The sequence below is a fragment of the Streptomyces sp. CB01881 genome (genome assembly GCF_002953255.1).
In the GTDB taxonomy this organism is placed as follows: Bacteria; Actinomycetota; Actinomycetes; order Streptomycetales; family Streptomycetaceae; genus Kitasatospora.
Genome location: NZ_CP026498.1, coordinates 9038345 through 9147515 on the forward strand (window position 1 = coordinate 9038345; position 109171 = coordinate 9147515).

Genomic DNA, 109171 nt, shown 5'->3' on the forward strand with positions numbered 1-109171 from the left:
CGTCGCCCCTTCCGGGACCCGGCCCACCAGCTCGCGGACCGCCTCGTTGAGATCGCCGCGCACCAGCTCCGGCGGCTCCGCCCGGGCGACCTGCACGGCGCCGCGCAGCCGTTCCAGCCGGTGGGTCTGCTCCGGCCAGACCAGGGCCTCCAGCCAGTGCATGTCGTCCTCGTCGTGGACGTCGAGCGGGTTGAGGTCGATCCCGGCCCGCCAGACCACCTCGGGCAGCCGCGCCGGGAAGGGCACCGGGCCGGACGTCGCGCAGTCCAGCGTCACCGGGCTCTGCGCGTCGCCGAACTCCGGCCGCCCGTCGTACCGGTAGCGGTACCGGTCCGGGTACAGGCAGAGCCCGGCCGAGGCGCCCACCTCGATCAGGGCGAGCGGCTGCGGCAGGGTGGCCAGCACCGGCAGCAGGGTGGCGCAGCGGCCCGGCTCGTTGGTCTGCGTCCGGCGGCGCAGCATCGCCGCGCGGACGTCCTCCCAGTGCGCGGACGTCCAGGCCCGGAACACCGGGTAGCCCTGGCCGGTCGGCCCGCCGAGGTGGCGGACGGCGCCGAGCAGCAGGTTGGGCTGCCGTTTGCCGGCGGGCAGTTCGCCGACCAGCTCCATCAACGCCACGTCCTCGGCCGCCTGTTCGGCGAGTTCCCGGTAGCTCGGCGAGTGCCCTCGGGCCTCACGTGCCGCAAACGCCCGGTACAGCTCGCGCACGTCCGGTACTTCCGCGCTCCGCGTCATGGTTTTCCCCTCCGTACGGTCCTCGGGGGCGCCGCCTCGCCTGCTCCCCGGCGCGGTTGTCCGGTTACGGCCGCTGCGCCCCTCACGCCCCTCGCGTCTCCAGTGGTCCCCATTCCAGTGGTCCCCATGATTTTGGCAGAGCCTTGTCTGCGCCTTTGCCGTCCGCTGTACGGGTGCTAACCCGCCCGCCGCGAGAGTGAATCCACGTCCGACACAGCCAACTCCCCGGAGCAGGAGCCCCGATGAACCCCAAGATCCGCACCCGCGCCGTGATCGCCACGGCTGCGGCCGCCGCCGCCGTCGGCACCTTCACCGCCGGCGTCGGCGTGGCCCAGGCCGGCGACGAGCAGAGCCGGCGCGGCAAGGTCACCGAGCGCGAGATAGCCGGTCTCTTCGACCAGTGGAACGCGGCCCTGCAGACCGGCGACCCGGAGAAGGTCGCCGACCGCTACGCCCAGGACGCGGTGCTCCTGCCGACCGCCTCGCCGAAGATCCGCACCAACCACGCGGAGATCGCGGACTACTTCGAGCACTTCCTGCAGAAGAAGCCGCGCGGCGAGAAGATCCGTTCGGTGATCAACATCCTGGACGCCAACTCGGCCATCGACGCCGGTCTCTACCGCTTCCACCTCACCGACCCGGCGACCGGCGCCACCAAGGCCGTCGAGGCCCGCTACACCTACGAGTACGAGAAGCGCGGCGGCAAGTGGCTGATCGTCAACCACCACTCCTCGGTCCTCCCGGCCGAGGGCTGAGCCCGGCCGTACGCCGACGCCCAGGCCGGGCCGTACGCCGACGCCCGGGCCGGGCTGTACGCCGACGCCCGGGACGAACGCCGAGGCCCAGGCCGAACGCCGACGCCCGGGACGACGGCCGCGTCCGAGCCGAAAGCCACGTCCGAGCCGGATGCCGCCCCGGGCTGACTGCTAAGAGATGGCGCGGACAGGCGTGGTGGGACTACCCCGCAAGGAGGACGGGCACAGGTCTTGGTGATCACGGAGTTGAGACGCTCCGTGATCACCGGGGAGGCCCGCGCCTGTGCTGCCGGAGGGGCCGGCCTGCGCGGCGACCCCTCCGGTGGCCTGTCCCGGCGCCCACGCATCAACGACCTGATCGGCGGTCAGGCCGCGTCGGCTCCTGCCCTCCACATGGAGCGGAGCTGCGCGTTGACGTCGCCCGCCTGGCGAAGACCCGCTTGGTAGGCCGGTTCCCAGGCTGCGAGGTCGCCCATGTCCGAGCCGAAAGCGCGCACCGAGGCCGGATCGGGGCCGATGGTCGCCACGGTGCCTGCCCCTACGGCCGTCAGCTGCTGGTCGAGTGGCTCCCGAGGGAACAGGTGGGCCATCGGCTCGACCACGACCAGGGTGCGGGCCCCGACGGCGAGATCGGCGTTGGGGCCCGCACGCAGCGCACCGTCCATGTACCGCCGGCCGTCGATGGCAACGGGCGGCGCGGCCCCGGGGAAGGCACTGCTCGCTGCGACCGCGTGCACCAGCGGCACGCCGCTGTCGCGGTCCCACACCACGGGCTCGCCGGTGGTGGCGTCCACGGCGGCGATCAGCAGCCGCCGCTCCGGCCACGTGTCCGCACCGATCAAGGCGGCGCGCCCGGCGATCAGCGCCTCCTCGGCCTGGAGGTCGGTGTCGTCGAGCGCGAGCCGGCCGACGCGACGCCTGGCCTCGCCGGGTTCCAGGCTGCGGTCGCCGAGTACGGCGAACACCTCGCCCCTCCGGCCGGGGTCGGCCTTGACCTGGTGAGCCGCCTGGCGGGCCGATGTCGCGAGCCGCCCCGGGTCCTGGCCGGTGGCGAGTAGCGCTCCGACGATCGCGCCGGCCGACGTCCCGACGATCAGGTCGGCTTCGCCCAGTTCCACGCCATCGCGGCGCAATCCGTGGGCCAGCCCTGCCATCCAGGCGGTGCCGACGTGAGCCCCGGGGCCCAGGACGAGTGCTCGGTTGAAGGTGTGCACGGTGATCTCCCCTCGTTCTTGAAACAGTCGTACCATATACTCGCTGAAGCAGTGTCAACTCCGAGTTGCCGAAAGGAGAGCCACCGTGGGGCGACCCGCCGATCCCAACCGTCGCGAGCGCACGCTGGCGCAGGCGACCGACTACGTGCTGGCGCACGGCTTGGCCGGGCTGAGCCTGCGGCCGCTGGCCGCAGCCCTCGACACCAGCCCACGGATGCTGCTCTACGACTTCGGCAGCAAACAGGAGCTGGTCGCGGCGGTCCTCGCCGAGGCCCGTCGCCGAGGTGCTGCGCGCCTGGCCGAGCGCCTTCCACCGAAGACGGGCTCCGTGCAGGAGCGACTGCGTGGCATCTGGGCGTGGATGAGCGCGGACGAACGTGCGCCGTTCGTCCGGCTGTTCTTCGAGGTGCACGCCGACGGACTGGTGCACCCCGAGAGCTACCCCGACCAGGGCGAGGCGATCACGGACTGGTTCGACACGCTCGGCACCACCTTCCGCGACGTCTCCACCGGTCCTGACGACACCGTCACGCCCACGTTGGTCATGGCCGTCATCCGGGGTCTGCTGTTCGATCTCACAGCTACCGGCGACCGCCACCGCACCGATCGTGCACTGGACCGCTTCGCCGAACTCCTGGACCGGTGAGCGGTCCTGGCAAGGTTCTGAGGTCGAACAAGGGCATCGATGACGGAGGCCCGGCGCTCGTACGCTCGTAGCAGCGGGCAGGGCAGGTGGGAGTCGGGTGGGGCGGGTGGGAGGCGTTCCGCCAGGCGTGGGTGCGTTGGCGTTCGACGTGCCAACCTGACTGGCCCGGATCCGCGCCGCCCTGCCCTTGCGCGCGATGCGGCCGAGCAGGCGCCGCGTTCGTTCTGCTGTCGGGGTACCAGCACCGCGCCTGTCTGCGCGGCCTCTAAGCCCGGGGCCGCGGGCCGGTGCGGGCGTCGGTCCGCAGGCCGGTCGCCCGCAGGCCGATCCGGACCGCCAGCCCGCCACCGGACGCGTCCCGCAGGGCCACCGTGCCGCCGTCGTCGGTCACCAACTGCTTGACGATGGCGAGCCCGAGACCCGAGCCCGAGCGCCCGGTGAGGCCCTGGCCCCGCCAGAACCGGTCGAACGCCCGGGACTGCTCGGCGGCGGACATGCCCGGGCCCTGGTCGAGCACCTCCAGCACCACCTCGTCCCCGGCCGCCGCCTCCAGTCGGACGGTGATGGTGGCACCGTCGGGGGAGACCTCCAGGGCGTTGGAGAGCACGTTGTCCAGTACCTGGTCCAGGTTGCCGGGGCCGGCCAGCACGTGCAGGCGCTCGTCGCGGTCCCCGGTGAGCGCGATGGTGACCCCGCGCTCGTCGGCGGCGGGCCGCCAGACGCTGAGCCGCTCCTCGACCAGCTCGCGCAGCGCCAGCGGCTCCGGGGCCGAGACCTTGGCCTCGGCCCGGGCCAGCACCAGCAGGCCGCTGACCAGCCGGCTCATCCGGACGACCTCGGCGGTGGCCTGGTCCACGTCCTCGCGCACGAACTCGTCGTCGACGCCGTCGGCGATGTTGTCGAGGGAGAGTCGCAGCGCGGTGAGCGGGGTGCGCAGCTGGTGCGAGGCGTCCGCGACGAAGATCCGCTGGGAGGCGACCAGGGTGTCGAGCCGCTCGGCGCCCTGGTTCAGGGTCCGGGCCAGCGTCCGGGTCTCCTGCGGGCCGGTGACGGGGGAGCGGGCGGTGAGATCCCCGTCGCTGAACCGGCTGGCCATGTCGTTGAGCTGCCGCAGCGGCTTGGTGAGCAGCCGGGCCACGATCGCGCCGAGCCCGGCGGCCACCGCGATCACGCCGACGGCGAGGATCGCGCGGAAGCCCCAGATCCGCCAGAGCCGGTCGCTGAGGTCGGCGGTCGCATACCGGATGCGCACCGCGCCGACGATCCGCCCCCCGCCGGTGGCACCGGCAGTGCTCCCAGGACCACCAGCACCACCAGTACTGGCAGGGCCGGCAGGACCGGGCGTACCGGCGGCACCGACTGCACCGCCGGTGCTGGCGCCCGGGCCCGCCGCGCCCGCCCCCGCGCCCGCCCCCGCCGCACCCGACCGGGCATGTGCGGGGACGGTGACCACCAACTCCGGTCCCCAGACGAGGCTCGAACCCCAGTCCGCTGTGCTCCGCCCGCTCCGCAGCGCGTCGGTGAACGCGCGGTCCGCGGGGTGGGCGGGCAGGGGCAGTGGCGGAACGGCCGTCCCGTCGGCGGCCACCGCCTCCACCGTCCCCGGTGTCTCGTCCGCGTACGCCCCCGCGACCCGGGCCAGCGCCTGCCGGGCGGGCTCGTCACCGTCGCCGAGCAGCAGCGCCATGGTGGTCGCCTCGCGGCGCACCGACTCCTCGGTGTCGCCGCGCAGCTGGGCGGTGAGCGTGAACGCCACCGGCACGGTGAAGGCCGCCAGGGCCACGCCGACCAGCAGGACGTAGCTGACGATCAGCCGACGGATCACGAAACGCGCCCACCGTCGGCCGCCGGGCCGCCAAGTGCCGGGCCGCCGTTCCCCGGGCCGCCGTTCCCCGGGCCCCCGTCCCGCGGGCCGACGGCCTCCGGGCCGGCGATCACCAGCCGGAAGCCCACGCCGCGCACCGCCTCGATCGCCACGGCCCCGGCGAGCTTGCGCCGCAGTGCGGCCACGTGCACGTCCAGCGTCTTGGTCGGTCCGAACCAGTTGGCGTCCCAGACCGCCTCCATGATCTGCTCGCGCGACATCAGCGCGCCCGGCTCCTCCGTCAGGAAGGCCAGCAGGTCGTACTCCTTCGGCGTGAGCGCCACCTCCGACCCGTCCAGCCACACCCGTGCCGCCTTCCGGTCGACGGTGAGCCGTGCGCCGTACCGGTCCGGACCGGTCGTCGGCTGGGCCTTCGGCTGCACCCGCCGCATCACCGCCCTGATCCGGGCGATCACCTCGCGCACCCCGAACGGTTTGGAGACGTAGTCGTCCGCGCCGATCTCCAGCCCGACGACCCGGTCCGTCTCGTCACTGCGCGCGCTGATCACGATGATCGGCACGTCCCCGCGCCGGCGCAGTGCCCGGCAGACGTCCAGCCCGTCGGTGTCCGGCAGTCCGAGGTCCAGCAGCACCAGGTCGTAGGGTGCGGCGGCGGCCAGCGCGGCCGTCCCGGTGGTCACCCACTCGACCTCGAACCCGTACCGCACCAGCCCGCGCCGCAGTGACTCCGCGACCGGCTCATCGTCCTCCACCAGCAATACACGCACGACCCGAACCCTATTGACCCGTCCCGGAGCCCCCCACACCGCCACCCCACACCGCCACCCCACGCCGCGAAGCCGCCCGGCAGGCCCACCGCCTGGCAACGGTGAAGCCGCCCGCCCCACGCCCGGCCACCTCTCCGCCGAGCGCCAGGACCCGAGGACGGCCTGTGCCCGCCGGTGGCAGAGCGGGCGGGGCCATCGGAGCGGGCGGGGCCATCGGAGCGGGCAGGGCCGGCCGGACCGCTCTGGGACTCGGCGCTGCCCTCACCGTGTCGGTACCGCGGGTACCCGTGCTGGACCGGTGGTGGTTCGTGCGTCCCACCGGGACGGGCAGCCGCCACAGATCTGCACGACGCGCGCGAGCATCCGGTCATCCGCTGTCCGGTCGTTCGCCGCCTGGCCGCCCGCCGTCCCGGTTGACCTCCGTCCCCTTCGTCCGCCGAGCGTGCCACGGCGGGCCGTTCGAGGGCGGCCGCCCCCCGACGGCCTCAGGCCCGGGCCGTCGCCTGGAGTGCGGCCACGAGGCGGGTGAGTGCCGGCCGGCCCCAGGCGGTCCTCCGGACGGCGGCGTGGATGGAGCGGACCGGCTCCGGGGCGCGCAGCCTCCGTACGGTCACACCGGGGTGGCGCCGGGCGGCGAGCCCCAGCAGGGGGACCAGGGCGACGCCGAGGCCGGCCGCGACGAATCCCTGGGCGGTCGGGTAGTCCTCGCTGTCCACCGCGAAGTCGGGACGGAAGCCGGCGGTGGCGCAGGCGTCCAGAACGGTGTCCTGGCAGACACCGGGGCGTTCGCTGCCGACCCAGGGTTCGCCGGCGAGGTCGGCCAGGTCGAGGACGCGCTTCGCGGTGAGCGGGTGCCCCTTCCCCAGGACCGCGCGGTACGGGTCGTCGAGCAGGTGGACGAGGTGCAGACCGGGATGGTCCTGGTCCCTGGGCTGGACCACCACGGCGAGGTCGGCCCGGCCCTGGAGGACCTCGTCCAACGGGTCCTCGGGGTCGGTCATGCCGAGGTCGAGGCGGACACCCGGGTGGTCGGCGCGGAAGGCGGCGACCGCGGGGGCGACCAGGGAGGCTCCCGCGGTGGCGAAGTAGCGGACCGTCAGCGAGCCGCTTCGCCCGGCCAGCAGGTCGGCGAGCGCGGCCCCCGCCTCGGCCACCCGTCGTTCGATGACGGCGGCGTGCTCGGCCAGCAGCCGCCCGGCGGCGGTCGGCCGGACGCCGCGGCCGACGCGTTCGAGCAGTGCCGTCCCGGTCTCCTTCTCCAGCACCGCGACCTGCTGGCTGATGGCGGACGGGGTGTAGCCGAGGGCGGTGGCGGCCGCGCTCACCGAACCGCCGTTGACCACGGCACGGAGCACCTGGAGACGTCGCACGTCGAGCATGTAGTCCAGCTTAAAGGTGCTGCAGAACATTTCACTTGTCCTGTCGCATCCGGGCGGGCAGCGTTCGTAGCACCGCCCCGGAACCGGCCGGGGACCGGATGAGAGACAGGTGTCCCGTGGTACGGATGGCCGTTCTTGCCCTGCTCTGGGGCTCGGGCTTCCTGTGGACCAAGCTCGCGCTGCGCCACGGGCTGTCCCCCTTGCAGATCACCGTGCTGCGCTCCGCCCTCGGAGCCGCGGTACTGCTGGTCCTCGCCCGTTCCGCCCGCCAGCGCCTGCCGCGCGGCGCCGCGATCTGGCGCCACCTCGTCGTCGCGGCCTTCCTCTGCAACACGCTTCCGTTCTTCCTGGCCGCGCAGGGCGTGCAGACGGTCGGCTCGGGGCTGGCCGGGGTGCTCAACGCGACGACCCCGCTGTGGTCCCTGCTGATCGGCCTCGCCACCGGCACGGAGCGCCGTCGGAACCCGCTGCGCCTGGGGGGCCTGCTGCTCGGCTTCGCGGGCGTGCTGCTGATCTTCTCGCCCTGGCAGGAGAACCCGGCGGGGGACGGCGGCGGGTTCGGCTGGGGCGTCCTGGCCCTGCTCGGCGCTGCGGCCGGCTACGCCGTCGCCTTCACGTACATGGGGCGCGTGCTCACCGGCACCGGTACCGGACCGCTCGCCCTCTCCGCCGCGCAGCTCAGTGCCGCGGCCGGTCTCAGCACGCTGGCGCTGCCCGCCGCCGAGGGCACGACGGCCGGGCTCAACGTCCGGGCGCTGGTGGCCGTGGCCGTTCTCGGGGTGTTCTGCACCGGGCTCACCTTCCACCTCAACTACCGGCTGATCGCCGTCGAGGGCGCCACCGGCGCTGCCACCGTCGGCTACCTGCTGCCGGTCGTCTCGACGGCGCTCGGCGCGCTGTTCCTCGACGAGGCGTTGAGCGTGCGGACCGTGGCGGGAATGATCGTGGTGCCGGCCGGGGTCTTCCTGGCCCGGCAGCACCGTGAACGACCTGCCGGCCCCGCCAACCCGGCACCCGCGCCGGTCCCCCCCACGGTCACCGTCCCCACCGCCGTGACGACTCCCACCCCCACCCCCACCCGCACCCCCACCCTCACCTCCATCCTCACCCCCACGGCCCGCGACCGGACGAACGGACCATGAGCCCCGAAACACCGTGGCGGATACGCGACTTCCGCACCCTCTTCACCGCCACCGCACTCGCCCAGCTCGGCACCAACATCGGCTACGTCGCCCTCCCGCTCATCGCCGTCACGGCGCTCGACGCGAGCGCCGGGCAGGTCGGGGCGCTGGCCACGCTGAGCACCCTCGCCTTCCTGCTGATCGGCCTGCCCGCCGGGGCCTGGGTGGACCGGATGCGCCACCGTCGCGTGCTCGTCGTCGCGGACCTGGTGAAGGCCGCCCTGTACGCGTCCGTGCCGCTCGCCTGGTGGCTGGGCGGGCTCACCCTCTGGCAGCTGTACGCCGTCGCCCTGCTGAGCGGGTGCGCGACCGTCTTCTTCGACGTCGCCTCGCAGAGCGTGCTGCCGCAACTGGTCGGCCGGGGACACCTGGTGCAGGCGAACGCGGCCGTGGTGAGCCTGATGGCCGTCGGGAGCATCGCCGGCCGCAGCGCGGGCGGTGCGCTCGTCCAACTGCTCACCGCCCCGGTCGCCATCGCCGCGACGGCCGCCAGCCATCTCGGTTCGGCGCTGCGCCTGATCGCGCTGCGCCGTACGCCGGCGCCCGCACCGCCCCCGGTCCGCGGCGACGGGCCGGACGCCGGTCGGCCCGGCGGCAGTACCCCCGGCGGCAGTACCCCCGGCCTGGGCGCGCAGATCGCGGAGGGCCTGCGCCACGTCCTCGGCAACGCCGAACTGCGGGCGCTGGCGCTCACCGCCTCCGTCACCAACCTCGGCTTCCAGACCGTCAACACCCTGCTGCCGGTGCTGTTCGTCCGGGAGCTCCACCTCCCGGCCGGTGCGCTGGGCCTGTACTGGGCGGTCGGCGGCCTCGGCATCCTGCTCGGCTCCCGCTGCGCCCGTCCGGTCGCGGCCCGGGTCGGCTACGGCCGTGCGCTGGGCCTGGCGGGCCTCTGCGCGGCGCCGGCCGGGCTGCTGGTCCCGTTGAACGGTCCCGGCGTCTGGTTGTTCGTGGCCGGGTTCGGTTCGCTGGTGCTGTCCTTCAAGGCGGGGATGGACAACGTCCTCGGCGTGACCCTTCGCCAGCGGATGACCCCGGACGCCCTGCTCGGCCGGATGAACGCCACCTTCCGCTTCCTGCTGACCGGTTCGCTGGCGGTCGGCGCGGCCCTGGCCGGCGTGCTCGGCGAGCTGGTCGGCCTCCACCCCGCCCTCTGGCTCGGCGGCGCCCTCCTCGCCTCGGCCTTCCTCCCCGTCTTCCTCTCGCCGATCCGCACCCGCCGCAGCCTCCCCGACCAGCCGGCCGGCCAGGCGGAGGCGGGCACGGGTGTCCACGATCCGGCCGGCCCGCCGAAGGCTCTTGACCTCAAGCGCACTTGAAGATCAATCATGAACAGCATGAACACGAACCAGGGAAACACCGCCGAGATCGAGGCCATCAAGCAGGTCGTCGCCACCGTCGGGCACGCCCAGGTGAACGAGCTCACCGAGCAGTTCATCGGGCTCTTCCGCGAGGACGCGATCTGGACCACCGGCCACGGCAAGCGCCTCACCGGCCGCGAGGAGATCGCCGAGTTCACCCGGACGGTGCTCCCCGGCACCTTCGCGGGCAGCGGCAACACCGCCTCCTACGAGGTGGTGCACATCCTCTTCGTCCGCCCCGACGTCGCCGCGGTGAAGGTCCGCCAGCGCTACCTGGGCGCGGACGGCGCGCAGATCGGTGCCGAGGGCAGCCCGCTCTACGTCATGGCCAAGGAGGACGGCCGCTGGCTGCTGACGGCCAATCAGAACACTCTGGTGGCCGAGGAGTAGGGAGGCATCGGGGGCAGGGGGGGGGAGTCAGCCCGCCGCGAGGAGGGCCCGGTAGCGGTCGGCGTGCCCGGCGAGTCCCGGTCGGTGAGCCTGCGCGTGTCGTGGACGACGAACGGGGGGCGGTAGGGCATGCGGGTGAGGTGGGCGGTGGCGTCGAAGGGGGCGAGGAGCTCGGCGACGGTGAAGCGGTTGGTGCCCTCGGGGCGGTAGACGTCGGCCGCGCCGCCCACGGTGGTGGCGACCCGCAGGGAGGTGCCGTGCAGGACCGCGCCCGAACCGTACGCGAAGCCGTGCGCCAGGACTTCGTCGAGCCACTGCTTCAGCAGCGGCGGCGCCGAGTACCAGTGGAACGGGAACTGGAGCACCACGTGCTCGTGGGCCGACAGCGGCTTCTGCTCGTGCTCGACGTCGATGCGGGGCGGGCGTCGGGGTAGGCGCCGTACAGGTCGTGGACGGTCACGCCGGGGACGGTCCGGGCGGCCCGTGCCAGTGCGGCGTTGACGCGCGAGGCGGCCAGGGCGGGATGGGCGAGCACGACGAGGGTGCGTTCTTCGGCGGTGACGGAGTTCATGCCGGCCAGCCTCCGTCGGCCGGGACCGGGCCAACCAGGCACCTGCCGTGACTACACCCGGCAGGTGCAGGCGGCGCCGCACCGGGACGGCGACACTGGGACCCATGGCACCCCGGGAATCCATGACCCCCCCCGCCAGGAACTCGGCGACTTCCTCCGGTCCAGGCGCGCCCGCCTGCGGCCGGAGGACGTCGGCCTGCCCACGTGCGGCGGGCAGCGGCGCGTCCCCGGGCTGCGCCGGGAGGAGCTGGCGCAGCCGGCCGGAGTGAGCGCCAGGTACTACACGCGGCTCGAACAGGGGCAGAGCCCCAACGCCTCGGCCGCGGTCCACCGCCGGGCGGGAGCAGGCCTGAGGGCGTTCGGCCCGGGACCCCTTCCGGTCCTGCGGGGCGTTCAGTTCCCCGCGGCCGCCGGGCCCCCGGTGTGCGGGAACGGGCAGCCGCCGGAGGGCCCGGACCCCTCCTCGAAGGTGCCCAGCTCACCGACCCGGTAGCCGGCGGGGTAGCCGCGGACCTGGCGGCCGTCGCGGGCCAGGTGCGGCTTGCGGCGGGGCGGGAGGAGACGGACGAGGCGGCCGCGCAGCCACATGCCGGTCCGGACGGCGTGCCGCAGGGCGGCCGGCGGCGCCGGGTAGCCGAAGGCCTCGCGCAGCGGGTCGTCGAGGAGGCAGAGGGAGGAGGTGCGCATGGACGGGCGCGCCGGGGTCGGGTACCAGGAGGCCATCAGCCCGAGGGTGGCGTCCGAGACGTCGCGGCCGCCCTGGTCGTAGCCGAAGTGGGCGCGCTCGTAGTCGTCCAGCAGCCGCTCGAACTCCTCGTACGTCTCCGGGATGCCGCTCAGGCCCATGTGGCGGCCCAGCTCCCGGTAGTAGTTGGTGGTGGCCCGGACCTCGTGCGGCGAGTACGGCCGCCAGCCGTAGTCGTCCAGCCAGCGCTTGGGGACCACGACGAACGTGGCGAGCACGTACACGAAGTCCTCGTTGGAGATGTCGTACCGGCGGTGCATCTGGTTCATCCGCCGGATCGCCTCCCGCCCCTGCTCGGAGGCGAAACCGTGCTCGACGACGGCCTCCAGGATCAGCACGGTGTCGTCGTAGCGCTTCTGCGCGCGCCGGGTGAACTCGCCGGTCTGCGCGAGCAGCCGGCCGATGCTGGGCACGGCGTAGGTGCGGTAGAGCGCGAAGCTGAGCGACTGGGTGGTGTCCCAGGGGAACTCGTACCAGCTGCTGATCCGGTAGATCTCGGTGAACTCGGTCTCCGGGTCCATGCGCTGAATTTTCTTCAGCCAGTCGTATCGCTGCACAGGCAGACCTTAGGGGCCGGTCAGGGGCGGGTCAACGTGCTCCGGCCGACGGGGCGGCCGGTGGATCCGGCACCTGAACACCCGGCTCAGCTGGGTCGAGGGCACGCTCGTGGTCGTTCTCAAGGCGCAGCGGTCAGCTCCCGGGCGCGATCGGCCGAGCAACCGCCGGATCGAGTTCGCCTCGGTCCACGAAGGCGACGCCCCTCCAGGGCGACGGACCGCCGAGTGTCCGGCCGTCGGGCGGCGCGCAGGCTGAGGCACCGCACCCGCCCGCGCTTCCGCCGGCAGCGATCAGGGCTCAGGGCCGGCCGGCTGCGGAGGAGCCTGCCGAACATGACGACACCCACGACTCCCACCACTCCCGCAGCGCCCGCGACTCCCACCGCCGCCACGACACCCGCAGCACCCCGGCCGGACCGGTCCACCCAGGACTTCTCCGGCGAAGTGGCCGCCTACTACGCCGAGTTCCGCCGCGGGTACCCGACGGAGGTCCTCGACGCCCTGCAGTCCGTCTTCCCGTTGGAGGACGCCGTCGCCCTCGACCTCGGCTGCGGTACCGGCCAACTCGCCCTCCCGCTCGCCGCCCGCGTCCGCACCCTGCCCGACACGGCCGCTCATCGGCGGCCCTTCCCGGGGGGCGAGCCTGGTGGCGGGGCCGGTGGCTCAGGCCAGCAGCCCACCCGTGTACGGGTCCTCGGCGAGCATCCGCCAGGAGTGCGCGGGCGTCGCGAACGCCTCGGGGTCGACCGCCTTCACCCGAGCGTCGACCACGCTGAGCAGCAGCGCGTGCGGGTCGAACACCTCCCACTCGGCCTGCCCGTCCCAGCCCTCCCAGCGCTGCCACTCGGCGCGCAGCCTCTCGTACGTCCAGAGCGCGTACAGCAGCGCCGAGAGGTCCCGGTTGAGGTAGGTCGCGGGCTCGCCGTCCTCGTACCAGTCCGGCAGTTCCAGCCGGCCGGTGACGCCGTCGAGCGCGATCAGCAGGTCGTGCGGCCACCAGCCGATCGCGAGGAAGCCCCGCTGGTAGTCGCGGTCGACCCCGGCCTCCGCGTCCTCGTAGGCCGCGGGGTGCGCCTGCTCGATGGTGACCAGCGGCTCGTCCTCCGACACCCCGAACATCTCCCCGCCGAGCGGCAGCCCCACCTCGGTGAGCAGCCGCCTGGTCGGCTCGTGGACCAGACCCGCCGGCAGTTCCTCGGGCCGGTAACGACGCACCTTCCCGTCGTCGTCGGTCAGCGCCGCGAGATCCTCGACCAGGTCCGGCCCGAACTCGAAGGCGAGGCCGTCCGTGCCGGCGCCCGGCCGGGCGCCCCAGGCCAGCGAGGCGACCAGCACCGCGGTGCCCCAGTGCGCCGGAGGCCGCTCCCCGCCTCCGGCGAACAGTCGCGGGTCGATCGCCCGCATCCGCTTCCCGCTCAACGCGGCGACGGTGGACGCGATCCGCGCACCCCGCTGCCCGTCGCCCGCCTCCCGGTCCGCGGCGGCCAGGGCCACGGCCTCGGTCTCCCGTATCAGCCCGGCGAGCGCGGGCAGGTCGGTCGCGAGCAGGTCGTGGCGGAGCGTCTCGCCCTCCTGCTCGACGAGCCGGACCTCTCCGCCCACCCCGTCGAGCACCACCAGGCTGCCGCAGTAATCCGTCTCCCCGAGGACGAACAACCGCCCGTCGCCCAGGACTTCACCACCCTGCCCGGCGGTGAGCACCTTCGGCGGGCCCGCGGCCAGCCGCCGGAAGTCCAGCAGCGCCGCCCGCTCCGGCAGCCCCTCCGTCACCAGGAACTCCCGGCTCCCCGCATGCGTCAGCCCCGCCGGCAGCTCGGCTTCCAGCACCACGTCACTCCTCACCCCGACTCACACCGACCACGTCCAGAACCCGACCCTAAACGCTGCCGTGTGGCCAACGGCGAGCGCCCGCAACAGGTCGGGCAGGTCCTCGGCGCTGCCGTAGGCGTGCGAGGTGTCGGCTCAGGGGTGCGCGTCGACGCCGTCGAGCGGGTGTGCGGGGTTCATGGCAGGTGATCCTGGCAGGGCGGTCGGACAGCCGGGCCGGCCGAAAGGCCGGGCCCGTGAGCCGTGCCGCTCACGCCCGCCCGTGAGCCGTGCCGCTCGCGGCCTCTCCGGAGCCGTGTCGCTCAGGCCGACGGGTGGAGGACGGCCTCGACGATCTCGCGGACCCGCTCCGGGGTGATGCCGGTGCGCTGTTCGACGGCGAGCGGGTGGTCGGTGGGCTCCAGCTCGACGGCGGGGCGCTCGCCGACCGGGCGGGTGTGGACGTGGGTCTTGAGGTTGAGCGTGCCGGGGGAGTAGACGAGGAGGTCGGTGGTCAGCCAGCCGAAGTAGGGCGGCTCGCTCTCCCGGCCGGGGGTGGTCCACAGCTCGGTCGCGCGGGCGAAGTTCGGCTCGCTGAGGGAGACCCAGACACCCCATGAGAAGACGTCGGTGGTGCCGAGCACCGGTATCTCGATCAGGCCCTTGACGAAGAAGTGCCGTCCCTTGACCACGCACTGGTCCTCGGAAAGCATGCTGTCGCGCCGCTTCCCGTACTTCTCCTTCCAGACGTGGGGTGCCGCGGCGGAGAAGCCCATGGGCGGCTCCGCGTGGTACTCGCCACAGCAGGAACAGGTGAAACCGGGGACGTCAGCCATGGGCGGGAGCTTAACGGCTGATGCTGCACCGCTCTGACCTGGGGTGATGCTCGGCCGTGGCCGTGGCCGCGGCCGGTCACCGCGTCGTGGTGGCCAGCCCCGCTTCGTAGGCGATGATCACCAGCTGGACGCGGTCGCGCGCGTCCAATTTGCTGAGCAGTCGTGCCACATGGGACTTGGCGGTGGCGACGGAGATGAACAGCTCGTCGGCGATCTCGGTGTTCGAGCGGCCCCGGCCGACCAGGGTGAGGACCTCCCGCTCGCGTTCGGTGATGCCCTCGATCGTCCGGGACGGCGCGGGGGCGCTGCCGGGCGCGGGGCGGTCGAGGAAGTCGGCGATCAGGCGCCGGGTGACGCCCGGTGCGATCAGGGCGTCCCCGGCGGCGACCACGCGGACCGCCGCCAGGATGTCGTCCACCGCCATGTCCTTGACCGCGAAGCCGCTGGCGCCCGCCCGCAGCGCGCCGTGGACGTACTCGTCCTCGTCGAAGGTGGTCAGGACCAGGACGCGGGTGGAGCCGGAGGCGGCGGTGATCAGGCGGGTGGCCTCGATGCCGTCCATGCCGGGCATCCGGATGTCCATCACCACCACGTCCGGGTCGACCTCCTGGGCCAGCCGGACCGCCTCGGCGCCCGACCCGGCCTCGCCGACGACCTCCAGGTCGGGGTGGTCGGCCATGATCACGCGCAGGCCGGAGCGGACCAGTGGCTGGTCGTCGACCAGGACGACGCGGATGCTCATCGGACGCCCGCCCGCCCGGTCCCGGGCGCCTGCGGAGCCGGCCGCGAACCCGCTCGGGGTGCCGGCTGCGACACCGCCGGGGGGACCGGTTGCGCACCCGCCTGCGGTGCCGGCTGCGACACCGCCCGCGACACCGTCTGGGGGAGTGGCAGCCGCGCCGCCACCCGGAACCCGCCCTCCGGACGCGGGCCGGCGCTGAACCGGCCGTGCAGCAGGCTGACGCGCTCGCGCATGCCGGTGATGCCGAAACCGGACCCCGCCGGACTCGGCGTCCCACGCCCGTCGTCGAGGACCTCCACCGACAACTCCTCCACCCCGTAGTCGATGGCCACCCGGCAGTTCCCGGTGCCCGCATGGCGGACCACGTTGGTCACCGCCTCCTGCACGATACGGTAGGCGGACAGGTCGATGTCGGCCGGCAGCCGACGCCGCTCGCCGGCCCACTGCACCTCGACCCGGACCCCTGCGTCCGCGGTCGCCGCCACCAGCCGCTCGACGTCCGCGAGCCCCGGCGTCGGAGCGAGCGGAGCCGAGCCCGTGCCGGTGTCCGGATCGGCCTGACGGAGCGCCACCAGTGTGCGCCGGAGGCCCGCCAGGGTCTCCCGGCTGGTGGACTCGATCGCCCGCAGCGCCTCGCGCGCCTCGGCCGGCTGCGTCTCGATGACCCGGCTGCCCACCCCGGCCTGGATGGCGATGATCCCGATGCTGTGCGCGACCATGTCGTGCAACTCGCGGGCGATCCGCAGCCGTTCCGCGGTCACCGCCTCGGCGATCTCCTGCGAGCGCAGGGCGACCGCGTGCTCGCGGCGCTCGCGGAGCAGCAGGCCGACCACGCAGCAGGTGACCAGCGCCAGGAGGACGATCAGGGCGACGCCCACCATGTTGTCGGGGCGGGTGAACAGGCCGACGGCGAGGAACTGCAGCACGAACGCCACCGCGACGGCGGCGGTCGAGGTGCGTTGCGACCGGGTGGCGACCACCAGGCCCAGTACGAGGTCCACCGTCAGGAACGGCAGGAACGTCATCGCGCTCTGGCCCCGGCTCAGCACCACCACGCTCAGCGCGCCGAACAGGGTCAGTGCCAGGGCCGTCAGCGGACGGCGGCGCAGCAGGCCGAGGAGCAGGCCGCCGGCGAGCAGCCCCCCGAGGGCGTGCAGGTCGCTGTTGGCCCGCGGCGCGCCGGTCATCAGCAGCAGCACCACGACGGGGTAGCACGCCCCGCCGACCCAGGCCGCGAGCCGGTGGCCCCGTGCCACCTCGGTGGACGTGCCGGCTCCGGTGGCCGCACCCGCTTCGGTCCCCCCGCCCGCTTCGGTCCCCCCGCTCGCCTCGCCCGCCCGGCTCGTTCCGCCTGTTCCGCCTGCTCTGCCCGCCCCGCTCGTCATGCCGCGAGACTAGCCGTCGGCCGCCCGCCGGACATTGGCCCCCGGGCGTACGCCCCAGGGCGAAGCGGCCCGTGCAACTGTCGCCCTCGGCCTGATGCCCGGTGCGGGGTCCGACCGGAAGAGTCGGTGCCGTGATCGAAGTCAACGAACTCACCAAGACGTACGGCGGCAGGACCGCCGTGGACCACCTGTCGTTCACCGTCCGGGCCGGGCAGGTCACCGGGTTCCTCGGGCCCAACGGCGCCGGCAAGACCACCACCCTGCGACTGATCCTCGGCCTGGACGCGCCCACCGCCGGCACGGCCACCGTCGGGGGCGTCCCGTTCCGCAGCCACCGGCGCGGACTGCGGCACGTCGGGGCCCTGCTGGACGCGGGGCACGTCCACGGCGGGCGGACCGCCGAGGCCCATCTGGCGGCGCTGGCCCGCAGCAACGGCATCGCGCGGAGCCGGGTGGCCGAGGTGCTGGCGGAGGTGGGCCTGGCCGAGGCGGCGCGCCGCCGGATCGGCGGATTCTCGCTCGGCATGAAGCAGCGGCTCGGCATCGCCACCGCCCTGCTCGGGGACCCGCCGGTGCTGGTGTTCGACGAGCCCGTCAACGGCATGGACCCGGAGGGCGTGCTCTGGGTCCGCCGGCTGTTCCGCCGGCTGGCCGCGGAGGGCCGCACGGTGTTCCTCTCCAGCCACCTGATGGCGGAGATGGAGCAGACCGCCGACCAGCTCGTCGTCATCGGGCAGGGCCGGCTGGTCGCCGCCGAGCCGGTCCGGGCCTTCGCCGCCCGCAGCACCCGGCTCACCGTGGTGGTCGGCACCCCGCAGGCCGCCGAACTGACCGTGCTGCTGACCGCGGCCGGCGCCTCGGTCGAACCGGAGGGCTCGGCCGGGGCCGAACGGCTCGTCGTGACCGGGGCGGCGGCCGGCCGGATCGGCGCACTCGCCGCCGAGCACCGCATCGTGCTGACCGAACTCGCCACCCGAAGCGCCTCGTTGGAGGAGGCGTTCATGGAACTGACCGCAGACCGCGTCGACTACCAGGCAGGACGGACCCGATGACCGCACTCGCCCCCGAGCCCGCCGGCGCCTCCCCGGCCCCCACCCCTTCCTCCTCTTCCTCTTCCCCTTCCTCCCCCTCCGCCGGCCGGACTGCCGAGCCGCCCGCGCGCTTCGGCGACGTGTTCGCCGCCGAGTGGATCAAGCTGCGCTCGCTGCGCTCCACCCCGTGGATTTTTGCCTTCGCCGTCCTGTTCGTCGTCGGCTCCTCCGCGGCGGCGGCGCTGGCGGAGTCCGCCAACCTCGCGGGGGTCGAGATGGCGGCCCGCCCCAACGAGGGCTTCCTGGTGTTCGACGCCTATCCGGTGCCCGGCTACCTGACGCTGATGCTCGTCGCCGGCAGCCTCGGCGCGTTCAGCGTCGTCAACGAGTACAGCAGCGGGCTGATCCGCACCACCATGGTGGCGGTGCCCGCGCGCCGCGAGGTGGTACTGGCGAAGGCGGCGGTCGTCACCGCGGTCTGGACCGTGGCCGGCACGGTGACCTCGATCGGCTCGTTCACCGTCTCCCAGGCGATCCTGAACGTGCATCAGGCCGGCGTCCCGTTCAGCCACCCCGGTGTCCTGCGCGCCGTGGTGGTGTCCGCGCTGGTGGCCCCGGTCTGCGCGCTGGTCGGACTGTGCTTCGGCGTCCTGGTCCGGCACGCCGCGGCGGCCACGGTCACCACCGGCTTCGTGCTGCTGATGCTGCCGGTGTTCTTCTCGACCTCCGTGCGCTGGTCCGCCGACGTCAACCACCTGATGGTGTCCTCCGCCTGGAAGCGCCTGGTCGAGCACTGGTCACCGCCGCCCGGCAGCGGCTTCGACTACCCCACCGTCTCCGGCTCCTGGACAGTGCTGGCGGTCTGGCCGCTGGCCGCCGTCGTCCTCTCGCTGGCCGTCGTACGGCGCCGTGACGTCTGAGGCAGCGTGACGTCTGCGGAGGTGTGACGTCCGAGGCGGCGTGAGACGTGCTGACGTGTGATCAAAGCCGCGGGTTGCCCTAGGATCGACAGCCCATGGACGCCAATGCGGAAAACCTGATGATCACTGTTCCGTCGGGCCGGGTGACACTGTCCGACCGGCGGACCCAGCGCAGCTGGCCGGTGGATCTCGCGCCCTACCGGCTCGCGGCGTTCCCGGTCACCCAGGCGTTGTACGCGGAGGTGACCGGCGACCGGCCGGGCACCGCCGAGGGGGACCGCCTGCCCGTCGAGAGCGTCTCCTGGTGGGACGCGGTCCGCTTCTGCAACACCCTCTCCCACCGCGACGGCCTCACCCCCGCCTACCACCCCGACCCCGAGGCCGAGACCGTCACGTGGGACCAGGACGCCGACGGGTACCGGCTGCCCACCGAGGCCGAGTGGGAGCACGCCTGCCGCGCCGGCACCACCGGACCGCACTACGGCCCGCTGGACGAGATCGCCTGGTACCGCGGCAACTCGGACGAGCGGATCCACGAGGTGGGCGGCAAGCAGCCCAACCCCTGGGGCTTCCACGACATGCTCGGCAACGTCTGGAACTGGTGCTGGGACGTCTACGACGCCGAGGTCTACGGCAGCTACCGGGTCCTGCGCGGCGGCGGCTGGTTCGACGAGCACTGGAGCTGCCGCGCCTCCGCCCGCCGCCGCAGCCACCCCACCTACCGCGTCGACGACGTCGGCTTCCGCATCGCCCGCTCCCTCACCTCCTGAGGCCTCAGGGCGGCTCAGGGCAGGTCAGGCGGTTCAGCGCAGGTCGGTGCGGGTTCAGGATGGGTCGGTGCAGGTCGGTGCAGGTCGGTGCAGGTCGGTGCGGTTCAGTGCGGTGAGGGTGGTGACCCGGGCGCTGCCGTCGGAGCCGAGCCGTCCCTCGGCCGGGCCCGCGTAGGGGCCCGCCGCCGCCGGCTGGGAGGATCTCCGGCATGACGTCCCCGTTCCGCGTCCTCCACGTCCTCGGCGACCGCCCGTTCGCCGAGGTCGGTCAGCCTGTCCTCGCCGTGTCCGACGAGGGGCGCGGCCTGCTCGCCGTCGCGGACGAGCCCGGGTTCGCCGGGGTGGCGACGACGGGGGTGTACGGCACGGGGGACCTCGGCTGCCGGGCCGTGCTCCGGACGCGCTTCCCGGTCCACGCGCTGGCCTTCCACCCCACGGCGCCCCTGCTCGCCGTCGGCACCGGGGAGTACGACGGCGGCTACTTCTTCGAGGGGGAGCTGTTCCTGCTCGACTGGGAAACGGGCGCCACCACCTCCCTCATCGAGCACGACTTCGGCCGCCAGGTGCTCGGACTGACCTGGCTCGACGAGCAGGCCCTGCGCGTGCTGATGGCACCGCCCGACGACTGGAAGGACCGGAAGGCGCACGTCGAGGGCCACGCAGCCGTCGTGCGGCGCCCTGACTGGGGCGCCGTCGCACCCCGTTCGCTCACCGGCGCCGACCTGGCCGGCCCCCGGGTGCCGGCCCCGCGCACCGACGGCGAGGACGCGGCCCACCGGGTGCTCTCCGCGCTGGGCCCGGACTGGGAGCCCCGGCGGCACGTCCTCGCCGTCGAGGAGCTGCTGGACGGCGCGGTCCTGGCCACCCTCGACCGGGAGGAGGGCGACCCGGAGCCGCCCGTGTGCACCGCCCTCGCCGACGGCCTGCTGATCCAGCACCGGACCACGGCCTACGTCGACCGGCGCGAGCGCCTGCGGATCCGTTACGGCAGCCGGGACTACGTCAACCAGGCCCCCGGGGCCGGCCGGAAGTCGAAGCGGCACTGGCTCTCGGTGCGGTCTCCCGAGGGGAAGGGCGTCCAGCCCCTGTTCCCGTTCTCCTGGGAGCCCGGGGAGACGCACTTCCCCGGCCCGGGCGTGGAGACCGACGACGGCGATCTGGTGCACGCCGGCACCGTCTACGACGGCCGCGGGCTGCAGCCCGGCGGCTCGTTCGTCGTCCGCCGCGCGGCCACCGACGGCGCGCCGCGCTGGGTCTTCCGGACCGACCACGTCGCCACCGACCTCGACATCGAACCGGACACCGCCTACCTCGCCTACCGCAACGGCGAGCTCGTGGCCCTCGACCTCCACGACGGCACGCTGCGCTGGCGCCACCGGCTGGCCGTCGCCGGTGTCCCCGCCGTCCCGACGGCGCTCACCGTCACCGGCCCCGGCCGCCTGCTCGTCGGCACGGCCGACGGCCGGGTCCTGGACTGCGCGACCGCGTGACCGGCCGCGTCCTGGCCCGTGGTGAAGCCGCCTGCCCGGGCCCGACGGGTTGGACGGGTCCGCTGCTCCGTGGCCGTGGTCCGCTTCGAGCGGGCGATCTCGTAGCGTACGACTTCTCGCCCATGCAGCCAAAGCCCCGACGACGGAACGCCGTTCGGTGTCGGGGACGCGAGAGCCGGTACGCGAGAGCCGGGGACGCCCGGTGAACCCACGGAGCCCGAGCGTCCGTCACCTCAACTGAAGGGGCTGCCCGGTGGACGGGCGGTTTCGGTCCGGACCGACCGTGGATCACGGTGGCGTCGTCCGTCGCCGGCAGGACCTCGGCCGGCGCGGGATTCCGGTCGTACCTGTCGCGCAGCGGGCTCGTCATGACGGCGGTGCGGGCGTGCTCCCCGCCGTCGCGGTGCAGTGCCCCGGCCGCGAGCCTGCGTGCCGGGGACGAGGACCGTGCCGCACCGGCGATGCTCGGGTCCCGGTTCGGTCTCGCCTTGCCCCCGACGTGGAAGAGCGGCAGCTTCCAGCCGGGTTGCGGAGCATGGACCTGCTCGCGGGGTCGGAGGGGCGCGAATCGCCACCCGCGCTCCCTCTGACCCCCTCTTCCCCTTGCTTAGACGGCGGGAACGCCGACCATCGACCACGCCTTGAGGACGGCCTGGGCTTCGTCGCCGTCGCCGTACAGGCTGCGGGCGGTTGCGGCCGTCAGCCGTGCGAAGTCCGCGAACTGGGCGTCGGCGGCGAGCTCGCCCCCGGTCAGGGTGGCGTACCAGATCCTTCCGGCCCGTTCCCAGGCGTTGCCACCGAGGCTGGTCGCCAGCAGGTAGAAGGCGTGGTTGGGGATGCCGGAGTTGATGTGCACGCCGCCGTTGTCCCGGCTGGTCCTGACGTAGTCGTCCATGGTGGCCGGCTGGGGGTCCTTGCCGATCTGATCATCGTCGTAGGCCGTGCCCGGGGCCTTGAGGGAGCGCAGCGCCTGGCCCTGGACGGTCGGGCCGAGCAGGCCGGTGCCGATGAGCCAGTCCGCCTCGTCGGCGGACTGGCCGAGCGCGTACTGCTTGGTCAGCGAGCCGAGGACGTCCGAGATCGACTCGTTGAGCGCGCCGGACTGTCCGAAGTACTCCAGGTTGGCGGTGAACTGGATGACGCCGTGGGTGAGTTCGTGGGCGATGACGTCCAGTGGAACGGTGAGGTCGAGCAGGAGGTCCCCGAGGCCGTCACCGAAGACCATCTGCCGACCGTTCCAGAACGCGTTGCCGTACTGGTCGTCGTAGTGGACGGTGGCGTCGAGCGGCAGCCCGGAGTCGTCGATCGACCGGCGGCCGTACGCCTTGAGGTAGAAGTCGAAGGTCGCACCGAGCCCGGCGTGCGCGCGGTTGACCGCCGGGTCCTCGGAAGGCCGGTCATTCTCCGAGTGCACCTTCGTACCGGGAATCGCGTCCTGATTCCGGGCGTCGTAGACAGTGCGCCGTGGCGTGTCGGAAGGGGTGCCGACAGGGGCATCCGACCCCCGAACCGACGTGATCCGGCGCTGGGTACGCAGGAGGGCGTCGTGTTCGAGTGTGCGCCGGGCGGGCTCGTACACGGCCGGGTCCTCGGACTGGGCGAGCCTGTCGAGGATGTGCGGCGGGACGATCGTGCAGAACGGGGCGGTGGTCTCCATGCGCAGCAATCTGACACAGGGTGACGGCCTTGTCGCTCGACGCGGCCAAGGTGACCGGCCTCGAACTCCGCAGCGCCCGGCTGGTGGACGCGCGGAGCTACTCGGCCCACCGGCTCGGCGTGCACTGGCACCTGGTGGGGCTGCTCTACCACGTCGAGCTCAAGCCCGGCCGGCCGGTCGTCACCGAGGTCGGCGGGTCGACCTCGGGTGCCCGGTGGATGCCGCTCTCCGGCCTGACGGAGTCGATGCTCTCCCCGGCGGCGGTCGACGCCCTCGGCCTGCTCGGGCAGCCGTAGAGCCCGGGCCGCCGCGTCCGTTCGTGCAATGATCGCCCCCGTGGACTCGACGACGCCGACCGGAATCCGCCGGACGCCGCTGCTCGCCAGGATGGGCCTGCGGGCGGGCCTGCGCGTTGGCCTGCTCTGTGCGGGGGCCGCCCTGGTGGCCGGGTGCGGCAGTACGAGCGTGACCGGGGCGGGCGGAGGGGCGCCGGGGCCGGTGACGCCCGAGCCGCTGGTCACCGCGACGGTCACTCCCACTCCCACTCCCACCATGGTCTGTTCGCCCGAGGGCGTGTCGCTGGCCGCGGAGGAGGCGAACGCCGCGATGGGCCTGCGGGTGATGGGGATCCGCCTGACCAACTGCGGGACCAGGCCGTACACCCTGAACGGCCACCCGGGCGTGCGCGTGCTCGACGCGGAGCGGGCGCCGCTGGACATCGAGGTCCGGCGCGGTTCGGCGGGCATCGCCACCCTGGACACCTTCGACGCGGCGCCGAAGCCGGTGACGCTCCAGCCGGGGGAGTCCGCGAGCTTCTCCCTGGCCTGGCGCAACACCGTCACCTCCGGCACCCGGCCGGCCGACAACGGCCGCTTCCTCGACGTCGCCCCGCTCCCCGGCCGCCCCCGACTCACCGTCCCCGCCGAGCTCGACCTGGGCACCACCGGCAGGCTGGGCCTCTCCGCCTGGACGAAGTCGGACCCCGACCGCCCGGCCACCGCCCCTCCGCGGCCCGCGGCCCCTCAGACCGGGTGACCGGCGCGACGCAGTCGTGGGGGGTGCCTGCGCCGCGCCGGGGCTTCTGATGGGACGGGGTGCCGGGCCCGGAAGGCGGGGTGTCGTCCGGCTCGGCGATCCGCAGGTCGCCGAGGCGGATCATGGGGGAATTCCATCATTCGCCAACGAACTCCGCCTATCGCCGGAAAGAGTGGTTTGGCTTTCTGGCGGTGGTCTTTGACGATCAATCCGCCGTGTGCGTCGAACCGGCCGGGCGGGGTGCGTCGGCTGCTCCGGGGTCGGGGAAGAGCCGGCCGAGGTGGTAGTGCAGGACCGCGGTCGCGTCGTCCGCCGTCCGCTGGCCGAGCAGGACGCTCAGGCCGAGGCCGGCGGAGACCGCAAGGAGGACGACGGCCTCCTGGCGGGCGTCCATGCGCGGATCGGCGTCCCCGGCCTGCTGGGCGGCGGCCAGCAGGCCGACCAGGAAGTCCTCCATCTCGTTGGGTGCCGCGAGGAACGACTGGCCGGCGAGTGCGGGGTCGGTGACGGAGAGCACCGCGTACTCGGTGTAGACGAGGTGGAAGGTCCGGCTCTCCTCGTCGGTCGGGACGGCTTCGAGCAGGATCGCCTCGATGACGTCCCGCGGGGCTGCCGAGGGGCCGGTCGGCCTCGTGCGGTCGCGGACCCGCTCGCCCATGCGGACTGCCAGGCGGGCGAGTGCCGCGAGCAGCAGCTGCTCCTTGGTGTCGAAGTAGTACTGCACGAGCCGCACCGAGACGCCCGCCTCGATCGCGACGGACCGCATGGTGACGGCGTGCAGGCCGCCGCTCGCCGCCGCGCGGAGCAGTGCGTCGATGATGTGGGCCCGCCGCTCCTCGTGATCCACCAGCTTCGGCATCGGGTTCCCTTCAAAACTTTTTATGGTACAAACATACCATCAAGTGCTGCTGTTTCGTGCACCGGGAGGGGACATGACCAGGACGAGCATCGGACACTTCGTCAGCGAGGAGGCCCGGGCGAAGTTCCTCAAGGCATACGACCATGCGATGGGGCTGTGGCCGGGCCCCCGCCGGGAACTCGACGTCGAAACCACCTACGGCACCGTCCACGTCCACCACTACGGACCCCGGACCGGCGAACCGGTCGTGCTGCTGCACGGTCATGCCGGACACGCGTCCAACTGGTACCCGCAGATCGCCGCCCTGGGCGAGAACCACCCGGTCTACGCGATCGACACGCTGGACGACCCCGGCCGCAGCGTCCAGCGCGTCGTCGCGGCCGACTCCCGGGAGAACGCGGCCTGGCTCGGCGAGGTCTTCTCCGGTCTCGGGCTGGAACGGATCCACCTGGTCGGCCTCTCCTACGGCGGCTGGCTGGCCCTGAACCAGGCCGTCCACGCACCCGAGCGCCTCGCGTCGGTCGCGTCGCTGGACCCCGGCGGGATCGAGAAGGTCCCCGCGCGGTTCTACGCGCACATGATCGGCGGCCTGTTCGGCATGCTCGCCCCGCGGCGCCTGCGCCCCGCGCTGGGACGGCTGCTCGCCAACCCCGCGCTCAGCTCGCCGCCCCGGATGATCGCGCCGCTGATGCTGGCCATGCGGACCTACAAGCCGAACACCCGCCCCGCGGCCCGGCCGTTCACCGACGAGGAGCTGGGCTCCATCCGGCTGCCCGTCCTCGCCCTGCTGGGCAGCCGCAGTGCCCTGCTCCGGCCGCACCAGGCGCTGAGGAGGGTCACCGCGCTGGTTCCGGGAGTCCGGGCCGAGATCGTGCAACGAGCCGGCCACGGCCTCAACCTGGAACGCCCCGACCTGGTCAACGAACGCCTGCTGCAGTTCATCGCCTCCTGCGGGCGGGCGGCGCGGAGCTGACCGGGGGCGGCCACGACGCGCCCGCGTCCGAGCGCGTCGTGGCCGCCCCCCGGGTGTCCCCGGGTGCCCCGGCGGGCCGGGGGCCGTGGCCGGACTCCCGCGTGCCTGGCGGCGGCAGGCCCTATCCCGCGGACCCCGCCTGCCGCCCCTTCCCGGGTGCGCCCGCGAAGACCTGGGCGATCGGCAGCCAGGCCGCCGCCGTCGCGCCGGTGGCGGCCAGGGCCAGGTCGTCCCGGTGCCGGCGCTGGGTGACCAGCAGGCAGAAGTCCAGCGCGCGCCCGGTCACCCGGTCCGCCGCGTCCGCCGGGCCCCACGACCACAACTCGCCGTTCGGGGCGGTCAGTTCCACCCGGACCGGGGTCTGCGGGGCCGGGAGGCCGTGCAGGGAGAAGGCGAACCCCATGGTCCGCACCCCCAGGTGCGCGATGTGCCGCAACCGCGCGGTCGGCTCGCGGACCGCGCCGAGCGCGTCCGCGACGTCCTGCCCGTGCGCCCAGGTCTCCATCAGCCGCGCGGTGGCCATCGAGGGAGCCTTCATCGGGGGCCCGAACCACGGCAGCCGGACGTCGCCGGGCACTGCGGCCAGTGCGGTCAGCAGCTTCTCCCGTCCCGCCCGCCAGCGGGCCAGCAGCGCCGCCGGATCCTCGGCCGCACCCCGCGCCGCGCCCTCGTCCACCGGGTCCAGGCCCTCCGACCGCAGTTCGCCGAAGACCCGGCCGGCCTCCGCGGCGAAGCCCTCCGGGTCGCGCGCGGAGAGCTCGCTCCACTCGTCCGTCCAGGCGAGGTGGGCGATCTGGTGCGCGATCGTCCACCCCTGGGCCGGGGTGTCGCAGGCCCAGGCCTCCGGCTCCAAGGCGGCCACCAGGCCGTCCAGTTCCGCGCTCTCGGCCCGCAGGTCGTCGAGGAGGCCGGTCAGCACGTCCGCGGGGCGCGGCTCCTTCGGTTCCGTCGTCATGGGCAAACCTCTCGCATCCGTAGTGATCGCATCCGTAGTGACTCGCCGGTAACCCAGGTCCGCACCCTACGCCGCACCCGCCGCCGTCACCGGCCACTCCACCGAACACGCATGTCGCAACCCTCGCCACCGGCCGCACCGCGTGTGAGAATCGCGCGGTGACAAGGGCAGCGGACACCCCCACCAGGGAGGCCGACGACCTCGCAGCGCGGGCCGCCGCGCTGGTCCGGGACGCCGTGCTCGGCGATCTCGCCCGCCGGGTGGTCGCCGACTGCGGCGTCGACGTGGGGCTGGTCGGCGTGCCCGAGCCGTCCGGCTCCGCCCGGGACCGGCGGACCGGCGGCCCCGACGGCATGGTGCTGCGCCACTGGGACGGCACCCGGGCCGACCTGCTGCACGACCTCGCCGTCCCCGCCGGGACCGGCCTCGGCGGTCTGGCGCTGGCCGAACGCGCCCCCAGCTGGGTGCCCGACTACCGGGCCTCGACGACCATCTCGCACCACTACGACGCCGCCGTCACCGCCGAGGACCTGTACGCGATGCTCACCGTCCCGCTGCTGCACGGCGGCACGGTGCACGGCGTGGTGTACGCGTCGCTGCGCGCGGTCGTCCCGTTCGGGGACGTCCGGATCGCCGCCGTGAGCAGGCTCGCCGCGACGGCCACCCGGGCGCTGGCGGGAGCCGCCGCCTGGGCCGGGTCCCCGACCCGCAGGGCGCTCCCCGCCACCCGGCTCACCCCGCGCGAGCACGAGGTGCTCCGCTGGGCGGCGACCGGCCGGACCAATCCGGAGATCGCCGCCCAGCTGGGCCTCACCTGCAACACCGTGACCGGCTACCTGAAGGCGGCCATGCACAAGCTCGGCGTCCGCAACCGGACCGAACTCGCGCTGGCGGCGCGCGAGTCCGGCCTCCTGGAAGCCGCTAGTCCCGGACTTCGCACATAACGAGTTCGGATGATGTGGTGATGCGACCGGTATCCAGGTGGGGTGCCGGTCGTTGAGCCTGGCGTGTCGATATCTCGTTCACGTCGCTCGCGGGTCCATCGTCCTCGGATGGCGGTGGAGTTGACGCCCGTGGTGGAGAGGCGTCTGGGCGCTCTGCCTGCCTCTGCCGAGTTTCTGCGCCGGCTTGAACCTCGAAGACACGCAGGCGGTGGACTACGTCCCGGAGCGGGACGACGGCAAGCCCGCCGACAGGCGCGAGGTCTACCGAGTCCTTGAAGACACCCACACCCTGCCCGGGCGACGCAAGAGCGACCCGGTGCACACCCTGCGCAGGATCCTGGTCCACTCCACCGGCAACGCCCGCGGCCGGCAAGCCGCCCGAGCCAAACGCCTGGCCCGCGCGGCCGAGGACCTGGACAAGCTCCAGCGCGGAGCCGGCGGACGCTGCTACAGCACCGCCGAGAAGATCGCCGCCCTGATCACTGTGATCTGCCTGGCCCTGCTGGTGTTCTGCCTGATCGAACGCCAGGTCCGCCAGGCCCTGGGCCCTGAGCAGACCATGCGCGGCCTCTACCCCGACAACCGGGCCGTCCGCCCCACCGGCCGCATGATCTTCTACCATCTCGCCAGCCTCATGATCCGGCCCGGTACCACCACCAGCCCACCCATCGTCCTCATCAACCGAGGAGCCCGAGCACACCTGCTCGAACTCCTCGGCACCGACGAAACCAGACCTCGCCAGCTGGAAACCCAACTCCCCATGTGCGAAGTCCGGGCTAGTCCTCAGTGCCACGTCGCAAAGTGGCACACGGGTGTTTTACCTGACCGCCTACCTCACGGAGCCGCTGTTCGTCACGGGTGCCGCCGTGTTCCTCATGTGATTCCGGCGTTGCCGCCTCAATGCCGAGGATTTCGCACCGGGCCAGCACACCTCCAATTGAGGGTGCTGCAATCGCAGTCGCACTCGCGATGGCCTGGCCGTCGGCGCGGCTGGGCCATCGTGCGCGGCGGCTACTTCAGGAGCCCGAGCTCCTCAAGCGCCCGCCACACTTCGAACACCCGCCAGGTCCACCGCAGAGCGGTGGCGGCGGCGCGCGAAGTCACTGCGGCGCTTTCCCATGTCCTGGTCCTCCGGCATCGGTTCCGGCTCCGCCTCCAGCTCACTCGCTGGCGCCGAAGTCGGCTCCTTCTCCTGCCCCGGCTCGTCGGCCGGCTGCTCGGACTTGAACTCGGTCATGCGCCCCTCCCCTCCTTGCCCGGCTCCGAGGCGCCGCGTAGTGTCCTTGGTTCTTGTCGCCGAGGGCGAGCACCGTTGGCGCTTGACGGTCAGTCAGGGGATGGGTGAGTGCTCATGGCAGAGCTTGTCCGCACACTGCCTGGCTGCCGGTCCGCTTGTATGCTCCTCTCCGCTCCGAGCCCGTCTGCGAGCTGGTGTTCTGGTGCGAAAGTTGACCTGTTCAGCGGTCGCACGCACCGCCATTCGGCCGACGGAAGCAGGGCATGTGGCGGTTTCGAAGATCCCCTGCCGGCTCATCTCGTGGTGCGAGTCCGCCCCGTCATTGGCAACGTGGCGGTCCACCGGCCGGCCGGATCCGGACGAGGGCCCACGGCCCGGAACCCGGCGGCGACGGTCCGGGCCGCCCGCCGGCCTGCCCTGCCGGAGGTTCGAGGTGTGCGCCTCGTGACGAATTGCCGCATTTGCAAGGCGCCGGCCGGGTCACCTCGCAGGTAATCACGAAGAATGATCAGTAGTGACAGGCGAGTTGACGGCTGATAGGCTCGCGGCCACAGCAGTTAGTTGACAGTCAGTCGACTAGGAATGGAGACTAAATGTCTTCTCTACCCGATGTGGTCAGGCTGCTCCCGAGCTTCGACGCCGAGAGGCTCCAAGCGGACCTGGAATCGGTTAAAGCGCATTTCATCGGCCACGCGAATCCCACGAAGGCCTACTCCGACGAAGGCGATGCCGGCGGATGGGGCATGCTGCCGCTGCGCATTCCCGGCGGGGATCCGGATCGGGTCGGCCAGACCAATGGTGGCCGGGAGGAATTCGCAGACACTCCCTACATGAAATCGACGCCGTACATCCGGGAGATCCTCGACAGTCTTCGGGTCCCGCTGCGCGGTGTTCGTCTCAGCGCGCACGAGGCCGGTGCCGTGGTGCAGGAGCACATCGACCGGCCGTACGGCCTGGAAATCGGATGGGTGCGGCTGCACATCCCGATCCAGACGAACGACCGTGCGGTCTTCTTCGTGAACGGAAAGCCGAACCGTTGGAAGCCGGGCGAGTTCTGGTATGCGAACATCGTCAGGCCGCACCGCCTGATCAACGAGGGCGATGAGCGGCGCATCCACCTCCTCATCGACTGCTACATCTCCAAGGAGCTCTTCGAGCTGTTCCCGGAGGCGGATCGGGTCGGCATCAAGGACGAGGACGTCATCTTCTACCAGCAGGAGCAGCCACTGCCCGAGGAGCTTTCGGGCCTGAGCGGCACGCTCCGGATGCCGGCGTCCTTCATCAACCAATTCCCCGACGACCCCTCCGAAGCGCAGTGGCACGCCGAGGACCAGCCCGAGGTCGAGGGCAAGCTGGAGGTGCAGGACGGCCGGATCGTGCTGTGGGCCGCAGGCCGCGGCATGGCGTTCGCCCACCTCGGCAACAGCGAGTTCCGCCCGCTCTGCTGGTCGAAGGAGCGGACCATGACGCTCGACTCCCGTGACGGCCGGGCCTGGGCCACCTTCCGGTGCCGGCGCGGCAGCAAGGTGGTCGAGACCGCCCGGCAGCAGCCCTTGCTGCAGGGCGTGACGCTTCCTACCCGGTAGCACGCGTCGGAGCGGAGCGCGCCAGGCGAACACCATGAGGTCCGGCCACGCAACGGTGGCCGGACCTCATGGTGTTCGCTACACGGCGTCCTTGCGTCGCAGCAGGCTGAAGCATCGCGAAGCTGGTCCTTGCCGGGATCCGGGAGTTGTTTCCGCAGGTCGGACTGGTCGATGTCGGCCGTCGCCTCCTCGGCGGCGGCCTTCGCGGCGATGTTCTTGGCCTGGTCCGCGCGAAGTTCCTTGATCGCCTTCTCCAGTGCGGGTAGATCGCGGAAGGAATGCTCGTCGTCGATGTCGCCGCTCCGACAGTGCTTTTCGAGCGCACTCCGGCGTTGTAGTGCGGCCTCCAGTTCCTCCTCTCGTCCCCAGTCCGGGACCTCGGGTGCGGCTGCTGCCGCGTCGGCCTTGAGCTTCGCTGGGACAAGGCTCGTCAGGTGTTTGTCGGCCTCGTCGCCGCGCTTCCACGTGCCGTTGTCCTTGAAGACACCCACACCCTGCCCGGGCGACGCAAGAGCGACCCGGTGCACACCCTGCGCAGGATCCTGGTCCACTCCACCGGCAACGCCCGCGGCCGGCAAACCGCCCGAGCCAAACGCCTGGCCCGCGCGGCCGAGGACCTGGACAAGCTCCAGCGCGGAGCCGGCGGACGCTGCTACAGCACCGCCGAGAAGATCGCCGCCCTGAGTGATCTGCCTGGCCCTGCTGGTGTTCTGCCTGATCGAACGCCAGGTCCGCCAGGCCCTGGGCCCCGAGCAGACCATGTGCGGCCTCTACCCCGACAGCCGGGCCGTCCGCCCCACCGGCCGCATGATCTTCTACCACCTCGCCAGCCTCATGATCCGGCCCGGTACCACCACCAGCCCACCCATCGTCCTCATCAACCGAGGAGTCCGAGCACATCTGCTCGAACTCCTCGGCACCGACGAAACCAGACCCCGCCGGCTGGAAACCCAACTCCCCATGTGCGAAGTCCGGGGCTAGTTGACCTTCCGGTCCCGGTTCGCCCAGTACGGCTCGCGGAGCCGGAACTTCTGCAGCTTGCCGGTGGTGGTCCGCGGCAGCGCGTCCCGGAACTCCACCGAGGTGGGCGACTTGTAGCCGGCCAGCCGCTGCTTGCAGTGCGCGATGAGCTCCGCCTCGCCGGCGTCGGCGCCGGGCTTGAGCACCACCAGCGCCTTGACCGTCTCGCCCCACTTCTCGTCCGGCACGCCGATCACCGCGACCTCGCCCACCGCGGGGTGGTCGTACAGGCAGTCCTCCACCTCGATCGAGGAGACGTTCTCCCCGCCGCTGATGATGACGTCCTTCTTCCGGTCCGAGATGGTCAGGTAGCCGTCGGTGAGGGTGCCGCCGTCGCCGGTGTGGAACCAGCCGTCCCGGATCGCGTCCGAAGTCTCCTGCGGCTGCTGCCAGTAGCCGTCCAGCACCACGTTGGAGCGGACCAGCACCTCGCCCTGGTCGTCCACCCGGACCTGGTTGCCGATCGCCGGCGCGCCCGCCTGCACCAGCTTCTCCGCCCGTTCGGCGGCGGGCAGTCCGTCCCACTCGTGGCGGGTGCGGTTGACCGTCACCACCGGCGAGGTCTCGGTCAGGCCGTAGATCTGCATGAACTCCCAGCCGAGTTCGGCCTCGATCCGCTGCACCACCGAGGTCGGCGGCGGGGCGCCGGCCACGATGATCCGCACCTTGTCCCGGCCGGGGACGGGCCCGTCCCAGTCGGCGGCGGCGTCCAGCACCATCTGGATCACCGCCGGGGCGCCGCACAGGAAGGTCACCCCGTGCCGCTCGACCCGGCGCAGGATCTCGGCGCCGTCCACCTTCCGCAGCACGATGTGCTGCGCGCCCAGCCCGGTGAGCGCGAACGGCAGGCCCCAGCCGTTGGCGTGGAACATCGGCAGGGTGTGCAGGTAGACGTCCCGGTCACCGGCCCCGAAGTGCAGGCCCATCAGTACGGCGTTCAGCCAGATGTTCCGGTGGGTGAGCTGAACGCCCTTGGGGCGCGCGGTGGTTCCGCTGGTGTAGTTGATCGTCGCGGTGTCGTTCTCGCCGATCTCGTACCGACGCGGCGCGTGGTCGAAGTCGTACAGCAGGGCGTCGCTTTCCGGGCCGATCACGAACTTGTGCTTGGCGACCACCCCGGCCAGTGGTTCGGCGACCTCGGGGTCGACCAGCAGCACGGATGCGCCGCTCTGCTCGACGATGTACGAGACCTCCTCGGCCTTCAGCCGGAAGTTCACCGGCACCAGCACCCGGCCGTGCCCGCTCACGCCGTACAGCGAGGTCATCAGCCGGGCCGAGTTGTGTGACACGATCGCGACCCGTTCGCCCGGCCCGACGCCGAGCCGGTCCAGCCCGGCCGCCTGGGCCCGCGCCAGCCCGGCGACCCGCCGGTAGCTGAGCTCGCCCCAGGATTCGGCCGGCTGCACCGGCTCGTCGACGATGCCGACCCGGTCGCCGTAGACCAGCTCGGCCCGGTCGAGGAAGTCCATCACGGAGAGTGGAATCTGCATGCGCCCACTGTCCTCCGCCCGCCGCTCCCTGCACACCCCCGATCGGGGGTGTCGGGGGTGTCACCCGTACGCGCCGCCGGCGCCGGCCGCCGCCCCCGCCGTCTCCCGCTCCGGAGCCCTCGCCGTGCCCCGCTCCGCGGCTCCCGCCTCCTCCGCCGCGGACAGGGCGGCGACCAGCCGGTCCCGGGCCGCGGTCTGCGCGGCGATCCTGCGCTCCAGCACGGCCAGGCGTTCCCGGGCGAGCCGCACCGCCGCCGCCGACGGCGGCCCGGCGAGCACGTCCCCGTCCAGGCAGGGCAGAAAGAGCCGGACGTCCTCCAGGGTGAATCCGGCGGCCAGCAGGCCGCGGATGTTGCGCACCCGGACGGCCGCCGCCTCGTCGTACTGCCGGTAGCCGTTGGCGGCGCGGGAGGAGTCGATCAGCCCGGCCTGCTCGTAGTGGCGCAACGCCCGGGCCGTGCTGTCCGTCGCCCGGGCCAGCTCTCCGATCAGCACCGCTCCCCGCCCCCCTCGCCGGTCCCGCCGGCCTCAACAGCCCCACCGGCCGGACCGGTCCCACCGACCGGGCCGGTCCCACCGGTCTCATCCGACGACGGCACCGCCGTCCACCGGCAACACTACTCCGGTGACGAACGAGGCCTGTGGGGAGGCGAGTTGCGTGATCGCCCAGGCCACCTCGGCGGGCCGGCCGATCCGCCCGAGCGGGGTGTGGGCGATCTGCCACCGCCGGACGGCCTCCCGCTGCTCGGCGCTGAGCCCGGAGTGCTCGCCGATCGGCGTCTCGACCGCCCCCGGCGCGACCGCCACCACCCGGACGCCGCGCGGCGCCAGCTCCACCGCCCAGCTGCGGGTGACCGACTCCAGCGCTGCCTTGCTCGCCGCGTACACCGAGTTGCCCGGCCAGCCGCGCTGTCCGACGGACGTCGTGACGTTGACGATCACGCCGCGGCCCGCCCCCAGCGGCGGCAGGGCCGCCTGGCCGAGCAGGACGGCGGCGGTCAGGTTGGTGGCGAGCTGTGCCTCGACCCCGTCCCGGGTGAGGTCGCCGACGGCGCCGCTGCGGACGATCCCCGCGTTGTTGACCAGCACGTCCAGGCGGCCGTACCGGTCCAGCACCTCGGCCACGATCCGCTCCGGCGCGCCCGGATCCGTGATGTCCGCGACCAGCGGGCGGATCCGCCCGGGGTGGCCGCCGGCCGTCTCCGCCAGCGGCTCGGCCCGCCGCCCGACCGCCACCACCGCGACCTCCGGCCCCTGCGCGGCGAAGGCCTGCGCGGTGGCCCGCCCGATCCCCGTCCCCGCGCCGGTGACCAGCACGACCCGGGTCACCGCCTTCTGCTGTGCGTTCTTCTGCTGCGCGTTCTCGTTCATGTCCGCAAGGCTCCGACCCTGCCGCCAGTGTGAAGGTCAAGCGCCCACGGGGAACCGGCCCCTCCGTTTGCTGTGCCGGGCGCGAACAGGGGCCACCGGGGGGAGGCGGCGGGCGCCGGAGGCTGTTAGGTAGGTGCCAACGCACCCACGCACGGGGAGAACACGCATGAGTGACGAACGGTCCGAGAACCTGTATGACGCCATCGGGGGCATCGACACGCTCCGGCGGCTGAGCAACACCTTCTACGAGGGCGTCCTCGCCGACCCGGTCCTGGCGCCCGTCTTCGCGAACTTCACCACCACCCACATCGAGCACGTCGCCGTCTGGCTGGGCGAGATCTTCGGCGGCCCGGCCCGCTTCACCGGCGAGCTGGGCGGCCACCAGTCGCTGCTCCGCTCGCACCTGGGCCTCGCCATCACCGAGGAGCAGCGCGGCCGTTGGATGGAGCTGATGGGCGCCGCCGTACAGAAGGAGCTGCCCGACGACGAGCTGCTGCGCCGCCGGGTGCTGGAGTACTTCGACTGGGGTACGAGGATCGCCAAGGACGTCTCGGCGTCGCCGGCCGGCACGGACCTCGGGGACCCGGGGCCGACGCCGCGCTGGGGCTGGGACGGACTGGAGAAGTGACGGCCACCGCCGAGCTCCCGGCCGCCGGGGGCCTGCTGCTGAGGCCGTTCCGGGACGAGGACGCGTCCGCGCTGATCGAGGTTCACCGCGACGAGACGCTGCGCCGCTTCACCCGGTTCCCGGTGACCGACGCGGAGGAGGCGGCCCGCTGGCTCGACGTGCAGTACCGCGGCTGGGCGGACGGCGACCGGTACAGCTTCGCCGTCCTCGAACCGCGGGGCGCGCAGGACGGCCCCGCCGAGCTGGTCGCCAACGTGGTGCTCAAGCGCGCCGATCCCGGCGGGCCGTCCGCCGAGGTCGGGTACTGGACGGCGGCCGCCGCACGGGGCCGGGGCGTGGCGCCCCGCGCGCTGGAGGCGGTCACCGGCTGGGCGTTCGCGGCCTTCGCGGGGGAGGGGCTGCTCCGCCTCGACCTGCTGCACCAGACGGACAACCTGGCCTCCTGCCGGGTGGCCGAGAAGACCGGGTACCGCTTCGATGCGGTCCTGCCGGCCATGCCGCCGGAGTTCCCGCTGGACGGCCACCTCCACACCCGCCACCGGGGCGACGCCGCCGACCGGCCGGGTTAACCGCTGGACGGAGGTGAGGGGGCAGGTCAGAGTGGCCCTCATGGCTTCTCTTGTGCGACATGTGACGATCGACTGCGCCGATGCCTTCCGCCTCGCCGGGTTCTGGGCGCAGGCGCTGGACAGCAAGGTCGGTGAGGACGACAACCCGGGGGACCCGGAGGCGCTGGTGGAGTCGCCGGGCGCCTCGCTGCTGTTCGTCCAGGTGCCCGAGGGCAAGACGGTGAAGAACCGCGTCCACCTCGACCTCCAGCCGCAGGATCGCACCCGCGACGAGGAGGTGGAGCGCCTGCTGGCGCTGGGCGCCACCGTCCACGACGACCGGCGCACCCCGGACGGCAAGGGCTGGGTGACCATGCTCGACATCGAGGGCAACGAGTTCTGCGTCGAGCGCAGCGCCGCCGAGCGGGCCGCCACCTCCTGACCCGTCGTCACCGGTCGCCGACGGCCGCCCGCCAGGTCCACGAGGCCCTGCGCGGGCGGCCGTTCAGCTCTCCGCGCCCGGTGCACCAGAGCAGTACTCCGGCCGGGTCCCCGTCGTCCGGCGCCTCGGGGAAGAGCCGTCCGAGCACCCCCGCGCAGAGTTCGGCGGGCGGCTCCCAGGGCAGGCCGAGGCCCAGGGTGATGTCGTGGGTGTGCAGCAGCGTCTCGGCCACGCCCATCGCGGCGAAGCCGGGCGGGTCGCACGGCCCGTGGTGCCAGGCCCGGAGCCCGGGCGGTGCGGCGTCCAGCGCGGTGGCCAGCAGCTGCCCGGCGGCCGTCACCACCGTCAGCACCCCGGCGGGCCCGGCCTCCGGGTGCACGGTGAGGTCGAACGGCAGGTACCGGCCGGTGGGGCGGGCGGCGAGCTGGCCGGCGTAGCCGAGCAGGTCGTGCGCGATGTGGGCGGCGGTCTCCCGGCAGCTCCAGTCCAGCGGTCCGGCGGGCGCCGCCCAGTCGTGGGGGGCGTCGGTGAGCGGGCCGAGGGCGTGCAGCAGTTCGCCGAGCGCGGCCCGGACGTCGTCTCCGTTCATGGCGTCGAGCCTTCCATCCGCGAACGCCCGGGGGGCGGCTTCGCGTCGTGCGCACGACGCGAAGCCGCCCCCCGGTGTCACCTGGTCGGTGATCAGCCCGGGAGCTGCCAGTTGCAGTTGTTCATCCAGGCGCCGAGGGCGTTCTGGGTGGCCCAGTCGCCGACGTGGTGCGCGTTGTCGTAGGCCTGGCGGACGCTGGTCTTGATCGAGCCGCCGGTGGCCGGGCCGACGACGCCGTCCGGGTCGAGGCTGTGGCCGGACTGGTAGTCGACGACGGCGCCCTTGGTGAGCTGGCCGAACTGGCCGTCGGTGTCCAGACCGGCCGCGTCGACGTAGTTGAGCCCCTGCTGGAGGCAGGTGACCGCCGAACCACTGCTGCCCACCCGGAGGGTGGACGCGGCATTGGCGGAACCGACGCTCAGGCCGAGGACGGCGCCCGCACCGAGGGTGAGGGTGACGGCCCTGAGGGCCCACTTCTGCTTCATGGTTGAGCACTCCTCAGTCACACGGATCGCAGGAGGAGCCCCGTGCCTCTCCTGCCGCACGGAATCCTGCGCCGATCGGCGTGGTCCGGGAAGGGGTCGGGAACGGTTGGCTTGAATCGAACTGGTGTGCGGAGCATGGCTTTTGCGTCCGCGTCCGCCGGCTGTTCGAAGCTCCCCGTCCGGCCGTTCGGTCGGCTTTCGGCGCGCCCCCGGTGCCCACGGCCTGCGGCCATCCCTCGTCTTTACCGAACGCCCGCCCGTGTCGCCGGCCGGGCGGAACGTGCGGCTCCGCCGCAACCGCCGGAGGGGCCGGGCGACGAGTCTTGGCTTGAAAGGGATGCGCCACCCCCGCCCGTTTGTTACAGCGGCTCGCCGCACGCCGTTCGCGCGGCCGCCGTCCGCGTGTCCGTGCCGCGTGTCCGCACGGCGGGCCCGGGCGGCGGGTGCTACTGGTGGACGCACGCCCCCCGGCCCGAGAGGCAGGTCCCCCATGGCCAGAATCGCCGTGATCGGTGCCAACGGCACCGTCGGCGCCGCCGTCGTCGCGGAGGCCGTCGCGCGCGGCCACCACGTCACGGCCGTCGTCCGCGACCCGGCGCGCTACCGGGCCGGGGAGGTCGCGGTCGCGCCGGGTGACGTGCTCGTCCCCGCGGACGTGGCCCGTGTCGCGGCCGGGCAGGACGTGCTGGTGAGCGCCGTCGGCGGCGGCGACGGCCCGGGCCGCCGGGGGCTGATCGAGCCGGCCGCCCGGTCACTGGTCGAGGGCCTGCGGACGCTCGGCGGCGGGGCGCCCCGGCTGCTCGTGGTCAGCGGCGCGGGCAGCCTGGAGACGGCGCCGGGCGTCCGGGTCTGGGACGCGCCCGGCGTGCCCGAGCGGCTGCTCCGGGTGATGCACGCCCACGGCGCGGCCCTGGACTACCTGCGCACCGTCGAGGACGTCCACTGGACCGCGCTCAGCCCGGCCGCCGAGCTCGTACCGGGCGAGCGCACCGGCCGCTACCGCACCGGGCTGGACCAGGCGCTCACCGACGCGTCCGGCCGGAGCTGGATCTCGGTGCCGGACTACGCCGTGGCCCTGGTCGACGAGATCGAGCAGCCGGAGCACATCGGCGAGCGGTTCACCTGCGGCGCCGTGTGACGGCACGCCCGTCCGGGCTCGTCGGAGCCGGACGGGCGTGCCGGGGGAGGGTCCGCCCGTCCGGGGTCGTCCGTGCGGGCGCCGGACGGGGCGCGCCGGGGGAGGGTCCGCCCGTCCGGGGGGCGTCCGTGCGGGCGCCGGCGGCCGGCCTGGGCGTCAGCCGAGCTGGATCGAGCGCTTCGCGAGCCCCATCCAGAACCCGTCGATCACGCTGCGCTGACTGCCGAGGTCGGCCTCGCCGGCGCCGAGCGTGACGAACAGCGGGGCGAAGTGCTCGGTGCGCGGGTGGGCGAGCCGCCCGGCGGGGGCCTTCCGCTCGAAGTCGAGCAGCGCGTCGAGGTCCTCGGCCTCCAGGGCGCGCCGGCCCCAGTCGTCGAACTCGGCCATCACCGAGCTGATCCGGCCGTCGGAGCTGAGCGCCCGCAGGTTGTGGGTGAAGAACCCGCTGCCGACGATCAGCACTCCCTCGTCGCGCAGCGGGGCGAGCCGGCGGCCGATCTCCAGCAGCCGCTGCGGGTCGAGGGTGGGCATGGAGACCTGGAGGACGGGGACGTCCGCCTCCGGGAACATCTCCACCAGGGGGACGTATGCGCCGTGGTCGAGGCCGCGGTCGGGGATGTCCTGGACGGGCGTGCCGGGGGCGCGCAGCAGCTTGCGCACGCGTTCGGCGAGCTCCGGTGCGCCGGGTGCGGCGTACTGGACCCGGTAGTAGTGCTCGGGGAAGCCCCAGAAGTCGTAGACCAGCGGCACGGTGGTGACGGCACCGAGGGCGAGCGGTGCCTCCTCCCAGTGCGCGGAGACCATCAGGACCGCCTTCGGGCGCGGCAGGCCGGCCGACCAGGCGGCCAGTTGGCCGGGCCAGACCGGGTCGTCGGCGAGCGGCGGCGCGCCGTGTGAGAGGTAGAGGGCGGGCATGCGCTCGGGGGCGGCGGTGCTCATGGCGGCTCCTCGGCTACTAGTTCAAATTTAAACCTCGACACCTCGAAGGTACACCTTGGTTCGAATTTGAACAACAGGAGTACGCTTCCCCCATGCCCTCCATGCCTTCCACGCCCTCCGCGAACGGCCCCCGTTCCGCGGACGGCACGCCTCCCGCGAGCGGTCCCCGTTCCGTGGGCGAACCCCGTTCGGCGAACGACCCGCGCTGGCTCGACCAGGAGGAGATGGCCGCCTGGCGGGGCTTCGTGGCCGCGAGCAACCTGCTCAACCGCCGGCTGGAGCGCCAGCTCAAGGAGGACTCCGGCCTCTCCCACACCCAGTACGAGATCCTGGTGCACCTCTCCGCCGCCCCGGCCGGCTCGCTGCGGATGACCGAACTGGCGGAGAAGCTGATCACTTCCAAGAGCGGCCTCACCTACCAGGTGACCCAGTTGGAGCGGATGGGCCTGGTCGGCCGCCGCTCCTGCCCGAGCGACGTGCGCGGCGTGTTCGCCGAACTCACCGGCGAGGGACGGGAGATGCTGCGCCAGGCCGCCCCCGGGCACGTCGCCCTGGTGCGCGAGCTGCTGATCGACGTGCTCACCCGCGAGCAGCTCGCCGTCCTCGCCGAGGGCCTCGGCGAGGTCAGTGCCCGTCTGCGGCTGGAGGACAGGGCGTAGCGGGCTTCCCACGGGCGCCGGCGTTCGTGTCCGCGCGCGTGTCGGCGCCCGCGCCCGTGCGCGTGTCGGCGTCGGTGCCCGCGGCCGCGGTCGGCCCGTCCGCGGTCGCGTCCGTGTCTGCCGCCCGGTCCAGCAGCAGCTCGCGCTCCCGTGCGTTGCGGGTCAGTGCCGCCGCCCGCTCGAACTCCGCCCGCGCCTCCGCCGCCCGCCCGAGCCGTGCCAGCAGGTCGCCGCGGACGCTCGGCAGCAGGTGGTACTCGCGCAGGGCCGGTTCCGCCGCCAGCGCGTCCACCAGCTCCAGCGCGGCCGCCGGGCCGTCGGCCATCGAGACGGCCACCGCACGGTTCAGCTCCACCACCGGTGACGGCGTCAGGGCCATCAGCCGCCCGTACAGCGCGGCGATCGTCGCCCAGTCGGTGTCCTCGTAACGCACCGCCCGCGCGTGGCAGGCGGCGATCGCGGCCTGCACCGAGTACGGGCCGGTGCCGGCCTTCTGCAGCGCCGCGAACCCGCGCCGGATCAGCAGCCGGTCCCAGCGGGTCCGGTTCTGGCCGGCCAGCAGTACCGGCTGCCCGTCGGGGCCGGTGCGGGCCGCCGTCCGGGACGCCTGGAACTCCAGGAGCGCGGCCAGGCCGTGCACCTCGGGCTCGTCCGGGGCGAGTCCGGCCAGTACCCGGGCCAGCCGCAGCGCGTCCTCGCAGAGGGCGGGCCGGAGCAGGTCGTCGCCGGTGGTGGCCGAGTACCCCTCGTTGAAGATCAGATAGACGACCTCCAGCACCGAGGAGAGCCGGGCCGCCCGGTCCTCCCCGTACGGCACCTCGAACGGTACCCGGGCCGTGGCCAGCGTCCGCTTGGCCCGGACGATCCGCTGCGCCACCGTCGGCTCGGGCACGAGGAACGCGCGGGCGATCTCCTGGGTGGTCAGCCCGCCCAGCAGCCGCAGCGTCAGCGCGATCCGTGCCTCCGCCGACAGCACCGGGTGGCAGGCGGTGAAGATCAGCCGCAGCAGGTCGTCGTCGATGTCGTCCGGCTCGGCCGGCTCCGGAGGCGGCACGTCCTCCAGCGACCGCCCGACCTCGGCGAGCTTGCGCGCGTACGTCTCCCTGCGGCGGACCAGGTCGATCGCGCGGTGCTTGGCGGTGGTCATCAGCCAGGCGCCCGGCCGCTCCGGGACGCCCTGCTCCGGCCACTGCTCCAGCGCGGCGACCAGCGCGTCCTGCGCCAGCTCCTCGGCGATGCCCACGTCCCGCACGATGCGGGTGACACCGGCGATGATCCGCGCGGACTCGATCCTGAACACCGTCTCGACCGCCACGGCCGCGTTGCTCCCGCTCACGGCCACCCATCAGAGCAGCAGCCGGGGACCAGGGCAAACACGGCCGCGGAGAGTCGGGGCGTACGCGGCGGGGCTCAGGCCTCCGGCGGGGTGGCGTCCCCGTCGATCTGGCGCAGCTCGGCGCCGACCGTCCAGCTCACCGGGTGGATCTCCAGGAAGCGCTTGGTCCACTCCAGGGCCTCGGCCTTGTCCTTGCATTGCATGATGGCGTAGCCGCCGATGACCTCCTTGGTCTCGGTGAACGGCCCGTCGGTGAAGCTGAGCTTCCCGCTCTGCCAGGTGATCCGGGTGCCGTCGGCGGTCGGCAGCAGCCCGGCGGTGTCGAGCATCACCCCGGCCTTGGTGATCTCCTCGAACAGCGCCCCCATCCGCTTCTCGAAGTCCGCGTCGAGCTGCATGTTCGGGGCGTCCTGCTCGTTGATGCGGATGAGGCTCATGAAGCGCGGCATGGTGACTCCTCGGTCAGGAGACGGGGCCGTTCCCCGCCTCTCACCCCTGCGTCGAACGGGGAACGGCCGGATCGACAGCCGCCCGGAAATTCTTCCGGGGGATTTCCGCCGCGGCCACCGGAGCCGTCCCTCCCCGCCCGGGCTGCCGGGCCGGGCTGCCCGGCTCAGGCCGCCGGGGCGCAGAGGAGGGCCGCGCGGAGGTCGAGGCGGTCCTGGAGACGGGCCAGGTTGCGGCCGGTGAGGTCCTCGATGCGGCGGATCCGGTAGTGCACGGTGTTGACGTGGATGTGCAGGGTCTCGGCGGTGCGGGCCCACGAGCCGTCGTGGTCGAGGAAAGCCGCGAGGGTGCCGAGCAGCGAGACGCCGTTGTCGCGGTCGTGGGCGGTGAGCGGGGCCAGCAGGCGGGTGTGGAAGGCGGCGGTGACCTCGGGCGGGATGCCGCGCAGCAGCCCGGCCAGCGAGTCCAGCTCGGCGGCGGTGCCGATCGCCCCCGACGGTCCGTCCAGCAGGTACCGGGCCTGGACCATGGCCGCCCGCAGCGGGCCCGCCGCGGCCGGGGCGGCCGGGCCGACGCCGAGGCGCAGGGTCCGCCGCCCGCTGAGGCGCGCCTGGAGGGCGGGCCGGGCGCGGCGCAGCCGGTCGGCGACCTGTGCGGCGGGCGCGGCGACCAGGGCGGCGGTCCGTCCGGCGCCGTCCGTCCCGGCGGCGTACGGGGCGTCCAGCGGGTGCAGCGCCTCGGCGAGTGCGTCCGCGGCCCACGCGGGCGGGGCGTCGTCGATCCGGGCGGCCACCGCGACCAGTGGTGCGCTCCCCGGCGTGCCCGCCGGCAGCCCGCAGGCGGCCAGCGGTTCGGCGAGGCCGGTGCCCCCGTCCCCGGCTGCCCCGGCCGTACCGGCCAGTGCGTCCAGCAGGTGCCCGGCCGTCCGGCGCCGGCCGCCCGCCTCGGCGTGGGCGCGGACGGCGAGCGGGGCGAGCAGTTCGGCCAGCCCCTGGAGCACCGGCTCGGCCGCGGCGTCGCGGGCGTGCGGCCGCAGCCGCCACCCGGTGAACGGCGAGCCGTCCTGCGGGCCGACCGGCAGTCCGAGGTCGCCCCGCCCGCCCGGCGCCGCCGGCCCGGCGACGAGCCGCCCGCCGGCCGTGGCGAGCGAGCAGTCCGGTATCCCGAGCCGCCCCACCGCGTGCGCGAGCACCTCGGCGGGGGCGGCGCCCGCGTGCATCAGCTCGGCGAGCTCGCGCCGGACGGTGTCGGGTATCGCGGCGGTGTCCTGGGCGCCGGCCCGGAGGTCGCCCCAGAGACGCAGGTAGACGCGGTCGGTGACGGACCGGAAGCTGACGCCGGCGGGCACGGCGAGCAGCGGGATGCCGTGGGTGCGGCAGGCGTCGACCAGGCTGTCGGGGATGCTGCCGTGGGTGCCCTCCCCGGCGAGCAGGGCGGCGACGCCGGCGCTGCGCAGGGCGGTGGCGAAGCGGAGCGCGCCCGAGCCGTCGGCCGGCTGCCACCAGACCAGGCCGGTGAGGACGAGTTCGCCGGGCCGGAGGTAGCGGGCCGGGTCCTGGAGGTCGGTGGAGCTGATGCCGGTGGCCGGGCGGGCGAGCAGTTCCGGCGTGCCCCAGGCCAGCCGGATGTGCAGGTCGTCCAGGTCGAGCAGGTCTCCGACGATCATCTCTCTCGCTCCTTGTGCTCCGCGCCGGACCATGGCCATCGCACTTGCTAGGCCGACCGGCGCATGAGCATCGTAAATGCAAGCCGATGACCTGTAATCCCCCTTGGTGGATCATCCAGTTCGAGCCCCCGCGGATGGTGTCCGGAACCAGTCGTCCGCACCGTTGCCGCCTTGCTTGAATCGGTGTGGGGCGCACCGCAGGGTCTCCTCCGGTGCGCCCCGCATCCCGTTCCACGCACCCTTCGGGGTGTGTCCCGGCCCTCGCATCCCGGGCCTGCGTCGCCCCTGCACCCCGCCCCTGCACCCCGCCCCTGCGCCCCGGGCCTGCGTCCCGGGCCTGCGTCCCGACTTCAGCGGCCGCAAGCAGCGGCTGCGGTTCCTGCTCTCCGTCAGCGGCGCCGACGGCCACCGCGCCGTCGTCTCCTGGGCCGAGATCGACCCCGAGTTCGCGGACCGGCGCATCCTGCTCGCCACCAGCATGGACGGCGCGCCGCTGGACGCCGCGGGCCCGCAGCTGGTCGTCCCCGGCGCCCGCTGCGGCGCCCGCTACGTCAGTGTGGTCACGGCCGTCTGGCTCGGTCCGCTGGAGGAGCCTGCTCCCTGAGGGCTGCCGGCGGCGGGCTGCCGGCAGCCCTGTGCTGTCGGTGGCGTGCCGGCGGCGGTGCCGCCGCGGATCACGCGGCCGAGAGCGAGACCTCCGTCGACTTGATCAGCGCGACCACCGGCGAGCCGGCCGCCAGGCCCAGCTCGGCCGCCGCGTCGGCGGTGATCGCGGCGGTCAGCGCGCCGTCCGCCACGTCGACCTTCACCCCGGCCATCGCGGCGCCGGTGGCCACCTCGGCGACCGTGCCCGGGATCTGGTTGCGGATGCTCAGTCCGGCGACCGGGCCGGTGGCCAGCGAGACCTCGGTGGACTTCACCAGTGCCTGCACCGTACTGCCGGCGCCGAGGCCGAGGTCCTTCACGGCGTCCATGGTGACCGCCGCGGTGAGCTCCTGCCCGGAGGTGAGCCGGACCTTCACGGTGGCCATGACCTCGCCGGTCGTGACGGCGGTGACGGTGCCGGGGAGCTGGTTGCGAATGCTCAGGCTCATGGGTGGTGCCTCGTACTTTCGATCGTGGTTCACGGGGTTCCCGATCGTGCCGTGATCAACCCTAGTGGCCGGAAAACGCCTGGTCACACGCGTTGAGGTGGCCTCTCGCAGCTGCCAGGGCCGGGTGGTGGCCAGGCTTGCATCTGCCCGTTCTGGCAGTTCAGTCCTTGCTGAATTCAGTGCTGGCTGTACTGTTGAGGCATGGAACCGACCGCCGAGAGCACCCGCGGCCCGCACCTCCCCGCCGAAGCGCAGGAGGCGGCCATGGAGCGCGTCGGCAGGGCCCTGGCCGACACCAGCCGGCGCCGCATCCTGCTCGCCCTGCTCGCCGCCCCGCACTACCCGGCCGACCTCGCCGAGGAGCTGGGCCTGACCAGGGCCAACGTCTCCAACCACCTCGCCTGCCTGCGCGACTGCGGCCTGGTGCGGACCGTCCCCGAAGGCCGCCGCACCCGCTACCACCTGGCCGACGACCGCCTCGCCCACGCCCTGCGGGACCTGCTCGCCGCGGTCCTGCCCCTCGGAGAGGAGCACTGACATGGGCGTCAGCCACACCGCCGGGCCCCCGGCCACGGTCAGCGGCGCGTACCGCCGCCGGATACTGCTGACCATCGCCGTCGCCCACACCACCCTCCAGCCCGAGCCCGCCACAACCCCGTTGTGCACGGCCCCGGTCCACGCCTGACCGCCCCGCCGCTCCCGCCGGACGACCGGCGGGGAGCGGCGGCGGGGCGGGGACTCAAGCGCAGGCTCGATGCCGCGACGCAGAGCCGGCAGGCGGGCCTCGACGCAGTCAGGGCCGCGCTCGGCAGGCAGGCTGCCTGACCCCGGCGGGCCGGCAGGCCCGGCCGCGGCGTCTACGAGACGCCTGTGCGGGCGGCGAGCTCCCGCACACCGGCCACCGTCACCGGTGCGTACAGCAGGTCCGCCGTCAGCGCCCGCAGCGCGGGCCGGCGCGCTTCCTCCGGCGCCACCTGCTCAGTGAACCGCAGGGCCTCGAACGTGCGGCGGTGGTCGCCGAGGTTGTGCCACATGCGGGCGCGCAGTCCGTACCGAACCGCGCCCGACGCTCCACGGTCGGCAGCAGCCCCGCCACGATCCGCGCCGCGTACGGCACACCCTCATCGGGAGTACCCAGCGCCGTATGCACACCGATCCAGTACAGATCCACCTGCGCACTGGTGGCATCGACGGTGAACAGCGGTGTGCGAGGCCTGATCCCGGCGCCGGCCAGGCGACTGACCGTGTCCTCGGCGCCCGTCATCAGGTCGAGGGCGTCACTTCGGCGCCGACCGCACGCGGCCGTGTAGGCGGCCGTCATCAGCAACGTCGCCGCCACCGCCCGCGACACGTCGTCCCGGTCCTGAGTGAGTGAGCCGGCAGTGCGGCGTAGGAGGCCGACCGCTGCGGCCGGACGTCCGGCACGCCGCATCGTGATCGCCAGGACCCGCGCCGCCTCCCCCTGGACCACCGGATCGCCGCCGGCCTGAGCCGCGGCCAAGGCCCGGTCCGCCGCCGGCCACGCCACGTCCGCGTGGGCCTTCAGCGCGAGTTCCGTCGCCAGCACCCAGGCGCGGGCCACGCACGCATGGGCCTCCTCCCGGGCGCGGCCGGACAGGGCATCGCGGGTCGCCTGGGCCGTGCCCAACAGGCCGGGCAGAGCCTCGCCGAGATCCTGGTAGCGGGCCGCCGTGAACTGCGCGCGCGCCGCCGTCAGCGCTTGTCCGAGCTGCCGCAGCGAGGTGGGCGTCTGATGGCCGTCCCAAGCTGACGCTGATGCACGGTGCTGCCTTTCGACTGCACGGGCTGGCCACGCTACTGACCGCAAGGCACGGCGGGGCAGGGCGTGCACGGGGTGTGCGGAGCACGCACACGGCGTGCGGGAGTCGCGCGGCCGCATCCGCACCAGGGGCGCCACCCGGTTCCCTGGTGATGCCCGGCCGGCGCACCTCTGCCACTCCGCACCGAGGAGAGACGCCATGAGCGCCATCCTGCTCGACAAGCCCAGCACCGAGGCCCAGTCCGTCACCGAGATCCAGCCCATCGCCACCCCGGCGCCCAGTACGCTGCCGGGGTGGCCCGGCCGGCCGCCCGCCCGCACCTGCCCGGTCTGCGGATCCGGCAGCACCTACCAGACGATGGACGGCCGATGGGGCTGCACCTCCTGCGGCTCCACCTGGGCCTGACACCCGGGGAGGACCCGATGGCGAAGTGCGCGCAGTGCCAGGCCACCGAAGCGGTGATCGAGGATCTCGACGTGCAGCCTCCTGCACCGTGGTGCCTCGGATGCGCTACCGCCCTCGTGCGCGCCGGTGACCCGGTGGTCAACTACCTGCCGCTCGACGGTCGGAACGAGTACGCGCGCGTTCTTGCCGGCGGCAGTACCGCGGTACTGCCCTTCCGCTGACGAAGCACGACGAACCGCCCCCGCCCGGCACGAGGCCGAGCGGGGGCGGGGTGGCTCGGCAGAATCGGTGCGGTGATTTCGTCGGCTCATTTGAGGTTCTGGCCCAAGTTGTGTGACTGGTGACGGTGAGTCAGCAAGTTAGATCTCGAATAGCGGGTCCTCGTGGAGCTTGGGCTGGGGGTCGAGGACTGCTCGAAGCCGGTCGACGCTCTGTCGCCATCGCGGGCCGTCGACGGTCTCGTCCCAGAGTTCGGCGAGCTCGGATTCCTCGGCGAGGACTCGGTCGAGGGCGTCGACTGCAAGTGCCCGGAGGTCAGCGGCGAAGGCCGGCAGAGTTTCGTCGGGACCGTAGCTTGTGCTGATCGGCTCGCCACCCGGGAACTGTGCTGCGATGAGGGCGGCGGCAGCGACGGCTTCCACCCCTTCTGAGCTGTCGAGGTAGTCCTGGGTGCGGACGGTGCGGGTAAGCGCGCTTCGGATGAGGTTTTCTCGCTCCTCCATGGCCGTCTCGTCCAGAGCGTCGGCGAAGTCCGCAGCTGTGTCGTTCTCGAAGGGGCCGATGTCCCAAGTGCCCATAGTGATCTCCTCACGTCGCTGTCCGGGGATCTTCGCACTGGCCGCCGACAGCGAGGTCATGACGCCAGCAGGACCCTTTTCCGCAGAAGGTCAAAGCCAGCGCGGCCGTACATCTGCCGCTTGAGCATCTTGATCCGGTTGACGGTGCCTTCGACCGGGCCGGAGTTCCAGTGGGTGGTCAGGCCGGCGTGGACGGCGTCGTAGTCGCTGTTCAGGCCGACGGCGAAGGTGCTGATCCCGGGCAGACTGGAGGTCATGGCGTCGGTGATCCACTCGGTGAGGCGTTCGCCTTCCAGGCGGGTGAGCATCTCGGCGAAGGAGGTCACCAAGCCGGCTGCGGTGTCCAGTTCGGGGCAGTGCGCGAGGATTGCCTTGCGCTGGACCTCCTCGTCGAGGGTGAGTCCGGCGGGGTGGCGGGTCAGCCAGCCGGTGACCTGCCGAACGGAGGGCGGTGGGGGTGGCGGCGGCACGCTGTCCGGGGCGGTGAGGGCCTGACGCTTCCACTGGGCGAGGAGCGTGAGGCCGCCCCGGTAGCCACGCGCGGTGATCTCCTCGAACAGCACGCGCCCGGTGATCTTCCCGCCCGTCTCCTCCCACCGCCGGGCCAGGAAAGGCTTGAACGGGTCGAGCTTGCTCGTCTGAGGGCGCCGGTCCTTCATCATGTCCTGCCAGCGCGCGGCGTGCGCGTACCGCCGGACGGTGTTGCGACTCCAGCCGAGGTGGCGGGCGACCTCGCGCATGCTCATCCCGTGCTCCAGCAACTCGTGCACCAGCGCATGGTGGGCACTTCGCCGATCCGCCATCCGCCCGGAGGGGGCCGGCTTCTCGTCTTCGTCGGCGCCACTGTCGGCGAGGACCGGGGTCTCCCACTGCGGCTCGGGCTCCGACTCGATCACGGGGAGGCTGTGCAGGCAGGAGCGGTGGTCGAGCACGGTGCGTTCGACGGCCTGGGTGAGGTTGCGCCACAGGTGGTAGCGATCGGCGACCTGCCAGGCCTGGGGTGCCGCCATGTCGGCGGCCTCCGCGTAGGCGCTGGCGCGGTCGCGGCAGATCACCTCGACCTGCGGCTGGTCGGCGAGCCACGGGCCGAGCGTGGCCGCGTCCCGCTCCGGGAGCAGGTCCAGGACCCGGTGGGTGATGGCGTCGATGATCACGGTGCCGTAGACGTGGCCTTTGCGTAGGGCGAAGTCGTCCACCCCGATCGCGGTCGGGGCGCCGACGGGCTGGTCCGGCAGCTCCATCACCCGCCGCAGCAGCGTGCTGCGGCTCCCGCGCAGACCCAGCAGCTGGACCATCCGTTCTCCGGCCCGGCCCGCGAGTGCCAGCCCCACCGCCGCGACCGACGATCGCAGCCGCTCGGTGCTCTGTCCGTGCCGGCGCGTCAGGCCTTCGATCTGCTCGACGAACGTCCGCCGTGGGCACGACCGATCCGGGCAGGCGAACCGACGCACCCGCAGCGCGAGCACGACCCGTCGTCCCGAACTCGGCAGATCGGCCGGGAATCGCAGGTAGGAGCCATGCACTCGACTCGACCAGGCGCCGCAGCCGGGGCACTCGGCGTCGTTGGCGGTCGACCGCGCCTCCACCCGCACCACGGAACCGGCCGGCTCCACCCGGACAACCGCCACCTCCGACACCGACGGGAACAGCAACTCCCTGAGCAGGGACCACGAGTGCGTCACGGCCGCTGACTGTCAGCCACACAGAGCCCGAGCCGACGACTTTCAGTCGATCTATGAACCCGGCGAGGACGCGTGATCTATTACGCACCGTCACCGGTCACACAACTTGAGCCAGAACCTCATTTGAGAGCCACGACTCCGCTGGCATCGAGAGCCAGCGTTGGGCCGTTCGTGGCGGGGATGTACTCGACAACAGTTGGTGATCTCCGCCGAGAACGGGAGCCACTGGGGAAGGCACGAGTCACTGGATCGGGTGAGGGCACAGGGGGCAGGGGGTCAGGGGTTGCGGCAGCGTCTCGATTCAGGCTCTGCGGGATGGGGGCGAGGCAGGTTGGAGCCGGGCGTCAGGAGGCGTGTGACGGTGTTTTGGCAGAGCGTTTGGCCAGCAGGGCCCCGAGCAGCATGACGAGCAGTCCGGCCGCGACACCGCACAAGGTCCACAGCACGCGGTAGCCCTCGGCCGCGTAGTTGGAGGGCTGGGGGAGGTCCATCAGGATGAGCGCGCCGGCGGCGATGGCGGCGCAGTACAGCGCGTAGTTGCAGAAGCGGATCGCTGCCCCGTGCATCAGTAGGACGAGTGCGACCACTTCGAGTCCGCGGGTGACCGCGAACAGCCTGAGGCCGTGGGTGCTGGTGGGGATCAGCAGCAGCAGGGCGGCCGCGACGGCGCCGATGAGCGCGCCGGAAAGTCGTTGCGCGCCCACCAGCGTGGTCTGCTCCAGGCTGGGCTTCATCGCGGCGATGGCGGCGATCGGCATCCAGTAGCCGTGCGGGAGGTTCAGGCCGAAGGCGAGCGCGACGGTGCCGGCCACGGTCAGGGCACGGATGAGCGCGAACATGATTAACGGTGGGGTCAGCTTCCGGTGTGCGGTGTCGCCGGGGAGTTCGGCGACCGGCTGGGGCCGGTCCGGGCGGCCGCGGATCAGCCAGGCGACGAACGTCACCGCGATCCACAGTGCCGCGCCCGCGGCCCAGGCGAGGACCTGGGCCCAGGTGTAGCTGGTGATCCGGGCGGCGTGGTGGAGGCTGAACGCGAGCCCGAGCGCGATGATGAACCAGAGGTTGAGCAGGAGGGCGGTGACGAACCTGCGCACCCCGAACGCGGCCGCCAGTCCGGCTCCGAGCGTGACGGCGAACGCGGCGAGCACGAGCCAGCCCCAGGCGTCCCCGCCGATGCCGAACCCCAGGGCGGTGACCCCTGCGCCGGTCAGCGCGAAGAGGGCGATGTGCGACGCTCGGTGCCGGTAGCTGCCTCCCGGATCGGCCAGCCCCGCGAACAGCAGGCCGAACACGGCGCTGAGCAGGTACTGCTCATGGCCGATCGCCCAGAAGACCATCAGCGGAACCAGGGCGACGTCAAGGAACATCACCCCTCGCGGCCAGTTGGCCCCCGCGGGATCCAGGTGGAAGATCCTCGACAGCCAGTTCGTGGAGGTGTCCTGGTGCACGCGCTCTTCTCCTCGTCCGCTCTTACTGGCTATGGATGCCCCGCCCTCGTCCGCCTGGGAATGCCGCGCTGGGTGAGAGGCGGGAAGCAGAAAGAACGGCACGCTGGTGGCCAGGGCCTCGACTGCTGCCGTCCATGACGTCCGTCTCAGTTAGCTCCACACTGGTGGCCACCGGTCTCCTTAACCTGGACCGTGTTCAACAGGCACAGCGTGACGGCCAAACGGCCCATGACCCCTGATTACGCCGAACGCGGCATGCCGCACACCGCGGCGCCGGGTGGCTCCCAATTTCGCCGGAATCCGACCGGCTCCCGATCACGCCGGAGAAGTGGCTCCCATCAGCCCCGGAGAAATCAGGTGCGGCGCTAGAGCCTCCTCGATCCGGTTCACAGCATCCCGCAGTGACAGTCGACTGTCCGGATGCGGCGCGTGCTCGATCCGGCCCAAGCGCTCCAGCACACCCGGCCGACCCGGGACCCCCGGCCGCGCCTCCCTACCGATCCGGTCCTCAGTGAACGTCTCCATGGCCCGGGTGCGCCGGGCCCGCGCATTTCCGGCCGCCGGGTGGGGAGGATGGGGCGCATGAGTATCGATCACGCCTTCGCGCAGCGTTTCGCCGAGGAGTGGGTCGCGGTCTGGAACGCCCGCGACCTGGAGGCCGTCCTCGCCCACTACACCGACGACGTCGTCTTCGCCTCGCCCAGGATCGTCACGTTCATCGGCGAGCCCTCGGGGGAGGTGCGCGGCAAGGAGGCCCTGCGCGCCTACTGGGCCAAGGCGTTGGCGCAGCTGCCGGACCTGCACTTCACGTTGGAGGACGTCCGGGTGTCGGTGGACACGGTCGTCATCAACTACCGCAACGAGCGTGGGACCGCCGTCTCGGAGGCGCTGACCTTCCGGGACGGCCTGGTCTGCCGGGGCTTCGGGGCGTACACCGCCTGACGCCGCGCCTCACCTGCCGCTGTCGCCTACTGTGCGATCCGGGCGGCCAGGCCGAGTGCCCCCGCCCGGATCCGCTCTTCCCCCAACTCCGGTAGCAGTGCGGCCACATGCTCGGCCGCCAGGGCCGCGAGCAGGGCGTGTGCGTCGTGCTCCGGGTCCGCGGCGCCGGCCCGGGTGAGCAGGATCGCCGCGTGCCGGTGCCAGAACCGGTACGCCCCGATGCGGTAGCGGGCCCCGCGTGAGGCCGTCTCGGACATCCGCACCAGGTCGAGGTGTTCCAGCAGGTAGTCCAGGTACGCGTCCACGAACGCCGCCAGCCGCTCGCCGGGTGCCGCGCCGGGCGCCGTGCCCGGCCCGCCTGCTTCGCCCGGTTCGCCGCCAGCTTCGCCCGGCCCCAGCGGTGCGGGCCCGCGCAGGACCGCCTCCTGGAGTGCCCGTTCGCGCGCGTCCAGTAGGGCCACCCCGAGCCCGGCCTTGTCGCCGAAGCGCCGGAACAGCGTGCCCTTGCCGACCCCGGCCGCCGCCGCCACCTGGTCCATCGAGACCGCCTCGACCCCGTGTTCCGCGAACAGCCGGGCGGCGGCCTCCAGGACGGCGGCCCGGTTCCGGGCGGCGTCGGCCCGTTCGGCGGGCGGCGGGGTGCGCAGCAGCTCCAGTGGTACGGGCTCCCCGCCGGTCCCGGGGATTGCAGAAGCGGACTGCGGTCCGTTATTGTCGTGAGCCATAACCGGACTATAGTCCGAATCTCTAGGAGGTAGCGGCAATGACTGCTCTCATCACCCGGGGCGAACTGGCCACGGCGATCGAGGCGGGCTCCGTGACCGTGGTCGACGCCCTCGGCGGCGAGTACTACGCCAAGCAGCACCTACCCGGCGCCGTCGCGCTCGTCCGGGCCGACGTGGACGAACTGGCGCCCATCCTGCTCCCCGACCGCGACGCCGCGATCGTCACCTACTGCTCCAATCCGGCCTGCCCCAACAGCGGCCAGGTCGCCGACCGCCTCACCGCCCTCGGCTACACCGATGTCCGCAAGTACCGCGAGGGCATCGAGGGCTGGACCGGGGCGGGCCTTCCCACCGAGTCCGTCTGAATCAGGGCCGGCTCCCGGTATCCGGGGGCTTTCGAGGGCCCGCCTTGCTCGACCCCATGCGCAACTCTCTGGTTGCGCATGGGGATTCGGATGTGCAACCGTTGGGTGGCACATTTGGACGAGATGAGGTCTCAATGATCCCCGACACGATCGAACGCACCGTCGTCATCGATGCCACCCCGGAACGGGTCTGGGCGGTGCTGACCGAACCCGCCTTCCTGGGAGGCTGGTTCGGCAACGGAGATCCCGTCAAGGTCGAGCTGCGCCCCGGTGGCGTCCTGATCTTCGACCACGGTGTTCACGGCACGATCCCGGCCCGCGTCGAGACGGTCGAGCCGCCGAACGTCTTCTCCTGGCGCTGGTCCCAGGGCGCCGCCGGTGAGGAGCCGACCCCCTCCAACGCCACGCTCGTCGAGTTCACGCTGACCGTGGACCGGGCCACGGGAGGCACCCGGCTCACGATGGTCGAGAGCGGCTTCGCCCGACTCGGCCTTTCGGACGACGAGGTGGCGGACCGTCACCGTGCCAACGGCCGGAACTGGCCGGGCAAGCTCGACCAGTTGCGTGAGAGGTTCGAACGCGCGCAAGCATGACCGGCACGAACGACGGTGAACGGGCCCCCGGGAGGCGGGTGGCCGAAGCGGTGGAGGTGGAGGTCGCCGCCGTCGGGCAGGACCGGAGCCCTCGAACCCTGCCGGCGTCCCGGAAGCCCGGCGCGGGAGGGGATGCTCGCCTGCACGGCGGCGCGCGGCCGAGTTCAGGGAGCGCGTCCTGGACGTCGTCACGGATGCGGCCGGGCGGTGTGGCGGGCCTTCGGGCTTGCCGGCCGCCCGGCGTGGGCCGCACCGGAGTTCGCGCTCCGGACCGGTGGCCGGGGTGGGAGGAGCCGGGTCGCCCCCTTTCTTCGGGCGCGATCCGCTCATGGCCGTCACGCCAAACCCGACTGATGCTCAGTCAGTGCTCTTCGGGGCGGAATGATCACCCGCTGTGGCGATGAGTTGCGCTCTTGAGCGGGCCTGTCTCCGGCGGTACCGGACGGGCCTTGGCCCGCTTCACCGACACCCCGCGCGCGAGGTCGAACTCCGCCGCCGGATCTTCGGCCGCGGTCCACGGGGCGGCGCCGCACCAGGGTCCGAGCAGACGGAACTGTTCCAGTGCGGGCGCGTACAGGCCCGAGGTGTAGAAGAAGGAGGCGAGCAGGTGCCGAAGTGCGGGCAGGTGCGGATCCTCCGGCGGCACGGTCGCCAGAGCCGCCGCGACCGCCCTCAGCCGGCGCTTCGCATGCGCTGAGGCCAGCAGCTTCCCGGCCGCGTCGCGCTTCGCCAGCTCGTGGACCGCGTGCAGGTAGATCCCGGGCAGCGGGCTGCCCGCCGGCGCGGCGTCCATGGCCCGCTCGGCGAACGCCAGCATCTGCCGGTCCGAGCCGTACCACTTGGCGCACCAGTACTGCATGCCCTGCCAGTGCCCCTCGTAGTGGTGCGGCGCCCGCTCGGCCAACCCGGCCCAGAGTGGCGCGAACTGCTCGGGCGTGTACTGCGCCCCGCGTGCCGCCGTCACCATGACCACCCACGGCCCCGGGTCCTCCGAGGAGAGCAGCGCGGCCCGCCGTGCGGCCTCGATCGCGGCCGGCAGCAGCTCCCGGAACCTCGCCATGTTCTCGGGCGGCACCTCGTGGGCGAACCCGGAACCGCGGATCGCCCACGCGCGGCGCACCAGCAGCTTGGCCTCCAGGGTGGCCGCGTCGCAGCAGTTCGGATCGGCGATCCGCCAGGCCGTCAGCCAGGCGTCGCCCGAGTCCGCGATCTCCGCCAGCAGTTCGAGCCGCGACCAGCGCTCGTCCCAGGACCGCCCGGCCCCGGCCACGTACGCGGCGGCGGGCCGCCAGTCCCCGTCCCAGGCGGCGTCGGCGATCGCCTGGGCCTCCCTGCGCAGCTCGGCGGACATCGGAGGGCCGGCTCGCTCCGGGTCCAGCTGCGCGCGCGGAGCCAGGCCGTACGCCGTGGGGTCGAACCTGGTCCGCGCCCACCTCTGGGCGAGCCGGCGGAAGGGCTGGTCGTGCAGCACGACGCAGGTGAGGGCGATCAAGACCAGGCCGAAAATAAGATCCACAGCGGCGAATCCTCCCTGCGGAGAGGCCGCGCGCGCAACGCGGAAATAGGCTCGCCGAACACCCTTTTCCGTGGAAACATGCCCCATATGGGGACGATTCTGCACGGCGCCCACGTCACGCTTCGCCCGGCCACCGACGACGACATCCCGGCCCTCGTGGCCATTCGTTCCACGCCCGAGGTGTACGCCCGCTGGCGGGGTGGCGACGACCTCGCCGACGCCGTTGCCACCGACCTCAAGGAGCCGGACACCGAGACCCTGGTGGTCGTGGTGGCGGGGCAGGTGGCCGGCGCGATCCAGTGGTACGCCGAGAACGACGACGAGTACCGGCACGCCGGCATCGACATCTACCTCGACCCGGCCCACCACGGCCACGGCCTCGGCACGGACGCCGTCCGCACCCTCGCCCGCCACCTCGTCGCCGACCACCACTACCACCGCCTGATCATCGACCCGGCGGCCGACAACACGGCGGCGATCCGCTGCTACGAGAAGGTCGGATTCCGCCCGGTCGGGACGATGCGCCAGTACGAACGCGGACCGGACGGCAGCTGGCACGACAATCTGCTGATGGACCTGCTCGCCGACGAACTCGTCTAGCGGAAACGCCTTTGCCGCGCCGAAAAACCCTTCGCACCTGCTCGCCCCGCCCGGTACGGTCTCGACCGCGTTCCCATTGCGGGGAGCCCACGGGCTCCGCGTCCGGCCGCCCCGGAAGTTCCCACGCCGAGAGAAGGTTTCGTCCATGGCATGTCGTATCGGTGAGCTCGTGCTCGGTTGCCGCGACCCCGAACTGTTGGCGCAGTTCTGGTGCGAGGTCCTGGGCTACGTCGTGGTCGGCCGCGAGGAGGGCTGCGTGGAGATCGGGACGCCGGAAGGGTTCGGCGGTCCGCAGCCCACGATCTTCTTCAGCCGCAGGGACGAGCCGGAGCAGGGGAAGTCCCGGCTGCACATCGACGTCAACCCCACCGACCGCGATCAGGATGCCGAGCTCGAACGCCTCCTGAAGCTCGGGGCGCGACGGGCCGACATCGGCCAGACCGGCAACGAGCATTGGCACGTACTCGCCGACCCCGAGGGCAATGAGTTCTGCCTGCTCAGGGCCCGCCTCAACCCGATCTGACGGCGCCGCTTCCGGGGCGGACCACGCCGCGCAGGCGTCGTCCGCATCGTTTCTACGGTCGCTTCCCCCAGTTGTGGACGGTCAGTTCCGGCCGGTGGCGGAGCATGGCGTCGGCGACCGCGTCGTGGCCGACCGGAAGGGTGCTGGTCGAGAACGACGGGCTGTAGCCCATGCGAGCGTTCGCCCGGGCGATCCGCGGCGCGCGGGCCAGGTACCCGGCGGGGTCGTGCAGGACCAGCTCGACCACGTGCGGGGTGAGGGCGGATCCGGTGTTGACCGCCCGGATCCGGACCTCGGCGATCTCGCTCCAGGAGATCCGCCCCAACTGGACGTGGTCCAGCCCGGCCGTGTCCAGTACGAGCTCGGGCCGGCGCCGGACGAGACGGCCCGTCAGCCCCACCGCGCAGGCGCCGAAGAACGCCACGCTGAGTGCGCCGACGAGCACCAGCACGACCGAGGGGGACGCCATCATGGCCGCGCCCACCGCCACGAACGCCACCGCGCCGGCCAGGTGCAGGGCCGCCCGTGGCCGGGAGGACGCGTACACGGTGGGTGGGAGGGCCGCCGTCTCGTCGATCACGCGGCACAAGGTACCCGCTGCCCGGCCCCGGACACCACGGCGGTGCTGCGACGGCCGGTGTACGGCGCAGGCGTGGCGGCGACGTGACGCCGGGGCCTGTCCCGTCGATGCCGGTCCGCGGCCCCGTGGGCGTCATCCTGCGGACTTACACCCGTGGGCGAGGAGTGTGGCGGTTGGTCGGCCCGTGGTCGGATGTGCCGTGGCGTTTCGCGTGACAGTGTTCCTGCCATGTGCACGAACGAAAGCCGATGGACAGTCAGTCCGAGTTCTCCGTTCGGCAGATGACAGGCACGCCGAGTGCGCAGACGCAGGCCGAGCGCCTCGGCCCCGTTCCGGCCGCGAACCCCACGGAGGGCCCGTGACAACCACGCCGTTCACAAGCCGCAGCACCATGACGCGCCGTCGCATGCTGGGCGCCGCACTCGCCGTCGGGGCCGCGGTGCCGTTCGGTGTGACGCGCCCGGCGTGGGCGGCTCCGGCCGCCGACGGCCCGCCGCGGCTCACCCTGCCCGCTCCCACCGGGCCGTACCCGGTGGGAACGGTGTCGTTGCACCTCGTCGACGCCTCACGCCCGGACCCGGTGGCCGGCGACGGGCACCACCGCGAGTTGATGGCCGACGTCTGGTACCCCGCGCGGGACGTCGGGCGGTACTCGCCGGCGCCGTGGATGCCGGCCGGCTTGCTGCGGACCTTCCTCGCGTCCGCGGGGTTCGGCGCCGACGCCGTCCTGACACCGTTCACGGCCGGCCACGAGGGCGCCCCGGTGCTGCGGACGGGCGGACGCCTGCCCGTCGTCGTGTACTCGCACGGCGCGCACAGCCACCGCGCCGACCACACCGTCATGGTCCAGGAGCTCGCCAGCCACGGCTACGTGGTGGTCACGGTGGGCCACACCTATGACACGTTCGGCGAGTTCCCCGACGGCCGGGTCGTCGTTCCGCTCAGGGACCCGAAGCACGCCCTGGGGCCGGCGGACTTCGCCGCGGACGTCCGCTTCGTCCTCGACCGCATCGAGGACCTGCACGCCGGGCGCAATCCCGACGCCGGACGCCGGCCCCTTCCGGCGGGCCTGTGCGGTTCCCTGGACCTGGACCGCATCGGCGTGTTCGGCTGGTCGAAGGGCGGGACGGCGGCCGCCCGCGTCATGATCGAGGACCGGCGCGTCCGGGCCGGGTTGAGTCTGGACGGCCCGATGCTGCCGACGATCACCGCGGACCTGGACCGGCCGTTCATGATGATGACCGCCGAGTTCACCCGGGCGCAGGAGCCGGCCGTCGCCGGGTTCTGGTCGCACCTGCGGGGGTGGCGGCTCGACGTCCGGGCCGATGGCGCGCTGCACGGCTCGTACGGTGACAACCAGGCCCTGATCCCGCAGTTGGCGAAGGTGATCGGGATGAGCGACGAGCAGCTCCGGGGCTGGATCGGAACCCTCGACCCGGCCCGGGCGGTGCGGATCCAGCAGGCGTACCCGCTCGCGTTCTTCGACCTGCATCTGCGGCACCGCGGGGGGCGGTTGCTCGACGGTCCGTCCCGGGCGTTCCCGGAGGTGAGGTTCCTCCCGTGACCCGGCGGGCCGCGGCGCCCGCCCAGCGCGCCGCGGTCCGCCGGTCGGCCGGCACGCGGGCGCCGTGGAGGCAGGTCTACCTCTGACGTCCGCTCACGAAGATCCACTCACGGGCAGCCTGGCCACGTGCCCGCCCTCGCCCCGCGCCGGGCCCCAGGGGTGTCGCACTGTCCTGACGCGGGCACGGGCCCGGCTCCTGGGGAGGAACCGGGCCCGTGCGCCGGGGCTGTCAGGTCGGGTCGGGTCGAGCCGGATCAGCTCAAGCCGGATCGGGTCGAGCCGGATCAGCTCGGGTCGAGGCGGGTCGGGTCAGGAGACGAGCTTGACGACCGCGTCGGCCGCGGCCTTGCCCGCCGCGGCCAGGACCGCCTTCACGAGGTCGCCGAGGGCTCCCGTGATGCCGGCCGCGAGGGTGTCGGTCGCCTGCATGTCGGCCCTGAAGGTGCCGTTGAGGATGCCGTCCCACTTCGCGGTGATCTGCGGGTTGTTGCCGGTGAACGTGAAGTCGTCGTTCCGGTCGGGGGTGCCGAAGGGCAGGCCGGCCACGGTTCCTTCGGTGTGACCGGAGTGCTGGAAGGTGAAGACGGTTCCGTCCGGCGTCAGCACGGCGGCGGAGATCGTGTAGTCGATGTTGTCGAAGCCGCTGTCGTGGGCGTGCGTGTTGAACGAGAAGAAGCCGTCCTGCCTCATCACGACGTGCGCCGAGCCCCCGATGGCGATGTCGGTCGTGAGGTCCTGGTCGAAGTTCTTGCTCGACGTGTCGTACCAGTAGTGGTCCTGGACGGAGGCGTCGCCGCCGACGAACCAGAGCTCCATGCTGCCGGGGATGCGGGAGACGGCGGCGATTCCGCTGGTGATGGAGGCGCTGCCGGGGGGTGCGAGTTCGAAGGCCTGCCAGGGGCTGCCCTCGTACCAGTAGCGGTCCTGGACAGAGCCGTTGGGCCCGACGAACCACACCTCCATGCTGCCCGGGATGCGCGAGACCGCCGCGACGCCGGTGTGGGTGGAGGCGCTGCCGGGGGGTGCGAGTTCGAAGGCCTGCCAGGGGCTGCCCTCGTACCAGTAGCGGTCCTGCACCGAGCCGTTGGGTCCGACGAACCACACCTCCATGCTGCCCGGGATGCGCGAGACCGCCGCGACGCCGCTGGTGCTGGACGCACTGTTGGGCGGCGAGAGCTCGAAGGCCTGCCAGTTGGAGCCCTCGTACCAGTAGCGGTCCTGCACCGAGCCGTTCCCGCCGACGAAGAAGACCTCCATGCTGCCCGGGATGCGCGAGACCGCGGCGATGCCGCCGATGGTCGACGCGGTGCCGGCGGAGGAGAGTTCGAAGGCCTGCCAGTTGGAGCCCTCGTACCAGTAGTGGTCCTGCACCGAGCCGTTCCCGCCGATGAAGAAGACCTCCATGCTGCCGGGGATGCGGGAGACGGCGGCGATGCCGCCGGTGGTGGCGGCGCTGCCGGGGGGTGCGAGTTCGAAGGCCTGCCAGGGGCTGCCCTCGTACCAGTAGCGGTCCTGGACAGAGCCGTTGGCCCCGATGAACCAGACCTCCATGCTGCCGGGGATGCGCGAGACGGCGGCGATTCCGCCGTTGACGGAGGCGCTGCCGGCGGGCGCCAGCTCGTAGCGCTTCCACGGCGACCCGTCGTACCAGTACGCCCCCTGGACCGACCCGTTCGGGGCGACCCACCAGACCTCCATGCTGCCGTCGATCCGGGAGACCGCCGCCACCCGGCTCGACAGGTCCGAGCTGCCGGCCGACGAGAGCGTGAATTGGTTCCAACTCATCTGGGATCCTCCAGTGCTTCGCTGTCGGAACACCCGGGCCGGAAGATCCGGCCCGGTCCGCGTGAGGCGCCGTCCGGTTACCCGGGGTGACCGCCCAACGCGTGCTCTCACGTTAGGAATTCGCCATGACGGGGGGCATGAGGCCGTGGTCCCGAGTGCGTCCCGGGACCAGTGCACCAGCCGGACGCGCCCCGGCGTGGGACAAGCGGCGCCGGCCGCTCACCGAGCCCCCCGCGCCCGGTGAACGGCCGGCGTGTCCGTGAGGCGACCGGCCGGGCCGGTCCGTCGTACCGCCGTCGTGACGGCCTGTCGTGCCGCCGCCCTCGCTCTGCCGCCCTCGCCCTGCCGCCGGGTCAGCGGTAGTACCCCTCCACCACCGCCCGCACCTCGTCGTGCAGTGCCGGGCCGTCCTGCGGGACGGGCAGGCGACCGCTGCCCGGACGGATGGCCAGGAGTTGTTCGCCGGAGAGCGCGAACACCACCCGCCGCAGGCCCGCCTGCTGGATGACGGCCTCGCACATCCCGCACGGCTGGCAGCTGGTGTACATCGTGGTCCGCGCCGCCGTGACGGCGTCCAGCTCCCGTGCGGCCCAGCGCGCCAGCTTCAGCTCCGGGTGCGCGGTGATGTCCCGGTCGGTCAGGGTCGTGTTGCGCTCCTCGGCCAGCACCGTGCCGTCCGGCCCGGCCAGCAGCGATCCGAACGGCGGGTTGCCGCTCGTGCGTGCCTCGGCCGCGAGCACGATGGCCTGCCGGAGGAGGGTGTGGTCGTCGGGGGTGGTCATGAGTGCTCCGTACGGGTGCGGGGTGGGTGGAACTGCGCGGCCACTGTGGCGAGTGACCGCCAGGCCGTCTCGGGGTGGAGGGTTTCGCGGGGGTCGCCGCCGTAGGGGTCGAGGACGACGGTGTCGGCGCCCAGCAGCCGCAGTTGGTCGAGGTCGGCCATGATCTGGTCGATCGTGCCCTCCCCGGCGAGCCGCTGCGGCCCGCCGACGGTCGTCGCGGTGGGCTTGAGCGCGATCCGGGGCGCGAAAGCGGGTACGGGGAGCTGCTGTTCGTCCGCGAGCTCCTTCAGCCTGGCCACGGACTCGCGCAGCACCGGCATGGTGCAGCGCAGCGGGTGCCAGGCGTCCCCGGAGCGCACGGCCCGGCGCAGCCCCGCCTCGCTGTTGCCGCCGACCCAGACGGGAATCCGACGGCTTCCGTAGGCCGCGGTGTCCGCCCAGGCGGCCCGGACGGCCCGGAGGTGGTCGTCGGTCAGCCGTCCGCGGCGCTCGAAGGGGATGCCGAGGGCGGCGAACTCCTGCCGGGCCCAGCCCACCCCCACACCGAGGACCAGCCGGCCGTCGCTCAGCTCGTTCAGGTTGGCGGCCATCCGGGCGGTGAGCAGCGGGTGCCGGTAGGGGGCGATGAGGACGGTCGTGCCGAGACGGACCCGGGTGGTGATGCCGGCCAGCCAGGAGAGGGTGGTGAACGGTTCGTAGAAGGGGGCCGGGTAGCGCTCGGCGACGTCGGACGTGATGGCGACATGGTCCGAGACCATCAGCAGGTCGAAGCCCAGGCCTTCCACGGTGAGGGCCCAACTGCGCAGGACTCCCGGGTCCGCGCCGGGGCCGAAGTTGAGGACGTTGACTCCGATCTTCACGACGCCAAGGCTAGTCAGGTGGTACGGGCCTCCAGAAGGGATTCCGGCCTGTTCGAACGCGGTTCGGCCGTGGATTCACCGGTAATCTGGGCGGATGACCGAGAGTCTTGACGAGACGGACTGGGCGATCCTCGCCCAGCTCCAGCAGGACGGCCGGCTCCCGTTCACGGAGCTGGCGCGGCGGGTGAACCTGAGCGCGTCGGCGACGACGGAGCGGGTGCGGCGGCTGGAGGCGGCCGGGGTGATCACCGGGTACCGCGCGGAGGTGGACCTGGAACGGACCGGGCACGCGGTGCTGGCGGTGGTCCGGCTGAAGTACCCGGGGCCGGGGACGCGGCACGAGCCGCTGCGCCGGCTGGTGGATGAACGCCCGGAGATTCTGGAGTGCCTGCGGACCACGGGCGACGACTGTTACGTCCTGAAGGTGGCGACCACGTCGATGGGCCACCTGGAGGAGGTCGTCGACGCGCTGGCCCAGTTCGGGAGCACGACCACCAATCTCGTGCTCAGCCGGACACTGCCGTTCCGCGGCCCGCGGGAGGACGCCCGGCCGCTCTGAGCCCGGCCGCTCCGAGCCCGGCCGCTCCGAGCCCGAGGTCACGGGACCGGTGCCGCGGGACCGGCCGCGCGGCCCGCGTCCCGCCGCTTTTCCCGGGCGGCTCCCAGGTTGCTCCCAGGAACAGGCAACCGGACGGCCGTTCCTCGCTGTCTCTGCTGTCACCGGGCACACGGGCCCGGGCGGCACAGGAACTGGGCACCGGAACACGATGAACCTGACAGGCACTCCCTTCTTCCTCCTCACGATCGTGCTGTTCGTGGGTTCCCTCGCGCTGGCCATGGCGCAGTGGCGGGGCAGAGGGATCTTCGGGCGGATGCCGGGCACTCAGCACCCGGCGCCCGCCGCCGAATCGGGTGCGCCGGCCACGGAGCAGGGCGCGTCGGCCACGCAGCAGGGCGCGTCGGGTGCGGGCCGGCCGATACCGGCCGCCGCCAAGCCGTGGCGCGGCCCGGTGCGGGCGCTCTCCTACTTCGGGACCATCCTGCTCTGTCAGTTCACCGCCGTGACGCTGGTGTTCGTGGTGGTCAACAACGAGAACCAGCTCTACGGCAACTGGGGCGACCTGCTGGGCACCTCGAACCACGTCCGCGCCGTCCCCGTGCCCCCGAAGGACGAGGGCCTTGCCGGGGACCAGGCCGCCGCGGCCGCCGCGGCCTCCGCGGGGGCCTCCGCCGGCTCCTCCGCCACGTCCGCGCCCAAGGTCCCGCAGGCCTTCCACGCGCCCGATTCCGACGCCGTGCCCAGGAGCGTGAAGCAGGCCGACCTCAAGGGCAGGCTCTCCGGAGTCGACGGCGAGGTCCTGGTCTGGACGCCCCCGCAGTACGACGACCCCGCGTACAAGGGCAAGACCTTCCCCGTGGTCGAGCTGCTCGTCGGCTACCCGGGCGCGTCCAGCGCCTGGTTCGGCGACACCATGGACGCGACCAAGCAGCTCGAACCGCTGATGAAGTCCGGTCAGGTGACGCCCTTCATCCTGGTCTCACCGCGCGTCACCCTGCTGGGCAAGACCGACACGGGCTGCGCCGACGTCCCGGGCAAGGTCAACGCGGAAACCTGGCTCTCGCGTGACGTGCCGCAGATGGTCATGGACAACTTCCGGGCCGACACCACCGCTGACCGCTGGGCCCTGTCCGGCTACTCGGCCGGCGCCCACTGCGCCGCCCGCCTCGCCCTCGCCCACCCCAACCGCTACCGTGCGGCGGTCAGCATGTCGGGCTACAACGACCCGGCCGGCGAGCCCGTCTCGCTGACCGCCAAGGACCCGAAGCTGCGCGAGACCTCCAACCCGCTCTACATCCTCACCCACGCCCCCACCCCGCCGAACGTCGCGCTCTACGTGACGGGCAAGCGCGGCGACGGCCTGGAGGACGCGACCGCCCTCCAGCAGGCCGCCAAGAGCCCCACCAGCATCACCCCCGTCGAGACCACCGGCCCCCACCTCACGTCGACCTGGAAGCCGCTGGTCGTCCCGACCTTCAAGTGGCTGACCGGGATCATCCCGGCCCGGTAGGCAGGGGGGACCGCCCTGGGCGGCCGCCCGTGCCCCCGTACCCCGAGCACGGGGGGACGGGGGCACGCCCGGTAGACGGCCCGGAGGTTCACGCCTCCGGGCCGTCGGCGCGTCCTCACGGTGTCGTGACCGTCCGCCGCTGCCGGCGTTCGCCGCGGACGCCGACCGTCAGGGCCAGCGCGGTCGCCGCCGCCAGGACTCCCCAGACCGGTGCGAAGCCGTCGGCGGAGTCCTTGAGCAGGCCGATGGCGGGCGGTGCGAGGATGACGGCGAGCTGGGTGACCGCCATGACCAGGCCGAGCGCGGAGCCCGTTCTGCCCGGTGGGGCCGACTCGGCCACGTGGGCGACCCACGGGCCGTACCAGCCGATGCCGAAGAACCCCAGCCAGGTGAACAACACGCAGGCCGCGAGCGGCGACCGGCCGAGGGGCGTCAGCAGTGCCGCGAGCCCCACGACCACCGCGGCCATGCACGCCAGTACGGGGGTGTAGCGCCCGGAGCGACTGCGGTCGCTCCAGGCGGCCAGGCAGATGCGCCCGGCCACCCCCGCGCCCTGCACCGCGACGAGGACGACGGCCGTCGGTCCGGGTCCGAGCGACGTCGTGTCGTGGAGGTACAGCGCCGTCAGGACGCCGATCCCGCACTGGACCGAGATCAGGCTCATGCCGGAGAGCACGACAGTCACCATGGCCGGTTCCCGCAGCATCCGCACCCGGTCGCCGAGTTGCTCCGCGAGCGGGACGTCCGGCCCCTTCCCGGCCGGAGTACCCGGGATGCCCGGAGTGCCCCGAGTACCCGGGGTGCCCCGACCGTCCCGACCGTCCGGACCGCCCAGGGCGTCCACGGCGGGCGGTGGCCGGTAGCAGCCCATGAAGACCCCGGCCCCCAGCAGCGCTACGAGCCCACCTGCCGCGAACGCCGCCCACAGGCCGTACGTGTCGGCGAGGCGGGGCAGGACGGCGGCGGCGAGCGCCCCGCCCAGCGGCAGGCCCGCCTGGCGGACGCCCATCGCGAAGCCCCGCCGGGACGGGGCGAACCAGGACGCCACCGACTTGCTCCCGCCGGGCTGCGCGGTGCTGTAGCCCGCGCCGACGACCAGCAGGACGAGGAGCAGCGAGCCGAAGCCCTGCGCCAGGCTGCCCGCGGCGAGGGCGGCGGCGACCACGCAGGCGCCGATCCCGACGACCCAGCGCTCGTTGTAGCGGTCCAGCAGCTCCCCGGCCACCAGAAGGCCGGCCAACGGGACGAACTGGGCCGCCGAGAGCAGGAGTCCGAGCTGGGCGGTGCTCAGGTCCAGGTCACGCTGGAGCGGGACGCCCATGGCTCCGATGCCCTGGACGAAGAAGCAGGACGCGGCCTGGGTGAAGGTGGCGATGCCGAGGACGGCCCACCGGTACCGGCCCGCAGGCGGCGAGGCATCGGCGGGGGCCGGTGCCGGTGCCGGTGCCGGGGCGTGAGCGGTGGGAGCGGTGGGAGCGGTGGCGGGGGTGCCGGCCGCCGGCAGGTTGTGGCCGGTCACGGGCGCCAGTACAGGGCCGGATCGGGATGGTCCGTGAAGCCGAGCGCGCGGTAGAGCGGTTCGCCCTCGTGGGAGGCGTACAGGTCGACGCGGGCGACGTCGCGCTCGCGGAACCAGTCGAGCAGGCAGTGCATGATCGCGCGGCTGTGGCCGCGTCGCCGGTACGCGGGGGCGGTGACGACGCCGATCACCAGTCCGACCCGGCCGTTGCGCAGGTGCGGACCGGGCAGCCGCTGTTCGACCGAGCCGATGCCGCAGGCGGCGAGGCCGTCACCGTCCTCGCCGTCCACGACGAGGATCCGCATGGCGCCTGCTGTGAGCTGCCGCTTCAGGACGTCGGCCAGTGCCGACCGCCAACTGTCGTCCGCCGAAGCGGGGTTGAAGTAATCGCCGCCGAGGTGTTCGAACAACAACGCCCGCAGGCGTACGAGTTCGGCGACATCGCTCTCGATGGCCGGCCTTACAGAGGTTCGGTGTGCGGTGGGGTGACTCATGCCCACCAGCGTGCTGTCATGGTCTTGTGCACCTCAACCCTTACGGCGAGGACGCCGTGAAGCTGGCCGCCGACCTCGCCAACCGGCGCCCCACCACCGCCGAGGAGCTCGCCGACCGCTGCCGCGCGGCCGGGCTCGTGGTGGACGGCCCGGCCACGCCGCAGGACCTGGAGCGCGCGGCGGCCGTGCTGGACGCCTGGGAGAAGGTGGTCGACGCCGCCGACGAGCGCGAGCGAGCCGAGCTGCTCAACCGGATGCTGGCCGCAGCCGCGGACCATCCGCGGCTGACCGACCACTCCGGCGACGGCTGGCACCTGCACTACCGGGACGACCGGCAGCCGCCCGGCCGGCTGCTCTGCTCGCTGATCGCCGTCGGCACCGCACTGCACCTGGTCGGGCGGGGCATGCACCGCCTCGGCCGGTGCGCGGTCGCCGAGTGCACCACGATCTTCGCCGACGCCACGCGCACCGGGCGGCAGCGCTACTGCTCCCAGCGGTGTGCCAACCGTGACGCGGTCCGCCGCCACCGCGCGAGGCGCGTGCGCTGACGGCGGACCCTGCTCAGGTGCCGGTGTCCCCCTCCCGGTTCGGCTCCCCGGCCGCCCGGTTCGGTTCCCCGGCCTCCCGCACCTCCCGTGTCCCGTGCTCCGCCGCTTCCGCGAGGCGCTTGACGGCGGCCAGTCGGCGGTCCCAGTCGGTGGCCAGTGCCGTCATCCAGCGTGCCGTCGCGTCAAGGGCGGCCGGCCGTACCGCGTACCGGACCTCCCGGCCGACCCGGCCGCCGGTGACCAGGCCGGCCGCGTCCAGGACGGCGAGGTGCTTGACCACGGCCTGCCGCGAGACGGGGAGTTGCCCGGCGAGGGTGGTCGCACTGGCCTCGCCGTGGGCGGCGAGCAGGTCGAGCAGCAGGCGCCGGGTCGGGTCGGCCAGCGCGGCGAGCACGCTGTCGACCGGCTCTACCGGTGCACCCGGCTCGACCGGCACGCCCGGCTGCCGCTGTTCTGGACTCTCCGGGTGCGCGCCGGTCACACCGACGACTGTTCGACGCGCTTCTTGAAGGCGTCCAGCACCTGCGGCCAGCCGCCGGTGTTGTCCTTCAGGGCCTTGCTGCGCAGCTCCTCGGAGCCGGCCAGTGCCGCGAACCCGCTCTCCACGACGCGCAGGCGCGTGTTGTCGCCCTCCTGGGAGAGCGTGAACTCGACGAGGGTGCTGTTGTCCGCGCGCAGCTCCTCGCCGGGGAAGGCGCTGGCCCAGCGGTACGCCAGGTAGGTCGGCGGTTCGACCCTCTCCACCCGCACGGGGAACTCGCCGTACTCGGGGTTGTTCACGACGGTCGACTCACCCTCCTTGGCTGCGGTGCCGGCCAGGCTCGCCTCCTCGGCGACCCAGAATCCGGGCTGGGCCACCAGCGGCCACACCCGCTCCACGGGTGCCTCGATCAGGATCTCGCGCTCGATCCGGTCCTCGCTCATGACGTGCTCCTTGGTTGCTGCCAATGAGTGCAACTCCAGAGTTGCACGTTGGGCAGGGCGGTGCAACCGAAGAGTTGCACTCCGATCGGGGGATCGTGATGTGCGGGCCCTGGCCCCCCGCTCCGTAAAGGACTGGGGGCGGCGGCGGTCGCCGTGCTTACATGAGCCGCATGGTGTCGACCGACCGACTTCTGGCATTCGCGGCCATGTCCTTCCTGCTGATCGTGATCCCCGGTCCCAGTGTGCTGTTCGTGATCGGGCGGGCCCTCGCGCAGGGGCGCCGGGCTGCGCTGACCACCGTGGTGGGGAACACGCTCGGGGCGTACGCACTCGTCGTGGCCGTGGCCTTCGGGGTCGGGGCGGTCGTGGAGCGCTCGGTGCTCGTCTACACGGGGCTGAAGCTCGCCGGCGCCGCGTACCTGGTGTACCTCGGCGTCAAGGCGGTGCGGCAACGCGGTTCATTCCAGGCCGTGTTCGCCGGTGAGGGCTCCGCGCACGGAAGCCTGCGCACGCTGTGGGAGGGGTTCGCGGTCGGCGTGGCCAACCCCAAGACCATGATCTTCTTCGCTGCCGTCCTACCGCAGTTCGTGGACCGCGACCGGGGACACGTCGCAGTCCAGATGCTGCTGCTCGGCCTGATCTTCAACGCGATCGCGGTCGTCTCCGACAGCGTGTGGGGCCTGGTCGCGAGCACCACGCGCGACTGGTTCGCCCGTTCACCACAGCGGCTGGCCCTGGTCGGCGGGGCCGGCGGGCTCACCATGATCGGCCTCGGTGTCACCGTCGCCGTGACGGGCCGGAAGGACTGATCGGGTCGGAAGGACCGGCCCGGCCGGCCCGGGCTCGATACGCGCGGCCGGGGCCGTCGCGCCGACGCGACCCGCCTGCGCGAACGCGCGCCAGGCGACCGCACACACCACCGCCGACGCCATCAGTGCCCACCCCGTGTCCACGGCCACGGCGGCGCCCATCACCACCACCCCCAGCGTCGCGCCGACCTGCCGGACGGCGTTCAGCAGCCCGCCCACCGCGCCGGCCGTGCCCTCCGGGGCGACACCGATGACGGCCGCGACCAGGGCCGGCAGCACGTACGAGACCCCGAAGCCGGTCATCAACAGGCCCACCGCCAGCCAGACGTAGCCACCCCCGGCGAAGACCGTCCCGGCGAGCACCGCGGCGCCGCCGGTCAGCAGGGCCAGACCCGCCAGGATCGGCGCCCGGGTGCCGACCCGTGCCACGATCCGGCCCGTGAACGGCGGGTTGACGGCGAACGGGACGGTCAGCGGCAGGAAGGCGAGGCCGGTCTGCAACGGGCCGAGGTGCCACCTCTCCTGGAGCAGCAGTGGCAGCACGAACAGGCCGCCGGTCAGTGCGAAGTTCACCGCCGCGCCGGCCAGCAGCCCGGCCCGTACCCGGGCGGAACGGAGCAGGGCCCGGTTCAGCACCGGTGCCTGACTGCGCCGTTCCAGCCGTCCGAGCGCCACCGCCGATGCCCCGAAGCCGGCCGGCGACCACGCCGCGTGGGCCCACGCCTGCGCGCCGGCGGCGATCAGCGCGTCCGTGAGCAGGGCCAGCGCCGCGGCGGCGGCCAGTTGGGCGGGCCAGTCGATCCGGCGCCGGCCGCGCGGGCAGGCCACCGCGCGGCCGGCGGTCAGCGCCAGAACGGCCGTGCCGATGGGCACGTTGACCAGGAAGACCGCCCGCCAGCCGGCCCACTCGACCAGCGCGCCGCCCGCGAGCGGGCCGGTTGCCACGGCTGCGCCGCTGGTCGCCGCCCAGGCCGAGACCGCGCCCGCGCCGATGCCGACCGTGCGGCCGACCCCGGTCACCAGCGCCACCGGGCGCGCGGGGTCAGCGGGGCAGGGGAAAGGCTCCGGTCTGCGGCGCAGGGGTGGTCGGCGGCGTGGGGTTGGTCGGCAGCGGTCATGGATGGGATCGTCGGGGGACGTTGCCCATCGGTGCAACCGTATTCGTGGCAACTGGCATGGTGGCAACTGACTTTGCGGCAAGCGCCGTTGCGGGAAGCGTCTTTGGGTGGGCCCCGCCCCTCGGACCACCGGCCCCGGGAGGTTGCCCCGGGTCAGTCGCCCTCCGGCCGGCAGCCGCAGGAGCGGCGGACCACCAGGCGTGCGGGGAACGTGCGCGCACCCGCCGGGGTGGGCTGGTCGTCCGCCTGGGCCTTCAGGACCAGGTCGACGGCGGCGCGCGCCATCTCGTCCTGTGCGGCGGCCACGGTGGTGAGCGGTGGTCCGGCGATGACGGCCTCGGCGATGTCGTCGAACGCGGCGACCGCGAGGTCCTCCGGGACCCGGATGCCCAGGTCGTCGGCGGCCCTGAGCAGGCCGATCGCCTGGTCGTCCGTCGCGCAGAAGACGGCGGACGGGCGGTCGGGGCGGCTCAGCAGTGCGCGGGCTTCGGCGTGCGCCCGGACCCGGTCGAACGGTGCGGTGGTGAGGCGCCCCTCGGCCGTCAGGCCGGCCTCGGCGAGGGCGGCGGCCCACCCGGCGGTCCGGGCGGTCACCGGGTCGTTCGGGCTGAGCGCGAACGTGCCGCCGAAGCAGTGCACCTCGGCGTGGCCGTGCGCCAGCAGGTGCCGCACCGCCTCCTGCGCCCCGCCCTCGTCGTCCGCGACGACGGCGACCCCGTTCGCGGTCTCCGCCCGGTGGTGCAGCAGCACGACGGGCGTGCCGTCGCCGGCCTCGATCCCGGCGGCCCCGGGGAGGGACGGGTCCTGTGTCACCAGGATCAGGCCGTCCACCTGCATCCCGAGGAACGCCCGGATGTAGTGGGCCTCGCGCTCGTCCGCGTAGTCCGAGTTCCCGATGAGCAGCAGCCGGCCGCGCTCCGCCGCCGCCTGCTCCACCATGTGCGCGAGCCCCGCGAAGAAGGGCTGCCGGGCGTCCGGGACGACCATGCCGATCAGGTCGGTCCGCCGACGGGCCATCGCCTGCGCGACCCGGTTCGGCCGGTACCCGAGCTCCTCGACCGCCGCCAGGACGCGCGCCCGGGTCGCCGCGGCCACCGGCCGCGGGCCGTCGTTGATCACATAACTGACAACCGCGGTAGACGTGCCCGCCGCCCTCGCCACATCGTCCCGCGTCACCCTCGCCATGCCCGCGAGCCTACACACCACCGGTGACAGGTCCGGCCGGAGATCCGGGACACCCGGCAACCTTCCCGACCGCGGTCAGTACAGCTGGTCCGCCGTGACGTCCGCCGAGACGTCGAGCGCCCGCTTCGCCGTTTCCCCCCTCCTCGCCAGCAGGGTGAGCGTCAGTGCGTCGACCGCCGTCAGATGGGTGATGCGGCTGGCCGTGGTCTCCAGCCCGAAGACGAGGTCCTGGCCGCCGGCCACGAGGGTGTGGGTGGCCACCTCGGTGAGGGGGGAGCGGGCGTAGCTGGTGAGGGCGATCACGGTCGCGCCGCAGTCGCGGGCGCGGCGGGCGATGTCGACCACCGTCTGCGTCGCGCCGGTGTGGCTGACGGCCAGGCAGACCGCGGCGGGCGGAAGCTGGGCGGCGGCGAGCTGGGCGGTGAGCAGATCGGCGGGGGCGTCGACCAGGAGGCCGAGGGCGCGCAGCCGGTAGGCGGCGTCCAGGGCGACCGCTCCGGAGAGGCCGGCGCCGACGAGCAGGACGTGGCGGGCCTCGTCCAGCGCCTCGGCCGCCGCGCGCAGGTCGTCCGCCGTGAGGGTGGTGGCCATCCCGTCGAGCGCCTCGCGGGCGGCCCGGACGGTGTCGGCGAGTGCCCGGGCGGCCGGGTCCCGCTCGTCGGCGGGGGAGGGCGCGGGGGCCGGGGCCTGGCGGACGGCCGCGATCTTCAGCTCCTGGTAGCCGCGGAACCCGAGCCGCTGGCAGGCCCGGACCACGGACGAGGAGGCGGTGCCGGCCAGCTCGGCGACGTCGCTCACGCTCAGGTGGACCAGATCGGCGCCCCGGTCGAGGACGACCTGGGCGACGCGGGCCTCGGTGCCGCGCAGCTCCCCGAGGTGGGCGCGGATGTGGGCGGCCAGTTGGGATTCCAGGGGAGAAAATTCGGAACGGTCTTCCATGAATCTAGTGTAGCTTGGAATTCAGTTCCAGACCTGCTGGAGGGGAGCTTTGCCATGCCTGAAACCGCGCTCGCGCTGCCGGGCGGCGGGGCGGCGGCGTCCGTGCCCGTCGCCGTACTCGCCGCGGCGGTCCTGCACGCCGTCTGGAACGGGCTGGCCCACCGGATCCAGGACAAGCTGGTCGGCTTCGCCCTGATCAACCTCGCCTACACGGCCTGTGCGGTGGTCCTGGTCGCGCTCAACCCGCTGCCGGCCGCGGAGTCCTGGCCGTTCCTCCTGGCCTCGGTGACGATGCAGGTGACGTCCCAGGTCCTGCTCCTCCGCGCCTACCAGCTCGGGGACTTCGGGCAGATGTACCCGATCGCCCGCGGCTCGGCACCGCTGCTGGTGGCGCTGCTCTCGGTGACGGTGCTCGGGCAGGGGCTCGGCGGCGGGGAACTGCTCGGCGTCCTGGTGATCTCCTGCGGCCTGATCGGGCTCGCCTTCGCCAAGGGGATACCCGGGCGGGCGCAGCTGCCCGCCCTCGGGGCGGCCGCCGGTACCGGCGTGATGATCGCCGCGTACACGGTGTCGGACGGCAGCGGTGTGCGGCACGCCGGGACGGTCGGCGGCTACGTCGCCTGGCTCTTCCTGCTGCAGGGGCCGGTCCTGGCCCTGATCGCCTGGATGCGGCGCGGCCGGAGTCTCCTGGCCGGGTGCCGCGGCTCGGTGGTGCCGTTCGGGATCGTCGGCGGGGTGCTCTCGCTGACCGCCTACGGGCTGGTGGTCTGGGCGCAGTCCCGGGGGAACCTCGCCACCATTGCCGCTCTGCGGGAGACGAGCATCGTCATCGCGGCGGTGATAGCCACGGTGGTCTTCCGCGAGCGCCTCGGCCGGCTGCGGATGACCGCCAGTGTCACCGTCCTGGCCGGGATCGTCGTCCTGGAGCTCGCCCGCCCGTGACGCCGGGCCACCTCCCGGGTGGCGCTGCTCAGGGGACGATCACCGACAGCAAGGAATGGTCCAGTCGGAAGCCGAGCGCCTCGTACACGCGACGGGCGGGGTTGCCCTCGGACACCGCGAGGCCGACCCGCTCGGATCCGGCCGCGGCGAGGCCGGCCAGTGAGCGGCGCAGCAGGTCGCGACCGAGGCTGGGGCAGCTGTGTTCGGGGTGCCGGAAGACGTTCGCGACCCAGGGCACGCCCTCGAAGTGGTTCAGGACGACACCGGCGACGACCCGGTCGTCGCTGTCCACCGCCAGGGTCGCGGCCGGCAGCACCGGCCCGATGAGGCGGCCGGAGAGGAGGAGTCGCAGCTCCTCCTCGCGACCCGGCCGGTGGTCGGGATGCGCCGGGCCGTAGGCGGCGAGACAGGCGGGCAGCACCTCCTCGGCGTCACGGTCGCACGGCACCGCGCGGAGCCCGTCCCGCAGCGGGGTCCGCGCCCACGCGGCCCAGCCGGTGGAAGGGGGATCGCCGGCGAGGTCCCGGTACATGGTGTGGCCGTGCCGGAGCGCGGTTGCGCCACGGCGGAGCAGCTGCTCGCCGAACTCGACGGAACCGGAGACCACCCAGCCGGACATGGACGACAGCACGAACTCCACCGGATCGGCGGCGCTGACGACGCCGCCCCCGATCTCGGCCCCGATCTCGCCCGGGGTCGACACCGTCAGCAGGTCGGCCCAGGGCCGCCCCTCCCGTTCACCCCGTACGAACCGCACCACAGGAAGGCCGTCGATGTCCCGTCCGAACTCCCAGTCGGTTTCCTTCTCCGTCACGCCGTCCGTCCGATCGTCGAGGGTCAAGGTCCACCCGCCATGCTCGGCGGGCAGCCGTCCCGGAATCAACAGGATGACCCGCCCGGGCCGTTACCGGGCAGGTCGAGGAAGCCGAAGCCGCGAACGGGAGCCGCGGTGGCGCACCGGGGCTTCCGGCGGACCCCGGAGGCGAAGGCTTCGCGCAGCAGCACGGTGAGGCCGCTGCGCGGGGGCGCCTCCAAGGCGGCGTCCAGCGTGTCGGGCGGGGTCTCGTCCCACCGGACGCCCGGCGCGCCGGCGCCGGCGCCGGCGCCGAGGTGGATGCCGGCCCCCTCGGCGCGCGGCCCGCCCCTCGCCGAGCTGCGCCCCACCGCCCTGCGCCTCGCCGAACCGTGCCCCGCCGACCAGTACCCCGCCGAACCGTGCCCCGCCGACCAGTACCCCGCCGTCCTGCGTCCGCCGAACCGTGCCGGCGCGATGTCGGACACCCGCTGACCTACACGCTCCCTAGCCTCGGCCGCATGGAGAAGATCACCCCATTCCGCCTCGACTTCCCGCAGGTCGAACTGGACGACCTCCGGCTCCGTCTTGCCCGCACCCGCTGGCCCGACGAACTGCCGGGCGTGGGCTGGGAGTACGGGGTCGCGCTGCCGTACCTGCGGGAGCTCGCCGCGTACTGGGCGGAGGGCTACGACTGGCGAGTGCACGAGGCGCGGCTGAACGAGCTGCCGCAGTTCACCACCGTCGTGGACGGGCAGCACCTGCACTTCCTGCACGTCCGGTCCCCGGAGCCGGGCGCGATCCCGCTGATCCTCACCCACGGCTGGCCGAGCACCGTGCACGACTTCGACCGGATCATCGGCCCGCTCACCGACCCCCGGGCCCACGGGGGCGATCCGGCGGACGCGTTCCACGTCGTGGCGCCCTCGCTGCCCGGCTTCGCGTACTCGGGGCCGACCCGGGAGACCGGCTGGGGCACCCGGCGGATCGCCCGGCCCTGGGCCGAGCTGATGAGCCGCCTCGGCTACCGGCACTACGGAGCCCAGGGAGGCGACTTCGGCGCCATCGTCTCGCCCGAACTGGGCCGCGTCGCCCCGGACGACGTGCTCGGCGTGCACCTCAACGCGCCGCCGAACGCGTCGTCCCCGGTCGACCCGGCCGAACTCGACCTGCTCACGGCGGCCGAGCGCGAGCGGGCGGCGGAGAACCGGCGCTGGTGGTACGCCCACTCCGGATACGCCACCCAGATGGCGACCCGTCCGCAGACCGTCGGCTACGCGCTCAACGACTCCCCGGTGGGCCAACTCGCGTGGAACCTCGGATGGTTCGTCGACCACGACCCGACCGCGACCCGCCAGCCGCTGCCCTCCCGGGATGCGGTGCTGACCAACGTCACGGCCTTCTGGCTCACCGGCACCGCCGCTTCCGCTGCCCGCCTCTACCGCGAGATCGCCGCCGACGGCTGGGGCCGCCCGGCACCGTCCGGAGTACCCACCGGCGTGGCCCGCTTCCTCGGCGACCGGGTGATCCACGGCCTGGCGGAGTTGTCCAACACCATCACCCACTGGTCCGAGTTCGACACCGGCGGCCACTTCGCCTCCCTCCAGGCCCCCGACCTCCTCGTCACCGACATCCGGGCCTTCTTCCGCGCCCTCCGCTGATCACGACAGGGCCGGGTGGGGCAAGGCAGAGCAGAGCAAAGCCGGGCAGAGCAAAGCCGGGCAGAGCCGGGCAGGGCAGGGCGCGGCCGGCCGAGCCCGGCAGCAGAGCCGATCTGGTGCGTTCGGCCTCAGCCGACCACCGCCGCCCGGACACAGAGCACGTCCGGCAGGTGGGAGATCAGCAGGGACCAGCTCTCGCCCTCGTCGGGACTGCCGTAGACGTCGCCGTTGCGGTTGCCGAAGTAGATGCCGGCCGGGTCGGCGTCATCGGTGCGGAGTGCGTCGCGGAGCACGACACCGTAGTGGTCCTCGCCGGGGAGGCCCTTGCTGAGCGGATGCCAGCTGTCGCCGCCGTCGTCGGTGCGGAAGACACGGCAGCGGCGGTCCGGCGGGATGCGGTCGTCGGCCCCACCGAGGGGGAAGAGGTAGGCGGTGTCGGCCCGGCGCGGGTGGGCGGCGACGGCGAAACCGAAGTCGGCGGGCAGGCCGTCGGTGACGAACTGCCAGCTGAGGCCCGTGTCGTCACTGCGGTAGACGCCGCCGTGGTTCTGCAGGTAGAGGCGGTCGGGGTTGACGGCGTCCCGGGCGATCTTGTGCACGCACTGGCCGAACTCGGGGTACTGGTTCTCCTCGGGGAGGAACTCGGCGCGCAGGCCGGTGTTGGACGGTTCCCAGGTGCCGCCGCCGTCCTTGCTGCGGTAGACGCCCCCGCTGGAGACGGCGACCAGCAGCCGTTCGGCGTCGCGCGGGTCGGTGAGGATGGTGTGCAGGCCCTGGCCGCCGTAGCCGGCGCCCCACTCGGTGCGCTGCGGATGGGCCCAGAGCGACTCGACCAGGGCGAAGGTGTCGCCGCCGTCCTCGGAGCGGAACAGCGCGGCCGGTTCGGTTCCGGCGTAGACGACTCCGGGTGCCTCGTCACCGGCGGGCTGGAGCTGCCAGACCCGGGTGAGCGAGGCGCCGGTGTGCTCGGGGAAGCGGATGGCGGGCTTGGGCGGTTCGGACCAGCTCGCGCCGAGGTCGTCCGAGCGCCAGACCGACGGGCCCCAGTGGCTGCTGTCGGCGCCGGCCAACAGCCGGACCCGGCCCGCCCGGCGGTCGATCGAGACGGAGTAGATCGCGTTCATCGGGAAGTGCGGCCCACTGAACTCCCAGCTCAGCCGGTCGCGACTGCGGCCGAGAAAGAGGCCTTTCTCGGTTCCGACGGCCAACAGCACCTCGGTCATGCCACACACCACCTGGTCGGCGAAACGGCCCCCGGGACACCCCTCCACCGGCCAGTGTCCCGCCGTCCCCCCGGGGTCACATCTCGCCGCGCCGGTACGCGCCGGTACGCGCGTGTGCGCGCGGTTGTGCGCCTGCACGCGCCTGCACGCGCCTGCATGCTCCTGTACGCGCCGACCCGTCCGACGCGGCGAGAGGCCCCGAGCCGCCGGCCTCGGGGCCCCGGGCTCCGCCTCCTTCAGCCCCGGCAGCCCTCCAGCAGCCGCAGCCAGACCTCGCTGATCGTGGGGTACGCGGGAACGGCGTGCCAGAGCCGGTCGATCGGCACCTCGCCGACCACCGCCACGGTGGCCGAGTGCAGCAGCTCCGCGACCCCGGGGCCGACGAAGCAGGCACCCACCAGCACCTCCCGGTCCAGGTCGAAGACGACCCGGGCCTTCCCCCGGTAGTCGTCGCCGTACAGCGAGGCGCCGGCGACGGCGCCGAGGTCGTGGTCGACCGCCTTGACCCGCAGGCCCTGCCGTTCGGCGGCGTCCAGGGTGAGGCCGATGGCCGCCACCTCCGGTTCGGTGAAGACGACCTGCGGCGCACCGGCGCTGTCGGCGGACGCGGCATGTGCGCCCCAGCGGGAGGTGTCCAGCGGCAGCCCCTGGGCGCGTGCCACGATCGTCGCGCCCGTGATCCGCGCCTGGTACTTGCCCTGGTGGGTGAGCAGCGCACGGTGGTTGACGTCTCCCGCCGCGTACAGCCAGGCGCCACCCGGGCCGGCCACGCCGCCCGGGCCACCTACGTCACCCGGGTCGGCCACGTCACCCGGGCCGGCCACGCCGAGCACCGTGCAGCTGTCGTCCACCTCCAGCCAGGTGCCGGGCTTGAGGCCGACCTGTTCCAGCCCGATGTCCGCGGTGCGCGGTGCCCGGCCGGTGGCGTACAGGACCTCGTCGGCGGTGAGGCGCTCACCGTCCGCCAGCACCAGCGTGACCCGGGAGTCGTCCGACCCGCCGGAGCCGTCCGACGCGCCCGACACGTCCGCACGCTCCAGTGAGGCGACCGAGACCCCGAACCGTACGTCCACCCCGGCCGCCCGCAGGCCCTCCGCGACCAGCTCGCCCGCGAACGGCTCCATCCGCGGCAGCAGCGCGTCGCCGCGCACGAGCAGCACCACCTCGGAGCCGAGCGCCCGCCAGGCGGTGGCCATCTCGACACCGACCACCCCGCCGCCGATCACCGCCAGCCGCCCGGGCACGGTGGGCGAACCGGTGGCCTCGCGGTTGGTCCAGGGCCGGGCCTCGACAAGCCCGGGCACGCCCTCCGGCAGTACCGGGCGGCTGCCGGTGCAGACGGCCACGGCGTGCCGGGCGGTGAGCAACCGCTCGGTGCCGTCCTCGGCCTCGACGGTGACCGCCCGGACCCCGGCCAGCCGGCCGTGGCCGCGGACCAGGTCGATGCCGGTGTCACGCAGCCACTGCACCTGGCCGTCGTCCTGCCAGTGCGAGGTGAACGAGTCGCGCCGGGCCAGCACCGCGGCCGGGTCCAGCGCACCGCCGCCGACGGCCTCGCGGGAGCCGGCCACCGCGCGGGCGCCGGCCAGCGCGGCCACCGGGCGCAGCAGCGCCTTGCTCGGCATGCAGGCCCAGTACGAACACTCGCCGCCGACCAGTTCGGCCTCCACGATCACGGTGCGCAGGCCGGCGGCGGCGGTCCGGTCGGCCACGTTCTCGCCGGTGGGGCCGGCGCCCACCACGATGACGTCGTACTCCTCGGGCGCGGCCGAGGCGGAAGGAGTGGTCGTCATGCGCGGTCCTCCGTGGTGTCGATGGCCACCCCGGCGCGCAGCGCGAGGGTGACGGGCGTGCGCTCGCAGATGTCGAGCAGCCGGGCGCGCTGCTCCTCGTCAAGCGCGCCGGCGAGCGCGACCCGGCGCGCGATCCGGCCGTTGCGCCCGTCCGTCTCGTAGCCGAGCCTGACCCGGACGGTCTCCAGCGGCCACTCCTTGCGCTCCGCGTACATCCGCAGGGTGATCGCGGTGCAGGAGCCGAGCGAGGCGAGCAGCAGGGCGAACGGCTCCGGCCCGCTGTCCGAACCGCCGCGCCGCACCGGCTCGTCGGCGGTCAGCGGGTGCGTGCCCGCCTTCACGTCGACGTGGAACGGTACGTCGGCGGAGCTGCCGGTCACCACGGCGGTGGTGACCCGCCGGAACTCTGGTGCGGCGTCCTTCGCAGCGTCCTGCGAGGAGCCCGGCGCGGCGCTCCCGTCCACGGTCGCACTGACGGTCGGACTGGTGGGACTGGTGGGAGTCTGGCTCATCGCGCGCTCGCCCTAGCTGTCGGTGGGGTCGGCGCCGGGCCGGGTGCCGACGCCGTGCCCATCCTGCGACGATTCGCCCGCCCGGCGCAGCCGAACACGCGGACGGTGCGCTCTCCGCACAGGCCCGGGACCTCCGGGGGCAAGCCGGGAGAGCCCGGGGGAGAGCCCGGGAGACGGCCCTGCGCGCGACCCCGGCGGGCCGCCCCGGCAGGACCCCGGCACCCCGGCGCCCCGGCAGGCACCCCGGGAGACGATCACAGGGCCGGGAACCGGGAGCCGGGAGCCGGGACCTGGACCGCCTCAGGCCGTCGGGACCGCCGCCAGCTCCGCGAGCACCGCCGCCGTCTCGGCCGGCCGGGAGAACATCGGCCAGTGCCCGGTCGGCACCTCGCGCAGCTCCCACTCCGGACCGCCGAGCGCCGCGAAGTACGGGTGGCCGGCTGCGATCATCGCCCGGATCTGCTCCAGCGGGAAGGAGCACGAGATCAGGCCCTTCGGCAGCTTGTCCGCCCGGCCGGCCAGCCGTACCGGTTCGCTGACCGTCCGGGCCGGCTGGTCGGTGGCCAGCCTGCGGAACCGGGCGAGTCCGGCCTCGTCGATGCCGTCCACACCGCCGCCGCCGGAGGCCAGGACATCCCAGGCGGGCAGCGGCAGCCGCCAGCCGTCGACCAGCGATGCCTCCAGCGTCGCGCGGTAGGCCGGGTCCCAGAGATCACGCAGGGCGATGCCGTCGGCGAGCGGGCCGGAGTCGACGAAGACGACCCGCCGGATGCGCTCGGGCACGCGGTCGGCCGCGCCGGAGACGGCGACCGTGCCACCGCTGTGGGCGACCAGGACCACGTCCTGGAGATCCTCGCGGGTCAACAGGTCGGTCAGGTCGGCGATGTGGGTCTCGGCGCCGACCTCGGGCGAGGCCTCGCCGGCCCGCTCGGCGAGACCGGTCAGGGTCACCGCGTGGACGGTGTGCCCGGCCGCTCGCAGGGGTTCGGCGACCGCGTCCCAGGCCCAACCGCCGAGCCAGAAACCGGGGACGAGTACGAAGGTGCTCATGGTGGATGGGTCCTCTCCGGGCCGGCCTTGCCGTGCTTGCATTCCTCGCCGTGCGGGCGGCCAGCTGTGTGGTTGCGTTCCTTGGATTCCCTGCCGTGCGCGGCGATCGGCGAGCCGATGGCGCCCGCAGGCGCCCGCCGCTGGTTCGACCCTAGGATCGAATCCGGACAGGACACGACCGGATTACCGGCCCGATCGGAGGAGCGCGGATGGATCACCCGGTCAGCCGAGTCCTCGCCCTGCTGGAACTGCTCCAGGCCCGGCCCGGCCTCACCGGCCCCGAGCTGGCCGAACGGCTGGACGTGGACGAGCGCACCGTCCGCCGCTACACGGCACGGCTGGTGGACCTCGGCATCCCGGTGCAGGCCGAGCGCGGCCGGTACGGCGGCTACCGCCTGCTGCCGGGCTACCGGCTGCCGCCGCTGATGCTCACCGGGGACGAGGCGGCCTCCGTCGTGCTCGGGCTGCTCGCCGGTCGCCGGTCGGGGCTGTCGGTGGGGGAGGAGGCCGCCGAGTCGGCGCTCACCAAGATCCAGCGGGTGCTGCCACCGCGGCTGCGCGAGCGGGTCGCGGCGGTGGAGCAGACGCTCGGGCTGACCTCGGCGCCCGCGGCCGGCCCGAACCCGGACGCGGCCGCGCTCTTCACGCTCGCCGAGGCGGCCCGCCGCGGCCGCCGCGTCCGGCTGTCCTACCGGGACCGCGAGGGGGCGGCCAGCGACCGCGAGTTCGACCCGTACGGGCTGGTCTTCCACTCGGGCCGCTGGTACACCACCGGGTTGGACCACCGGAGCGGCGAGCTGCGCACCTTCCGGCTGGACCGGATCCGGTCCGCCGAGCAGGGCGAGGCCGGCTTCGAACCGCCGGAGGGCTTCGACGCCGTCCAGCGGGTGGTGGAGTCGCTGGGCTCGGTGCCGTGGACGCACGAGGTGGAGGTGGTGCTCACGACCACCCTCGCCGAGGCCCGGCACCGCATCCCGCCGGCGGCCGGGAGCCTCGCCGGGACCGCGGACGGCCGCGTCCTGCTGCGGGCCCGCGCCCAGGACCTCGCCGGGTGCGCGGTGATGCTGGCCGGCCTCGGCTGGCCGTTCACCGTCCGCCGCCCGGACGCCCTGCGCACGGAGGTACGCGCCCTCGCCGCCCGGCTCACGGAGTGGGCCGAGGACACGCCCTGAGCGCCCCCTGTCCAGGGCGCGCTCAGCCCGGCGTAGGCCCCCGACAGGGCGGGCCGGTCGGGCGGCGGGCTCCCCGTCAGTGCACCGCCGGCGCCAACTCGTCGGCATCGCCCGGCCGTTCACCGGACGTCGCCCCGGCTCCGGGCTCGCGCATCAGTCGCTGCGGGCGGCGGACGAGCAGGTAGCCGATGCCCGCGAGGGTGACCAGGCCGACGCCGAGGACCGCGGCCCACACCTGGTACCAGGGCGCGCCGGGCGGCGCGAGGATGGTGCGCGGCCAGCAGATGTTGACCACCTCCAGGCCGGTCCAGAGCACCGCGAGGACGTTGATCACCGTCCCGGCGCGCCCGTACGAGACCGCGCCGGACGGCCGCCAGCCGTCGCGCAGCCGGGCCAGCACGGCGGCCAGGCAGAGCAGGAAGAACGGCAGGAAGGTGGCGGCCGTGCCGAAGGTGATCAGGCTGCCCATCGCCGTGGACTCCAGCCCGAGCGGCAGTGCGGCCGAGCTGACCAGGGTGGCCGCGACCAGGCCGCCGATCGGCGCCTTGTGCCGGTTGACCCGGCGGACCTGGGCCGAGAACGGGAAGACGCCGTCGCGGGCCAGCGAGTAGAGGCCGCGGGCGGCGCCGCCCTGCGAGGCCATCAGACAGGCGGTGAACGAGACCAGGACGACCACCACGAACGGCTTGGCCGACCAGTCGCCGAACCCGGAGGTGACGGCGGTGGTGACCGGGTCGAGGTCCTCGCCGCGGACCACGGCGGCCGGGTCCGGGTGGGCCAGTTCGACGGCGACGGCGTTCAGGACGACCACCACGCCGACGCTCAGCAGGGCCCACCACATCGCCCGCGGCACCTGCCGGCCGGCGTCCTTGGTCTCCTCGGCGGTGGAGACGCAGGCGTCGAATCCGATGAACGCCCAGCCACCGACGGCGACCACGGCGAGGAAGGCCGCGCCGGTGGAGACCCCGGCGGTGGCGGGCGCGTCCAGCAGGTCGGTGAGCAGGCCGAAGCCGTGCTGGCGGAAGAAGAGCAGCAGCGCGAAGCCCACGACCACGGAGGCGATCGCCTCGGCGGCGATGCCCAGCGAGACGAACCGGCGCAGCAGGTTGATGCCGTAGGCGTTGACCAGCGTGCAGGCCAGCATGAACGCCAGTGAGACGAGCACCAGCTGGGCGGGTGTCGGGGTGAGTCCGAACAGGGCGAAGAACCACGGCGAGGCCAGGTAGGCGACGGTGGTGTTGGCGAACATCACCGCGAACTGCCACATCCAGCCGGTCAGCCAGGCGAAGGTCGGCCCGGCGAGGCGACGGCTCCACTGGTAGGCGCCGCCGGCCAGGGGCCACTGGGAGGCGAGCTCGGAGTAGACCGCCACCACCAGCATCTGGCCGATCAGGCAGACCGGGAGCGCCCAGATCCAGGCGCCGCCGGCCACGCCGATGCCGACCTGGCTGACCGCGTAGAGGCCGACCACGGGGGAGACGACGGCGAAGCCCATCGAGATGTTGCCGAGGACGCCGAGGCTGCGCTTCAGCTCCTGCCGGTAGCCGAGCGCGGCGAGCCGCTCGGCGTCGGTACCCGCAGCCCTGCCTACGCCCGTACCTGGGCCCGTGACCGGGCCTCCAGCCGCACCTCGATCCGCACCTCCGCCCGCACCTGGGTCCGTGCCGGGGGTGCGGGAGATCCGGGATCTTGCGGGGTTCTCGGTCATGGGCGTCCACCTTGCCGTCGTCCGCGGCGGGCCCTGAGAGGGGCCGTCGCAGAAAACTAACTTTGTTAGTCAGGGACGGTAGCCCGCCGCCCCGGGGCAGCGGAAGGGTCGAGACCTGCCTGTAATAACGTGAGCCGGAAATCGTGGGCGACACGGCCGGCAGTGAGGGGCGACAAGCGTGGGACGACCGAGCAGGGCACTGCTGAGCAGGGAGATCATCGCCAGGGCCGCCCTCGACACGGTCGACGAGCAGGGGCCGGACGGTCTCACCATGCGCGCCGTCGCCGACCGCCTGGGCGTGAAGGCGGCCTCGCTCTACAACCACGTGAGCGGCAAGGACGAGCTGATCGACGGGCTCGCCGAACTGGTCAACGCCGAGATCGACCTCGGCCCGCTCACCGGCATCGAGGCCGCCGGGTGGCGGGCCGGCATCACCGCCTACGCGCGCGGCTACCGCGCCGTCTTCCTGCACCACCCCAACACCATCGCGCTGCTCGCCCGTCGCAGGGTCGGGGCCGAGCGCCAGCTGCTCGGCTACGACACCCTGCTCGCCGCCCTCGGCCGGGCCGGCCTCGCGCCGGCCGACGCCGCCGAGACCGCGGCCGCACTCGACTACCTGGTGCTCGGCTCCGCGCTGGAGACCTTCACCGCGGGCTTCACCCGCCCCCCGGCCGAGTACCGCCCCCGCTACCCCGCCCTCGCCGGCGCCCTGGAGGCCTCCGCCGAACGCGGCGGGCCGGGCACGGGTGCGTCCGGGCTGGACGAGCGGGGCTTCGAGCTCGCCCTGCGCCTGCTTCTCGACGGCCTCGCGGCCCGTCTGGCGTCCCGCGCCTGAGACGCCGAACCGGGACCGCCCGTCCGGCCCAGCGCGATCCGGCCCGGCGCGATCCGGCTCGGAGAGATGCGTACCGGCGCGATCCGGCCCCGCGCACGCCGACGGGCCCGGGGCGTTCGTCACCCCGGGCCTACCGCAGTGGAAACCGTCGGTCCGTCAGATCACCGGACGGGGCCGTCAGGCCTCGGCGGCACCTGCCTGCTCGGCCGCCACCTTGCGCTTGACCTCGGCCATGTCCAGCTTCCGGGCCTGGCCGATCAAGTCCTCGAACACGGCCTCCGGCAGCGCACCCGCCTGCGAGAAGACCAGCACGCCCTCACGGATGATCGCCAGCGTCGGGATGGACTGGATGCCGAAGGCGGCGGCCAGCTCCTGCTGGGCCTCGGTGTCCACCTTGGCGAAGACGAGGTCCGAGTGGCGCTCGGCCGCCTTCTCGTACACCGGCGCGAACTGCCGGCACGGGCCGCACCAGGATGCCCAGAAGTCGATGAAGACGAAGTCCTTCCCCTCGTCGCCGGGGACGATCTCGTCGAAATTCTCCGTGGTCAGCTCGACCGTGCTGCTCATGTCGCGATTCCTGCCCTTCGGGAGGCGGCGGCTCAGGCCATGTGCCCGCGACAACCGCGCCCGCCCGCGGGCTATTCCGAAGAATCCCGGCCGCCCGTTGAGTACTCTGCCGCTCCCGTCCGTACAAGTGGGTGTCCGCTTCAGCGCGGTGTGCCGAAAGAGGCGCCCGCGCGTGTCCACGGGGGAGAAACCATGCACAGCAACAGTCGTACCGGCCGGATCGCCGTGCTCGCCGCGTCCGGGATCGCCGCGGCCGCCCTGGTCGCCGGCTGCGGGTCGTCCGGCGGCGGCTCGATGTCGTCGGGCTCGGGTTCGAGCTCGGGTTCGAGCTCCACCTCCACCGCGCCCGCGATGCCGAGCACCCCGGCCAGTCCGAGCAGCCCGGCCAGTCCGGGCAGCCCGAGCGCACCCGCCGGCGCCGTCACCCTGCAGACCGCCACCGACCCCAAACTCGGCACCATCGTCACCGACAGTGCCGGCTTCACCCTCTACCGCTTCGACAAGGACTCGGCCATGCCGCCGATGTCCAACTGCAACGGCAGCTGCGCCTCGACCTGGCCGCCCGCCCCGGCGAACGGCGGGGCCACCGTCAAGGGCATCGACAGCAAGCTGGTCGGCACCGTCACCCGCGCCGACGGCAGCAAGCAGCTCACCCTGAACGGCTGGCCGGCCTACCGCTACGCGCCCGACACCAAGCCCGGCGACACCAAGGGCCAGGGCGTCGGCGGCACCTGGTTCGCGCTGACCCCGACCGGCGGCAAGGCGGGCGCCCCCTCCGGCGGGACGATGCCCAGCACCCCCAGCAGTCCCAGTGCCCCCAGCACTCCCAAGGCCCCGAGCAGCCCCGGCAGCGGTTACGGCGGCTACTGAGAGTCACCGGGTAGGGCGATGATGACGGTCCGGACCGGACGTGGAACTCTCGACCCGGAGGTACGGGTGCGCGAAGATGGCGTCGTGACCAAGGAGCACCCGGGCGGTGGTGCGTCCGAACGCGTCGCCGACGCGCCGGACGAGGACCTCATGCGCGCCCTGTACCAGGAGCACGCGGGCCCGCTGTTCGGCTTCGTGCTCCACCTGGTCGCGGGGGACCGCCAGCGCGCCGAGGACGTCGTCCAGGAGACGCTGGTCCGGGCCTGGCGCAACATCCACCGGCTCGACCCGGAAGCCGGCTCGCTGCGGCCCTGGCTGGTGACGGTGGCGCGGCGGATCGTCATCGACGGCCACCGCAGCAGCCGGGCCCGCCCGCGCGAGGTGGACGCGGCAGCACTGGAGTTGCTGCCCGCCGAGGACGAACTTGACCGCGCGCTGCGGCTGATGACGATCTCGGAGGCGCTCGGCGACCTCTCGGAGGCGCACCGCCAGGTGATCGTCGCGACCTACTTCATGGGCCGCACGGTCAACGAGGCGGCCGCCGAACTCGGCGTCCCGGCCGGTACCGTACGGTCGCGGGTGTTCTACGCGCTGCGCTCGCTCAAGCTCGCACTGGAGGAACGGGGAGTGACATCGTGACAGCGTCCAAGCCCGGTCCTCCCGGGCCCACCGACCCCGTCGGCCCGTCCGGCCCCTCCAGCCTGTCCGGCCCCTCCGGTCCCACTGGTCCGTCCGGTCCCACTGGTCCGTCCGGTCCCTCCGGTGCCACCGGTTCCGAGCGCGACCACGGCCCGGGTCACGGGCATCTGGACGTCGGCGCCTACGTCCTCGGCCTGCTCGAACCGGCCGAGCGCGCCGCCTTCGAGGAGCACCTCGCCGACTGCCCGCAGTGCGCCGAGCAGGTGGGCGAACTCGGATTCATGGAGCCACTGTTGGCCGAGTACGCGGCCTCCGCCGAGGCGGCCGGCCTGGATCCGGCGGATCCCGCGCCCCGTCCGGACCCTCTGCTGTTGGACCGGCTGGTCGGCCAGGTGTCCGCCGTCCGCCGCCGGGGCCGGGTCCGCCGGCTGGTGCTGGTCGCCGCCGCGGCGGTCATGGTGGTGGCCGGCCCCGCCGTCACCGCGGTGGTGGTCACCGCGGACTCCACGCCGGGTGTCGTCGCCGTCGCCGCCCAGCAGTTCTCCGCCACCGACCCGACCACGGGCGCCCGGGCCGCCGTCGGCGTCGAGGGCAAGACCTGGGGGAGCCAGGTCAGTCTGGAACTCTCGCACGTCCAGGGGCCGTTGGACTGCGACCTGGTCGCCGTGTCGCGCACCGGCGAGCGTCAGACCGTCACCACCTGGAGCGTCCCCGCCGTCGGCTACGGCACCACGGGCGCCGCCCCGGCCGCCCTGCACACCAGCGGTGGGGCCGGGTTCCAGCCCGCCGCGATCGACCACTTCGAGGTCCGCACCCTGGACGGCGGCACCCTCCTGGTCACCGTCCCGGCCCGGACCGCCTGAGTCGGCTGGTCACCGCGGCGGCCGCCCCGCCGCGGTCCACAGCCAGTGCGGGTCCAAGGTCCCGGCGTCGGTCATGTGGTCCCGGCGCCAGAGCGCGGCCCAGTCGGCCCCGGCCACCGGGTGGACCCGGTGGTGCCGCCCGCACGGACACGGCCGCAGTACCCGCGCGCAGGCCCCGCACGCCTCGACGAACCCGTGCCCGGTCGACCGCAGCACCGCAGGCCGCTCGTCCCCGCAGGCCGGGCAGCCGGTGAGTGCTGCGCCGTCCAGCAGGGCGCCCTGCCGCCGGACGTACTCCGGCAGCGGCAGCGGTGGATGGCTGACGGGGTCGTACAGCCAGACGTCGTGCGGGGAGTCCCACCAACTCGCCTCCCACCACGCCACCGGGCCGGCGGCCGCCCGCCGGCCCGCCCCCTTCTCCACCCGCCGCCGCGCCGCGTACCGCTCCAGCTGCGCCAGCCAGAGCACCCGCGCCTCGTGCAACTCCTCGACCGCCCGGACCAGCGCCGGCGGGTCGGCCTCCAGCCTGCGCGGAATCCGCGCGCTCAACGTCAGGTGGTGGTAGGTGGCCCGCAGCCCGTACGGCGCGAACCGGGTCAGGCACGTCCGCAGGGCGACGTGCCGCCGGTGCACCGGCAGGCCGCCGTCGTGGACGAGCCGGCGGTGGGTCAGGAAGCTGGTCACCCGCAGATCATGCCCGGCAGGTGCCCGGTCCCGCCCGGCCGTTTCCCGCTGCCGTTCGGCCGTGCCCGGTCCCACCGGGTGGCTCCCCGGTCCCGTCCGGGCGGTGCGCTCCTCAGGCCAGGGCGAAGCCGAAGCCGTTGACGATCGGGGTCATCGGGACGTACAGCACCTGCCACCGACCCGGTCTCCACCCGAGTCCTGCACGGCGTCGGTCATCCGGTGGATCTTCTGCTGCGCGGCCGGATCCGCCGCCAGGTTCAGCGGCTCGGCGAGCACCGCGGGGGGTGGCACGGAATCGGCACTCCCGGCGGCGGTCACCCCGACGGCGCAGGCCAGGAGCGCGACGAGGGCGGCGGCGACTTGGGCAGGTCGCATGGCGGCAGCTCCTACGGCCGGCCGGCACCCGCGGCGGACGTCCCGGCGGGTTTGTCCTTGCGCGCGCATGCTGGCGGCCCGCCACGGGCGATCTCACGTTGGGTGACCGGATGTGCGCGCCGGGTGTCCGGTGAGCCGGGGCGGCGGGGCGGACGGACGGCCGGCGTCCCGTCAGGCCTCCGGAGCGAGGTCCAGCGCGCGGGCGAGGGCCGCCGTCAGCGGAGCGCGGTGGTCGGGCAGGTGCTCGGCGGCCCAGGCGTCGGCCGGCTCCAGGAAGGCGGCGAGGTCGCGCTCGGCCCCGGAGACCAGGCGGCGCAGCTCCGCGGCGGGCAGCTCGATCACCGGGCCGTCCGGGGCGCCGATGTCGGGGACCAGCCGCACCGTGTCGCCCACGCGCTCGGCCGTCGGCATCGGGTCGTGGCCGAAGCCTGCGGAGCCCGCGCCGTCCAGCACCTCCCACCAGTCCCGCCACTCCTCCAGGCCGTTGCAGCAGCCCGGGGTGAGGGTGACTCCGGTGGCGGTGTCGGTCACCCGGAAGCCGCCGGGGGCGAACAGGTGGTCCTTGACGAGGAGCCCGTGCAGAAGTGCGTCGACCGGATCGGCGGGAGGTGTCGGTCCGTCCTCCTCCTCGTGGTCGTCGGGGTCGTACGCGTTGCGGAGGGCGAGCCGGAGGACCGCCGTGCCGATGTCGGCACGGCTCATGTGCCCGCTCAGCGGCAGGAATTCGTAAGGCCGGTGGGTGCCGACCTGCCACATGTCGAAGTCGGCGGGAGGGACGAGGAGCTCCAGGACGGGCTGTATGAGGATCACCCGGGGATTCTGTCGCGGCAGCGGGCTCCGGGGCCTCCGGATTCCGTCCCACCGGCTCGGTTCAGGCTCACCGGCCGGCGGCCGCCCCGGCGGTGGCGGCCGTGGCGATGCGGGTCAGGGCGCGGGCGCAGAGGTGGGCGAAGAGGCGCTGGGCGAGGGGGAGGAGGGGGCCGGCGAGGCGGGCGTACCAACTGCGGGGGCGGCTGAAGGCGTTGACGGTGAACCAGACGGCCTTATCGGGGCCCATCTCGACGAGGAAGGTCTCCTCGCCGACGGCCAGGTGACCGCGCCGGGTGCCGTAGGCGAAGCCGTAGCGGTCGGGGCCGTCGGCGGTCCAGATGACCCGGCAGGGGGCGGCGGCGCGCAGCGGGCCGATGCCGATCGCGCAGTGGACGGCGGCGCCGGGCGCGGCCCGGTCGGCGTCGGTGGTGATGCGGACGCCGGCGGCGCGGTGCATCCGCCAGTCGAGGACGGCGGCTCCGGCGGCCTCCAGGGCGGCGCGGCCGTGGCCGATCGGCGCGCGGTGGCGGAGGTGGTTGTAGCCGGCGGGGAGCGGGCGGCCGGGCGTGGTGCTGGCGCCGGTCTCGGGGTAGTTGAGGTCGGTGGCCCGGGGCGTGGTCATCGTGCGGCGTCCTTCGTCAGCGGGAGGGGCAGTGGGTCGGGGAGCGGGACGGGAAGGGGGCCGTGCGCGGTGACGGGGCGAGCCGGCGCCAGGCGAGCAGGGAGCAGAGGGCGAAGCCGAGTGCGTTGCCGACGCCGTGGGTCGCGGCCATCCAGGCCAGGGTGGGGTGGGGGAGTCCGGAGGCCTCGCCGAGTGCCCACCAGAGGGCGAGCAGCATGGTGGCGGCGAGGACGGCGGAGGCGGTTGCGAGCAGTGCGGCGGTGGTCCGGTCGGGGCTGCCGGTGCGCAGGTCGCGCCAGGTGATCAGGCCGACCAGCCACATGCCGGTGGTGAGCACGACGGCGCCGGCGAGTTCGGCCCAGTCGTCGACGAAGTAGCCCGCCAGGACGAGCAGGGTGCCGAGCGGCACGCTGAGCGCGGCGAACCGGGCGGCGGCGCCGGCCGGCCGGGCCTGGCAGACCAGTCCGGCGACCAGCGCGGCGGTGAACCCGGCGTAGTGGAAGTGCGGCACGGTGAGCGCGAGGATGTCGAGGTCGAAGCCGAACAGCTCGTGCCCGGAGCGTTCCGCGACCAGGGCGATCCCGGCCACCGAGGGGGTGGCGAGCGCGGTGAGCACGGCGACCTCGGCGGGCGCGGGCGAGCGGGTGCGGGCGAGCCGTAGCGGCACGTGGGCGGCGACGGCGAGGGTGCCGAGCGCGTAGAGGACGGCGCAGCCGGTGGCGAGACCGCCGCGCGGCAGCCAGAGCGAGAGGGCGCCGGGTACGGCGGCCAGCGGCCAGAGGCGGCGGAGGCGGGCGAGGCCGGGTTCGTCGATCAGGGCGAGGCCGAGCGGGATCACGGCGCCCATGCCGAGCAGGACCAGGAGGTCCACCAGTTCCGTGGTGCCCTTGCCCATGACGACCGCCCTGCCCGAGGTGTTTTGAACGTGTTCGAACTCTGCGCCGGTGACTTTACGCCGCAGTGTTGAACGCGTTCAAGTTGGCCTTGGAGTGTTGCCCGCCGCTCCCGTCTGGTGTTCGCGCTGGGTGCGGCGCACCCTGGAGGAGTAACCGCTGGAGGTGATCCGCCATGCAGACTCTTGTCGGTTGGCACATCGAGATGGAGTTCCGCGAGGAGGGGCCGCGCACCGCAGCCGCCGCCCTGCTGCGGCTGAGCGACGGGTCGGAGCTGCGCGCGCACGGCTACACCAGCCGTCACCCGTCGGACCCGGAACAGCTGCGGGTCGGCGAGGAGATCGCGGCCGCCCGAGCGCTCAACGACCTCGCCTCGCAGTTGCTCACCAAGGCCCACGGCGAGATCCAGGAGGTCAGCCCGGTCCCGACCCACCCGCTGACGTGACGACGCCGGAGCGCGGCGCCGGCCCCGCCGGCCCCGCTTCCTCCGCCGACCACGCCGAATCCGCCGGCCACACCGTCCCCGTGGCCCAGCTCCACCGGGGGCCGCGCATCCCGCTGATCTGCCCGCGATGCGGGCACGAGCAGCAGGTGGTGCCGGGTGACGCCGGGCGGGCGGTGATGGTCGTGCACGTCGGTACCGGCCGGGGGGCCTGCGAGCCGGGCGACCTCGCGAAGGCGCCGGAGAACGGGATCTGACGCCGGACGGGCGTGCCGCGCCCGGACGTCCCGGCCCTCGCCCGGACACCCCGGTCCGAGGCCGGACGTCCCGGCCCTCGCCCGGACACCCCGGTCCGAGCCCTGACGCCCCGGTCCGAGCCCTGACGCCCCGGTCCGAGCCCTGACGCCCCGGCCCGAGCCCTGACGCCCCGGCCCGTGGCGATTCAAGCACCGGCCGCTGCCGGCGCGCACACCGTCAGTGCGGGCAGCGTCAGTTCGGGCAGTAGGTCGTCGGCGCCTGCCACTCCGGTCCGATCAGCCGCTGTTCCAGCTCGTTGAGCGTGATCCGGATGCCGACCGTCCCGGCCAGGCCGAGCCGGAAGCGGCTGCGGGCCAGGGCGATCAGCGCCTTCATGCCGTACTTGTTGATCAGCGAGGTGCGGTAACGCGCGGTGGCGTCCTCGTCGCAGACGGCCGCACGGGCAGGGAGCTGGCGGCCGGTGGGGCGCCCGTGGGCGTCGCAGGGGCCGACCAGCACCTTGGGGTGGTGCCGGATGCGTTCGGCCTCGCCGGAGTGGGCGGGGGTCCAGATGCCGAGCGCCGTACCGTCGGCGACCACCCAGATCGGCGAGCGCATCTGGCTGCCGTCCGCGCCGAAGGTGGTGAGCAGGAGGTATCTGCTGTCGGCGAGCTGGTCGGTACGGTCGTGCACGATGTCCTCCCTTTCCGGGTAGGGCAGGGTCGGTGTCACCGGGCGCATCCGCGTTCCGCCGCTTCCGCGTTCCGGGCCTTCCGTGGGCCGGCTCGTCCGCGCTCCGGGCCGCAGTGGCCCCGGTCGCGCCTCCGTGGCCGTGGCCGCGGGCGGTCTCGTGGTGCTTCCCCGGCGGCGGGCCCGGTGCTCCGGGCTCCCCCGCCGTGCACCCACGGGGACGGCCTGACGGGGCGCGGGTCGGCGCACGGGCCGGGTGGGCGACTCCATTCTCGTCCACGGGGGCCGCCGGTTCGAGGGGTCGCGGCCGCCCGTGTCACCGGTGCGGCGCAGAGGGGGCGCACAAGCCCACCCGGACGGCGTAGGCGACGGGGCCGGCGGCAGGTGCGGACGGGGGGCCGCCGGAGGCGGCCGCGCCGGCCGCTGCCGGAGAACGGCGGACGGCCCGCCCGGTGTCGGAACACCGGACGGGCCGCCTCGCACCCTTGCGCGTACCCCGTGAGGGTCAGTGCACCAGCACCGGCACCTCGTTGCCGTCCACCGCGCCCGCACCCGAGCCGGAGGCGGCCGTGGAGCCGCCGGGGCGGCCGGCGTTGATCAGCACGAAGGCGATCGCGGCGGCCGTCACCAGGATCCCGAAGGACCACCAGATCGCGGTGGAGAAGCCCTCCACCATGCCCTGGAACTGCACCGCCCTGGCCGCGGCCGGGGTGGTCGCGTCGTGGACGTGCGCGGCCAGCCAGGTGGCGGAGGCGCTGGCGGCGATGGTGTTCAGCAGCGCGGTGCCGATGGCGCCGCCGACCTGCTGCGAGGTGTTGACCATGGCCGACGCCACACCGGCGTCGCGCGGCTGGACGCCGTGCGTGGCCAGGCTCATCGCCGGCATGAACGCGGTGCCCATGCCGAGGCCCATCAGGATCAGGCCGGGCAGGATCAGCGCCGGGTAGGAGGTGTCCAGGCCGATCTGGGTGAGCAGCAGCATGCCGATCGAGGCGACCAGGAAGCCGGGCGCCATCAGGAAGCGGGCCGGGACCCGGGTCATCAGCCGGGCGCCGATCTGGGTGGAGCCGGTGATCATGCCCGCCACCATCGGCAGGAAGGCGACGCCGGTCAGGACCGGGCTGTAGCCGAGCACGATCTGCAGGTAGTAGGTCAGGAACAGGAAGAGACCGAACATGCCGATCACGGCCAGGCCCAGCGACAGGTAGACCCCGCCGCGGTTGCGGTCGAGGACGACCCGCAGCGGCAGCAGCGGCGCCTTGACCTTCCGCTCGACCAGGACGAACGCGCCCAGCAGGACGCCGGCGGCGACGAACAGGCCGATCGTCACGCCGGAGGACCAGCCGTCCGACTCGGCGCGGGTGAAGCCGTAGACCAGCGAGACCAGGCCGAGGGTGACCAGCACCACGCCGGGGATGTCCAGCCGGTTGCGGTTGCGGCCCCCGGCGGGCTCGCGGATCACCATCACCGCGCCGGCCGCGGCGACCACGGCGAACGGGATGTTGACGAAGAAGGTCCAGCGCCAGTTCATGTACTCGGTCAGCAGGCCGCCGAGGATCAGGCCGATCGCGCCGCCACCGCCGGCGATGGCGCCGTAGATGCCGAATGCCTTGGCGCGCTCCTTGGCCTCGGTGAACGTCACGGCCAGCAGCGACAGCGCGGCCGGGGCGAGCAGTGCGCCGAACGCGCCCTGGAGGGCGCGTGCCCCGAGCAGCATGGCGGTGTTGGCGGCGGCGCCGCCGAGCGCGGAGGCCAGTGCGAAGCCGGTCAGGCCGACCACGAAGGTGCGCTTGCGGCCCCACAGGTCGGCGATCCGGCCGCCGAAGAGCAGCAGCCCGCCGAAGGCCAGCGCGTACGCGGTGATCACCCACTGGCGGTTGCCGTCGGTGATGCCGAGGTCCTTCTGGGCGGACGGCAGGGCGATGTTCACGATGGTGGCGTCGAGGACGACCATCAGCTGGGCGAGCCCGATGAATATCAGTGCCTTCCAGCGCCTCGGATCGGGCTGGGTTTCGGGCAGGGCGTCGGTTTTTGGCATGGGGGTACTCACTTCACGGTGCGAGGTGTACGGATCAGGGGTGGTCTGTGTGCGAAGAATGTCGGTGCCGGTGTTGGTGGACCGGCGCGTGCGGGCCTGCGCCGGCGCGGATCACCGTGGATCGGCGCGGGCGGTCCGGGCGGTCGTCGCGGCTGGGTGCCGGCCGCCGGGGCGGCTGTGGGTCAGTGGTCCGTGTGGAAGTCCTCGAAGGTCGCGGCCCGGCCGGGCAGGGCCGAGCGGGCGGGCGCCCGCATGCCGTCCAGGAACAGCTGCAGGTGCCGGTGGACGAACTCCTCCAGGAGCTGGCAGGAGGTGTCCGGCAGTGGGCGGGTGAGCTGGCTCATCGCGATGAACAGGTCACCGTGGTCGACGTCCGGCCGCAGTTCGCCCGCCTGCTTGGCGCGTTCCATCAGGTCGCCGACGACGGCCGTCAGCCGGTGGCGGGCGTCCACCAGGTCCGGGTCGTTCGGGTCGATCCGGTTGGTGAGGATCGGGCACAGGGCGCCGACCTTCTCTCCCACCGTCGCGTGCGCGAACCGCTGGAGGGCGTCGAAGGGGCCGTCGCCCTCCGCCTCCGCCGTCTCGGCGAGGGTCAGGATGCGGTTCTTGACGAGCAGTGCCACCTCGCGGATCAGCGCGGTGCGGTCCGGGAAGTTCCGGTACAGCGTCGCGTTGCCGACGCCCGCCCGCTTCGCGATCTCGTCCAGCGGCGCGTCCGCGCCGTGCTCGACGAAGGCGTCCCGCGCCGCCAGGACGATCCGCTCACGGTTGCGGATCGCGTCCGCGCGCAGCTTGGGCGTGCGGACGGGCTCCGCGGTGCGGCCCGGCGTGGCGGCGGTGGTGCTGCTCACTGCGTGCTCCTCCCGGCATACCGGGGATGTTTTCCCCGCTTAGGCCTTCACGGGAGCAAACGGGGATCCAGTCCCCGGAAATTTCGTCTTCGCGTGTGACCTGCATCACATCTCCCCGGAGGGGCGGGTGAGGTTCCCCTCCAGTCGGCCCAGCAGCCGGATCAGCTCGGCCTGCTCGGCCTCGTCCAGCCCGGCCAGGGTCACCTGTTCCAGCTCCCGCCAGGCCTGCGCGACCTGGTCGCGCAGTGCGCAGGCCGCCGCCGTCGCCTCGACCAGCACGGCCCGCCGGTCGTTCTCGCTGCGCCGGCGGCGGACGAAGCCGGCCTGCTCCAGGCGCTGCACCATGCGCGTGACGGTGGAGGCGTCGACCGCGAGCTGTTCGATCAGCGCGGCCTGCGGCTGCGGCCCGCCGTCCCAGAGCAGCATCATCAGCAGCTCCTGGCCGGCGTGCAGCCCGTGCGGGCGCAGCAGCCGTTCGGCGGTGGCCCGGTGCAGGCGGGCGACCCGGGCGATGGCCTGGCTGGTGCCGCCGGCGTCGGCCAGGGGCTGGTTCTGGTGGGCGCTCACCCGGTGATTGTATGCGCAAGCGGGTGGCCTGCCGCTCTCCAGGGTCCCTTGCGTTGGGAGGGGTCCAGGCGTTTACTTGGCCGCGCAAGCATTTACTTGGCCGCACAAGCAGTGTGCGGTCGGGATGGCCGTGAGGGAGAGCAGTCATGCGGGTCGTCAGTCAGAGCGTGCGCGTCAACGAGCCGGGCGAGCAGCTGCGCCTCACTCGGGACGACGTCTGGGCGGCGCTGGAGCGGAAGGCCGAGAACGCGGTGCCGTTCGTCGCCGCGATGGACGAGTGCACCGTGCTGGAACGGACCGCGAACGGGCTGGTCCGCGAGGTCGTCTTCCATGGTGAACGGGTGCGTGAGGAGGTCGTCTTCCACCCGAAGGCCCGGGTCAGCTTCCTCCGCAACGACGAGCGGGGCGCCTGGGTGATCCACAACGACATCGAGGAGGGCGGGGACGGCCTCGCGCTCACCTTCCGCGGCGAGCTGGAACTCGGCGACGGGCTGGACGAGGACGCCGCCGCCGAGCGCATGCGGTCCGGCTATCTGCGGGCCCTGCAGGCCACCCTCCGGCTGGCCCGGGAGGCGGCCCGGCCGGCGCGGTGAGCGGCCCCGTGCGGCGGCCCGGGCTCCCCGGGCTGCCGGGCGGTGCGCCGGCCCCGGCGTATTGAAAATGAAAACGAATACCGTTAAGTTCTCTGACGGCACGTCGGACCGGCCTGCCACCGCCGTCGAGAGGGAGAGCCGTGGCGCATCTGCTGGTGATCGAGAGCTGGGTCGGCTCCATGAGCAGGCTGCTGCCCCGGGCACTGGAGGAGGGCGGCCACCGCTTCACCTTCCTCACCCGCGATCTGCGCCACTACCTGCGGGCGGCCCCCGCCGACACCCCGCACCCGCTGCTCGCCGCCGACAACGTCCTCACCGCCGACACCAACGACCCGGCCGTCCTGCTCCCGTACGCCGAGCGGCTGCACGAGCTGCTCCGCTTCGACGGCGTGCTCTCCTCCTGCGACTACTACCTGCCGCTGGTCGCGCAGGTCGCGCACCGGCTCGGGCTGCCCGGTTCCGCGCCGGAGGCCGTCACCGCCGCCTGCCGCAAGGACCTCACCCGCCGCGCGCTCGCCGCGGCCGGCGTCCCCGGGCCCGCGTACGCGCTCTGCGCCGACCGGGGGCAGGCGCTCGCCGCCGCCCGGGTGATCGGCTTCCCGCTGGTGGTCAAGCCGGTCGACCTGTGCGCCGGGATGCTGGTCCGCGAGGCCGCCGACGAGCACGAGCTCACCGCCGCGCTCGGGGCGCTGGAAGCCTTCCCGGTCAACGCGCGGGGGCAGCGCCGGACCCCCGTGGTGCTGTTGGAGGAGCTGCTCGCAGGGCCGGAGGTCAGCGTCGAGACCGTCTCGGCCGAGGGGGCCGTGCACGTCGTCGGGATCACCGACAAGAGCGTCGGCGGCGCGCCGGCCTTCATCGAGACCGGCCACATGTTCCCCGCCGCGCTCGACCCCGCCGACGCGGCCGCCGCCGCCGACACCGCCGTCGCCGCGCTGGCCGCGCTCGGCCTGGACCGGGTCGTCGCGCACACCGAGATCAAGCTCACCCCGGCCGGGCCCCGGGTGGTGGAGGTCAACCCGCGGCCGGCCGGCAACCGGATCACCGAGCTGGTCCGGCGGGTCACCGGCGTCGACCTCGCCGCCGCCTGCGTGGACGTGGCCCTCGGCCGCCGGCCCGACCTGGCCGTCCGGCCCACGGGGGTCGCCAGCGCCGCGATCGCCTTCCTGGTCCCGGGGGAGGGGGCCGCCGGGCTGCTGGACGGCTTCGACGGCGAGGCGGCCGTCCGGCGCGACCCGGCCGTGGTCGAGCTGTCCCTCACCGGGCCCGGCCGCGACGTGCGGCCCGCCACCAGCAACAACGAGTACCTCGGGCACGTGATGACCGCGGACCCGGCCGGCGCCGGGGCCCGCCGCGATGCGGAGCGGCTGCTCGCCGCGCTGGCGCCGCGGTTCGCCACCGGTCCGGCCATCGCCGCGGACCGCCCCGCCGATGCCGCGGCGGTCCCCGCATGACCGCCGCCCCCGCCTCCGCTTCCTCCCCCGCCGCCGCCGACGCGCCGGCGGTCACGGCCCCCGCGCTGGACCTGATCGCCGGTCGGGCCCGCGCCGGCGCCTACGGGCCCGACCCGGCCGGGCAGCGGATCGCCCTCGCCTTCACCACCTCCCAGGCCGTCCGGCACGCCGGCCGTGCCCGGGGCTACCGCAACGAGGTGCTCGGCCTGCGCCTCGGCGCCGCCGTCGGCTCCTGCGCCGTCGAACCCGGCGAACTGCCCGCCGACGCGCTCACCGACTGCGTCGGCGCCACCGTCGCCGAGCTGCTCGACCACCCGCTCACCCCCGTCCGGGTCGCCGCCCTCGACACCTACCTGATGCACTGCCGCCCGCACGGCCCGGCCCGTGGCGCCCGCCCGGTGGCCGTCCCGGCCGGCGGCTCGCTGGAGAAGTCCCGCACCCGGGCCCGCGCCGTCGTCGGACTGCTCCCGCTCGCCGCGGTGCGCCGGGTGCTGGTGGTCGGCGTGGTCAACTCCCTGCTGGAGCAGCTCCGTTCGCACGGCGTCGGCTACGTCCCGTGCGACCTCAGGGGCGGCGCCACCGAGTGGGGCGAGCCGGTGGAGGCCGACGCCGTCGCCCGGCTGGACGACTGCGACGCGATCCTCGCCTCCGGTATGACCCTCGGCAACGGCACACTCGACCCGCTGCTGGCCCACGCCCGCGCCACCGGCAAGCCACTGGTGCTGTTCGCCCAGACCGGCAGCGCCGTCCTGCCGTGCCTGCTCGGCGACGGGGTGAGCGCGGTCAGTGCCGAGCCCTACCCGTTCTTCTGGCTCGACGGCGGGCCCACCGTGCTCCACCTCTACGGCGGGCGGCCCCTCGACGGGGGGCGTGGCGGCCCGGCGTCCGGCGACGGGCCCTCCGGCGACAGGCCCTCCGGCGACGGGGGACGCGGTCACCCGGGCTACCCCCACACGGGCTGCCTCCGCGGGGAGGGCCCGGCGGGACGCGGTGCCCGGTGACCGCACTGCTCACCCCGGCCGCCGTCGGCAACCCCGACCTGCTGCCGCTGCTCGGCCGCACCCCGCTGGCCCGGATCAGCACCCCGCTGCCGCACCCGCGCCCCGGTTTCCGGGCCAAGCTGAAGGGTCTCGCCGCCGGCGGCATGAAGGCGCGCTCCGCCGTCGCCATGCTCCGCGGCGCCCACACCCGCGGCGAACTCCGGCCCGGTGCAACGGTCGTGGAGTCCGCGTCGGGCACCCTCGGGATCGGCCCGGCCTTCGCCGGACAGGCCCTCGGGCACCCGGTCGTCCTCATCGGTGACACCGAACTCGAACCGTCCGTGCGGCAGCTGCTCCGCTCCTGCGGCGCCCGGCCGGAGCTGGTCGGCCGGCCCGCCCGTCCCCGGCTGATGCGTGGCCTCGGCAGCTCGATCCACCCGCGCAACGTCGCCCGCCAGGCCTTCGACGAGGTCCACTGGGTGGGCCCCGCCGAGGCGGTCGACACCTGTCGGCGGCCGGTCCGCGGCGCCTTCGTCAGCGGTGGCTGGAGCACCGGCGCGGTGGCCCTGGTCGCCGCCTGGGCCGCCCGGCTCCACTCCGGGGTCGCCGTCGCCACCGTCTTCCCCGACGGCCCGCACCGCTGCCTCGGAACCGTCTACGGCGACGCGTTCTGCCGCCGGCACGGCCCGGAGCCGGAGCGCGCCGTGCTGCGGCCGATCGAGATCCCGCACCCGGCCGCGGCCGAGGTCACCGGCCGGGCCCGCTGCCGGACCGCCCGGCCGGGGCACACCGGCCCGGCGGAGCAGCGGGGCCGTCCGGAGCAGGCCGGCCGCGGCGGTCCGCCCGGTCCCGACGGCCGCCGCGGCCGCCCCGAGGAGGAGCGATGAGGCTCGACGTCCGCACCGTACGGCTCCGGCTCGCCGAGCCGCTGCGGATCTCCCGCTCGGTGACCACCGAGCGCGACGCCGTCCAGTTCGCCGTCCGGCACGGAGGCCTGAGCGGGCACGGCGAGGCCGTCAGCAGCGGCTACCTGCGACTGCCGGCCGGCCTGATCCGGCGTGCGGCCGCCGAACTCCGGCCGCACCTCGAACGCCACCCGGACCCGGAGACGGCGCTGGCCGAACTCCGGCGCGGCGCACCCGCGTTCAAGGAGCTGCCGCCCGGCGTCCTGGCCGCGGTCGAGGCCGCCCTGCTCGACCTGGTCGGCAAGCGGGCCGGCGCGCCCGTCCACCGACTCCTCGGCCGGCCCGCCCCGGTGGCCGCCGCCACCGCCCGCACCATCGGCATCGAGCCGCCCGCCCGCGCGGCCGTCCAGGCCTCCCGGCTCGCCGCCGCCGGCTTCGGTGTGCTCAAGGTCAAGGCCGGCGCCGCCGACCCCGCCGAGGACCTCGCCCGGGTCCGGGCCGTCCGCGAGAGCGCCCCCGGCGCCCGGCTGCTGCTCGACCCCAACGGCGCCTGGACGGAGGACCAGGCCCACCGGCTGCTCCCGGTCTTCGCCGCGGCCGGCGTCGAGGCCGTCGAACAGCCGGTCGCGCCGGGCCGCCCCGACGTCCTGGCCGCGGTCGCCGGGCGCTCGCCCGTCCCGGTGATCGCCGACGAGGACGCCGTCGGCTACGAGGACGCCTGCCGGCTCGCCGGGCGGGTGCACGGGGTCAACCTCAAACTCGCCAAGTGCGGCGGTGTCCACCAGGTGCTGCGCATCCAGGCGGCCCTGCACGGCAGCGGCACCGAGCTGATGCTCGGCTGCCTCGCCGCCAGCTCGCTCGGCATCGCCCCGGCCGTCCACCTCGCCGACCGCGCCCGCTGGATCGACCTCGACGGGCACCTGCTGCTCGCCCACGACCCCTGGCAGGGCATCGGCGGCGCCGACGGTACCGTCCGCACCTCCGGCCGGGCCGGGCTCGGCGTGTTCCCGGTGGCCGCGGCCGGCATGACGGCCGGCACGACGGACGGCCGGTCCGGGCTTGGACACCGGTGCCGGTGACGGGGTGTCGGACCGGTGCCCTAGGGTCGCCGACATGAACACCGAGACCGACCTCCCCGCCCCCGAGGCCCTCGCCGCCCTGGTCGACGTCCTGCTCGCCGAGGACGCCCCCGGCGCGGACCGCACGGCCCTGGAGGAGGACGCCCGCCTCGCGTTCGCCGACGAGCGGCCCGGCGCGCTGCCCGACCACTGGTGGCTGGCCGTCCCCGGGGCCACCTACGAGGCGGCCTTCGAGGTGCTCGGCCTGCACGACCGGATACCCGTCACCGTGCACTACGGTCTCGCCTCGCAGGAGTACGACGAGAAGTACACCCCGGAGGCGGTGCACCGGGTGTTCATCACGCCCGAGTACGCCGGCTGGCGCCTGATCTACGCCGAGACCCCGCTGCGGGAGACCACCTGGTGGCCGCACGAGGTCATCGAGCGGCTCAGCGCGGCCTGCGGACAGGCCCAGGTCTACTACCAGGACCCGTTCGCCGACTCGGTGATCTGGGCCACCGCCGAACACGGCACCGTGCGGCGCGGCTACTGGCGCGACAGCGCCCCGGAGTGGACGGGCGACCCGCTGCCCTGGGAGGAGGTGCTCGCGGTGGCCGAGTCCGAGGACGAGGAGGACTACGAGGACGTCTACCCGGAGCCCAACGCCTCCGAGGTCCACGGCATCGGGCAGGCCGCCGCCCACCTCTCCGTGAACCCCGCCACCGTCACCGCCGACACCCCGGCCCGCGGTCACGGATGGCTCGCCCTCACCGCGCCCGGCGCGGGCCACGACGGGTTCGGCGGGAGCCCGCGGCTCTGAGGCGTCCCGACGGCCGTCCACGCCTCCCCCTGCGCGCCGTGCCTCGCCCGGGCCGAGTCGGGGTCCTAGGCTGAAGGCGCCCGGGCGGCCGGTCGGCCGTGGGAGTCGGGAGGGGCCCGGCGGCCGGGTGCCGAGGAGGTGCGCGATGGGCAGCGCTGAGACCGCCAGGGTGCGCTGTGTGGCGGCCGTTCCGTGCTGGGTGAGCCTGATGGCGCGCGATCTCGACGCGGCGAAGGCGTTCTACGGGCCGCTGCTGGGCTGGGAGTTCGAGCCCGGCCCGGACCAGTTCGGACCGTACGTGCACGCGGTGGCCGGCGGTGAGGCGGTGGCCGGGCTGGGTGTCGCGAGCGGCGGCTGGGCCATGCCGGTGGCGTGGACGGCCTACTTCGGCACGGAGAGCGCGGACGCCGCCGCCGACGCCGTCCGCGAGCGCGGGGCGACCCTCGCGGTGGGTCCGCTGGCCTTCGACGCCGGGCGGGTGGCGTTCGCCGCCGACCCCGTGGGCGCGGTGTTCGGCATCTGGGAGGGCCCGCCCGGCCGGGCCCGGAAGCTGGACCTGCCGGGCGCGCCGGTCTGGATCGAACTGCGCACCCCGGACCCGTTCGCGGCGGCGCTCTTCTACGGCGAGGTGTTCCGCTGGGACGGCCGCGACCCGGAGCACTTCGAGGTGCGGTGGGAGCACGACCGGGTGGTGCTGCGGGCGGAGGGACACAGCGTCGCCGCGCTCGCCAAGGAGCAGTCCGGCGGTCCGGCGGGCATGCCGCCGCACTGGGAGGTGTCGTTCTCGGTGCCGGACACCGATGTGGCGCTGGCCCGGGCCCAGGAGCTGGGCGGCTCCGCGGTCGGCCCGGCCTTCGACTCGCCGTACGGGCGGGTGGCCCGCCTCCAGGACCCCGAGGGCGGCCGCTTCGCGGTGATCAGCCCGAAGGGCTGAGCCGGCGGACGGCTACGGCCCGGCCTCGGCGACCGTCTCCCGGTCGGCCCGCAGCCGCTCGCCCAGCGCGGCGCGGGCGCCGGCGGGCAGGGCCTTGCGCGCCGCGGGGAAGACCTGCTCCTCCTCCGTGGCCAGATGCCGCCGGACGAGCTCGGCCAGCCCCTGGTAGAGCGTCCCGAACCCGGGATCGCCCGGCCCGACCCCCTGCAGGTCGGAGAGGTACTGGCCGATCGCCAGGTGGTCGGCGATGCTCGTGAACACCAGGGACCCGCCGTCCGGCACGTCGTGCTGGACGACCGGGAAGAGGTGTTCCTCCTCGGCGGCGCAGTGGCTGAACAGCAGGTCGGTGAGCTGCCCGAGCAGCTCCCCGCGCGCGGGCGCGCCCTCCGGCGCGTCGTCGATCCGGGCGAGCAGCTCCGTCACCGCCCGGTGGTCGGCGGTGAACTCGCCGAGGATGTCCGGCCTGCGGCTCATGGCGTGCCCGCCTCTCGTCCGGTGGCCCCCCGACACCTCCAGTATCCGGCGCCGCCGGTGCATACCGACGACCGGGCGCCCATCACCGCAGGTCAGAACGGCTTTCGTCGCCTCGGCTCGAACCCCGTCCGCTCGTGCCGCGGCTGCTGTGGCCAGGGCCGTTGTCGTCAGGGCGACTCCCGTCGGGCCCGGCAGCGCCGGGGCCCGCCGGGCGGGCCCGGTCAGGGCCGGTCGCGGCGCCCGGTGAGGGCGAGCAGCCGGGTCTGCGGGCTCGCGTCGTCCGGCACCGGCAGCGGCGGGTCGAAGAGCCCGCTGCCGGAGAGGTCCCCGTAGCCGGTGTACTCGCCCAGCGCGAACTCGACCAGCCCGGCCGGCAGCCGGGTGCGGCGGCGGATCCCCTCGGCGAGGTCCCACGTGTGCACGACGGCGTCGGCGGTGAGCTGGTCCAGGTAGTACTGGCCGGTGACGTCGCCGAAGGAGAGGTGGACGGTCAGCTCGGTGGCTCCGGAGACCTCGAACGCCGCACGGGCGGCGTCGGCCGCGGCGGTCCAGGCGGCGGCCGGGTCGGGGCCGAGCACGTCGCCGTCGAAGCGGGTGCCGACCTCGGAGACCGTCGAGCCCATGAGCAACTCGGGCACCCAGAGCTGCTCCCCGGTGAGGTGGTTGACCACCTCGCGGACCGACCAGTCGGCGCACGGCGTCGGAGAGTCCCACTGGTCGGGCGTGACCAGCCGGACGCGGTCGCCGAACGTGGCCAGCGCCTCGGCGTACGGCGTGCCGGGCTGCGCGGAGCGCCGGTGTTCCCTGCGATGAGCCATACCTCCACCCTGCCCCCGTGGCCACCCACCCGCGACTCGCCGCCGATCCACCCGTGACTCGCCGCCGGTACGGCGCCCCGCCGTCGACGTGTTGCGCGCCCGGCTCACCGTGTTGTTCAAATTCGAACTTCCGGGTACGGTCGTGGAGCGGCTGGTTCGAATTTGAACGACGGTGCGAACGACGGCATCACCTCCCGGCCGCCCCTGTCCGTCCCTTGCCCCGAACGAACCCGACTGATGGAGACGCGCATGCCGAGCACCAGCCCGAGCACGACCGCCCCCACCACCACCACCGTCCTCCCGGACCGGGCGACCCCCGACTCCGCGACGACCTCCCCGCACGCCTACGACGCCGGCCTGCTCCTGCTGCGCCTCGCCCTCGGCCTGACCATGGCCGCGCACGGCAGCCAGAAGCTGTTCGGCTGGTTCGGCGGCGGCGGCATCGACGGCACCGGTCAGTTCTTCACCATGAGCGGCTACCCGGCCGGCAATGCGATGGCCGTGGTCGCGGGCCTGACGGAGACCTTCGGCGGCCTCGCCCTGGCCGTCGGCCTGCTGACCCCGCTGGCCGCCGCCGCGATCCTCGGCACCATGGTCAACGCGCTCGCCGTCACCTGGGGCGGTGGATTCTTCGCCCCGAAGGGCAGCGAGTACGAACTGCTGCTCACCGCGGGCGCCGCCGCGCTCGCCCTGACCGGGCCCGGCCGCTACGCCGTCGACCGCTTCCTGCCGGTACTGCGCGCCCACCGCCTGGCCTACGGCGCCGCCGCCGTCGTGGTCGGCCTGGTGACCGCAGGCGTCATCCTGCTGCTGCGCAAGTGACCTGCCGGGCCCCCGGGTTGGCGGCATAAGCCGGCTGTTCGCGTCGGGGCCACGGGAGTCGAGCGGGGCTGCCGGTCGTACGGCCGGCAGCCCCGCTCCGTCTGCACGCCCGCCACCGCCGCGGCGGGCTCCGGTCCGCCGGCCTGGCTCAGGTACCCCGGCGGCCTGCGGTGTTGACGGTTGATCAGACCGATGATCCGCCGGTCGACTGATCAGACCGATGATCCGCCGGTCGACGCCTGGTCCCCCCGGCTCGCCGCCGCCCGGCGGCGCGGCCCCGGGTGTCCCTTCCGCACCCGCCTGGCGGCTAACCGCCGATCCGTACCAGCGCCAGCGTGATGTTGTCCGGCCCGCCCGCCTCGATCGCGGCCTTCCAGAGCTCGAACGCGGCCCGCCCGTCTGCTCGTTCGTCGTCCTCGTCGGTGCCCGCCAGCAGCCCGGACAGCTCCTCCTCGGGCACCGGGTCGGTGAGCCCGTCGCTGCACACCAGGAAGCGGTCGCCGGCCGCCAGCGGGGCGGTCCTCACGTGCGGCTCGACGAAGGTCAGCCCGAGCGAGCCGCCGAGGGTCTGGGTGACCAGGGAGGTGGTGCGCCGCCCCGGGGGCAGCGGCGGACTGTCGTCCACACTGACCCGGAGCAGGTCGTCGCCGTCGATCCGGTAGACCCGGCTGTCGCCCACGTTGAAGGTCACCGCCTGCCCGGGCAGCAGCACCACGCCGGCCACCGTGGTCCCCATCGCGGCCAGTCCGGGGTCGCCGGCCGCCGCCGCGTACACGGCCCGGTTGCAGGTCTGGAGCGTCTCCCGGACGGTCTCCTCGTCCTCCAGTGCGGGCCCGGCCACCGCGAGCTCCCGGGCGACGAGCGCGCTCGCGATCTCGCCGCCGGGGTGCCCGCCGAGGCCGTCCGCCACCGCGACCACACAGGGCGGGCCGAGTGGGAAGAGCAGGGTCTGCGGGTTGGTGGTCACGGTCGCGCAGAGTGTCCAGGGACCGACCGTCAGGCTGTCCTCGTTGTGCTCCCGCACCAGGCCCTCGTGGCTCAGTGCGCTCACCGAGATGTAGGCCGCCATCGGCTCGCCGTCCTTCGGGGGTTCCGGGCCGGCCGTCCTTAGTCCCTTCATTGTCGCGCGCGTCGTGGTCGCGCGCGGGCCGGCGGTGCAGTGACGGGCAAGGGGCCGGGCGCTGGGGGGAATAACGCCGGACAGGCCGATGCTAAGGTGGTTGAAACTTTGACGATCGGATCCTGAAGCCGGGATTCACCTGGAGTGTGGTGAGCAGCATGCAGTTCGGAATCTTCACCGTCGGCGACGTCACCCCCGACCCCACGACCGGCCGCACCCCGAGCGAGCACGAGCGGATCAAGGCGATGGTGGCCATCGCGCGCAAGGCCGAGGAGGTCGGCCTGGACGTCTTCGCGACCGGCGAGCACCACAACCCGCCGTTCGTGCCGTCCTCGCCGACGACCATGCTCGGCTACATAGCCGCGCAGACCGAGCGCATCATCCTCTCGACCTCGACCACGCTGATCACCACCAACGACCCGGTGAAGATCGCCGAGGACTTCGCGATGCTCCAGCACCTCGCCGAGGGCCGGGTGGACGTCATGATGGGCCGCGGCAACACCGGCCCGGTCTACCCGTGGTTCGGCAAGGACATCCGCCAGGGCATCCCGCTCGCGATCGAGAACTACGCGCTGTTGCACCAGTTGTGGCGTGAGGACGTGGTGGACTGGTCCGGGCGCTTCCGCACCCCGCTGCAGTCCTTCACCTCCACCCCGCGCCCGCTGGACGGCGTCCCGCCGTTCGTCTGGCACGGCTCGATCCGCAGCCCGGAGATCGCCGAGCAGGCCGCCTACTACGGGGACGGCTTCTTCGCGAACAACATCTTCTGGCCCAAGGAGCACTTCCAGAAGCTGGTCGAGCTCTACCGCGACCGCTACGCCCACTACGGGCACGGCACGCCCGAGCAGGCGTACGTCGGCCTCGGCGGGCAGGTGTTCATGCGGCGGAACTCGCAGGACGCGGTGCGCGAGTTCCGCCCGTACTTCGACAACGCGCCGGTGTACGGGCACGGGCCCTCGCTGGAGGAGTTCACCGAGCAGACCCCGCTCACCGTGGGCAGCCCGCAGGAGGTCATCGAGAAGACGCTGGCCTTCCGCGAGTCCTTCGGCGACTACCAGCGCCAGCTGTTCCTGATGGACCATGCCGGCCTGCCGCTGAAGACCGTGCTGGAGCAGCTGGACCTGCTCGGCGAGGAGGTCGTGCCGGTGCTGCGCGAGGAGTTCGCCAAGGGCCGGCCCGCCGAGGTCCCGGACGGGCCGACGCACGCCGCCCGGGTCGCGGCCGAACTCACCGCCGGGCAGCAGGAGGAGACGACGGAGGTGGCCAAGTGAGCACGTACAAGCTGGTGGTGGTCAGCGCCGGGCTGAGCAAGCCGTCCTCGACGCGCCTGCTGGCCGACCGGCTGGCCGACTCGACGGTCCGTCAGCTCGGCCTGGCCGGCGGGTCGGTGGAGGTCACGGTGGTCGAACTGCGTGACCTCGCCACCGACATCGCGCACAACTTCGTGACCGGGTTCCCCGGCGCGGCGCTGCGCGGGGCGATCGAGGCGGTGACGCACGCGGACGGCCTGATCGCCGTGACGCCGATCTTCACCGCGTCGTACAGCGGCCTGTTCAAGTCGTTCTTCGACGTGATCGACCACGACGCGCTGGCCGGCAAGCCGGTGCTGATCGCCGCCACCGGCGGCACCCCGCGGCACTCGCTGGCCCTGGAGCACGCCGTCCGGCCGCTCTTCGCCTACCTGCGGTCGGTGGTCGTCCCCACCGCGGTGTATGCGGCCACCGACGACTGGGGTGCGACGGGGGAGGGGCACGCCGGCGGCCTCGCGGGCCGGATCGACCGCGCGGCGGGGGAGCTGGCGGCCCTGCTGGCCGGCCGCGGCCCGGCGGCCGCGCAACAGCCGGAGGTCGTGGTGCCGTTCGCCCAGCAGCTGGCGGCCGTGCGGGTCTGACGGCGGTGCGGCGAGCGGCACGAAGGGGCGGGCCCGCGGGCCCGCCCCTTCGGCATGTCGGTGCCGGGCCTGACGGCGGCCGGCTTGGCGCAGCCCGCTCGGGGTCGGGTCGGCAGGCCCGGGGCCGCCCGCCCGGGGTCGGGTCGCCCGCCGGGGGCCGTCGGGCGTGTGTCGGCCGTGCCCGAATGTCCGCTCTGCGGTGTAATCGTACGCATGATCAGATTTGCCGTGATCCGCCCGGTCCCGCCCTCCCGGGAGCCCTGAGGTGGAGTCCGCCGTGCCGTCCGGGCCCGCACTCCAGTCGCAGGCCGTCCTCACCCCGCTCACCAGCGCCGCGATCTTCCTCGTCCTCACCATCGACCCCGGCGGCGAACAGGCCGTCCGCGACCTGCTGCCCGACCTCGCCGGACTGCGGCGGGCGGTCGGCTTCCGCGCCCCGGAGGGCGGGCTGACCTGCGTCGCCGGTATCGGGTCCGACGCCTGGGACCGGCTCTTCGCCGGCCCCCGCCCCGCCGGACTCCACCCCTTCCGCGAGGTGGCCGGGGCCCGCCACCGCGCCCCGGCCACCCCCGGCGACCTGCTGCTCCACCTGAGGGCCGCCCGGATGGACCTCTGCTTCGAACTGGCCGGCCAACTCACCCGGCGCCTCGCCGGTGCCGCCACCGTGGTCGACGCCGCCCACGGCTTCCGCTACTTCGACGACCGTGACCTGCTCGGCTTCGTCGACGGCACCGAGAACCCCGAGGGCCGGGCCGCCGCCGAAGCCGTCACCGTCGGCGCCGAGGACCGTGGGTTCGCCGGCGGCAGCTATGTCATCGTCCAGAAGTACCTGCACGACCTCGCCGCCTGGAACGCCCTGCCCGTCGAGCAGCAGGAGCGGGCCGTCGGCCGCACCAAGCTCGCGGACGTCGAGCTGGACGACGCGGTCAAGCCCCCGGACTCGCACGTCGCCCTCACCGGGGTCACCGGTCCGGACGGGAGGGAGCGGCAGATCATGCGCTTCAACATGCCGTTCGGGTCCTTCGAGGGGGAGGGGGAGTCCGGCACCTACTTCATCGGGTACGCGCGCACCCCCGAGGTGACCGAGGAGATGCTGCGCAACATGTTCGTCGGCCGGCCGCCGGGCACCCACGACCGGCTGCTCGACTTCTCCACGGCCGTCACCGGGTCGCTCTACTTCGTCCCGGCCGCCGCCCTCCTGGACGACCCGCCGCCCGCGCCCTCCCCGTCCGCCGGGGGAACCGCCGCGGAGGCCGTCACGAGAACCGCCGCGCACGCCGCCACCGTCTCCGTGCCCGATGGCTCGCTCGCCATCGGCAGTCTGAAGAGGACCCCCGCCCGATGAGCAACCTGCACCGCGACCTGGCCCCCGTCTCCGCCGCCGCCTGGGCGGAGATCGAGGAGGAGGCCCGGCAGACCTTCAAGCTCCACATCGCCGGCCGCCGCGTGGTCGACCTGCACGGCCCCGAGGGCCCCACCCTCGCCGCCGTCGGCACCGGCCACCTGACCGGCATCGCCCCGCCCGCCGACGGCGTCCTCGCGCACGCCCGCGAGGCCCGGCCGCTGGTCGAGCTGCGCGTCCCCTTCACCGTCGCCCGCGCCGCCGTGGACGACGTCGAACGCGGCTCACGCGACTCCGACTGGCAGCCGGTCAAGGACGCCGCCCGGACCCTCGCCCTGGCCGAGGACCGCGCGATCTTCGAGGGCTACCGGGCCGCCGCCATCGAGGGCATCCGGGCCGGCGCCACCAACCCGCCCATCCCGCTCCCCGCCGATGTCCGCGACTACCCCACCACGGTGAGCCAGGCCCTCACCGCCCTGCGCCTGGCCGGCGTCGGCGGCCCCTACTCGCTCCTGCTCGGCGCCGACCCCTTCACCGCCGTCAGCGAGACCAGCGACCACGGCTACCCCGTCGCCGCCCACATCGGCCGCCTCCTCGACGGCGAGATCATCTGGGCCCCGGCCATCCGGGGTGCCTACCTGCTCTCCGCCCGCGGCGGCGACTTCGAGCTCTTCCTCGGCCAGGACGTCTCCGTCGGCTACCTCTCCCACGACGCCGAGTCGGTCTCCCTGTACCTCCAGGAGTCGATGACCTTCCGCCTCTGCACCGGCGAGGCCGCCGTCGTCCTGGGCGGCGAGGGGCCGTGAGCAGCCGAAGGGTACTGAGTTCCTTTACGCGGGGTACTGAGTGCCGTACTCTCTCCGGAGAGCCTCTGACGCCAGTCGAAGAGAGCCGACACGGCATGCCGGTCCAGGTGGCGCTTGTCGCGCGCAGGCCACACCCGGACCGCTCTTGGCACTCAGTACCCTCGGCATGACCTGAGGCCGTGGACCAGTGCACCCGTAACAGGAGAACCGCTCATGAGCTTGAGGATCGTTGTCTGTGTGAAGTACGTGCCGGACGCGACGGGTGACCGTCGTTTCGCGGACGACCACACCACCGACCGGGAGGGCGTGGACGGCCTTCTGTCGGAGCTGGACGAGTACGGCGTGGAGCAGGCGCTGCGGATCGCGGAGGCGAACGGCGACGCCGAGGTCACGGTGCTGACGGTCGGGCCGGACGACGCGAAGGACGCGCTGCGCAAGGCGCTGTCGATGGGCGCGGACAAGGCCGTGCACGTGAACGACGACGACATCCACGGCTCGGACGTGATCGGGACGTCGGCGGTGCTGGCGAAGGCGCTGGAGAAGACCGGGTTCGACCTGGTGATCGGTGGCATGGCGTCGACGGACGGCACGATGGGTGTGCTGCCGGCGCTGCTGGCGGAGCGCCTGGGCGTGCCGCAGGTGACGCTGCTGTCCGAGGTGTCGGTCGAGGGCGGCGTGGTGAAGGGCCGCCGGGACGGTGACGCGGCGACCGAGCTGGTGGAGGCCGCGCTGCCGGCGGTGGTGTCGGTGACCGACCAGTCGGGCGAGGCCCGCTACCCCTCGTTCAAGGGGATCATGGCGGCGAAGAAGAAGCCGGTGGAGTCGCTGGACCTGGACGACCTGGGCATCGAGGCCGACGAGGTCGGTCTGGGCGGGTCGTGGACGGCGGTCGAGTCGGTGGCGGCGCGTCCGGCGCGGACCGCGGGCACGGTCGTCAAGGACGAGGGCGAGGGCGGCAGGCAGCTCGCCGCCTTCCTCGCCGACCAGAAGTTCATCTGAGCCGGCCCACCCCTGACCCTGATCCAGCGAAACACGGAGACATAGAGCAATGGCTGAGATTCTCGTCCTGGTGGACCACGCCGACGGTGTGGTCCGCAAGCCGGCCCTGGAACTGCTGACCCTGGCCCGCCGGATCGGCGAGCCGTCGGCCGTCGTCCTCGGTGCCGGTGCGGCCGCCGCCGACATCGCCGCCAAGGCCGGCGAGTTCGGCGCGGCGAAGGTGTACGTCGCCGACGGCGCCGAGTTCGCCGACCAGCTGGTCGTCCCCAAGGTGGACGCGCTGGCGCAGATCGCCGGGGCCGCCGGGGCCGGTGCCGTCCTGGTCACCTCCTCCGGCGAGGGCAAGGAGGTCGCCGCCCGCGTCGCGCTGCGGATCGGCTCCGGCATCATCACCGACGCCGTCGACCTGGAGGCCGGCGCGGACGGCCCGGTCGCCACCCAGTCGGTGTTCGCCGCGTCCTTCCAGGTGAAGTCCACGGTGTCGCACGGCGCCCCGGTCATCACCGTCAAGCCGAACGCCGTCGCCCCCGAGGCCGCCCCGGCCGCCGGCGCCGTCGAGAACGT

119 protein-coding genes and 2 pseudogenes (1 of these 121 only partly in view) are annotated in these 109171 nt (G+C 73.7%); 59 read left to right on the plus strand and 62 right to left on the minus strand.

What is annotated here, in order from left to right:
* Positions 1-735, minus strand: the 5' portion of a protein-coding gene (locus tag C2142_RS29575; protein WP_148645766.1) for a DUF2332 domain-containing protein. 258 nt of this gene lie to the left of the window's left edge; the window shows 735 of its 993 coding nt (coding positions 1-735); its start codon is at positions 733-735; its stop codon lies off the left edge, out of view.
* Between the two features lie 242 nt (positions 736-977).
* Here C2142_RS29575 and C2142_RS29580 point away from each other — a divergent pair, with 242 nt between their 5' ends.
* Positions 978-1490: an SgcJ/EcaC family oxidoreductase gene (locus tag C2142_RS29580; protein ID WP_148645767.1), complete on the plus strand. Its 513-nt coding sequence runs from the start codon at positions 978-980 to the stop codon at positions 1488-1490.
* Between the two features lie 365 nt (positions 1491-1855).
* On the opposite strand, the gene C2142_RS29585 is transcribed toward C2142_RS29580, so the two are convergent.
* A complete protein-coding gene (locus C2142_RS29585) occupies positions 1856-2740 on the minus strand; it encodes a patatin-like phospholipase family protein (protein WP_148645768.1) in 885 nt (294 codons plus the stop codon).
* A gap of 49 nt (positions 2741-2789) precedes the next feature.
* Between C2142_RS29585 and C2142_RS29590 the strand changes: the two genes are divergently transcribed.
* Positions 2790-3350: a TetR/AcrR family transcriptional regulator gene (locus C2142_RS29590; RefSeq protein ID WP_148645769.1), complete on the plus strand. Its 561-nt coding sequence runs from the start codon at positions 2790-2792 to the stop codon at positions 3348-3350.
* A gap of 265 nt (positions 3351-3615) precedes the next feature.
* On the opposite strand, the gene C2142_RS40530 is transcribed toward C2142_RS29590, so the two are convergent.
* The 3 genes from C2142_RS40530 to C2142_RS29610 form a co-directional block, all read right to left on the minus strand.
* Positions 3616-5175 carry a HAMP domain-containing sensor histidine kinase gene (locus C2142_RS40530; RefSeq protein WP_241002851.1) on the minus strand — a complete coding sequence of 520 codons (1560 nt, stop codon included), beginning with the start codon at positions 5173-5175 and terminating at the stop codon, positions 3616-3618.
* Positions 5172-5942, minus strand: coding sequence for a response regulator transcription factor (locus C2142_RS29605; protein ID WP_148645770.1), 771 nt, complete (start codon positions 5940-5942; stop codon positions 5172-5174). The genes C2142_RS40530 and C2142_RS29605 overlap by 4 nt, the downstream gene beginning before the upstream one ends.
* A 485-nt stretch (positions 5943-6427) precedes the next feature.
* Entirely contained in the window at positions 6428-7321 is an 894-nt protein-coding gene (locus tag C2142_RS29610) for a LysR family transcriptional regulator (RefSeq protein ID WP_148646006.1), read from the minus strand.
* 125 nt (positions 7322-7446) lie between these two features.
* On the opposite strand from C2142_RS29610, the gene C2142_RS29615 reads away from it, so the two are divergent.
* The 3 genes from C2142_RS29615 to C2142_RS29625 are packed head-to-tail and all read left to right on the plus strand — an operon-like array spanning position 7447 to position 10253.
* Entirely contained in the window at positions 7447-8463 is a 1017-nt protein-coding gene (locus tag C2142_RS29615) for a DMT family transporter (RefSeq protein WP_206671035.1), read from the plus strand.
* A complete protein-coding gene (locus C2142_RS29620) occupies positions 8460-9821 on the plus strand; it encodes an MFS transporter (RefSeq protein WP_148645772.1) in 1362 nt (453 codons plus the stop codon). Before C2142_RS29615 ends, C2142_RS29620 begins: the two co-directional genes overlap by 4 nt.
* 18 nt (positions 9822-9839) lie before the next feature.
* On the plus strand, positions 9840-10253 hold the full coding sequence (locus C2142_RS29625; RefSeq protein ID WP_148645773.1) for an SgcJ/EcaC family oxidoreductase: 414 nt from the start codon (positions 9840-9842) through the stop codon (positions 10251-10253).
* On the opposite strand, the gene C2142_RS42040 is transcribed toward C2142_RS29625, so the two are convergent.
* Positions 10226-10618: an NAD(P)H-dependent oxidoreductase gene (locus tag C2142_RS42040; protein ID WP_346766400.1), complete on the minus strand. Its 393-nt coding sequence runs from the start codon at positions 10616-10618 to the stop codon at positions 10226-10228. The two genes, C2142_RS29625 and C2142_RS42040, sit on opposite strands and share 28 nt — an antisense overlap.
* Positions 10619-10942: 324 nt before the next feature.
* Between C2142_RS42040 and C2142_RS41725 the strand changes: the two genes are divergently transcribed.
* Entirely contained in the window at positions 10943-11317 is a 375-nt protein-coding gene (locus tag C2142_RS41725; protein WP_277347347.1) for a helix-turn-helix transcriptional regulator, read from the plus strand.
* Here C2142_RS41725 and C2142_RS29640 read toward each other — a convergent pair.
* The 5 genes from C2142_RS29640 to C2142_RS29660 form a co-directional block, all read right to left on the minus strand.
* Positions 11218-12126: an oxygenase MpaB family protein gene (locus tag C2142_RS29640; RefSeq protein ID WP_148645774.1), complete on the minus strand. Its 909-nt coding sequence runs from the start codon at positions 12124-12126 to the stop codon at positions 11218-11220. The two genes, C2142_RS41725 and C2142_RS29640, sit on opposite strands and share 100 nt — an antisense overlap.
* Before the next feature lie 663 nt (positions 12127-12789).
* Positions 12790-13956, minus strand: a complete 1167-nt coding sequence (locus C2142_RS29645; protein ID WP_162002570.1) for an SUKH-4 family immunity protein — start codon at positions 13954-13956, stop codon at positions 12790-12792.
* A gap of 299 nt (positions 13957-14255) precedes the next feature.
* The gene (locus C2142_RS29650; RefSeq protein ID WP_241003295.1) at positions 14256-14708 is read right to left on the minus strand and encodes a DUF2199 domain-containing protein; all 453 of its coding nucleotides are present in this window, start codon (positions 14706-14708) and stop codon (positions 14256-14258) included.
* A 136-nt stretch (positions 14709-14844) separates the two neighbouring features.
* Positions 14845-15510, minus strand: coding sequence for a response regulator transcription factor (locus C2142_RS29655; RefSeq protein ID WP_148645777.1), 666 nt, complete (start codon positions 15508-15510; stop codon positions 14845-14847).
* Positions 15507-16766 carry a sensor histidine kinase gene (locus C2142_RS29660; protein WP_241002853.1) on the minus strand — a complete coding sequence of 420 codons (1260 nt, stop codon included), beginning with the start codon at positions 16764-16766 and terminating at the stop codon, positions 15507-15509. The genes C2142_RS29655 and C2142_RS29660 overlap by 4 nt, the downstream gene beginning before the upstream one ends.
* A gap of 260 nt (positions 16767-17026) precedes the next feature.
* On the opposite strand from C2142_RS29660, the gene C2142_RS29665 reads away from it, so the two are divergent.
* The 4 genes from C2142_RS29665 (at position 17027) to C2142_RS29680 (ending at position 21106) form a co-directional block, all read left to right on the plus strand.
* Positions 17027-17947 carry an ABC transporter ATP-binding protein gene (locus tag C2142_RS29665; RefSeq protein WP_148645778.1) on the plus strand — a complete coding sequence of 307 codons (921 nt, stop codon included), beginning with the start codon at positions 17027-17029 and terminating at the stop codon, positions 17945-17947.
* The gene (locus C2142_RS29670) at positions 17944-18846 is read left to right on the plus strand and encodes an ABC transporter permease subunit (protein WP_174315768.1); all 903 of its coding nucleotides are present in this window, start codon (positions 17944-17946) and stop codon (positions 18844-18846) included. Before C2142_RS29665 ends, C2142_RS29670 begins: the two co-directional genes overlap by 4 nt.
* 95 nt (positions 18847-18941) lie before the next feature.
* The gene (locus C2142_RS29675) at positions 18942-19616 is read left to right on the plus strand and encodes a formylglycine-generating enzyme family protein (protein WP_206671036.1); all 675 of its coding nucleotides are present in this window, start codon (positions 18942-18944) and stop codon (positions 19614-19616) included.
* Positions 19617-19825: 209 nt separating this feature from the next.
* Entirely contained in the window at positions 19826-21106 is a 1281-nt protein-coding gene (locus C2142_RS29680) for a hypothetical protein (protein WP_148645779.1), read from the plus strand.
* Positions 21107-21713: 607 nt separating this feature from the next.
* On the opposite strand, the gene C2142_RS29685 is transcribed toward C2142_RS29680, so the two are convergent.
* Positions 21714-22763, minus strand: coding sequence for a M4 family metallopeptidase (locus C2142_RS29685; protein WP_148645780.1), 1050 nt, complete (start codon positions 22761-22763; stop codon positions 21714-21716).
* 29 nt (positions 22764-22792) lie between these two features.
* Between C2142_RS29685 and C2142_RS29690 the strand changes: the two genes are divergently transcribed.
* Positions 22793-23059 carry a hypothetical protein gene (locus C2142_RS29690; protein ID WP_148645781.1) on the plus strand — a complete coding sequence of 89 codons (267 nt, stop codon included), beginning with the start codon at positions 22793-22795 and terminating at the stop codon, positions 23057-23059.
* A gap of 40 nt (positions 23060-23099) precedes the next feature.
* Positions 23100-23798, plus strand: coding sequence for a DUF4232 domain-containing protein (locus C2142_RS29695; protein ID WP_162002571.1), 699 nt, complete (start codon positions 23100-23102; stop codon positions 23796-23798).
* A 205-nt stretch (positions 23799-24003) separates the two neighbouring features.
* On the opposite strand, the gene C2142_RS29700 is transcribed toward C2142_RS29695, so the two are convergent.
* Complete coding sequence (locus C2142_RS29700; protein WP_148645783.1) at positions 24004-24657, minus strand: TetR/AcrR family transcriptional regulator; 654 nt, start codon at positions 24655-24657, stop codon at positions 24004-24006.
* 73 nt (positions 24658-24730) lie between these two features.
* Between C2142_RS29700 and C2142_RS29705 the strand changes: the two genes are divergently transcribed.
* Positions 24731-25630, plus strand: a complete 900-nt coding sequence (locus C2142_RS29705; RefSeq protein ID WP_241002854.1) for an alpha/beta fold hydrolase — start codon at positions 24731-24733, stop codon at positions 25628-25630.
* Between the two features lie 121 nt (positions 25631-25751).
* Here the strand turns inward: C2142_RS29705 and C2142_RS29710 are convergent, their stop codons facing one another.
* A complete protein-coding gene (locus C2142_RS29710; RefSeq protein ID WP_148645784.1) occupies positions 25752-26585 on the minus strand; it encodes a TIGR03084 family metal-binding protein in 834 nt (277 codons plus the stop codon).
* 158 nt (positions 26586-26743) lie between these two features.
* On the opposite strand from C2142_RS29710, the gene C2142_RS29715 reads away from it, so the two are divergent.
* Positions 26744-27529 carry a LuxR C-terminal-related transcriptional regulator gene (locus tag C2142_RS29715; RefSeq protein WP_148645785.1) on the plus strand — a complete coding sequence of 262 codons (786 nt, stop codon included), beginning with the start codon at positions 26744-26746 and terminating at the stop codon, positions 27527-27529.
* A gap of 1033 nt (positions 27530-28562) precedes the next feature.
* Here C2142_RS29715 and C2142_RS29720 read toward each other — a convergent pair.
* The gene (locus tag C2142_RS29720; RefSeq protein ID WP_153882831.1) at positions 28563-28766 is read right to left on the minus strand and encodes a hypothetical protein; all 204 of its coding nucleotides are present in this window, start codon (positions 28764-28766) and stop codon (positions 28563-28565) included.
* A gap of 593 nt (positions 28767-29359) precedes the next feature.
* Between C2142_RS29720 and C2142_RS29725 the strand changes: the two genes are divergently transcribed.
* Together C2142_RS29725 and C2142_RS29730 are read left to right on the plus strand one after the other, a co-directional pair.
* Positions 29360-30352, plus strand: coding sequence for an aspartyl/asparaginyl beta-hydroxylase domain-containing protein (locus tag C2142_RS29725; RefSeq protein WP_148645787.1), 993 nt, complete (start codon positions 29360-29362; stop codon positions 30350-30352).
* Between the two features lie 684 nt (positions 30353-31036).
* Complete coding sequence (locus C2142_RS29730) at positions 31037-31333, plus strand: hypothetical protein (RefSeq protein ID WP_241002855.1); 297 nt, start codon at positions 31037-31039, stop codon at positions 31331-31333.
* On the opposite strand, the gene C2142_RS29735 is transcribed toward C2142_RS29730, so the two are convergent.
* From C2142_RS29735 to C2142_RS29745, 3 genes are all read right to left on the minus strand, one after another.
* On the minus strand, positions 31330-32862 hold the full coding sequence (locus C2142_RS29735; protein WP_148645788.1) for an AMP-binding protein: 1533 nt from the start codon (positions 32860-32862) through the stop codon (positions 31330-31332). The two genes, C2142_RS29730 and C2142_RS29735, sit on opposite strands and share 4 nt — an antisense overlap.
* 60 nt (positions 32863-32922) lie before the next feature.
* Complete coding sequence (locus C2142_RS29740) at positions 32923-33357, minus strand: MerR family transcriptional regulator (RefSeq protein WP_148645789.1); 435 nt, start codon at positions 33355-33357, stop codon at positions 32923-32925.
* Positions 33358-33444: 87 nt separating this feature from the next.
* On the minus strand, positions 33445-34233 hold the full coding sequence (locus tag C2142_RS29745) for an SDR family oxidoreductase (RefSeq protein ID WP_148645790.1): 789 nt from the start codon (positions 34231-34233) through the stop codon (positions 33445-33447).
* Positions 34234-34399: 166 nt separating this feature from the next.
* On the opposite strand from C2142_RS29745, the gene C2142_RS29750 reads away from it, so the two are divergent.
* The 3 genes from C2142_RS29750 to C2142_RS29760 are packed head-to-tail and all read left to right on the plus strand — an operon-like array spanning position 34400 to position 35851.
* Positions 34400-34861 (plus strand): group II truncated hemoglobin, encoded by a 462-nt coding sequence (locus C2142_RS29750; RefSeq protein ID WP_148645791.1) that lies wholly within the window; start codon positions 34400-34402, stop codon positions 34859-34861.
* The gene (locus C2142_RS29755) at positions 34858-35430 is read left to right on the plus strand and encodes a GNAT family N-acetyltransferase (RefSeq protein WP_241002856.1); all 573 of its coding nucleotides are present in this window, start codon (positions 34858-34860) and stop codon (positions 35428-35430) included. Before C2142_RS29750 ends, C2142_RS29755 begins: the two co-directional genes overlap by 4 nt.
* A gap of 40 nt (positions 35431-35470) precedes the next feature.
* Positions 35471-35851 carry a VOC family protein gene (locus tag C2142_RS29760; protein ID WP_148645792.1) on the plus strand — a complete coding sequence of 127 codons (381 nt, stop codon included), beginning with the start codon at positions 35471-35473 and terminating at the stop codon, positions 35849-35851.
* Between the two features lie 7 nt (positions 35852-35858).
* Here the strand turns inward: C2142_RS29760 and C2142_RS29765 are convergent, their stop codons facing one another.
* A complete protein-coding gene (locus C2142_RS29765; RefSeq protein WP_148645793.1) occupies positions 35859-36440 on the minus strand; it encodes a maleylpyruvate isomerase N-terminal domain-containing protein in 582 nt (193 codons plus the stop codon).
* A gap of 92 nt (positions 36441-36532) precedes the next feature.
* A complete protein-coding gene (locus C2142_RS29770; RefSeq protein ID WP_162002572.1) occupies positions 36533-36925 on the minus strand; it encodes a peptidoglycan-binding domain-containing protein in 393 nt (130 codons plus the stop codon).
* A 490-nt stretch (positions 36926-37415) separates the two neighbouring features.
* Between C2142_RS29770 and C2142_RS29775 the strand changes: the two genes are divergently transcribed.
* Positions 37416-38063 (plus strand): NAD(P)H-binding protein, encoded by a 648-nt coding sequence (locus tag C2142_RS29775; RefSeq protein WP_148645795.1) that lies wholly within the window; start codon positions 37416-37418, stop codon positions 38061-38063.
* A gap of 156 nt (positions 38064-38219) precedes the next feature.
* On the opposite strand, the gene C2142_RS29780 is transcribed toward C2142_RS29775, so the two are convergent.
* Entirely contained in the window at positions 38220-39002 is a 783-nt protein-coding gene (locus C2142_RS29780; protein ID WP_148645796.1) for a class III extradiol ring-cleavage dioxygenase, read from the minus strand.
* 224 nt (positions 39003-39226) lie between these two features.
* Here C2142_RS29780 and C2142_RS29785 point away from each other — a divergent pair, with 224 nt between their 5' ends.
* Positions 39227-39661 (plus strand): MarR family transcriptional regulator, encoded by a 435-nt coding sequence (locus C2142_RS29785; protein ID WP_241003296.1) that lies wholly within the window; start codon positions 39227-39229, stop codon positions 39659-39661.
* On the opposite strand, the gene C2142_RS29790 is transcribed toward C2142_RS29785, so the two are convergent.
* The 3 genes from C2142_RS29790 to C2142_RS29800 form a co-directional block, all read right to left on the minus strand.
* On the minus strand, positions 39627-41003 hold the full coding sequence (locus C2142_RS29790) for a sigma-70 family RNA polymerase sigma factor (RefSeq protein ID WP_148645797.1): 1377 nt from the start codon (positions 41001-41003) through the stop codon (positions 39627-39629). The genes C2142_RS29785 and C2142_RS29790 overlap by 35 nt on opposite strands.
* 68 nt (positions 41004-41071) lie before the next feature.
* A complete protein-coding gene (locus tag C2142_RS29795) occupies positions 41072-41446 on the minus strand; it encodes a YciI family protein (protein WP_148645798.1) in 375 nt (124 codons plus the stop codon).
* A gap of 164 nt (positions 41447-41610) precedes the next feature.
* Complete coding sequence (locus tag C2142_RS29800; protein WP_162002573.1) at positions 41611-43110, minus strand: PucR family transcriptional regulator; 1500 nt, start codon at positions 43108-43110, stop codon at positions 41611-41613.
* A 358-nt stretch (positions 43111-43468) separates the two neighbouring features.
* Here C2142_RS29800 and C2142_RS29805 point away from each other — a divergent pair.
* Positions 43469-43714 (plus strand): annotated as a pseudogene (locus C2142_RS29805) (molybdopterin-dependent oxidoreductase); the annotation flags it as partial.
* Positions 43715-43784: 70 nt separating this feature from the next.
* Here the strand turns inward: C2142_RS29805 and C2142_RS29810 are convergent.
* Entirely contained in the window at positions 43785-44204 is a 420-nt protein-coding gene (locus tag C2142_RS29810; protein WP_148645801.1) for a TOBE domain-containing protein, read from the minus strand.
* Positions 44205-44468: 264 nt separating this feature from the next.
* Between C2142_RS29810 and C2142_RS29815 the strand changes: the two genes are divergently transcribed.
* A complete protein-coding gene (locus C2142_RS29815) occupies positions 44469-44741 on the plus strand; it encodes a metalloregulator ArsR/SmtB family transcription factor (RefSeq protein ID WP_162002581.1) in 273 nt (90 codons plus the stop codon).
* A 1-nt stretch (position 44742) separates the two neighbouring features.
* Positions 44743-44889, plus strand: a complete 147-nt coding sequence (locus tag C2142_RS29820; protein ID WP_153882832.1) for a hypothetical protein — start codon at positions 44743-44745, stop codon at positions 44887-44889.
* 246 nt (positions 44890-45135) lie between these two features.
* Here C2142_RS29820 and C2142_RS29825 read toward each other — a convergent pair whose 3' ends face one another.
* Positions 45136-46056, minus strand: a complete 921-nt coding sequence (locus C2142_RS29825) for a hypothetical protein (RefSeq protein WP_148645803.1) — start codon at positions 46054-46056, stop codon at positions 45136-45138.
* Between the two features lie 127 nt (positions 46057-46183).
* On the opposite strand from C2142_RS29825, the gene C2142_RS29830 reads away from it, so the two are divergent.
* Both C2142_RS29830 and C2142_RS29835 read left to right on the plus strand, forming a co-directional pair.
* Positions 46184-46390, plus strand: coding sequence for a hypothetical protein (locus C2142_RS29830; protein ID WP_148645804.1), 207 nt, complete (start codon positions 46184-46186; stop codon positions 46388-46390).
* A complete protein-coding gene (locus tag C2142_RS29835; RefSeq protein ID WP_148645805.1) occupies positions 46354-46611 on the plus strand; it encodes a hypothetical protein in 258 nt (85 codons plus the stop codon). The genes C2142_RS29830 and C2142_RS29835 overlap by 37 nt, the downstream gene beginning before the upstream one ends.
* Positions 46612-46749: 138 nt before the next feature.
* Here the strand turns inward: C2142_RS29835 and C2142_RS29840 are convergent, their stop codons facing one another.
* The 3 genes from C2142_RS29840 to C2142_RS29850 form a co-directional block, all read right to left on the minus strand.
* Positions 46750-47187, minus strand: a complete 438-nt coding sequence (locus C2142_RS29840) for a DUF4259 domain-containing protein (RefSeq protein ID WP_148646013.1) — start codon at positions 47185-47187, stop codon at positions 46750-46752.
* A 56-nt stretch (positions 47188-47243) separates the two neighbouring features.
* Entirely contained in the window at positions 47244-48869 is a 1626-nt protein-coding gene (locus tag C2142_RS29845; protein ID WP_148645806.1) for an ISL3 family transposase, read from the minus strand.
* A 344-nt stretch (positions 48870-49213) separates the two neighbouring features.
* On the minus strand, positions 49214-50317 hold the full coding sequence (locus C2142_RS29850; protein ID WP_241002857.1) for an FUSC family protein: 1104 nt from the start codon (positions 50315-50317) through the stop codon (positions 49214-49216).
* A 582-nt stretch (positions 50318-50899) separates the two neighbouring features.
* Here C2142_RS29850 and C2142_RS29855 point away from each other — a divergent pair.
* Positions 50900-51259 carry a nuclear transport factor 2 family protein gene (locus tag C2142_RS29855; RefSeq protein ID WP_162002574.1) on the plus strand — a complete coding sequence of 120 codons (360 nt, stop codon included), beginning with the start codon at positions 50900-50902 and terminating at the stop codon, positions 51257-51259.
* 26 nt (positions 51260-51285) lie between these two features.
* On the opposite strand, the gene C2142_RS29860 is transcribed toward C2142_RS29855, so the two are convergent.
* A complete protein-coding gene (locus C2142_RS29860; protein ID WP_174315769.1) occupies positions 51286-51984 on the minus strand; it encodes a TetR/AcrR family transcriptional regulator in 699 nt (232 codons plus the stop codon).
* Between the two features lie 38 nt (positions 51985-52022).
* On the opposite strand from C2142_RS29860, the gene C2142_RS29865 reads away from it, so the two are divergent.
* A complete protein-coding gene (locus tag C2142_RS29865) occupies positions 52023-52349 on the plus strand; it encodes a rhodanese-like domain-containing protein (RefSeq protein WP_148645807.1) in 327 nt (108 codons plus the stop codon).
* A 134-nt stretch (positions 52350-52483) separates the two neighbouring features.
* The gene (locus tag C2142_RS29870; RefSeq protein ID WP_162002575.1) at positions 52484-52942 is read left to right on the plus strand and encodes an SRPBCC domain-containing protein; all 459 of its coding nucleotides are present in this window, start codon (positions 52484-52486) and stop codon (positions 52940-52942) included.
* Positions 52943-53327: 385 nt separating this feature from the next.
* Here C2142_RS29870 and C2142_RS29875 read toward each other — a convergent pair whose 3' ends face one another.
* The gene (locus C2142_RS29875) at positions 53328-54458 is read right to left on the minus strand and encodes a hypothetical protein (protein ID WP_148645809.1); all 1131 of its coding nucleotides are present in this window, start codon (positions 54456-54458) and stop codon (positions 53328-53330) included.
* Between the two features lie 87 nt (positions 54459-54545).
* On the opposite strand from C2142_RS29875, the gene C2142_RS29880 reads away from it, so the two are divergent.
* On the plus strand, positions 54546-55058 hold the full coding sequence (locus C2142_RS29880; RefSeq protein ID WP_148645810.1) for a GNAT family protein: 513 nt from the start codon (positions 54546-54548) through the stop codon (positions 55056-55058).
* Positions 55059-55203: 145 nt separating this feature from the next.
* Complete coding sequence (locus C2142_RS29885) at positions 55204-55581, plus strand: VOC family protein (RefSeq protein ID WP_148645811.1); 378 nt, start codon at positions 55204-55206, stop codon at positions 55579-55581.
* A 52-nt stretch (positions 55582-55633) separates the two neighbouring features.
* On the opposite strand, the gene C2142_RS29890 is transcribed toward C2142_RS29885, so the two are convergent.
* Positions 55634-56161, minus strand: coding sequence for an STM3941 family protein (locus tag C2142_RS29890; protein ID WP_241002858.1), 528 nt, complete (start codon positions 56159-56161; stop codon positions 55634-55636).
* A gap of 358 nt (positions 56162-56519) precedes the next feature.
* On the opposite strand from C2142_RS29890, the gene C2142_RS29895 reads away from it, so the two are divergent.
* A complete protein-coding gene (locus tag C2142_RS29895) occupies positions 56520-57725 on the plus strand; it encodes an acetylhydrolase (protein WP_148645812.1) in 1206 nt (401 codons plus the stop codon).
* A 309-nt stretch (positions 57726-58034) separates the two neighbouring features.
* Here C2142_RS29895 and C2142_RS29900 read toward each other — a convergent pair whose 3' ends face one another.
* From C2142_RS29900 to C2142_RS29910, 3 genes are all read right to left on the minus strand, one after another.
* On the minus strand, positions 58035-59510 hold the full coding sequence (locus tag C2142_RS29900; RefSeq protein WP_162600489.1) for a hypothetical protein: 1476 nt from the start codon (positions 59508-59510) through the stop codon (positions 58035-58037).
* A 353-nt stretch (positions 59511-59863) separates the two neighbouring features.
* Positions 59864-60292, minus strand: a complete 429-nt coding sequence (locus C2142_RS29905) for a nucleoside deaminase (RefSeq protein ID WP_148645813.1) — start codon at positions 60290-60292, stop codon at positions 59864-59866.
* Positions 60289-61152, minus strand: a complete 864-nt coding sequence (locus C2142_RS29910; protein ID WP_148645814.1) for a TIGR03619 family F420-dependent LLM class oxidoreductase — start codon at positions 61150-61152, stop codon at positions 60289-60291. Before C2142_RS29910 ends, C2142_RS29905 begins: the two co-directional genes overlap by 4 nt.
* A gap of 94 nt (positions 61153-61246) precedes the next feature.
* Between C2142_RS29910 and C2142_RS29915 the strand changes: the two genes are divergently transcribed.
* Together C2142_RS29915 and C2142_RS29920 are read left to right on the plus strand one after the other, a co-directional pair.
* Positions 61247-61711, plus strand: coding sequence for an Lrp/AsnC family transcriptional regulator (locus tag C2142_RS29915; RefSeq protein ID WP_148645815.1), 465 nt, complete (start codon positions 61247-61249; stop codon positions 61709-61711).
* 208 nt (positions 61712-61919) lie between these two features.
* On the plus strand, positions 61920-63221 hold the full coding sequence (locus tag C2142_RS29920) for an alpha/beta hydrolase-fold protein (protein WP_241002859.1): 1302 nt from the start codon (positions 61920-61922) through the stop codon (positions 63219-63221).
* Positions 63222-63336: 115 nt separating this feature from the next.
* On the opposite strand, the gene C2142_RS29925 is transcribed toward C2142_RS29920, so the two are convergent.
* Positions 63337-64740 (minus strand): MFS transporter, encoded by a 1404-nt coding sequence (locus C2142_RS29925; protein ID WP_241002860.1) that lies wholly within the window; start codon positions 64738-64740, stop codon positions 63337-63339.
* Positions 64737-65234 carry a GNAT family N-acetyltransferase gene (locus C2142_RS29930; RefSeq protein WP_148645816.1) on the minus strand — a complete coding sequence of 166 codons (498 nt, stop codon included), beginning with the start codon at positions 65232-65234 and terminating at the stop codon, positions 64737-64739. Before C2142_RS29930 ends, C2142_RS29925 begins: the two co-directional genes overlap by 4 nt.
* A gap of 26 nt (positions 65235-65260) precedes the next feature.
* Here C2142_RS29930 and C2142_RS29935 point away from each other — a divergent pair, with 26 nt between their 5' ends.
* On the plus strand, positions 65261-65782 hold the full coding sequence (locus C2142_RS29935; protein WP_148645817.1) for a CGNR zinc finger domain-containing protein: 522 nt from the start codon (positions 65261-65263) through the stop codon (positions 65780-65782).
* A gap of 13 nt (positions 65783-65795) precedes the next feature.
* Here the strand turns inward: C2142_RS29935 and C2142_RS29940 are convergent, their stop codons facing one another.
* Positions 65796-66218 (minus strand): metalloregulator ArsR/SmtB family transcription factor, encoded by a 423-nt coding sequence (locus tag C2142_RS29940; RefSeq protein WP_148646020.1) that lies wholly within the window; start codon positions 66216-66218, stop codon positions 65796-65798.
* Between the two features lie 41 nt (positions 66219-66259).
* Entirely contained in the window at positions 66260-66706 is a 447-nt protein-coding gene (locus tag C2142_RS29945; RefSeq protein WP_148645818.1) for an SRPBCC domain-containing protein, read from the minus strand.
* A gap of 170 nt (positions 66707-66876) precedes the next feature.
* On the opposite strand from C2142_RS29945, the gene C2142_RS29950 reads away from it, so the two are divergent.
* Positions 66877-67515, plus strand: a complete 639-nt coding sequence (locus C2142_RS29950; protein ID WP_148645819.1) for a LysE family translocator — start codon at positions 66877-66879, stop codon at positions 67513-67515.
* On the opposite strand, the gene C2142_RS29955 is transcribed toward C2142_RS29950, so the two are convergent.
* The 3 genes from C2142_RS29955 to C2142_RS29965 form a co-directional block, all read right to left on the minus strand.
* Positions 67423-68535 (minus strand): MFS transporter, encoded by a 1113-nt coding sequence (locus tag C2142_RS29955; protein WP_241002861.1) that lies wholly within the window; start codon positions 68533-68535, stop codon positions 67423-67425. The two genes, C2142_RS29950 and C2142_RS29955, sit on opposite strands and share 93 nt — an antisense overlap.
* Before the next feature lie 251 nt (positions 68536-68786).
* Positions 68787-69818, minus strand: a complete 1032-nt coding sequence (locus C2142_RS29960; RefSeq protein ID WP_148645820.1) for a LacI family DNA-binding transcriptional regulator — start codon at positions 69816-69818, stop codon at positions 68787-68789.
* Positions 69819-69893: 75 nt separating this feature from the next.
* On the minus strand, positions 69894-70757 hold the full coding sequence (locus tag C2142_RS29965; protein ID WP_148645821.1) for a MurR/RpiR family transcriptional regulator: 864 nt from the start codon (positions 70755-70757) through the stop codon (positions 69894-69896).
* 54 nt (positions 70758-70811) lie between these two features.
* Between C2142_RS29965 and C2142_RS29970 the strand changes: the two genes are divergently transcribed.
* Positions 70812-71699 carry an EamA family transporter gene (locus C2142_RS29970; RefSeq protein ID WP_148645822.1) on the plus strand — a complete coding sequence of 296 codons (888 nt, stop codon included), beginning with the start codon at positions 70812-70814 and terminating at the stop codon, positions 71697-71699.
* A 28-nt stretch (positions 71700-71727) separates the two neighbouring features.
* On the opposite strand, the gene C2142_RS29975 is transcribed toward C2142_RS29970, so the two are convergent.
* Together C2142_RS29975 and C2142_RS29980 are read right to left on the minus strand one after the other, a co-directional pair.
* A complete protein-coding gene (locus C2142_RS29975) occupies positions 71728-72513 on the minus strand; it encodes a GNAT family N-acetyltransferase (protein WP_148645823.1) in 786 nt (261 codons plus the stop codon).
* A gap of 65 nt (positions 72514-72578) precedes the next feature.
* Positions 72579-72980: a hypothetical protein gene (locus C2142_RS29980; protein ID WP_148645824.1), complete on the minus strand. Its 402-nt coding sequence runs from the start codon at positions 72978-72980 to the stop codon at positions 72579-72581.
* 33 nt (positions 72981-73013) lie between these two features.
* Between C2142_RS29980 and C2142_RS29985 the strand changes: the two genes are divergently transcribed.
* Positions 73014-74153 carry an epoxide hydrolase family protein gene (locus C2142_RS29985; protein WP_148645825.1) on the plus strand — a complete coding sequence of 380 codons (1140 nt, stop codon included), beginning with the start codon at positions 73014-73016 and terminating at the stop codon, positions 74151-74153.
* Between the two features lie 128 nt (positions 74154-74281).
* Here C2142_RS29985 and C2142_RS29990 read toward each other — a convergent pair whose 3' ends face one another.
* The 4 genes from C2142_RS29990 to C2142_RS30005 all read right to left on the minus strand — a co-directional run bounded on the left by C2142_RS29990 (position 74282) and on the right by C2142_RS30005 (position 78731).
* A complete protein-coding gene (locus C2142_RS29990; protein ID WP_148645826.1) occupies positions 74282-75376 on the minus strand; it encodes a sialidase family protein in 1095 nt (364 codons plus the stop codon).
* A 236-nt stretch (positions 75377-75612) separates the two neighbouring features.
* Positions 75613-77169: an NAD(P)/FAD-dependent oxidoreductase gene (locus C2142_RS29995; protein WP_174315771.1), complete on the minus strand. Its 1557-nt coding sequence runs from the start codon at positions 77167-77169 to the stop codon at positions 75613-75615.
* Positions 77166-77681, minus strand: coding sequence for an OsmC family protein (locus C2142_RS30000; RefSeq protein WP_148645827.1), 516 nt, complete (start codon positions 77679-77681; stop codon positions 77166-77168). The genes C2142_RS29995 and C2142_RS30000 overlap by 4 nt, the downstream gene beginning before the upstream one ends.
* Positions 77682-77981: 300 nt before the next feature.
* The gene (locus tag C2142_RS30005; protein WP_148645828.1) at positions 77982-78731 is read right to left on the minus strand and encodes an alpha/beta hydrolase; all 750 of its coding nucleotides are present in this window, start codon (positions 78729-78731) and stop codon (positions 77982-77984) included.
* 209 nt (positions 78732-78940) lie between these two features.
* On the opposite strand from C2142_RS30005, the gene C2142_RS30010 reads away from it, so the two are divergent.
* On the plus strand, positions 78941-79903 hold the full coding sequence (locus C2142_RS30010) for a YafY family protein (protein WP_148645829.1): 963 nt from the start codon (positions 78941-78943) through the stop codon (positions 79901-79903).
* Between the two features lie 76 nt (positions 79904-79979).
* Here C2142_RS30010 and C2142_RS30015 read toward each other — a convergent pair whose 3' ends face one another.
* Positions 79980-81611, minus strand: coding sequence for an APC family permease (locus C2142_RS30015; protein ID WP_148645830.1), 1632 nt, complete (start codon positions 81609-81611; stop codon positions 79980-79982).
* A gap of 178 nt (positions 81612-81789) precedes the next feature.
* On the opposite strand from C2142_RS30015, the gene C2142_RS30020 reads away from it, so the two are divergent.
* A complete protein-coding gene (locus tag C2142_RS30020; RefSeq protein ID WP_148645831.1) occupies positions 81790-82446 on the plus strand; it encodes a TetR/AcrR family transcriptional regulator C-terminal domain-containing protein in 657 nt (218 codons plus the stop codon).
* A 177-nt stretch (positions 82447-82623) separates the two neighbouring features.
* On the opposite strand, the gene trxA is transcribed toward C2142_RS30020, so the two are convergent.
* Positions 82624-83013: a thioredoxin gene (trxA, locus tag C2142_RS30025; protein WP_148645832.1), complete on the minus strand. Its 390-nt coding sequence runs from the start codon at positions 83011-83013 to the stop codon at positions 82624-82626.
* A 192-nt stretch (positions 83014-83205) separates the two neighbouring features.
* Here trxA and C2142_RS30030 point away from each other — a divergent pair, with 192 nt between their 5' ends.
* The 3 genes from C2142_RS30030 to C2142_RS30040 are packed head-to-tail and all read left to right on the plus strand — an operon-like array spanning position 83206 to position 85385.
* On the plus strand, positions 83206-83883 hold the full coding sequence (locus C2142_RS30030) for a hypothetical protein (RefSeq protein WP_241002862.1): 678 nt from the start codon (positions 83206-83208) through the stop codon (positions 83881-83883).
* A 21-nt stretch (positions 83884-83904) separates the two neighbouring features.
* A complete protein-coding gene (locus C2142_RS30035) occupies positions 83905-84522 on the plus strand; it encodes a sigma-70 family RNA polymerase sigma factor (protein WP_148646023.1) in 618 nt (205 codons plus the stop codon).
* Positions 84519-85385, plus strand: coding sequence for a zf-HC2 domain-containing protein (locus C2142_RS30040; RefSeq protein ID WP_148645833.1), 867 nt, complete (start codon positions 84519-84521; stop codon positions 85383-85385). Before C2142_RS30035 ends, C2142_RS30040 begins: the two co-directional genes overlap by 4 nt.
* Before the next feature lie 9 nt (positions 85386-85394).
* On the opposite strand, the gene C2142_RS30045 is transcribed toward C2142_RS30040, so the two are convergent.
* From C2142_RS30045 to C2142_RS30065, 5 genes are all read right to left on the minus strand, one after another.
* Positions 85395-86069: a hypothetical protein gene (locus C2142_RS30045; RefSeq protein ID WP_148645834.1), complete on the minus strand. Its 675-nt coding sequence runs from the start codon at positions 86067-86069 to the stop codon at positions 85395-85397.
* 150 nt (positions 86070-86219) lie between these two features.
* The gene (locus C2142_RS30050; protein ID WP_148645835.1) at positions 86220-86444 is read right to left on the minus strand and encodes a hypothetical protein; all 225 of its coding nucleotides are present in this window, start codon (positions 86442-86444) and stop codon (positions 86220-86222) included.
* A gap of 171 nt (positions 86445-86615) precedes the next feature.
* Positions 86616-87254, minus strand: a complete 639-nt coding sequence (locus C2142_RS30055; RefSeq protein WP_148645836.1) for a hypothetical protein — start codon at positions 87252-87254, stop codon at positions 86616-86618.
* A 67-nt stretch (positions 87255-87321) separates the two neighbouring features.
* Positions 87322-87876 carry a DUF1990 domain-containing protein gene (locus C2142_RS30060; protein WP_148645837.1) on the minus strand — a complete coding sequence of 185 codons (555 nt, stop codon included), beginning with the start codon at positions 87874-87876 and terminating at the stop codon, positions 87322-87324.
* A 16-nt stretch (positions 87877-87892) separates the two neighbouring features.
* The gene (locus C2142_RS30065) at positions 87893-88771 is read right to left on the minus strand and encodes a YndJ family protein (protein ID WP_148645838.1); all 879 of its coding nucleotides are present in this window, start codon (positions 88769-88771) and stop codon (positions 87893-87895) included.
* 173 nt (positions 88772-88944) lie between these two features.
* Here C2142_RS30065 and C2142_RS30070 point away from each other — a divergent pair, with 173 nt between their 5' ends.
* A complete protein-coding gene (locus C2142_RS30070) occupies positions 88945-89214 on the plus strand; it encodes a DUF1876 domain-containing protein (protein WP_148645839.1) in 270 nt (89 codons plus the stop codon).
* Positions 89211-89468 carry a hypothetical protein gene (locus tag C2142_RS30075; protein WP_148645840.1) on the plus strand — a complete coding sequence of 86 codons (258 nt, stop codon included), beginning with the start codon at positions 89211-89213 and terminating at the stop codon, positions 89466-89468. Before C2142_RS30070 ends, C2142_RS30075 begins: the two co-directional genes overlap by 4 nt.
* A gap of 232 nt (positions 89469-89700) precedes the next feature.
* On the opposite strand, the gene C2142_RS30080 is transcribed toward C2142_RS30075, so the two are convergent.
* From C2142_RS30080 to C2142_RS30095, 4 genes are all read right to left on the minus strand, one after another.
* A complete protein-coding gene (locus tag C2142_RS30080; RefSeq protein WP_346766401.1) occupies positions 89701-90141 on the minus strand; it encodes a PPOX class F420-dependent oxidoreductase in 441 nt (146 codons plus the stop codon).
* A 502-nt stretch (positions 90142-90643) separates the two neighbouring features.
* Positions 90644-92176: an MFS transporter gene (locus C2142_RS30085; RefSeq protein WP_148645842.1), complete on the minus strand. Its 1533-nt coding sequence runs from the start codon at positions 92174-92176 to the stop codon at positions 90644-90646.
* A gap of 182 nt (positions 92177-92358) precedes the next feature.
* Entirely contained in the window at positions 92359-93027 is a 669-nt protein-coding gene (locus tag C2142_RS30090) for a TetR/AcrR family transcriptional regulator (protein ID WP_148645843.1), read from the minus strand.
* A gap of 105 nt (positions 93028-93132) precedes the next feature.
* Positions 93133-93594: a MarR family winged helix-turn-helix transcriptional regulator gene (locus C2142_RS30095; RefSeq protein WP_148645844.1), complete on the minus strand. Its 462-nt coding sequence runs from the start codon at positions 93592-93594 to the stop codon at positions 93133-93135.
* A 146-nt stretch (positions 93595-93740) separates the two neighbouring features.
* Between C2142_RS30095 and C2142_RS30100 the strand changes: the two genes are divergently transcribed.
* From C2142_RS30100 to C2142_RS30130, 7 genes are all read left to right on the plus strand, one after another.
* Positions 93741-94187 (plus strand): SRPBCC family protein, encoded by a 447-nt coding sequence (locus C2142_RS30100; protein WP_148645845.1) that lies wholly within the window; start codon positions 93741-93743, stop codon positions 94185-94187.
* Between the two features lie 140 nt (positions 94188-94327).
* Positions 94328-95638 (plus strand): ATP-grasp domain-containing protein, encoded by a 1311-nt coding sequence (locus tag C2142_RS30105; protein WP_148645846.1) that lies wholly within the window; start codon positions 94328-94330, stop codon positions 95636-95638.
* Positions 95635-96639: a DUF364 domain-containing protein gene (locus C2142_RS30110; RefSeq protein WP_148645847.1), complete on the plus strand. Its 1005-nt coding sequence runs from the start codon at positions 95635-95637 to the stop codon at positions 96637-96639. Before C2142_RS30105 ends, C2142_RS30110 begins: the two co-directional genes overlap by 4 nt.
* The gene (locus C2142_RS30115; RefSeq protein ID WP_148645848.1) at positions 96636-97505 is read left to right on the plus strand and encodes a pyridoxal-phosphate dependent enzyme; all 870 of its coding nucleotides are present in this window, start codon (positions 96636-96638) and stop codon (positions 97503-97505) included. The genes C2142_RS30110 and C2142_RS30115 overlap by 4 nt, the downstream gene beginning before the upstream one ends.
* Positions 97502-98602: a dipeptide epimerase gene (locus tag C2142_RS30120; protein WP_148645849.1), complete on the plus strand. Its 1101-nt coding sequence runs from the start codon at positions 97502-97504 to the stop codon at positions 98600-98602. The genes C2142_RS30115 and C2142_RS30120 overlap by 4 nt, the downstream gene beginning before the upstream one ends.
* A 34-nt stretch (positions 98603-98636) precedes the next feature.
* The gene (locus C2142_RS30125; RefSeq protein WP_148645850.1) at positions 98637-99401 is read left to right on the plus strand and encodes a hypothetical protein; all 765 of its coding nucleotides are present in this window, start codon (positions 98637-98639) and stop codon (positions 99399-99401) included.
* A gap of 145 nt (positions 99402-99546) precedes the next feature.
* Positions 99547-100335: a VOC family protein gene (locus C2142_RS30130; RefSeq protein ID WP_148645851.1), complete on the plus strand. Its 789-nt coding sequence runs from the start codon at positions 99547-99549 to the stop codon at positions 100333-100335.
* 12 nt (positions 100336-100347) lie between these two features.
* Here the strand turns inward: C2142_RS30130 and C2142_RS30135 are convergent, their stop codons facing one another.
* Positions 100348-100809, minus strand: coding sequence for a hemerythrin domain-containing protein (locus tag C2142_RS30135; protein ID WP_162002576.1), 462 nt, complete (start codon positions 100807-100809; stop codon positions 100348-100350).
* A gap of 221 nt (positions 100810-101030) precedes the next feature.
* Complete coding sequence (locus tag C2142_RS30140; protein ID WP_148645853.1) at positions 101031-101627, minus strand: TIGR03086 family metal-binding protein; 597 nt, start codon at positions 101625-101627, stop codon at positions 101031-101033.
* A 249-nt stretch (positions 101628-101876) separates the two neighbouring features.
* Between C2142_RS30140 and C2142_RS30145 the strand changes: the two genes are divergently transcribed.
* A complete protein-coding gene (locus tag C2142_RS30145) occupies positions 101877-102449 on the plus strand; it encodes a DoxX family protein (RefSeq protein ID WP_148645854.1) in 573 nt (190 codons plus the stop codon).
* A 307-nt stretch (positions 102450-102756) separates the two neighbouring features.
* Here the strand turns inward: C2142_RS30145 and C2142_RS30150 are convergent, their stop codons facing one another.
* On the minus strand, positions 102757-103518 hold the full coding sequence (locus C2142_RS30150) for a PP2C family serine/threonine-protein phosphatase (RefSeq protein ID WP_148645855.1): 762 nt from the start codon (positions 103516-103518) through the stop codon (positions 102757-102759).
* 209 nt (positions 103519-103727) lie between these two features.
* Between C2142_RS30150 and C2142_RS30155 the strand changes: the two genes are divergently transcribed.
* From C2142_RS30155 to C2142_RS40540, 6 genes and pseudogenes are all read left to right on the plus strand, one after another.
* Complete coding sequence (locus tag C2142_RS30155) at positions 103728-104840, plus strand: LLM class flavin-dependent oxidoreductase (protein ID WP_148645856.1); 1113 nt, start codon at positions 103728-103730, stop codon at positions 104838-104840.
* Positions 104837-105460, plus strand: coding sequence for an FMN reductase (locus C2142_RS30160; protein ID WP_148645857.1), 624 nt, complete (start codon positions 104837-104839; stop codon positions 105458-105460). Before C2142_RS30155 ends, C2142_RS30160 begins: the two co-directional genes overlap by 4 nt.
* Before the next feature lie 265 nt (positions 105461-105725).
* On the plus strand, positions 105726-106805 hold the full coding sequence (locus tag C2142_RS30165) for a Dyp-type peroxidase (protein ID WP_206671037.1): 1080 nt from the start codon (positions 105726-105728) through the stop codon (positions 106803-106805).
* Positions 106802-107608, plus strand: a complete 807-nt coding sequence (locus C2142_RS30170) for a family 1 encapsulin nanocompartment shell protein (RefSeq protein ID WP_148645858.1) — start codon at positions 106802-106804, stop codon at positions 107606-107608. The genes C2142_RS30165 and C2142_RS30170 overlap by 4 nt, the downstream gene beginning before the upstream one ends.
* 213 nt (positions 107609-107821) lie before the next feature.
* Entirely contained in the window at positions 107822-108607 is a 786-nt protein-coding gene (locus C2142_RS30175) for an electron transfer flavoprotein subunit beta/FixA family protein (RefSeq protein WP_148641567.1), read from the plus strand.
* A gap of 49 nt (positions 108608-108656) precedes the next feature.
* Positions 108657-109171, plus strand: a pseudogene (locus tag C2142_RS40540) (electron transfer flavoprotein subunit alpha/FixB family protein); the annotation flags it as partial.

What these genes read in the sequence shown, in the direction of transcription:
- C2142_RS29580 (WP_148645767.1), top strand. Translation starts at nt 978, where the DNA reads ATGAACCCCAAGATCCGCACCCGCGCCGTGATCGCCACGGCTGCGGCC.
- C2142_RS29585 (WP_148645768.1), bottom strand. Translation starts at nt 2,740, where the DNA reads ATGGTACGACTGTTTCAAGAACGAGGGGAGATCACCGTGCACACCTTC.
- C2142_RS29610 (WP_148646006.1), bottom strand. Translation starts at nt 7,321, where the DNA reads ATGCTCGACGTGCGACGTCTCCAGGTGCTCCGTGCCGTGGTCAACGGC.
- C2142_RS29615 (WP_206671035.1), top strand. Translation starts at nt 7,447, where the DNA reads ATGGCCGTTCTTGCCCTGCTCTGGGGCTCGGGCTTCCTGTGGACCAAG.
- C2142_RS29620 (WP_148645772.1), top strand. Translation starts at nt 8,460, where the DNA reads ATGAGCCCCGAAACACCGTGGCGGATACGCGACTTCCGCACCCTCTTC.
- C2142_RS29625 (WP_148645773.1), top strand. Translation starts at nt 9,840, where the DNA reads ATGAACACGAACCAGGGAAACACCGCCGAGATCGAGGCCATCAAGCAG.
- C2142_RS29650 (WP_241003295.1), bottom strand. Translation starts at nt 14,708, where the DNA reads ATGGGCTTCTCCGCCGCGGCACCCCACGTCTGGAAGGAGAAGTACGGG.
- C2142_RS29655 (WP_148645777.1), bottom strand. Translation starts at nt 15,510, where the DNA reads ATGAGCATCCGCGTCGTCCTGGTCGACGACCAGCCACTGGTCCGCTCC.
- C2142_RS29670 (WP_174315768.1), top strand. Translation starts at nt 17,944, where the DNA reads ATGACCGCACTCGCCCCCGAGCCCGCCGGCGCCTCCCCGGCCCCCACC.
- C2142_RS29675 (WP_206671036.1), top strand. Translation starts at nt 18,942, where the DNA reads ATGGACGCCAATGCGGAAAACCTGATGATCACTGTTCCGTCGGGCCGG.
- C2142_RS29680 (WP_148645779.1), top strand. Translation starts at nt 19,826, where the DNA reads ATGACGTCCCCGTTCCGCGTCCTCCACGTCCTCGGCGACCGCCCGTTC.
- C2142_RS29685 (WP_148645780.1), bottom strand. Translation starts at nt 22,763, where the DNA reads ATGGAGACCACCGCCCCGTTCTGCACGATCGTCCCGCCGCACATCCTC.
- C2142_RS29700 (WP_148645783.1), bottom strand. Translation starts at nt 24,657, where the DNA reads ATGCCGAAGCTGGTGGATCACGAGGAGCGGCGGGCCCACATCATCGAC.
- C2142_RS29705 (WP_241002854.1), top strand. Translation starts at nt 24,731, where the DNA reads ATGACCAGGACGAGCATCGGACACTTCGTCAGCGAGGAGGCCCGGGCG.
- C2142_RS29710 (WP_148645784.1), bottom strand. Translation starts at nt 26,585, where the DNA reads ATGACGACGGAACCGAAGGAGCCGCGCCCCGCGGACGTGCTGACCGGC.
- C2142_RS29720 (WP_153882831.1), bottom strand. Translation starts at nt 28,766, where the DNA reads ATGACCGAGTTCAAGTCCGAGCAGCCGGCCGACGAGCCGGGGCAGGAG.
- C2142_RS29725 (WP_148645787.1), top strand. Translation starts at nt 29,360, where the DNA reads ATGTCTTCTCTACCCGATGTGGTCAGGCTGCTCCCGAGCTTCGACGCC.
- C2142_RS29735 (WP_148645788.1), bottom strand. Translation starts at nt 32,862, where the DNA reads ATGCAGATTCCACTCTCCGTGATGGACTTCCTCGACCGGGCCGAGCTG.
- C2142_RS29745 (WP_148645790.1), bottom strand. Translation starts at nt 34,233, where the DNA reads ATGAACGAGAACGCGCAGCAGAAGAACGCACAGCAGAAGGCGGTGACC.
- C2142_RS29750 (WP_148645791.1), top strand. Translation starts at nt 34,400, where the DNA reads ATGAGTGACGAACGGTCCGAGAACCTGTATGACGCCATCGGGGGCATC.
- C2142_RS29760 (WP_148645792.1), top strand. Translation starts at nt 35,471, where the DNA reads ATGGCTTCTCTTGTGCGACATGTGACGATCGACTGCGCCGATGCCTTC.
- C2142_RS29765 (WP_148645793.1), bottom strand. Translation starts at nt 36,440, where the DNA reads ATGAACGGAGACGACGTCCGGGCCGCGCTCGGCGAACTGCTGCACGCC.
- C2142_RS29770 (WP_162002572.1), bottom strand. Translation starts at nt 36,925, where the DNA reads ATGAAGCAGAAGTGGGCCCTCAGGGCCGTCACCCTCACCCTCGGTGCG.
- C2142_RS29775 (WP_148645795.1), top strand. Translation starts at nt 37,416, where the DNA reads ATGGCCAGAATCGCCGTGATCGGTGCCAACGGCACCGTCGGCGCCGCC.
- C2142_RS29780 (WP_148645796.1), bottom strand. Translation starts at nt 39,002, where the DNA reads ATGAGCACCGCCGCCCCCGAGCGCATGCCCGCCCTCTACCTCTCACAC.
- C2142_RS29785 (WP_241003296.1), top strand. Translation starts at nt 39,227, where the DNA reads ATGGCCGCCTGGCGGGGCTTCGTGGCCGCGAGCAACCTGCTCAACCGC.
- C2142_RS29795 (WP_148645798.1), bottom strand. Translation starts at nt 41,446, where the DNA reads ATGCCGCGCTTCATGAGCCTCATCCGCATCAACGAGCAGGACGCCCCG.
- C2142_RS29800 (WP_162002573.1), bottom strand. Translation starts at nt 43,110, where the DNA reads ATGATCGTCGGAGACCTGCTCGACCTGGACGACCTGCACATCCGGCTG.
- C2142_RS29810 (WP_148645801.1), bottom strand. Translation starts at nt 44,204, where the DNA reads ATGAGCCTGAGCATTCGCAACCAGCTCCCCGGCACCGTCACCGCCGTC.
- C2142_RS29815 (WP_162002581.1), top strand. Translation starts at nt 44,469, where the DNA reads ATGGAGCGCGTCGGCAGGGCCCTGGCCGACACCAGCCGGCGCCGCATC.
- C2142_RS29820 (WP_153882832.1), top strand. Translation starts at nt 44,743, where the DNA reads ATGGGCGTCAGCCACACCGCCGGGCCCCCGGCCACGGTCAGCGGCGCG.
- C2142_RS29830 (WP_148645804.1), top strand. Translation starts at nt 46,184, where the DNA reads ATGAGCGCCATCCTGCTCGACAAGCCCAGCACCGAGGCCCAGTCCGTC.
- C2142_RS29835 (WP_148645805.1), top strand. Translation starts at nt 46,354, where the DNA reads ATGGGGCTGCACCTCCTGCGGCTCCACCTGGGCCTGACACCCGGGGAG.
- C2142_RS29840 (WP_148646013.1), bottom strand. Translation starts at nt 47,187, where the DNA reads ATGGGCACTTGGGACATCGGCCCCTTCGAGAACGACACAGCTGCGGAC.
- C2142_RS29855 (WP_162002574.1), top strand. Translation starts at nt 50,900, where the DNA reads ATGAGTATCGATCACGCCTTCGCGCAGCGTTTCGCCGAGGAGTGGGTC.
- C2142_RS29860 (WP_174315769.1), bottom strand. Translation starts at nt 51,984, where the DNA reads ATGGCTCACGACAATAACGGACCGCAGTCCGCTTCTGCAATCCCCGGG.
- C2142_RS29865 (WP_148645807.1), top strand. Translation starts at nt 52,023, where the DNA reads ATGACTGCTCTCATCACCCGGGGCGAACTGGCCACGGCGATCGAGGCG.
- C2142_RS29870 (WP_162002575.1), top strand. Translation starts at nt 52,484, where the DNA reads ATGATCCCCGACACGATCGAACGCACCGTCGTCATCGATGCCACCCCG.
- C2142_RS29880 (WP_148645810.1), top strand. Translation starts at nt 54,546, where the DNA reads ATGGGGACGATTCTGCACGGCGCCCACGTCACGCTTCGCCCGGCCACC.
- C2142_RS29885 (WP_148645811.1), top strand. Translation starts at nt 55,204, where the DNA reads ATGGCATGTCGTATCGGTGAGCTCGTGCTCGGTTGCCGCGACCCCGAA.
- C2142_RS29900 (WP_162600489.1), bottom strand. Translation starts at nt 59,510, where the DNA reads ATGAGTTGGAACCAATTCACGCTCTCGTCGGCCGGCAGCTCGGACCTG.
- C2142_RS29905 (WP_148645813.1), bottom strand. Translation starts at nt 60,292, where the DNA reads ATGACCACCCCCGACGACCACACCCTCCTCCGGCAGGCCATCGTGCTC.
- C2142_RS29915 (WP_148645815.1), top strand. Translation starts at nt 61,247, where the DNA reads ATGACCGAGAGTCTTGACGAGACGGACTGGGCGATCCTCGCCCAGCTC.
- C2142_RS29920 (WP_241002859.1), top strand. Translation starts at nt 61,920, where the DNA reads ATGAACCTGACAGGCACTCCCTTCTTCCTCCTCACGATCGTGCTGTTC.
- C2142_RS29930 (WP_148645816.1), bottom strand. Translation starts at nt 65,234, where the DNA reads ATGAGTCACCCCACCGCACACCGAACCTCTGTAAGGCCGGCCATCGAG.
- C2142_RS29945 (WP_148645818.1), bottom strand. Translation starts at nt 66,706, where the DNA reads ATGAGCGAGGACCGGATCGAGCGCGAGATCCTGATCGAGGCACCCGTG.
- C2142_RS29950 (WP_148645819.1), top strand. Translation starts at nt 66,877, where the DNA reads ATGGTGTCGACCGACCGACTTCTGGCATTCGCGGCCATGTCCTTCCTG.
- C2142_RS29960 (WP_148645820.1), bottom strand. Translation starts at nt 69,818, where the DNA reads ATGGCGAGGGTGACGCGGGACGATGTGGCGAGGGCGGCGGGCACGTCT.
- C2142_RS29965 (WP_148645821.1), bottom strand. Translation starts at nt 70,757, where the DNA reads ATGGAAGACCGTTCCGAATTTTCTCCCCTGGAATCCCAACTGGCCGCC.
- C2142_RS29970 (WP_148645822.1), top strand. Translation starts at nt 70,812, where the DNA reads ATGCCTGAAACCGCGCTCGCGCTGCCGGGCGGCGGGGCGGCGGCGTCC.
- C2142_RS29985 (WP_148645825.1), top strand. Translation starts at nt 73,014, where the DNA reads ATGGAGAAGATCACCCCATTCCGCCTCGACTTCCCGCAGGTCGAACTG.
- C2142_RS29990 (WP_148645826.1), bottom strand. Translation starts at nt 75,376, where the DNA reads ATGACCGAGGTGCTGTTGGCCGTCGGAACCGAGAAAGGCCTCTTTCTC.
- C2142_RS29995 (WP_174315771.1), bottom strand. Translation starts at nt 77,169, where the DNA reads ATGACGACCACTCCTTCCGCCTCGGCCGCGCCCGAGGAGTACGACGTC.
- C2142_RS30000 (WP_148645827.1), bottom strand. Translation starts at nt 77,681, where the DNA reads ATGAGCCAGACTCCCACCAGTCCCACCAGTCCGACCGTCAGTGCGACC.
- C2142_RS30005 (WP_148645828.1), bottom strand. Translation starts at nt 78,731, where the DNA reads ATGAGCACCTTCGTACTCGTCCCCGGTTTCTGGCTCGGCGGTTGGGCC.
- C2142_RS30010 (WP_148645829.1), top strand. Translation starts at nt 78,941, where the DNA reads ATGGATCACCCGGTCAGCCGAGTCCTCGCCCTGCTGGAACTGCTCCAG.
- C2142_RS30015 (WP_148645830.1), bottom strand. Translation starts at nt 81,611, where the DNA reads ATGACCGAGAACCCCGCAAGATCCCGGATCTCCCGCACCCCCGGCACG.
- trxA (WP_148645832.1), bottom strand. Translation starts at nt 83,013, where the DNA reads ATGAGCAGCACGGTCGAGCTGACCACGGAGAATTTCGACGAGATCGTC.
- C2142_RS30030 (WP_241002862.1), top strand. Translation starts at nt 83,206, where the DNA reads ATGCACAGCAACAGTCGTACCGGCCGGATCGCCGTGCTCGCCGCGTCC.
- C2142_RS30035 (WP_148646023.1), top strand. Translation starts at nt 83,905, where the DNA reads ATGACGGTCCGGACCGGACGTGGAACTCTCGACCCGGAGGTACGGGTG.
- C2142_RS30050 (WP_148645835.1), bottom strand. Translation starts at nt 86,444, where the DNA reads ATGCGACCTGCCCAAGTCGCCGCCGCCCTCGTCGCGCTCCTGGCCTGC.
- C2142_RS30060 (WP_148645837.1), bottom strand. Translation starts at nt 87,876, where the DNA reads ATGACCACGCCCCGGGCCACCGACCTCAACTACCCCGAGACCGGCGCC.
- C2142_RS30065 (WP_148645838.1), bottom strand. Translation starts at nt 88,771, where the DNA reads ATGGGCAAGGGCACCACGGAACTGGTGGACCTCCTGGTCCTGCTCGGC.
- C2142_RS30070 (WP_148645839.1), top strand. Translation starts at nt 88,945, where the DNA reads ATGCAGACTCTTGTCGGTTGGCACATCGAGATGGAGTTCCGCGAGGAG.
- C2142_RS30085 (WP_148645842.1), bottom strand. Translation starts at nt 92,176, where the DNA reads ATGCCAAAAACCGACGCCCTGCCCGAAACCCAGCCCGATCCGAGGCGC.
- C2142_RS30100 (WP_148645845.1), top strand. Translation starts at nt 93,741, where the DNA reads ATGCGGGTCGTCAGTCAGAGCGTGCGCGTCAACGAGCCGGGCGAGCAG.
- C2142_RS30110 (WP_148645847.1), top strand. Translation starts at nt 95,635, where the DNA reads ATGACCGCCGCCCCCGCCTCCGCTTCCTCCCCCGCCGCCGCCGACGCG.
- C2142_RS30120 (WP_148645849.1), top strand. Translation starts at nt 97,502, where the DNA reads ATGAGGCTCGACGTCCGCACCGTACGGCTCCGGCTCGCCGAGCCGCTG.
- C2142_RS30125 (WP_148645850.1), top strand. Translation starts at nt 98,637, where the DNA reads ATGAACACCGAGACCGACCTCCCCGCCCCCGAGGCCCTCGCCGCCCTG.
- C2142_RS30130 (WP_148645851.1), top strand. Translation starts at nt 99,547, where the DNA reads ATGGGCAGCGCTGAGACCGCCAGGGTGCGCTGTGTGGCGGCCGTTCCG.
- C2142_RS30135 (WP_162002576.1), bottom strand. Translation starts at nt 100,809, where the DNA reads ATGAGCCGCAGGCCGGACATCCTCGGCGAGTTCACCGCCGACCACCGG.
- C2142_RS30140 (WP_148645853.1), bottom strand. Translation starts at nt 101,627, where the DNA reads ATGGCTCATCGCAGGGAACACCGGCGCTCCGCGCAGCCCGGCACGCCG.
- C2142_RS30145 (WP_148645854.1), top strand. Translation starts at nt 101,877, where the DNA reads ATGCCGAGCACCAGCCCGAGCACGACCGCCCCCACCACCACCACCGTC.
- C2142_RS30150 (WP_148645855.1), bottom strand. Translation starts at nt 103,518, where the DNA reads ATGGCGGCCTACATCTCGGTGAGCGCACTGAGCCACGAGGGCCTGGTG.
- C2142_RS30155 (WP_148645856.1), top strand. Translation starts at nt 103,728, where the DNA reads ATGCAGTTCGGAATCTTCACCGTCGGCGACGTCACCCCCGACCCCACG.
- C2142_RS30170 (WP_148645858.1), top strand. Translation starts at nt 106,802, where the DNA reads ATGAGCAACCTGCACCGCGACCTGGCCCCCGTCTCCGCCGCCGCCTGG.
- C2142_RS30175 (WP_148641567.1), top strand. Translation starts at nt 107,822, where the DNA reads ATGAGCTTGAGGATCGTTGTCTGTGTGAAGTACGTGCCGGACGCGACG.